Source organism: Thioclava sp. IC9, from assembly GCF_002213225.1.
Classification (GTDB): domain Bacteria; phylum Pseudomonadota; class Alphaproteobacteria; order Rhodobacterales; family Rhodobacteraceae; genus Thioclava; species Thioclava nitratireducens.
Genome location: NZ_NBNX01000009.1, coordinates 1 through 102,312 on the forward strand (window position 1 = coordinate 1; position 102,312 = coordinate 102,312).

The 102,312-nt window shown below is 63.3% G+C and carries 96 protein-coding genes, 1 tRNA gene and 1 pseudogene; 63 read left to right on the plus strand and 35 right to left on the minus strand.

Going from position 1 to position 102,312, the window contains the following annotated elements; all coding sequences use genetic code 11:
• Positions 1 to 603 precede the first annotated feature (603 nt).
• The 5 genes and pseudogenes from B6V76_RS20210 to B6V76_RS17695 form a co-directional block, all read left to right on the plus strand.
• Positions 604 to 861: pseudogene (locus B6V76_RS20210) on the plus strand (IS3 family transposase); the annotation flags it as partial.
• Positions 862 to 1,637: 776 nt separating this feature from the next.
• Positions 1,638 to 2,393 carry a hypothetical protein gene (locus B6V76_RS17680; RefSeq protein WP_088728055.1) on the plus strand — a complete coding sequence of 252 codons (756 nt, stop codon included), beginning with the start codon at positions 1,638 to 1,640 and terminating at the stop codon, positions 2,391 to 2,393.
• Positions 2,390 to 4,732, plus strand: coding sequence for a DDE-type integrase/transposase/recombinase (locus B6V76_RS17685; RefSeq protein ID WP_088728056.1), 2,343 nt, complete (start codon positions 2,390 to 2,392; stop codon positions 4,730 to 4,732). Before B6V76_RS17680 ends, B6V76_RS17685 begins: the two co-directional genes overlap by 4 nt.
• Positions 4,729 to 5,688, plus strand: coding sequence for an ATP-binding protein (locus B6V76_RS17690; protein ID WP_088728057.1), 960 nt, complete (start codon positions 4,729 to 4,731; stop codon positions 5,686 to 5,688). Before B6V76_RS17685 ends, B6V76_RS17690 begins: the two co-directional genes overlap by 4 nt.
• A gap of 355 nt (positions 5,689 to 6,043) precedes the next feature.
• On the plus strand, positions 6,044 to 6,517 hold the full coding sequence (locus B6V76_RS17695) for a glycine zipper 2TM domain-containing protein (RefSeq protein ID WP_075776987.1): 474 nt from the start codon (positions 6,044 to 6,046) through the stop codon (positions 6,515 to 6,517).
• 48 nt (positions 6,518 to 6,565) lie between these two features.
• Here B6V76_RS17695 and B6V76_RS17700 read toward each other — a convergent pair whose 3' ends face one another.
• The 5 genes from B6V76_RS17700 to B6V76_RS17720 form a co-directional block, all read right to left on the minus strand.
• Positions 6,566 to 8,404, minus strand: a complete 1,839-nt coding sequence (locus tag B6V76_RS17700) for a heavy metal translocating P-type ATPase (RefSeq protein WP_088728058.1) — start codon at positions 8,402 to 8,404, stop codon at positions 6,566 to 6,568.
• Positions 8,405 to 8,533: 129 nt separating this feature from the next.
• Positions 8,534 to 9,829, minus strand: a complete 1,296-nt coding sequence (locus B6V76_RS17705) for an MFS transporter (RefSeq protein ID WP_075776985.1) — start codon at positions 9,827 to 9,829, stop codon at positions 8,534 to 8,536.
• A gap of 116 nt (positions 9,830 to 9,945) precedes the next feature.
• Positions 9,946 to 10,905, minus strand: coding sequence for a PAS domain S-box protein (locus B6V76_RS17710; protein WP_166504628.1), 960 nt, complete (start codon positions 10,903 to 10,905; stop codon positions 9,946 to 9,948).
• Positions 10,906 to 11,151: 246 nt separating this feature from the next.
• Positions 11,152 to 12,051 (minus strand): HAD hydrolase-like protein, encoded by a 900-nt coding sequence (locus tag B6V76_RS17715; protein ID WP_346426016.1) that lies wholly within the window; start codon positions 12,049 to 12,051, stop codon positions 11,152 to 11,154.
• 98 nt (positions 12,052 to 12,149) lie between these two features.
• Positions 12,150 to 12,944, minus strand: coding sequence for a DeoR/GlpR family DNA-binding transcription regulator (locus B6V76_RS17720; protein ID WP_088728060.1), 795 nt, complete (start codon positions 12,942 to 12,944; stop codon positions 12,150 to 12,152).
• A gap of 171 nt (positions 12,945 to 13,115) precedes the next feature.
• Between B6V76_RS17720 and B6V76_RS17725 the strand changes: the two genes are divergently transcribed.
• The 8 genes from B6V76_RS17725 (at position 13,116) to B6V76_RS17760 (ending at position 22,171) form a co-directional block, all read left to right on the plus strand.
• The gene (locus tag B6V76_RS17725) at positions 13,116 to 14,753 is read left to right on the plus strand and encodes a Na/Pi cotransporter family protein (protein WP_075776982.1); all 1,638 of its coding nucleotides are present in this window, start codon (positions 13,116 to 13,118) and stop codon (positions 14,751 to 14,753) included.
• A gap of 123 nt (positions 14,754 to 14,876) precedes the next feature.
• Positions 14,877 to 15,719, plus strand: coding sequence for an SMP-30/gluconolactonase/LRE family protein (locus B6V76_RS17730; protein WP_088728061.1), 843 nt, complete (start codon positions 14,877 to 14,879; stop codon positions 15,717 to 15,719).
• A gap of 475 nt (positions 15,720 to 16,194) precedes the next feature.
• Positions 16,195 to 17,247: a phosphate ABC transporter substrate-binding protein PstS gene (gene pstS, locus B6V76_RS17735; RefSeq protein ID WP_088720071.1), complete on the plus strand. Its 1,053-nt coding sequence runs from the start codon at positions 16,195 to 16,197 to the stop codon at positions 17,245 to 17,247.
• 77 nt (positions 17,248 to 17,324) lie between these two features.
• Entirely contained in the window at positions 17,325 to 18,293 is a 969-nt protein-coding gene (gene pstC, locus B6V76_RS17740; protein WP_088728062.1) for a phosphate ABC transporter permease subunit PstC, read from the plus strand.
• Positions 18,294 to 18,296: 3 nt separating this feature from the next.
• Positions 18,297 to 19,136 carry a phosphate ABC transporter permease PstA gene (pstA, locus tag B6V76_RS17745; RefSeq protein ID WP_075776978.1) on the plus strand — a complete coding sequence of 280 codons (840 nt, stop codon included), beginning with the start codon at positions 18,297 to 18,299 and terminating at the stop codon, positions 19,134 to 19,136.
• A 29-nt stretch (positions 19,137 to 19,165) separates the two neighbouring features.
• Positions 19,166 to 19,945: a phosphate ABC transporter ATP-binding protein PstB gene (pstB, locus tag B6V76_RS17750; protein WP_166504631.1), complete on the plus strand. Its 780-nt coding sequence runs from the start codon at positions 19,166 to 19,168 to the stop codon at positions 19,943 to 19,945.
• 69 nt (positions 19,946 to 20,014) lie between these two features.
• Positions 20,015 to 21,112, plus strand: a complete 1,098-nt coding sequence (locus B6V76_RS17755; RefSeq protein WP_088728064.1) for a transglutaminase domain-containing protein — start codon at positions 20,015 to 20,017, stop codon at positions 21,110 to 21,112.
• 84 nt (positions 21,113 to 21,196) lie between these two features.
• Positions 21,197 to 22,171, plus strand: coding sequence for a glyceraldehyde 3-phosphate dehydrogenase NAD-binding domain-containing protein (locus B6V76_RS17760; RefSeq protein WP_088728065.1), 975 nt, complete (start codon positions 21,197 to 21,199; stop codon positions 22,169 to 22,171).
• Between the two features lie 56 nt (positions 22,172 to 22,227).
• Here the strand turns inward: B6V76_RS17760 and B6V76_RS17765 are convergent, their stop codons facing one another.
• Both B6V76_RS17765 and B6V76_RS17770 read right to left on the minus strand, forming a co-directional pair.
• Positions 22,228 to 22,947, minus strand: a complete 720-nt coding sequence (locus tag B6V76_RS17765) for a Bax inhibitor-1/YccA family protein (RefSeq protein WP_075776975.1) — start codon at positions 22,945 to 22,947, stop codon at positions 22,228 to 22,230.
• A gap of 134 nt (positions 22,948 to 23,081) precedes the next feature.
• Entirely contained in the window at positions 23,082 to 23,312 is a 231-nt protein-coding gene (locus B6V76_RS17770) for a DUF1127 domain-containing protein (RefSeq protein WP_088728066.1), read from the minus strand.
• A gap of 114 nt (positions 23,313 to 23,426) precedes the next feature.
• Here B6V76_RS17770 and B6V76_RS17775 point away from each other — a divergent pair, with 114 nt between their 5' ends.
• Complete coding sequence (locus B6V76_RS17775) at positions 23,427 to 24,275, plus strand: LysR family transcriptional regulator (protein WP_075776973.1); 849 nt, start codon at positions 23,427 to 23,429, stop codon at positions 24,273 to 24,275.
• On the opposite strand, the gene B6V76_RS17780 is transcribed toward B6V76_RS17775, so the two are convergent.
• On the minus strand, positions 24,266 to 25,234 hold the full coding sequence (locus tag B6V76_RS17780) for an NADPH:quinone oxidoreductase family protein (protein WP_088728068.1): 969 nt from the start codon (positions 25,232 to 25,234) through the stop codon (positions 24,266 to 24,268). The genes B6V76_RS17775 and B6V76_RS17780 overlap by 10 nt on opposite strands.
• A gap of 396 nt (positions 25,235 to 25,630) precedes the next feature.
• Here B6V76_RS17780 and B6V76_RS17785 point away from each other — a divergent pair, with 396 nt between their 5' ends.
• Together B6V76_RS17785 and B6V76_RS17790 are read left to right on the plus strand one after the other, a co-directional pair.
• Entirely contained in the window at positions 25,631 to 25,993 is a 363-nt protein-coding gene (locus tag B6V76_RS17785; RefSeq protein WP_075776971.1) for a helix-turn-helix transcriptional regulator, read from the plus strand.
• A gap of 146 nt (positions 25,994 to 26,139) precedes the next feature.
• Positions 26,140 to 26,958 carry an inositol monophosphatase family protein gene (locus B6V76_RS17790; RefSeq protein ID WP_088728069.1) on the plus strand — a complete coding sequence of 273 codons (819 nt, stop codon included), beginning with the start codon at positions 26,140 to 26,142 and terminating at the stop codon, positions 26,956 to 26,958.
• 132 nt (positions 26,959 to 27,090) lie between these two features.
• On the opposite strand, the gene B6V76_RS17795 is transcribed toward B6V76_RS17790, so the two are convergent.
• Complete coding sequence (locus B6V76_RS17795; RefSeq protein WP_088728070.1) at positions 27,091 to 28,074, minus strand: Hint domain-containing protein; 984 nt, start codon at positions 28,072 to 28,074, stop codon at positions 27,091 to 27,093.
• A gap of 211 nt (positions 28,075 to 28,285) precedes the next feature.
• Here B6V76_RS17795 and B6V76_RS17800 point away from each other — a divergent pair, with 211 nt between their 5' ends.
• Together B6V76_RS17800 and B6V76_RS17805 are read left to right on the plus strand one after the other, a co-directional pair.
• The gene (locus tag B6V76_RS17800; RefSeq protein ID WP_075776968.1) at positions 28,286 to 29,065 is read left to right on the plus strand and encodes an SDR family oxidoreductase; all 780 of its coding nucleotides are present in this window, start codon (positions 28,286 to 28,288) and stop codon (positions 29,063 to 29,065) included.
• A gap of 95 nt (positions 29,066 to 29,160) precedes the next feature.
• Entirely contained in the window at positions 29,161 to 30,261 is a 1,101-nt protein-coding gene (locus tag B6V76_RS17805) for an ABC transporter ATP-binding protein (protein ID WP_088728071.1), read from the plus strand.
• 4 nt (positions 30,262 to 30,265) lie between these two features.
• Here B6V76_RS17805 and B6V76_RS17810 read toward each other — a convergent pair whose 3' ends face one another.
• Genes B6V76_RS17810 through ccmI form a run of 3 tightly spaced genes read right to left on the minus strand, consistent with a single transcriptional unit; the run spans position 30,266 to position 32,549 of the window.
• Positions 30,266 to 30,511, minus strand: a complete 246-nt coding sequence (locus tag B6V76_RS17810; protein ID WP_078548071.1) for a DUF1289 domain-containing protein — start codon at positions 30,509 to 30,511, stop codon at positions 30,266 to 30,268.
• Entirely contained in the window at positions 30,508 to 30,981 is a 474-nt protein-coding gene (gene ruvX / locus B6V76_RS17815; RefSeq protein WP_088720082.1) for a Holliday junction resolvase RuvX, read from the minus strand. Before ruvX ends, B6V76_RS17810 begins: the two co-directional genes overlap by 4 nt.
• Entirely contained in the window at positions 30,978 to 32,549 is a 1,572-nt protein-coding gene (ccmI, locus tag B6V76_RS17820; RefSeq protein ID WP_088728072.1) for a c-type cytochrome biogenesis protein CcmI, read from the minus strand. The genes ruvX and ccmI overlap by 4 nt, the downstream gene beginning before the upstream one ends.
• A 192-nt stretch (positions 32,550 to 32,741) precedes the next feature.
• Between ccmI and B6V76_RS17825 the strand changes: the two genes are divergently transcribed.
• The 4 genes from B6V76_RS17825 (at position 32,742) to B6V76_RS17840 (ending at position 37,875) form a co-directional block, all read left to right on the plus strand.
• On the plus strand, positions 32,742 to 33,986 hold the full coding sequence (locus tag B6V76_RS17825; protein WP_075776998.1) for a sarcosine oxidase subunit beta family protein: 1,245 nt from the start codon (positions 32,742 to 32,744) through the stop codon (positions 33,984 to 33,986).
• A gap of 70 nt (positions 33,987 to 34,056) precedes the next feature.
• Positions 34,057 to 34,380 (plus strand): sarcosine oxidase subunit delta, encoded by a 324-nt coding sequence (locus tag B6V76_RS17830; protein ID WP_088720084.1) that lies wholly within the window; start codon positions 34,057 to 34,059, stop codon positions 34,378 to 34,380.
• Positions 34,377 to 37,331 carry a sarcosine oxidase subunit alpha family protein gene (locus B6V76_RS17835; protein WP_088728073.1) on the plus strand — a complete coding sequence of 985 codons (2,955 nt, stop codon included), beginning with the start codon at positions 34,377 to 34,379 and terminating at the stop codon, positions 37,329 to 37,331. The genes B6V76_RS17830 and B6V76_RS17835 overlap by 4 nt, the downstream gene beginning before the upstream one ends.
• Positions 37,324 to 37,875, plus strand: coding sequence for a sarcosine oxidase subunit gamma family protein (locus B6V76_RS17840; RefSeq protein WP_088728074.1), 552 nt, complete (start codon positions 37,324 to 37,326; stop codon positions 37,873 to 37,875). The genes B6V76_RS17835 and B6V76_RS17840 overlap by 8 nt, the downstream gene beginning before the upstream one ends.
• Positions 37,876 to 38,252: 377 nt before the next feature.
• Here the strand turns inward: B6V76_RS17840 and pyc are convergent, their stop codons facing one another.
• On the minus strand, positions 38,253 to 41,687 hold the full coding sequence (gene pyc / locus B6V76_RS17845; RefSeq protein WP_088720087.1) for a pyruvate carboxylase: 3,435 nt from the start codon (positions 41,685 to 41,687) through the stop codon (positions 38,253 to 38,255).
• 192 nt (positions 41,688 to 41,879) lie between these two features.
• Here pyc and B6V76_RS17850 point away from each other — a divergent pair, with 192 nt between their 5' ends.
• A complete protein-coding gene (locus tag B6V76_RS17850) occupies positions 41,880 to 43,328 on the plus strand; it encodes a TrkH family potassium uptake protein (RefSeq protein ID WP_075776959.1) in 1,449 nt (482 codons plus the stop codon).
• Here the strand turns inward: B6V76_RS17850 and B6V76_RS17855 are convergent, their stop codons facing one another.
• On the minus strand, positions 43,329 to 45,296 hold the full coding sequence (locus B6V76_RS17855; protein ID WP_088728075.1) for a trypsin-like peptidase domain-containing protein: 1,968 nt from the start codon (positions 45,294 to 45,296) through the stop codon (positions 43,329 to 43,331). It lies immediately after the preceding gene.
• Positions 45,297 to 45,520: 224 nt separating this feature from the next.
• On the opposite strand from B6V76_RS17855, the gene B6V76_RS17860 reads away from it, so the two are divergent.
• The 8 genes from B6V76_RS17860 to glmM all read left to right on the plus strand — a co-directional run bounded on the left by B6V76_RS17860 (position 45,521) and on the right by glmM (position 56,315).
• Positions 45,521 to 46,468 carry a glycine--tRNA ligase subunit alpha gene (locus B6V76_RS17860; protein WP_088720089.1) on the plus strand — a complete coding sequence of 316 codons (948 nt, stop codon included), beginning with the start codon at positions 45,521 to 45,523 and terminating at the stop codon, positions 46,466 to 46,468.
• Positions 46,465 to 46,941 (plus strand): DUF6446 family protein, encoded by a 477-nt coding sequence (locus tag B6V76_RS17865; protein ID WP_088722494.1) that lies wholly within the window; start codon positions 46,465 to 46,467, stop codon positions 46,939 to 46,941. Before B6V76_RS17860 ends, B6V76_RS17865 begins: the two co-directional genes overlap by 4 nt.
• A 1-nt stretch (position 46,942) precedes the next feature.
• Positions 46,943 to 49,228 (plus strand): glycine--tRNA ligase subunit beta, encoded by a 2,286-nt coding sequence (gene glyS / locus B6V76_RS17870; protein ID WP_088728076.1) that lies wholly within the window; start codon positions 46,943 to 46,945, stop codon positions 49,226 to 49,228.
• 165 nt (positions 49,229 to 49,393) lie between these two features.
• Complete coding sequence (locus B6V76_RS17875; protein ID WP_088728077.1) at positions 49,394 to 51,934, plus strand: putative PEP-binding protein; 2,541 nt, start codon at positions 49,394 to 49,396, stop codon at positions 51,932 to 51,934.
• 256 nt (positions 51,935 to 52,190) lie between these two features.
• Positions 52,191 to 52,871 (plus strand): cell wall hydrolase, encoded by a 681-nt coding sequence (locus B6V76_RS17880; protein ID WP_075776954.1) that lies wholly within the window; start codon positions 52,191 to 52,193, stop codon positions 52,869 to 52,871.
• 123 nt (positions 52,872 to 52,994) lie between these two features.
• Entirely contained in the window at positions 52,995 to 53,915 is a 921-nt protein-coding gene (locus B6V76_RS17885) for a dihydroneopterin aldolase (RefSeq protein WP_075776953.1), read from the plus strand.
• Between the two features lie 40 nt (positions 53,916 to 53,955).
• Positions 53,956 to 54,975: a dihydropteroate synthase gene (gene folP, locus B6V76_RS17890; protein ID WP_088728078.1), complete on the plus strand. Its 1,020-nt coding sequence runs from the start codon at positions 53,956 to 53,958 to the stop codon at positions 54,973 to 54,975.
• Positions 54,972 to 56,315, plus strand: a complete 1,344-nt coding sequence (gene glmM, locus B6V76_RS17895) for a phosphoglucosamine mutase (RefSeq protein ID WP_088720093.1) — start codon at positions 54,972 to 54,974, stop codon at positions 56,313 to 56,315. Before folP ends, glmM begins: the two co-directional genes overlap by 4 nt.
• An 81-nt stretch (positions 56,316 to 56,396) precedes the next feature.
• On the opposite strand, the gene B6V76_RS17900 is transcribed toward glmM, so the two are convergent.
• On the minus strand, positions 56,397 to 56,789 hold the full coding sequence (locus B6V76_RS17900; RefSeq protein WP_088722497.1) for a hypothetical protein: 393 nt from the start codon (positions 56,787 to 56,789) through the stop codon (positions 56,397 to 56,399).
• A 159-nt stretch (positions 56,790 to 56,948) separates the two neighbouring features.
• Here B6V76_RS17900 and B6V76_RS17905 point away from each other — a divergent pair, with 159 nt between their 5' ends.
• Positions 56,949 to 57,554: a hypothetical protein gene (locus tag B6V76_RS17905; protein WP_088720095.1), complete on the plus strand. Its 606-nt coding sequence runs from the start codon at positions 56,949 to 56,951 to the stop codon at positions 57,552 to 57,554.
• Positions 57,555 to 57,617: 63 nt separating this feature from the next.
• On the opposite strand, the gene ilvC is transcribed toward B6V76_RS17905, so the two are convergent.
• Complete coding sequence (gene ilvC, locus B6V76_RS17910; protein WP_276206142.1) at positions 57,618 to 58,736, minus strand: ketol-acid reductoisomerase; 1,119 nt, start codon at positions 58,734 to 58,736, stop codon at positions 57,618 to 57,620.
• A 29-nt stretch (positions 58,737 to 58,765) separates the two neighbouring features.
• On the opposite strand from ilvC, the gene B6V76_RS17915 reads away from it, so the two are divergent.
• From B6V76_RS17915 to ureC, 7 genes are all read left to right on the plus strand, one after another.
• Positions 58,766 to 59,224 (plus strand): Lrp/AsnC family transcriptional regulator, encoded by a 459-nt coding sequence (locus B6V76_RS17915; protein ID WP_075776948.1) that lies wholly within the window; start codon positions 58,766 to 58,768, stop codon positions 59,222 to 59,224.
• Positions 59,221 to 59,682, plus strand: a complete 462-nt coding sequence (locus tag B6V76_RS17920; protein WP_075776947.1) for an Lrp/AsnC family transcriptional regulator — start codon at positions 59,221 to 59,223, stop codon at positions 59,680 to 59,682. The genes B6V76_RS17915 and B6V76_RS17920 overlap by 4 nt, the downstream gene beginning before the upstream one ends.
• Before the next feature lie 177 nt (positions 59,683 to 59,859).
• A complete protein-coding gene (locus tag B6V76_RS17925; RefSeq protein WP_346426017.1) occupies positions 59,860 to 60,645 on the plus strand; it encodes an urease accessory protein UreD in 786 nt (261 codons plus the stop codon).
• A gap of 9 nt (positions 60,646 to 60,654) precedes the next feature.
• On the plus strand, positions 60,655 to 60,957 hold the full coding sequence (locus B6V76_RS17930; protein WP_075776945.1) for an urease subunit gamma: 303 nt from the start codon (positions 60,655 to 60,657) through the stop codon (positions 60,955 to 60,957).
• 59 nt (positions 60,958 to 61,016) lie between these two features.
• Entirely contained in the window at positions 61,017 to 61,196 is a 180-nt protein-coding gene (locus B6V76_RS17935) for a hypothetical protein (protein ID WP_075776944.1), read from the plus strand.
• 4 nt (positions 61,197 to 61,200) lie between these two features.
• Entirely contained in the window at positions 61,201 to 61,506 is a 306-nt protein-coding gene (locus B6V76_RS17940) for an urease subunit beta (RefSeq protein ID WP_078548026.1), read from the plus strand.
• The gene (gene ureC / locus B6V76_RS17945; RefSeq protein WP_088728080.1) at positions 61,506 to 63,212 is read left to right on the plus strand and encodes an urease subunit alpha; all 1,707 of its coding nucleotides are present in this window, start codon (positions 61,506 to 61,508) and stop codon (positions 63,210 to 63,212) included. The genes B6V76_RS17940 and ureC overlap by 1 nt, the downstream gene beginning before the upstream one ends.
• Before the next feature lie 8 nt (positions 63,213 to 63,220).
• Here the strand turns inward: ureC and B6V76_RS17950 are convergent, their stop codons facing one another.
• Positions 63,221 to 63,571: a hypothetical protein gene (locus tag B6V76_RS17950; protein WP_088728081.1), complete on the minus strand. Its 351-nt coding sequence runs from the start codon at positions 63,569 to 63,571 to the stop codon at positions 63,221 to 63,223.
• A gap of 67 nt (positions 63,572 to 63,638) precedes the next feature.
• Here B6V76_RS17950 and ureE point away from each other — a divergent pair, with 67 nt between their 5' ends.
• The 11 genes from ureE to B6V76_RS18005 all read left to right on the plus strand — a co-directional run bounded on the left by ureE (position 63,639) and on the right by B6V76_RS18005 (position 73,955).
• On the plus strand, positions 63,639 to 64,169 hold the full coding sequence (gene ureE, locus B6V76_RS17955) for an urease accessory protein UreE (RefSeq protein ID WP_088728082.1): 531 nt from the start codon (positions 63,639 to 63,641) through the stop codon (positions 64,167 to 64,169).
• Positions 64,162 to 64,800 carry an urease accessory UreF family protein gene (locus tag B6V76_RS17960; protein WP_088728083.1) on the plus strand — a complete coding sequence of 213 codons (639 nt, stop codon included), beginning with the start codon at positions 64,162 to 64,164 and terminating at the stop codon, positions 64,798 to 64,800. The genes ureE and B6V76_RS17960 overlap by 8 nt, the downstream gene beginning before the upstream one ends.
• Positions 64,801 to 64,809: 9 nt before the next feature.
• Positions 64,810 to 65,436 carry an urease accessory protein UreG gene (gene ureG / locus B6V76_RS17965; RefSeq protein WP_088728084.1) on the plus strand — a complete coding sequence of 209 codons (627 nt, stop codon included), beginning with the start codon at positions 64,810 to 64,812 and terminating at the stop codon, positions 65,434 to 65,436.
• A 291-nt stretch (positions 65,437 to 65,727) separates the two neighbouring features.
• Complete coding sequence (gene urtA / locus B6V76_RS17970) at positions 65,728 to 67,008, plus strand: urea ABC transporter substrate-binding protein (RefSeq protein ID WP_166504632.1); 1,281 nt, start codon at positions 65,728 to 65,730, stop codon at positions 67,006 to 67,008.
• A 58-nt stretch (positions 67,009 to 67,066) separates the two neighbouring features.
• Positions 67,067 to 69,049 (plus strand): urea ABC transporter permease subunit UrtB, encoded by a 1,983-nt coding sequence (gene urtB / locus B6V76_RS17975; RefSeq protein WP_088728085.1) that lies wholly within the window; start codon positions 67,067 to 67,069, stop codon positions 69,047 to 69,049.
• 94 nt (positions 69,050 to 69,143) lie between these two features.
• The gene (gene urtC, locus B6V76_RS17980) at positions 69,144 to 70,367 is read left to right on the plus strand and encodes an urea ABC transporter permease subunit UrtC (RefSeq protein WP_088728086.1); all 1,224 of its coding nucleotides are present in this window, start codon (positions 69,144 to 69,146) and stop codon (positions 70,365 to 70,367) included.
• Positions 70,364 to 71,134, plus strand: a complete 771-nt coding sequence (urtD, locus tag B6V76_RS17985) for an urea ABC transporter ATP-binding protein UrtD (protein WP_088728087.1) — start codon at positions 70,364 to 70,366, stop codon at positions 71,132 to 71,134. Before urtC ends, urtD begins: the two co-directional genes overlap by 4 nt.
• A gap of 16 nt (positions 71,135 to 71,150) precedes the next feature.
• Complete coding sequence (urtE, locus tag B6V76_RS17990) at positions 71,151 to 71,846, plus strand: urea ABC transporter ATP-binding subunit UrtE (protein ID WP_075776995.1); 696 nt, start codon at positions 71,151 to 71,153, stop codon at positions 71,844 to 71,846.
• A gap of 322 nt (positions 71,847 to 72,168) precedes the next feature.
• Complete coding sequence (locus B6V76_RS17995) at positions 72,169 to 72,642, plus strand: cytochrome C (RefSeq protein ID WP_088720106.1); 474 nt, start codon at positions 72,169 to 72,171, stop codon at positions 72,640 to 72,642.
• 86 nt (positions 72,643 to 72,728) lie between these two features.
• Positions 72,729 to 73,223: a DUF6647 family protein gene (locus B6V76_RS18000; protein WP_088728088.1), complete on the plus strand. Its 495-nt coding sequence runs from the start codon at positions 72,729 to 72,731 to the stop codon at positions 73,221 to 73,223.
• Between the two features lie 168 nt (positions 73,224 to 73,391).
• Positions 73,392 to 73,955, plus strand: a complete 564-nt coding sequence (locus B6V76_RS18005) for a CHAP domain-containing protein (protein ID WP_088722507.1) — start codon at positions 73,392 to 73,394, stop codon at positions 73,953 to 73,955.
• 25 nt (positions 73,956 to 73,980) lie between these two features.
• Here the strand turns inward: B6V76_RS18005 and B6V76_RS18010 are convergent, their stop codons facing one another.
• Together B6V76_RS18010 and B6V76_RS18015 are read right to left on the minus strand one after the other, a co-directional pair.
• Positions 73,981 to 74,382 (minus strand): hypothetical protein, encoded by a 402-nt coding sequence (locus B6V76_RS18010; protein WP_088720109.1) that lies wholly within the window; start codon positions 74,380 to 74,382, stop codon positions 73,981 to 73,983.
• Positions 74,383 to 74,409: 27 nt separating this feature from the next.
• On the minus strand, positions 74,410 to 75,612 hold the full coding sequence (locus tag B6V76_RS18015) for a pyridoxal phosphate-dependent aminotransferase (protein ID WP_088722509.1): 1,203 nt from the start codon (positions 75,610 to 75,612) through the stop codon (positions 74,410 to 74,412).
• Between the two features lie 83 nt (positions 75,613 to 75,695).
• On the opposite strand from B6V76_RS18015, the gene B6V76_RS18020 reads away from it, so the two are divergent.
• The 5 genes from B6V76_RS18020 (at position 75,696) to B6V76_RS18040 (ending at position 78,672) form a co-directional block, all read left to right on the plus strand.
• Positions 75,696 to 76,073 carry a helix-turn-helix transcriptional regulator gene (locus B6V76_RS18020; protein WP_088720111.1) on the plus strand — a complete coding sequence of 126 codons (378 nt, stop codon included), beginning with the start codon at positions 75,696 to 75,698 and terminating at the stop codon, positions 76,071 to 76,073.
• Positions 76,073 to 76,348 carry a succinate dehydrogenase assembly factor 2 gene (locus B6V76_RS18025; protein WP_075776927.1) on the plus strand — a complete coding sequence of 92 codons (276 nt, stop codon included), beginning with the start codon at positions 76,073 to 76,075 and terminating at the stop codon, positions 76,346 to 76,348. The genes B6V76_RS18020 and B6V76_RS18025 overlap by 1 nt, the downstream gene beginning before the upstream one ends.
• 158 nt (positions 76,349 to 76,506) lie before the next feature.
• Positions 76,507 to 76,989: a MarR family transcriptional regulator gene (locus B6V76_RS18030; RefSeq protein WP_088724952.1), complete on the plus strand. Its 483-nt coding sequence runs from the start codon at positions 76,507 to 76,509 to the stop codon at positions 76,987 to 76,989.
• A gap of 103 nt (positions 76,990 to 77,092) precedes the next feature.
• Positions 77,093 to 78,265, plus strand: a complete 1,173-nt coding sequence (locus tag B6V76_RS18035; protein ID WP_088728089.1) for a serine hydrolase — start codon at positions 77,093 to 77,095, stop codon at positions 78,263 to 78,265.
• A 17-nt stretch (positions 78,266 to 78,282) separates the two neighbouring features.
• Positions 78,283 to 78,672, plus strand: coding sequence for a DUF2237 domain-containing protein (locus B6V76_RS18040; protein ID WP_088728090.1), 390 nt, complete (start codon positions 78,283 to 78,285; stop codon positions 78,670 to 78,672).
• A gap of 3 nt (positions 78,673 to 78,675) precedes the next feature.
• Here B6V76_RS18040 and epmA read toward each other — a convergent pair whose 3' ends face one another.
• Positions 78,676 to 79,716, minus strand: a complete 1,041-nt coding sequence (gene epmA / locus B6V76_RS18045; protein WP_088728091.1) for an EF-P lysine aminoacylase EpmA — start codon at positions 79,714 to 79,716, stop codon at positions 78,676 to 78,678.
• Positions 79,717 to 79,815: 99 nt separating this feature from the next.
• On the opposite strand from epmA, the gene efp reads away from it, so the two are divergent.
• A complete protein-coding gene (gene efp / locus B6V76_RS18050) occupies positions 79,816 to 80,385 on the plus strand; it encodes an elongation factor P (RefSeq protein WP_075776922.1) in 570 nt (189 codons plus the stop codon).
• Between the two features lie 70 nt (positions 80,386 to 80,455).
• On the opposite strand, the gene B6V76_RS18055 is transcribed toward efp, so the two are convergent.
• The gene (locus B6V76_RS18055; RefSeq protein ID WP_075776921.1) at positions 80,456 to 81,346 is read right to left on the minus strand and encodes a DMT family transporter; all 891 of its coding nucleotides are present in this window, start codon (positions 81,344 to 81,346) and stop codon (positions 80,456 to 80,458) included.
• Entirely contained in the window at positions 81,343 to 82,167 is an 825-nt protein-coding gene (locus B6V76_RS18060) for an alpha/beta hydrolase (RefSeq protein WP_075776920.1), read from the minus strand. The genes B6V76_RS18055 and B6V76_RS18060 overlap by 4 nt, the downstream gene beginning before the upstream one ends.
• 63 nt (positions 82,168 to 82,230) lie before the next feature.
• Between B6V76_RS18060 and B6V76_RS18065 the strand changes: the two genes are divergently transcribed.
• Positions 82,231 to 82,821, plus strand: a complete 591-nt coding sequence (locus B6V76_RS18065) for a hypothetical protein (RefSeq protein WP_088728092.1) — start codon at positions 82,231 to 82,233, stop codon at positions 82,819 to 82,821.
• Positions 82,822 to 82,828: 7 nt separating this feature from the next.
• On the opposite strand, the gene B6V76_RS18070 is transcribed toward B6V76_RS18065, so the two are convergent.
• The 5 genes from B6V76_RS18070 to fabA all read right to left on the minus strand — a co-directional run bounded on the left by B6V76_RS18070 (position 82,829) and on the right by fabA (position 87,186).
• On the minus strand, positions 82,829 to 83,500 hold the full coding sequence (locus B6V76_RS18070) for a haloacid dehalogenase type II (RefSeq protein ID WP_075776918.1): 672 nt from the start codon (positions 83,498 to 83,500) through the stop codon (positions 82,829 to 82,831).
• 51 nt (positions 83,501 to 83,551) lie between these two features.
• Complete coding sequence (locus tag B6V76_RS18075) at positions 83,552 to 84,331, minus strand: pyrroline-5-carboxylate reductase dimerization domain-containing protein (RefSeq protein ID WP_088728093.1); 780 nt, start codon at positions 84,329 to 84,331, stop codon at positions 83,552 to 83,554.
• 267 nt (positions 84,332 to 84,598) lie between these two features.
• The gene (locus B6V76_RS18080; RefSeq protein WP_088728094.1) at positions 84,599 to 85,387 is read right to left on the minus strand and encodes an SDR family oxidoreductase; all 789 of its coding nucleotides are present in this window, start codon (positions 85,385 to 85,387) and stop codon (positions 84,599 to 84,601) included.
• A 28-nt stretch (positions 85,388 to 85,415) separates the two neighbouring features.
• Entirely contained in the window at positions 85,416 to 86,645 is a 1,230-nt protein-coding gene (gene fabB, locus B6V76_RS18085; protein ID WP_075776915.1) for a beta-ketoacyl-ACP synthase I, read from the minus strand.
• A 31-nt stretch (positions 86,646 to 86,676) separates the two neighbouring features.
• Positions 86,677 to 87,186 carry a bifunctional 3-hydroxydecanoyl-ACP dehydratase/trans-2-decenoyl-ACP isomerase gene (gene fabA, locus B6V76_RS18090; protein WP_075776914.1) on the minus strand — a complete coding sequence of 170 codons (510 nt, stop codon included), beginning with the start codon at positions 87,184 to 87,186 and terminating at the stop codon, positions 86,677 to 86,679.
• A 163-nt stretch (positions 87,187 to 87,349) separates the two neighbouring features.
• On the opposite strand from fabA, the gene irrA reads away from it, so the two are divergent.
• Positions 87,350 to 87,775 carry an iron response transcriptional regulator IrrA gene (gene irrA / locus B6V76_RS18095; protein WP_075776913.1) on the plus strand — a complete coding sequence of 142 codons (426 nt, stop codon included), beginning with the start codon at positions 87,350 to 87,352 and terminating at the stop codon, positions 87,773 to 87,775.
• An 87-nt stretch (positions 87,776 to 87,862) separates the two neighbouring features.
• Here the strand turns inward: irrA and B6V76_RS18100 are convergent, their stop codons facing one another.
• From B6V76_RS18100 to B6V76_RS18130, 7 genes are all read right to left on the minus strand, one after another.
• Positions 87,863 to 88,810, minus strand: a complete 948-nt coding sequence (locus B6V76_RS18100; RefSeq protein ID WP_088720121.1) for an AEC family transporter — start codon at positions 88,808 to 88,810, stop codon at positions 87,863 to 87,865.
• Complete coding sequence (locus B6V76_RS18105; RefSeq protein WP_088728095.1) at positions 88,810 to 89,613, minus strand: MBL fold metallo-hydrolase; 804 nt, start codon at positions 89,611 to 89,613, stop codon at positions 88,810 to 88,812. Before B6V76_RS18105 ends, B6V76_RS18100 begins: the two co-directional genes overlap by 1 nt.
• Positions 89,610 to 90,428: a TatD family hydrolase gene (locus B6V76_RS18110; RefSeq protein WP_166504629.1), complete on the minus strand. Its 819-nt coding sequence runs from the start codon at positions 90,426 to 90,428 to the stop codon at positions 89,610 to 89,612. Before B6V76_RS18110 ends, B6V76_RS18105 begins: the two co-directional genes overlap by 4 nt.
• A 22-nt stretch (positions 90,429 to 90,450) precedes the next feature.
• Positions 90,451 to 91,575 (minus strand): DNA polymerase III subunit delta', encoded by a 1,125-nt coding sequence (locus tag B6V76_RS18115; protein WP_088722518.1) that lies wholly within the window; start codon positions 91,573 to 91,575, stop codon positions 90,451 to 90,453.
• Positions 91,576 to 91,687: 112 nt separating this feature from the next.
• Complete coding sequence (gene tmk / locus B6V76_RS18120; protein WP_075776908.1) at positions 91,688 to 92,302, minus strand: dTMP kinase; 615 nt, start codon at positions 92,300 to 92,302, stop codon at positions 91,688 to 91,690.
• A 6-nt stretch (positions 92,303 to 92,308) separates the two neighbouring features.
• The gene (locus B6V76_RS18125) at positions 92,309 to 93,484 is read right to left on the minus strand and encodes a D-alanyl-D-alanine carboxypeptidase family protein (protein WP_077701284.1); all 1,176 of its coding nucleotides are present in this window, start codon (positions 93,482 to 93,484) and stop codon (positions 92,309 to 92,311) included.
• A 15-nt stretch (positions 93,485 to 93,499) separates the two neighbouring features.
• Positions 93,500 to 94,465, minus strand: a complete 966-nt coding sequence (locus B6V76_RS18130; RefSeq protein ID WP_233243154.1) for an SPOR domain-containing protein — start codon at positions 94,463 to 94,465, stop codon at positions 93,500 to 93,502.
• Between the two features lie 182 nt (positions 94,466 to 94,647).
• Between B6V76_RS18130 and B6V76_RS18135 the strand changes: the two genes are divergently transcribed.
• Positions 94,648 to 94,737, plus strand: a tRNA-Ser gene (locus B6V76_RS18135).
• Between the two features lie 372 nt (positions 94,738 to 95,109).
• On the opposite strand, the gene dcm is transcribed toward B6V76_RS18135, so the two are convergent.
• The gene (gene dcm, locus B6V76_RS18140) at positions 95,110 to 96,717 is read right to left on the minus strand and encodes a DNA (cytosine-5-)-methyltransferase (RefSeq protein WP_088728097.1); all 1,608 of its coding nucleotides are present in this window, start codon (positions 96,715 to 96,717) and stop codon (positions 95,110 to 95,112) included.
• Between the two features lie 760 nt (positions 96,718 to 97,477).
• On the opposite strand from dcm, the gene B6V76_RS18150 reads away from it, so the two are divergent.
• From B6V76_RS18150 to B6V76_RS18165, 4 genes are read left to right on the plus strand one after another with little or no spacing between them, the layout of a single operon-like run.
• The gene (locus B6V76_RS18150) at positions 97,478 to 97,936 is read left to right on the plus strand and encodes a BglII/BstYI family type II restriction endonuclease (protein ID WP_166504630.1); all 459 of its coding nucleotides are present in this window, start codon (positions 97,478 to 97,480) and stop codon (positions 97,934 to 97,936) included.
• A 9-nt stretch (positions 97,937 to 97,945) separates the two neighbouring features.
• Positions 97,946 to 99,274 (plus strand): hypothetical protein, encoded by a 1,329-nt coding sequence (locus B6V76_RS18155; RefSeq protein WP_141104940.1) that lies wholly within the window; start codon positions 97,946 to 97,948, stop codon positions 99,272 to 99,274.
• Position 99,275: 1 nt separating this feature from the next.
• On the plus strand, positions 99,276 to 101,081 hold the full coding sequence (locus B6V76_RS18160) for a DEAD/DEAH box helicase (RefSeq protein ID WP_088728100.1): 1,806 nt from the start codon (positions 99,276 to 99,278) through the stop codon (positions 101,079 to 101,081).
• The gene (locus B6V76_RS18165; protein WP_088728101.1) at positions 101,078 to 101,932 is read left to right on the plus strand and encodes a DUF3883 domain-containing protein; all 855 of its coding nucleotides are present in this window, start codon (positions 101,078 to 101,080) and stop codon (positions 101,930 to 101,932) included. The genes B6V76_RS18160 and B6V76_RS18165 overlap by 4 nt, the downstream gene beginning before the upstream one ends.
• The last annotated feature ends 380 nt before the right edge of the window (positions 101,933 to 102,312 follow it).

The following is a 102,312-nucleotide window of genomic DNA, read 5'->3' on the forward strand; positions in this document are numbered from 1 at the left end:
ATCCCCCCACCTGATGTCGGAATTGAATCAGCGCCACGCCCAGCAATCAAGCGCGAGTTTTTCAACGGAATACGCCCCATTCGGTCATTTCACTGCAGCGGTGGACGGTTCTCGCGGGCAACGAGACCGTCGATCAACTTGATTACCGCACGCAGGTCCCATCCTCGCTGAGCACCTGCAAGCATGTCTGCCAGCGCTTCGGCCGTATCTGCTGGTAGTCCGCGCGCAGCCCCTTCCCGTCGCGCGAAATATGCGAGATGCGCGCCCGAGAGCTGCGGGATGCATATTACGCGACACCGGCTCAGGAGCGGCGCAGGCACAGTGCGGCGATTGTTCGACGTCAGGATCCAGCTGATCCAGCGCGACATCGAAACGGCTTTGTCGCGGGAGTGCATTCGGCCAGCGAGCGTTCCGCTCGCAAAGGCGCAAAATGATCTTTTGTGGACGCCGACGAAGCCGTCATTTGAAGCTGGTCTCGCGGAAACTGTCGGGCGTCGACTTCGAGTGTGCATTGGTGGAGCACGGAACGACTATTGCCCGTCGAAGGCTTCGATATCTATTTTCGCACCGATGCAGGCGGGCGTGAACGCTTCGCGAAAGTCCTCTCGTCGGCGCTCCCGCGTTGACCATGTGCGCTGCACGTTCGCGATCTCTGAGCGCCGGGCATGGCGTGTCTCAGGCCAGCGTCATTCTAAGCAGAGGAAGCTGTCCAAAGGCCGTGCCGATGAGGAGCGGTCAATCGCGGACATGACCGATTTGGCACGTCAGTTTGGTCGCTACGGCTATCGTCGGATCGAGGCTTTGCTGAGGGATGTGAGCTGGAGGGCGAACGACAGGTGCGTCAAACGCCGATGGCCGCGATAGGGGCTGTTCGACGCTGAATTTTGTGATCTGGCACGGACAGCACATGCACTGATTTTCGCATGCTCGACAAGCAGGCATTTGGCGAAACAGCCCGCTTTCTTTGCTGAAAGCGGCCTGATTAACAGGTTCGGGCGCTCGAGTTGCTCGTCGTGGTTTCGTTTTTCGCATATAAATCAGATGTTTGCTGCCCCTCGCTCAACAAAAAGCGCCTTGCGCTCCCGAGTCGCTTATGCGAGGTGATTCGGGTTGGCTACATCTGTCAAGCGAGGGCGACGGCGCGTGCGATATCTCGATTCAACCTATGACGAACACCATGAATACGTGAAGTATTCGCTTAAAGTGCGCGGCGTCCTGCTGTCAGATGTTGCCAAAGAACTCGGTGTCTCGCGCGCCTTGGTGTCAGGCGCGCTGCTTGGCAGATACAGAAGCCGCAAAGTCGAAAGCGCTGTAGCGGCGCATCTTGATACAACCCCCGAGAACCTCTGGCCTGACAGAGATCATACAGACGAAAGGAACAAGACGTCCCGAAAATGATGCAGTGAAGCAAACCAACATCGGGAGATGAAAGCGGGAGTGGGGAGTAGTAGCCCCCACACCCCCGCGGGTATCCAGTCTGCGCGACGGACAACTCCTTCTCCCCCGAAGCAATCCAAAAGTCAACGTAGGTCCTTGTGGTCTGCGCCGTCTTTCTGCGTGGCAAGCATTGAGACGGCGGAGTCTGGGCCGGGAACGCCCATGTCGCACTCATGTTAAGCGGCGGGGAAGGAAAGAATATGCACGAACAAGTCATCCCCCACGATGAATGGAATACCTCGCCGCCTAAACTGCCACGGGCGAGCAAAATTGAATTGCCTCCAATCCATGGTGTGTTGCCTTTTGATGGGGTGCGCAGTCCGTCTTCGCGCAGTGCCGCGTCTCAGAAAGTGTTTCTGACTTATCGAACCGAAGCGGACAACTGGACCCCGCGGATCGGCATCTGTGAAAGTGCGGCCGAGGCGGCTGTCGCCATCGAGTTGCTTTTCTCCCCAAATATCTTCGACCTGAAATTTCAGCCGGCACAGGTCAGTTACTTCGACGAAGAAGACGGCAAACATCACAAGCATACGCACGATCTACTCGTGGAATTTCGCACGGGTGAACGGCGCCTTATCTTCGTGCGCAACGCGGCCAGCCTTAAAAAGCCTCGGACGACGCGCCAGATCCAGCTAATTGCGCAGGCGTCTCGAAAGAAACGATTGGCGCATGACATGGTGGTTGCGAATGCTACTGACTACACGCGCCAGCGACGCGACAACTTGTTTCGTATGTTTCTTTTCGCTTCGGTCCCGGACCCCGAGGCAGACGAGATTGTTCTCGCTGTCGCCAGCCGACTGAAGACCCTATGGCATATGCAAGACATCTTCCCGCATGTCGGCATCGACCAGAGCCGTGCCTTCGCCGCTTGCTATCGGCTGGTTGCTCGAAAACAACTTTGGGCAAATCTAGATCATGTTCTCTGGGAGCGGTCGCGGATCGAGGTGGCGTCGTGACTTTGGTGCCACGTTATGAACTGCCGATCGGGGCCGAGGTGACACTCTTCCAGCGGAAGCTTGTGGTCTTGGAGCAAGGCGATAGCGGCTATGGGTTTTCGGATCCTGAAACCGGATCGACTTACTCGATTCCTTTTCAAAAGTTTGTCGACTACCTCAAGCTACCTGGGACGCGATTCCATGGTGGGAATACCCCTGGCGCGAATTTCGTGAGTGAACGGCTTGGCGGTTATGAAACGTCAAAGGCGCTATCCAAGGAGCAGCAAGAAATTGCGAAATTCAACACTTCGATTTGCAAAGCGATCGAGCTGCTGATTGCGGCGCGCCGTGAAGAAACCGGAAATCCAAAGTTGAAAATAACGGCCCGGTTTCTGGATCAGGCGCCGAACCGAAAGTTCCTTCGTGATGTTGTCACCGCGCTTTTTGGTCAAACGGTATATTTGAAGCTCGAACACGGCGGGCGGAGTGCGCGATGGATTCTGTATAAGGGTCGAACCCTCCTCAAATATTATCGAGTCTACGAAGCGCTCCCGTCGGATGTGAGTCCTCTCGATGCACTCGTCACATTAGATCATTTGAAAGGAAATCGGACGCCGAGGCTCTGCTATGAACTTGAGCGATTGATGTTCAGCGCTTGGAATGAGTTCGGCTTGGATAAGAAATCCTATTCCATTGCGAATGTGAGGCAGCATCTTGAGGGGTTAGTCGGAGACGCGAATACGGAGCGGATGCGTAACCGAATGCCCGCGCTGATAATGCCGTCAAATTCGAGTCTCAAGGCATTTCGTGATCGGCTGATTTCGCCGACAGAGCTTGCGGTGGCAGTCAAGGGGGAGCGCGAAGCGCGAAATCTTAGAGGGCGTGGAAGCACCGATATTCGCGCGTTGTTAGTTGGCGAATATGTTGAAATGGACGAGTGCAAGGCTTCCCTCGTGATTTCGGCCAAAATGAAGGGCATTTGGCATAGACTAACAAACGAGCAGAAAGAAGCGCTTAAAAAAATCGATGAGGAGATACGCACGCGACTGACGATCCTCGTGATGATCGATGTGGCATCGCGTATGCCCTTGGCGTGGGTAATCAGCGATCAGCCGAAAGCGGAGGCGACACTCGAACTCCTGCGCATGGCAACCCGCGACAAGTTCCGCGAACAACGGAAATATGGTTGCTCTGGCGAGCCGGCATGGGCGACGGGTCTTGGACATGTCAAAAATGACAACGGACCTGGTCTTCGAAACAGTCAGACCATTGCTGCGCTCATGGGCTGCGCATCCATGAATACCATCGCGCGCGCATACGCATCCACCGATAAGCCTTACATTGAGAGGATGTTTGGAACCGTGGAGTCAGTTCTGCTGAAACTGATTACGGGATACACCGGCCGGAAACCGGGTGAACTTCCGGGTTACGACGCAAAAGCAAACGGCGTGCTGAATGTCGAAGAACTTTACACAATCCTGACGCGCTTCTTTATCGACGAATACCCTTCGCTTCCGCATTTCGGTGTCGGAATGGGTGGGCGGCGGCCCGCAGATGTATATCGGGAAATCAATGATCTGCGTGGGCAGGTGCGGCCTATGGATGCGAACTTGCGACGGATCCACCTCGGATGGGAAGAAAGCGTCACCCCGACGGATGAGGGCGTGCGGGTATTTGGCGGTATTTTCTTCAATTTTGACAAGTTTCAGAAGCAACGGGATGACCTCAGGAATGCCGGAAAGGTCAAGGTGTTCGTCGATCCTGATGACATGAAGTTCGCGACGGTTGTTCTGCCCAAGTCCAAAGAAATCCTCGAGGTGGAGCTGCAGGTCACGGCCTTTGCCGATATGACATTGCCGGAAATCCTCGATTTGATGGCGGTGTGGAGGAGGGAAGACCCTGTCTCCAAACAGATCCACGAAGACCGCTTGGTCGAGACCCGCCGCGAAAGACGCGACATGCTCGCGGCGATCAGTGCGGACCGGAAAATACTACGGAGTTACAGCACTATCGATGAGTGTCGGAAGATGGCTCGCGCGGTTTTCGCCGGCGCGAGGGTCGCGCCCGTGACGCAGCTTTCGAACACGGTCGAACCTGGACGTCTCGCGGATCTCGATCATCGCGAGCGGATCGTTCTCGCCGATGACGGGGGCTTGCTCGAAGCTGAGTCGATTGCACGGCAAGAGGGCACTGGGCGCGAAGAATTGCCTACCAGTTCAAATTTGGACGGGGAAACGCCTGAATTGTCGCCGCGAAAGTCAACGAAGAAAGCACCGGTGGGAGCCAAAGCCTCCGATGCGTCTTCGGAGAAAAGCCATGGCGTTCTCGGACGCCCTGAGAAAGTGAAGGGGCTGAAATGACGTCTTTTCTAGATATGGAGGCAGTTGCCGCGGTCGCACCGCTGAAGGAAGCCAGTTACCCATTTGCGCGTGCGGAACAGCTGCATGAAGCATTGCGCTGGTGCATCACTGATTACTACGCAAAGGCCTCTTTGGGAAAGGAGTTCGAAGCGCGCGGTTTGATGGTTACCGGTCAATCGAGGCTGGGCAAAACTCATGAAGTTAAGAAGCTGCTGACCTCTTTCCATGCAGAAAACATCAAGATGCCAAGCGGGCAGCCAGCGCGGATCATCACGATCCTGCTTTCCCGTAGGATGACGTGGAAAGATCTGGGGCTCGCGGTTCTGGAGGCTCTGGACTACCCGCTAAATGGCCGACGTAGCCAAAACTACATTTGGGCGCGAGTGATCGATGAGGCAAAAAGGCTCGGCGTGATCGGCATCTATTTCGATGAGTGTCAGCACGTCTTCAGCAAGGACAACCATAAAACGAACCGCAACTTTCTCGACAGCTTCAAGACCCTGATGAAAGACGCGCGATGGCCGATAATGCTCATTCTGTCAGGCGTGCCTGAACTCGCGGGCTATGTGCGGTCTGAGGAGCAGCTCGCAAGATTGCTCCGGCCGGTCGAGTTCGACGAGATACGGCTGCCCCGTGACCTGCAGGAAATGAATAATCTCGCTTACAGCTTCGCTGACAAAGCAGAGCTCTGCTTTGATGAACTGTCGACAGAAAATTTCTTGAAGAGGCTGAGCTTCGCCTGCGCCAACCGCTGGGGGCTCGTCATCGAGCTCATCGTCGAGGCATTTGCGCTCTGCAGGCGTTCAGGCGAAACGAGTTGCACGATCGACCATTTCTCCAAATCTTTCTCTCTGATGTATGGGACGCCTTTTGGTTACTCGCCGTTCGAGGTCGAAGATTATGAAGCTGCTTTTGATCCGATCGTCCTGCTTGAACATTTGACAAACGACGACTGAAAACTCCCGATCTGTTCGAGCTGCAAGAGGTCCGCGTTCCGCGGGCCTTTTCCTTTGCCAAGCTGCTGGTCGAACATCGCACGCTTATGCCGTCAGAGTGCATGCTTATGCCCATGCATTCAACGTGACTAATCGTAACCTATTGTTTGTAATCGATTAATCTTGCGATTCGGAGTTGAGTTATTGCTGATGAGTGCAAGCTAATGCTCCATTGGCATCTCCCCTCCATGCAGCCTCCGCCTGCGACTTCTTCGCGCGTATTGTCCGAAAACAAGGAAACGCTCTCTGAGTCGCGGCAAGCTCTTCCTACGCCCCGATGTCGACGACATGCGGCGGAGCTACCATGGAGGTTCAAATGCGTTTCTTTCTTCTTGTCCTGCCGGCGGCGCTGAGCGTCGCTGCGTGCAATCCGACGCCCGGTCCCTATGCGACCGGGCCCTATAACGGCCCGGCCCCCGGCACGCGCACCACCTACAATTACGAAAGTGTGGAATACGGCCGCATCGTCGCGATGCAGCCGGTCACGATGCGCCGGACCAGTGACGGCGACCAGATCGTCGGCGCGGTCACGGGCGGTCTCGTCGGTGCCGTGATTGGCCATCAGCTCGGCTCAGGGAAAGGCAAGGACGTGATGACCGGCGTCGGCGCGATCGCGGGCACGATCGTCGGCAGCAACATCGCGAGCCAGGGCGGCACCTACACCTCCTATGCGTGGACCGTGCGGCTCGACAATGGCGGCTCGATCACCGTGATCCAGATGTCGAACCAGTTCCGCGTCGGCGACAGGGTGAGCGTCGTGCGCAGCGGCAACCAGGTCTACCTGCGATAGCATCTTTCGGCGCAGGGCCGGGTGAGGGCGCGCGATTGCGATGTGGTCTCACTCGGGCCTGATCCGGAGGGCGCGCAAGGCGTTGAGGATGACGGCGACGTCGATCACCTCCTGCAAAATCGCCCCCTCGACCGGGGTCAGGTAGCCGTAGGCGGCCGCGATCATACCGAGCACGGAGAGCCCGATCCCGGCGGCGACGCTCTCGAAGGCGATCCGCCGCGAGGACGCGGCGATTTCGATGCCCGCGCGCAGTTGATCGATCCGGTCGACGAGAAGCACCACATCCGCCGCTTCGGCCGAGGCGGCGGCCCCGCGTGCGCCCATGGCGACGCCGACATCTGCCGCGGCGAGGGCGGGCGCGTCGTTCACGCCGTCGCCCACCATCATGACCGGCCCGTTCTTGCGCTCGGAGAGCACGAGGAGAACTTTCTGGTCCGGTGTGAGGCCCGCGCGCAACCCGTCGAGGCCGAGCCCCTCGGTCACACGCTCGGCGACGTCCGTCCGGTCGCCGGTCGCGAGCAGGATGCGGGCGATCCCCTCTTGACGCAGCCCGTCGAGCATCGCGCCCGCACCTTCGCGCAGCGGATCGGCCATTACCAGATGCCCGGCCATCCGGCCATCCACTGCGACGGCGACGAGAACCGCCCCGGCGGCCATCGCTGGGTGATCGCCCGGTTTGCGCCCGACCCGCGCCGCTACGAAATCGTCACCGCCGACGAAGACCTTGCGCCCCTCGACATGGCCGACGACTCCCTCGCCGGCGATTTCAGCCACATCCGACGGGACGGGCAGGGTAAAGCCGCGCTCTTTCGCCTCAGCGACGATCGCCTGTGCTACGGGGTGTTTCGACGCCTGATCGAGCGCTGCGGCGAGGCGCAGGATCTCGTCCTCCTCCATCCCGTCATGGCTGTCGATGGACACGATCTGCGGGCGGCCGTCGGTCAGGGTCCCGGTCTTGTCGAGGATCAGCGTGCGGATACGCGCCATCGTCTCAAGCGGGCCCGCACCCTTGATGAGCACGCCGTAATGCGCCGCGCGCGAGAGGCCGGCGACCAGCGCGACCGGTACGGCGAGGATGAGCGGGCAGGGCGTCGCGACCACCAGAACGGCGACGGCCCGGATCGGGTCTCCGGTGAACCACCACGCGGCGAAGGCGATGGCGACGGTGACCACGAGAAAGCCCAGAGACCAGCGATCCGCCAGCCGCGACATCGGCGCCTTCGAGGCCTGCGCTTCCTCGACCAGCCGGACGATCCCGGCATAGGTGCTGTCCTTCGCGGGCCGCACCGCGATAAGGTCGAAGGCTTCGCCCGCGTTGGTCGAGCCGCTCATGATGTCGCCCCCGTGCGCAAGACGCACTGGCAAGGACTCTCCGGTCAGCGCCGATGTGTCCAGAAAAGCCGTCTCGGACGCCAAGGTCCCGTCCACGGGCACCACGTTGCCCTGATGGATCAGCAGGCGGTCCCCGGGGGCGATCTCGTCGAGGGAGATATCTTCCAGCTCGCCGTCGCGGTGACGCGTCGCGGTCCGAGGGACGCGGGAAAGCAGGTCGTGCATCTCCCGCCGGGCGCGGCCTTCGGCGAAGCTTTCGAGGAACGTGCCGCCGGAATACATCACCGCCACGACCGCGGCCGCGAGTGTTTCGTCAAAGACAAGCGCGGCGGTCATCGAGAGCGCGGCCACGATATCCAGACCGACTTCGCCGCGCCTCAGGCTGCGCGAGATTTCGTAAACCAGCGCGGCGAGGGTGGGCACAACGCCGACGACCCAGCTCGCTTTTGCCATGGCCTCGGCGCCCGCGAACCAGAAGGCGAGCCCCATGATCAGGGCCGCTGCGGCGAGCGCGAGAAGAGCGAGCTTGAGACGGTCGGTTCCGCGCTGTTCCATCCGGTCTGCGTTCCTTCTGCACGGTTCACGGTCGATCGCGCGTCAGTCCGCAGAGGATCGCGCCGATACCGTGATAGCGCATCCCGGCGATCGGTCCAGCTTTCAATCGGGTTTCGCCAGGCGATCCGGTCAGCGCAAGGGCGCGCGGCTGCGATCCGGGGTGAAGACGAGTGCGACCACAGCGATCAAGCCCGCCACGAGCATGTAGAGCGCGGGGGCGGTGACGAGGCCCGTCGCGGCGATGAGGCTCGTTGCGATCATCGGGGTGAGACCTCCGAAGATGCCGAGGCCGATGTTGAAGGCCACGGAATAGCCCGAGAGCCGGTCCCGCTCGGGGAACATCTCCGCGAACAGGGCGGGCCCCGATCCCAGCGGTACGGCCAAGAGCAGGAAGCTCACCGCATGCGCCACCACCACGGGCAGAATCGCGCCGCCTGACGCGAGCATCCATTCGTGCAAGGGCCACGCGGCCAGCGCCAACGACCCGATCGCCAGAGCGATCCAGACCCTGCGCGGCAGCCACCGGTCGCCCACGATCGCCGCCAGTGGCATCGCGGGGATCACGAGGACCGTCATCGCGGTGTTGATCAGAAGCGCCGTGTCTCGCGCCATCAAGCCCTGACCGGACAGCCATTCCGGAAGATAGACGAAGGCGATGTAGTAGCAGGTGCCGTAACTGGCCGCGAAGGCCACCGCCAGAAGCGTCTCTTTACGGTTCGTCGTGAAGGCTTCGAGAAGGGGAGACGTCTCGTCGCGCCCCTCCTGATGCTGCCGGAAATGCTCGGACATGTGCAGGTTGCGGCGGATCAGGATCGCCACCGTCCCGAGGAGTGCGCCCCCAAGGAAGGGCAGGCGCCACGCCCAATCGGCGAGCGTCTGCGCGTCGAACAGGTTCGTCACCAGCGCCGCCGCCCCGACCCCGAGAAGTGATCCCGACATGGAGCCGATATTGGCCCAGCTCCCCGTCAGGCCGCGTTTCTTCAGGGGCGCGGTTTCGACAAGATAAGTCGCCGAGGACGAGAACTCCCCACCGACCGACAGGCCCTGCAGCAGCCGCACCAGAACCAGAAGTGCCGGCGCCAGCACGCCGACCTGCGCATAGGTTGGTAATATGCCCAGAAACAGCGTCGGCATCGCCATCATCACGACCGAGATCTGCATCGTTCGGGCGCGCCCGTAGCGGTCGCCGAACCACCCGAACACCGCCGCGCCTAGCGGACGCATCAGGAACCCGGCCGCGAAAATCCCGTAGGTTGCAATCAGGCCCGCGGTCGGGTCGTTCGAGGGGAAGAAGACCGGGGCGATGACGCCCGCCAGATAGCCATAGAGCGCGAAGTCATACCATTCGACCACGTTGCCGATGAAGCCGGCCATGATCCGGTGCCGAAGCTCTGCCGGTTTGGATGCGCTGTCGTCCCGCGTCATTGCCGAGCCTCGTGATTTTGCCGCCATCTTTGGGGTATACGTAGCCCTTACTCCGGCCCGGACGCAAATCGGCGGGCCAGACCTTCAGGTCGCAGGCATCTCGATGCCGGTCGCTCTCACGACATTTCCGATACGGCGGCCAGATCGAGGTCCAAGGTCGCGACCAGACCCTCTGGCGTGAATTCGCGCGAGAAGCTACCTCCGAGCGAGGTTGATACGGTGAGCCGGCACAGGGACGTGCCAAACCCCTTGCTTTCGACCTTGCCCGACCCCGCTTCGGTGACGCCGGGTTCTTTCCACGTGAGCCCGAAGCGCCCGTCTTCTATCTCGGCGTTTATCTCGAGGCCGTGGCCGTCCCGCGAAAGGCCACCGTACTTCACCGAGTTCGTCGCGAGTTCGAACAGAACGAGCGTCAGGGGCGTGATCGCGGCGGGTCGCACCTGAATATCGGGAAGCGAGGTCTGGACCGTCGCCCCTTCGCTGAAAGGTTTCAGGATGGTGCTCACGAGATAGGAGAGCGGCATGCCTTCCGCTTCGTCGCCGGATGGGTCGTTCACCGTCATCGAGTTGAGCGACGCGATGGCGTGGAGACGGCAGCGCATTTCGGAACTGAGCTGCTCGACGCTTTCCGCCTGTCGCGCGGCCACGGCAATCAGGGAGGCCGCGACGGCGAAGGCGTTCCCGACCCTGTGGCGCATCTCTGACAGGAGCAGCCGCTGCTGCTCTGCCAGTTGATGCTGCAAGGTGATGTCGCGCGCGATCTTAGATGCGCCGACGACATGTCCCTCGGCATCGCGCACGGGCGAGACGGTCAGCGACACCGGGACAGGGCTTCCATCTTTGCGTTGACGGACCGTTTCGTAATTCGCGATCCGCTCGCCGCGCCTCAGGCGGGCGATGAAGTCGACCTCCTCGTCCATCCGGTCGTCGGGAAAGATGATCGTGATCGGCCGGCCGATGGCTTCTTCCGCAGTGTAGCCAAACAGCTTCTCCGCGCCGCGGTTCCAGCTCAGGATGATGCTGTTGAGGTCCTTGGTGACGATCGCATCTTCCGAGCTTTCAACGATAGCAGCCAAATGCTGTTGGATGCTCTCTGGTGAGTCCATGACAGGTCTGGTCTCCATGCTTTTCCGGCAACAGATACTAAAAGATGCATATGAAGTATACCCTTTAGCCCGGCGGCGTAAGGCTGCCCGAGGGCATTGTCCGGCCACGCGTTGTCGCCGAGACGGCGTGACGCCGCATGCCGCATGGCAGCAAGGACGGGGCGCACGGCGCAAGTCTCGCGCTGAGGGCGTCGAACTTTACTTGTCGCCGCAGGCTCACGGGCGTTGCAGCACGAAGTCCGGACAGATGCCGCAGGTCGCGATTGCCGCTTGCGCGTCCTCGCCGCCGAAGAACCCGTATCCCGCGATCAGGGCAGAGCGAATACCGGCGGCCTGCGCGCCGAGAATGTCGGTGTGCAGGCTGTCGCCGACCATCAGCACGCGCGCGGGGTCGACTGGGCCGAGACGCGCGAAGGCGAGATCGTAGATATTGGTGAAGGGCTTGCCGAAGAACTCCGGCGCGATGCCCGTCGCATCGGCGAGCCGGTGGGCAAAGTGCCCCGGTTCCCGCGTGAAACCGATCTCGCGCGGGGCGACGATGTCGGGATTGCCGACCCAGACCGGGCGCGGGTTGTCGCGCAGAGAGGCTTCGAGCAGGGCGTGCCGCTCCTCGGTCCATTCCGCCGCGCCGATCAGAAGGAAGCCCTCGACCGCGTCGTAGGCGGCACGGTCTTCGGCGAGCCATGTGACATCGAACGCGTCCAACTCGCCGATCCCGGCCGCGCGGCTCGCCATCAGACCCCAGGCGCGGGGAGGGGCGGTGCGCAGGGCGGAGACGAGGGCGGCACGGCTGGTGACGACATCCTCGGGCGCGAAGCTGTAGCCGAGCCTTGTGTATTTTTGCATCAGGGTGTCGTGCGGGAAGCCCGCCGCGTTCGACACGACCATTACCCGCTTGCCCGCCGCTTGCAGCGCCGCGACGCGCTCGGGCGTGCCCTCGATGGCGGTCTCGCCGATATTGAGAACGCCGAACGCATCGAGCAGAAAGACGTCGAACAGATCGGCAAGCTCCGAGAGGTCGCGGGCCATCCGGCTCGTCTTGGCCAGCCCGGGGGAGGGCAGTCTGTGGCGCGCGCGCTCATAGGCCACAAGCGCTTCCTGCGCTGTCATTGTCATCAGAAGGTCGTCCCTAAGCACTTTCGTCGATGGCCATGCGCTTATCACCACTGCGGTCGCGATCACCAGCCGGTTCGGGCGCGCCTGTGACCTTGCCGTCACTTCGCGAGCAGCACGTCCACGCCGTTCTTTCGCAGCGCCTCTTCCAGATCGGCGGGCGGTGCGCGGTCCACCACCACCGAGGCCAGCGCCCCGAGCGTCGCGGCGCGCGTGAAACCATGAATGCCGAATTTCGAGCCGAGGATCAGCAGCATCCCCGCCTGCGCCTGCGCGAGCATCGCGCGTTTGACCGCAGCGAAGCCCGGAATGGACTCGGACACGCCCTCGAGCGAAAGCGCCGTGGCGCCGATCACCGCCCGGTCGACGTGATGGCGTGACAGGAAATCGAGCGTTTCTTCGCCCACGACCGCCGACTCCGTGGGCAGGTAATTCCCCGGCGCGAGGATCACGTCCGCCCCCTCGCTACCACCGAGAAGCATGGCGATGGGCAGGGAATTGGTGATCACACGACAGGGCGTTCCTGCCATGGCGAGAAATCTGGCCATCTGCTGCGTGGTCGAGCCGGAGTCGATCATCAGCGTCTCGCCAGCGACGACCTGCGCGGCGGCCATGCGGCCGATCCGCTCGCGCTCCTGAAACTGGTCGCGTTCGCGTTCGTCCAGCGTGGGATAGTGGCCAGGATGGGGCCGCGACGCGCCGCCATGCGCGCGGTCGATCAGCCCCTTTTCTTCGAGCGCATCGAAATCTCGCCGGATCGTCTCTGTCGAGACCCCGAACCGCGCCGCGAGTTCCGAGATGCGCAAGTGCGGGCGCAGCTTCAACTCGAACAGGATCTGTTCCCGCCGGTCGCGTTTGCGGAGCCGCGTTCCCTCTTGTTTCGCGCTCGCGTCCATTGCCTCTCCCGAAAGGTGATCCTTTCACCGCGTTCCTAAAAATTGATGTGGGCTATGCCTCGTAATTTCAAGAAAAATGTTGCTAATGCCACATTTTGATGCAGTTTAACTTGAAAAGGACCGCGCGCCGTCGGAGGTAACCCGGTCGGCGTGCGGGATTTGGGAGAGCGCATGATCTATTTCCTGATCGATCTGGCGGGCGCGGTGGCGCTGCTTCTCTGGGCGGTTCGGCTGATCCGCACCGGGGTCGAGCGCGCTTTCATGGCGTCGCTGCGACAGTTCCTGCGCCGCACGGCCGGGACGCGGATCAGCGCGATGGCGGCGGGGACGGGGGCGGCGATGCTGCTGCAAAGTTCGACCGCCGTCGCGATCCTGACTGCAGGTTTTGCCGCGAGCGGAACATTGGCGGCGATCTCTGGCGTGGCGCTCGTGCTGGGCGCCGATCTGGGCTCGTCGATCGTGGCCCAGATCCTGCTCTCGCCGATCCATGTGCTGGTGCCCGCGCTGCTGGTGATCGGGGTGACGCTGTTTCTCAAATCGAAAGCCCGGCGGCCGCGGCAGGCGGGGCGTATCTTGGTGGGGCTGGCGCTGGTGCTTCTGTCGCTCGGTCTGATCGGCGAGGCGACGGCGCCCCTGCGCGAAAGCGCGCTCGTCAATGCGGTGCTGACGCGGTTGGGCAGCGATCTGGTCTCGGCCTTCGTCCTCGGGGCCCTGCTGACCTGGGCGATGCATTCCTCGATTGCGGCGGTGCTGATGTTCGTGACCTTCGCCGGGCAAGGCCTGCTGCCGGGGCCGGGCGCTGCGGCGATGGTGCTCGGCGCCAATCTCGGCGGGGCGATCATCCCGGTGATGCTGACCCTCTCGGCCGATCCGATCCCGCGCCGGATCATGGTGTCGAATTTCGTCCTGCGCGGGGGCGGGGCCATGCTTGTGCTGCTCGGCCTGATTTTCTATCCGCAAGCGCTCGACTTCTTGGGTGGCACGATGGCGCGGCGGGTGATCAATCTGCACCTCGTCTTCAACCTCGGCGTCGCAATCCTCTCGCTTCCGCTGATCCCGTCGGTGCTGCGCCTTGCCGGAGCGGTCGTGGCGGACCGCAAGGAGATGTCGCCCACTCGGATCAGCGCCCTCGATCAAAAGGGGCTCGGCGATCCGGGGCATGCGCTCGGCAATGCGGCACGCGAGCTGTTGCGCATGGGCGAGTCGGTCTTCGAGATGCTGCAACCCGCCTTGGGGCTCTTCGTGCATTGGGATCCGGAAATCGCCGCCCGCATCAAGCGCACCGAGAACGAAGTCGACCGGATGCATTACGAGATCAAGCTCTATGTCGCGCGGCTCAACGAGACACGGCTGAGCACCGAGCAATCCCGGCGCGCGATGGAGATCGCGATGGTCGCGAACCATCTCGAGGATGCGGGCGACCAGATCTCGACCAATCTCGTGGATCTCGCGCAGCGTATCCACGAACGCGGCCTGACCTTCTCCGAAGAGGGGCTGCGTGAGCTGACCGATTTCCACGACCGAGTCGCGTCGAATGCGCGGGTTGCGCTGAACGTCCTGATGTCGGGCGAGATCGACGACGCGCGACAGCTCGTGGAGGAGAAAGACCGCACCCGCGCCGCCGAGGCCGAATTGCAGGCCGCACACCTCGCCCGGCTGCGTGCGAATAACAGCGCCTCCATCGAGACCACGAATATCCATCAGGAAACCGTGCGCGCGCTGAAGCAGATCAACACGGACATGACCTATGTCGCCTACCCGATCCTTGAACAGGCGGGCGATCTGCGGGCGACGCGGCTGACCGGGTGAGCCTAGCGCAGCTTGGAGACCCGTAGCGCCTTGCGGAGGGTCGATTGCCGGAACAAGTCCTGGACCCTCTTGCCCGAAGACTTGCAGGAGTGAGAGGGTTCCGCAAATTGCGGGAGGAAATAGATGAGCGTGTTTGACGACAGGGTTTGCGAACTGGGCGAAGGGCCGTTCTGGCATCCCGAGCGTAGCCAGTTCTTCTGGTTCGACATCCTGAACCGCAGGCTGCTGACGCGCGATGCCAACGGTCCGAGCGAATGGCAGTTCGAGGGCATGGCCTCGGCCGCGGGCTGGGTGGACCGCGAGCGGATGATCCTCGCGACCGAGATCGGGCTTTCTCTGTTCAACATTGCCGAGGGGACGCTCGAGCCGCTCATCGAGGTGGAAGGCGACGATCCCGGCACCCGCTCGAATGACGGGCGCGCGGATCGGCAGGGCGGCTTCTGGTTCGGCACGATGGGCAAAAAGGCCGAGCGACGGCGCGGTGCGATCTACCGCTATTACCGCGGCGAGCTACGTCGTCAGGTCACGGAGATTTCGATCCCCAACGCGATCTGCTTCACGCCGGATGGCCGGACTGCCTATTTCGCAGATACGCCCAGCCAGAAGGTCTGGCGTCAGCCGCTGGATGCGGATGGCTGGCCCGAGGGGGAGCGGAGACCTTTTCTCGACCTCTCGGCCGAGGGCCTCTATCCCGACGGCGCGGTGGTCGATGCCGAGGGTGGCCTCTGGTGCGCGCTGTGGAGTTCCGGCCGCGTGGCCCGCTTCGATGCGGAAGGTCGTATGACCCACCATCTCGATCTGCCCGGGAAGAACAGCACCTGTCCGGCCTTCGGCGGCGCGGATATGCGCGACCTGCTGGTTACGAGCGCGCTGGAGGGCATGACCGACCCGGATGCGGCGCAAGGGCTGACCTATCTTCTGCGCGCGCCGTTCGTGGGCATTCCCGAGCCGTGCGTGATCTTGTGAGCGGCCCGGCGGCCCGGCAGGTCGCGTAGTTGGCCTGCGGAGGCCGGGCATGGCGATTCAGCCGGTCGCCGCAGGGCTGTGGCGCCGCGACTCGGGGTCGCTGGGGATGAACAATCCGGCCCTCACGGACGCTGCTTGAGAGAGAAACCGTCACAAAAAACGCCTGCCACCTGTCATTTTCTCGGGGAAATTTACACGAGGGGTGGCCCAAAACGCTCGTGCCTCGCGACCTTGCGATTTTGTCGTGATCGCCAGCAGCACGCGAAAGCGTCTTGCAGGTCTTCATTTTCGGGGCGTCCGTGCGCCGCGCCTCGTGATCCCGAAGTCCGCGAGAACGTCCGGATATCACGGCCTTTCACGCAGTCGCGACTGTTACATAACTGTCAAGAAGCCCCGTCATTAGTCCCCCCAGCGGACGGGACGAGTTTCGTTACCGCGTTCACAGTATCCGAATTCTGACAGCGAGGACTGTTCAATGTTCATCACCCGCCTCACCCTCTCCGCCGCGATCGCCGGTGCGACGCTGGCTTCGGCCGCCGCCGTGCAGGCCGCCGATATCTCCGGCGCCGGCGCGACCTTCCCCTACCCGATCTACTCGGACTGGGCGAAAACCTACAAAGAGAAGACCGGTACCGGTCTCAACTACCAGGCCATCGGCTCGGGCGGTGGCATCAAGCAGATCGAGTCCCGCACCGTGACCTTCGGCGCGTCCGACAAGCCGCTGGGCGGCGATGAGCTGGAGAAGAACACGCTGGTTCAGTTCCCGACCGTCATGGGCGGCATCGTTCCGGTCGTGAACGTCGAAGGCATCAAGCCGGGCGAGCTGGTTCTCGACGGCGAGACGCTGGCGAAAATCTACGAAGGCAAGATCACCAAGTGGAACGATCCGGCCATCGCGAAGCTCAATGACGGCGTGAAGCTCCCCGACGCGGCGATCGCCGTTGTCCACCGTTCGGACGGTTCGGGCACCACCTTCAACTACACCTATTACCTCGCCTCGGTCGACGAGACCTGGAAGAACGATATCGGCGTCTCGACCTCTGTCGAATGGCCGGTGGGTCTTGGCGCCAAGGGTAACCAGGGCGTGGCCGCGAATGTCGATCAGACGAAGAACTCGATCGGCTATGTCGAATATGCCTACGCGCTGCAGAACAACATGACCTACACGGACATGATCAACAAAGCAGGCAAGAAAGTCGCGCCGAAGGCCGAAGCCTTCGCCGCTGCCGCCGCCAATGCCGACTGGTCGAGCCAGCCGGGCTTCGGCGTGATCCTCGCCAACCAGCCGGGCGACAAGACCTGGCCGATGACCGCGGCGACCTTCATCCTGATGCACAAGGATGCCAAGGACGGCGCAGCGTCGAAAGAGGCGCTGAAGTTCTTCGACTGGGCCTACGCCAACGGCGACGACGCCGCGGCGAAGCTGGACTACATCCCGATGCCCGACAATGTCGTGGCCCAGATCAAGAAGGAATGGGGCCAGATCAAGGGCAAGGACGGCAACCCCGTCTGGGCCATGAACAACTGATCCTTCCTTCATAAACACCTTCGGGGGAGGGCCGTGACTGCGGCCCTCCCTTTCTGCGATTTTGAGTGGAGTGCGCGATGACGGCGACAAGCGATTACGAGAGAGGCGTGAAGAGCGCGCGCCCGGTGGCCCAGTCCGACCGGATTTTCGGAACCTTGACGCTGGCCGCCGCGGTGGTGGTGCTGCTGGTCCTTCTGGGCGTGTTCGTCTCGCTCGTCATGGGGGCGTGGCCGGCACTCAAGGAATACGGGCTGCCGTTCCTGTGGACCGAGAAATGGAACCCGGTGACCGAAAAGTTCGGCGCGCTGGCACCGCTCTACGGCACGGTCGTCACCTCGATCATCGCGATGGTCATAGCGGTGCCGGTGGGCCTTGGCATCGCGATCTTCCTGACGGAGACCTGCCCGCGCATGTTGCGTCGCCCGTTGGGGATCGCGATCGAGCTGCTCGCGGGCATTCCCTCGATCATTTACGGCATATGGGGCCTCTTCGTCTTCGCGCCCTTCATGCAGAGCTATATCCAGCCCTGCCTGATCGACACGCTCGGCAATATCCCGGTGATCGGCTCTCTCTTCGCGGGCCCGCCCTACGGGATCGGGATGCTGACGGCGGGGCTGATCCTCGCGATGATGATCCTGCCCTTCATCGCCTCGCTCGCGCGCGACATCTTTCAGACGGTGCCGCCGATGCTGCGCGAAAGCGCCTATGGCATGGGCATGACCCGCTGGGAGGTGAACCGCCACATCGTGATCCCGCATGTGCGCACCGCGCTGGTGGGCGGTATCATGCTGTCGCTCGGCCGTGCGCTGGGCGAGACGATGGCCGTGACCTTCGTGATCGGCAACGCGCATCGCATCTCGGGCTCGATCCTCGCGCCGGGCACGACGATCTCGGCGGCCATCGCCAACGAATTCACCGAGGCCACGACGCCGATCTACACCTCATCGCTTATCGCGCTGGGCCTCGTTCTGTTCATCCTCACCTTCATCGTGCTCGCCGCTGCCCAGTGGATGCTCAAGCGCATGAAGCAAAAGTCGGGAGCGTAACGCATGGCTTCGATGACCCGCAGAAAGACCGTCAACGCGGTGATGATGACGCTGTCCACGGGGGCGGCGGCGCTCGGCCTCTTCGTGCTGGCCGTGATCCTGCTCTACCTGCTCTACAAGGGAGCGAGCGCGCTGAACCTAGCCGTCTTCACGCAAGACACGCCCTCGCCGATGGAGCCGGGCGGCTTGCGCAACGCGATCCTCGGCTCGGTGATCATGTCGGTGATCGCGGTGGCGATCGGGACGCCGATTGGCATCCTCGCCGGGACCTACATGGCGGAATACGGGCGCTATGCGAAGCTGTCCAAAGTGATCCGTTTCGTGAACGACATCCTGCTGTCGGCGCCCTCGATCATCGTCGGCCTCTTCGTCTATCAGGTGCTCGTCGTCAGCCTCGGGCATTTCTCCGCGCTTGCGGGCTCGGTCGCGCTGGCGATCCTCGTGATCCCGATCGTCGTGCGCACCACAGAGGACATGCTGCGCCTCGTGCCCGATCAGCTGCGCGAAGCGGGGCTTGCGATGGGCTGGCCCCGCTGGATCGTGATCCGCACGGTCGCTTACAAGGCGGCGATGGCGGGGATCGTGACCGGCGTGCTGCTGGCCATCGCCCGGATTTCGGGCGAGACTGCGCCGCTTCTGTTCACGGCGCTCAGCAACAATTTCTTCAGCCTCGATCTGACGCAGCCGATGGCCTCGCTACCGATCACCATCTTTCAATTCGCGCTCTCGCCCTACGATAACTGGCAGGCCCTTGCCTGGGCAGGCGCGCTTCTCATCACCGTCGCGGTGCTGGCGCTGTCGATTGTCGCCCGCCTCGTCACCTCCAAGAAGGAGAAACACTGATGGATACCCTCACCCGCGAACGCTCGCCGATGACCTTCGACGGGGTCGATGCCGCGCCGAAACCGCGCATCTCGATCAAGAATCTCGATTTCTTCTACGGTGATTTCAAAGCCCTGAAATCGATCAATCTGGACCTGCCCGAGAACCGCGTGACCGCCTTCATCGGCCCGTCGGGTTGCGGCAAGTCCACGCTCCTGCGCGTGCTCAACCGGATGTATGACCTCTATCCGAAGCAGACCGCGACGGGGGAAGTGCTGCTCGATGGCGAGAATATCCTTGGCAAGAAGGTCGATCTGAACCGGCTGCGCGCGAAGGTGGGCATGGTGTTCCAGAAACCCACGCCCTTCCCGATGACGATCCACGAGAATATCGCTTTCGGCCTGCGCCTCGCGAATTACGCGAAATCCGAGATCGACGACCGGGTGCAGGCGGCGCTGAAAGGCGCGGCGCTCTGGGACGAGGTGAAAGACAAGCTGCAAAGCTCGGGCCAGTCGCTCTCGGGTGGTCAGCAGCAGCGCCTGTGCGTCGCGCGTACCATCGCGGTGGAACCGGAGGTGATCCTGCTCGACGAACCGGCTTCCGCGCTCGACCCGATCTCGACCGGCAAGCTGGAGGAGACGATCCACCAGCTCAAGGAGCAGTTCACCATCGCCATCGTCACCCACAACATGCAGCAGGCGAGCCGCGTCAGCGACCGCACCGCCTTCATGTATCTGGGCGAGCTGATCGAAGAGGGCGAGACCGCTCAGATTTTCACCCGCCCGCGGGTCGAGCGCACGTCGGATTACATCACTGGCCGTTTCGGCTGAGCGCACGGATGCCTTGTTCTTGCAGGGACGCGGGCGTAGAACGCGGCCAGAATTCAGCGGAGTGGTGACATGGCTTTGAACAGACGGCGTCTTCTGCAACTCGGCGCGGCTTCGGTGGCGCTGGCGGCCAGCCCGCGCGGCGCGATGGCGGCGTTCGATCCCAAGCCCACGGGCTGGCGCAACTTCGAGCTGGTCACCAAAGTCAGCCTGCCCGGCGGCGGCGAGACGGCGCAGCTCTGGGTGCCGGTACCCTCCGTGCATGGCGACGGCTGGATGAAGCCCGGCGCGGTGAACTGGGAAAGCGATGCGGACGAGGTGCAGATCGTGAACGCGCCCGATAGCGGCACTCCGATGGTGCACGCGGTCTGGGGCGCTTCCGAGGGCCCGCGCAAGCTGACCGTGACCGCACAGGCCCAGACGCAGGACTTCGTGGTCGATCTGAGCAAGCCGGGCGATGTCGAGCCGCTGGACGAGGTCGAGCGTGCGCGTTTCACCGCCGCGACCAAGCTGCTGCCGACCGACGGGATCGTGAAGCAGACCGCCGACTCGATCACCCGTGGAAAGACCGGCGATCTGGAGAAAGCCCGCGCGATCTACGAGTGGATCGTCGAGAACACCGTGCGCAACCCGAAGACGCCGGGCTGCGGGTTGGGCGATATCGCCTTCATGCTGACCTCGGGCGATCTGTCGGGCAAATGCGCCGACCTCAACGCGCTCTTCGTGGGTCTGGCGCGCGCCGCCGGGATCCCTGCGCGCGATGTCTATGGCATCCGCGTCGCGCCCTCGCGTTTCGGCTACAAGAGCCTCGGTCTGAAATCCGACGACGCCACCGGCGCGCAGCATTGCCGCTCGGAGGTTTGGCTGAGCGGCTTCGGCTGGGTGCCTGCCGATGCCGCCGATGTGCGCAAGGTGATGCTGCAGGAAGGCGAGGGGCATCTGGGCCTCAAAGACCCCAAAGTGGTCGATGTGCGTGCGAAGCTCTTCGGCGCGTGGGAAGGCAACTGGGTCGCCTATAACTACGCGCATGACGTGGATCTGCCGGGTTCGGACGGGCCGGAGCTGCCCTATCTGATGTATCCGCAGGCCGAGATCGACGGCAAACGCCGCGACTATCTCGACGCCAAGGACTTCACCTACCAGATCACCGCGCGCGAATTGTCCGCTTGAGGCGGTCTCTGCCGTATCGGTGACAATCGCGCGCTTTCCCTTGGCGCCTTGCGGCGCTAAGGGCGGTTGCAGGAGGTGCGCCAGATGCGTGTTTTCATAAACGGGTTCGGACGGATCGGTCGCTCGGTGCTGCGCGCCTGGGCGGAGGCGCCTGCGAGCTGGCCGGGGCTGGAGATCGTGGGCGTGAACGATATCGAAGCGCCCGAGATGCTGGCTTACCTCTTCGAATATGACAGCGTCTTCGGCCCGTGGCGCGGCACGGTCACGCTGGAAGAGGGCGCGCTGGTGATCAACGGCACCCGGATCGCGCTGCACCGCGCGGATGATATCTCCATGCTCGATCTGTCGGATGTTGATCTGGTGATGGAATGCACCGGTCGGGCCGACAGCCCGCAGATTGCAGGGCAGGGGATCGCGGGCGGAGCGAGTCGCGTGCTGATATCGGGACCTGCCAAAGCGGCGGAGATTACGGTGGTTCTGGGCGCCAATGACTCGGCGCTGAACGGGCAGAAGATCGTCTCCAACGCCAGTTGCACGACGAATGCGCTGGCGCCGCTCGCGCGGCTGATCGATGCGGAATTCGGGATCGTCACCGGCTCGATGACGACGGTGCATTGCTATACCGGCTCGCAGCCCACGGTCGACAAGCCGCGCGGCCCGATGGAACGCTCGCGCGCGGCGGCGTTGTCGATGGTGCCGACGACGACCTCTGCGGGCAAGCTGATGGAAGAGGTGCTGCCCGTTCTCGCCGGTCGCCTGATCGCGCAGGCGGTGCGGGTGCCCACGGCCTCCGTCTCGGCGGTTGATCTGGCGGTGACGGTGAAAAATCCCGCCACGGTCGAACAGGTCAACGCGATGCTGCGGGACGCAGGCGGGGTGATCGGCACGACCGGGAAGCCGCTCGTCTCCACCGATCTGCGCGCGCGCCCCGAGAGCGTCGTCATGGCGCTGCCCGAGACGCGGGCGACCGCGCACGGGCTGATCCGGGTCTTCGGCTGGTATGACAATGAGTGGGGCTTCTCCAACCGGATGCTGGATATGGCGCTACGGATGGGCTGACATGAAAAAGCCCCGCCGGAAGGGCGGGGCTTTCGAATGTCTCGTGAGCGTGCCGATTACTGGCGGTTGCCCATGAATTGCAGCAGGAACATGAACAGGTTCAGGAAGTCCAGGTAGAGCTGCAGCGCGCCGATGATGGCGGCCTTGCCCATGAACTCCGAGTCGCTGGCAGCGAGCTGCAGGTAGGTGTTCTTGATGTTCTGCGTGTCGTAAGCCGTGAGGCCCGCGAAGATCAGAACGCCGATCACCGAGATCGCGAAGGCCATCGCCGAGGAGGCGAGGAAGATGTTCACGATCGAGGCGACGATCAGGCCGATCAGACCCATCATCAGGAACGAGCCCATCGCGCTCAGGTTACGCTTCGTGGTATAGCCGTAAAGCGAGAGACCCGCGAAGGAGATCGCCGTCACGAGGAAGGTCTGCGCGATCGAGATGCCGGTATAGGCGGCGAAGATGAAGCTGATCGACAGGCCCATCAGCGCGGCATAGACGAAGAACACGATCTGCGCCGTGCTGGTCGACATCTTGTTGATCATCGCGCCGAAGGCGAAGACGATCGCCAGCGGGGCCAGCATCACAACCCATTTGAGGCCCGAACCGAAGATCGCGGCAACGAGCGCCGGGTTCGTACCCACACCAAACGCCACGGCCCCGGTCACCAGCATCGCCAGCGACATAAGCCCGTAGACCTTGTTCATATGTGCGCGAAGACCCTCGTCAATCGCAGCCTGACGCGTGCCCGCGCGAGGGGTCCGCATCGTTTCGAAATCAGCCATCAGCACCTCCAACTATGTCGTCCGGTCGTCCCTCGGACCGGTTTCCCGACCGATATTGGCAGAGCAGCCCCGGAATTCAAGATTTGGGGCTGCCGGAAAATGCGTCGTTTCACATGGTTTTCACAGGTTGTGCCTCAGCGACCCGCGCGCCAGTGGTCGGGGGCGTCCCAAATCCGGCGCCGGACCTCGAACGCGGCTTCGGACTCGGTCAGCCCGATATCCTCGAGAAGCCTTGCATCGAGCCGCGCCAACGCCCGGCGCGAGCGGTAATGGGTGACAATCGCGGCGAGCGTGGCAAGGACGCTCCGCCGGGCGGGGCGGGCAGGGGCGCAGCAGGCGGCGTTGCGCTGGGTCAGGAAGGTCATCGTCTTATCCTCCGTGGGTGATCGTTTCTGCCCGGAAGGATGACGCAAGTTTTTTAATGATGAAAACGAATGATTGTGCTATTTGGCATCACGAAACGTGATGGAGAGGCCGACATGGCACAAAACCTCGATATCGCAGCGCTGCGTGCGCTTCTGACCGTTTCGGAAACCGGCTCGGTGACGCAGGCGGCGCGGCTTCTGAACCTGACCCAATCGGCGGTCTCGATGCAGATCCGCCGCTTGGAGGAGGCGCTCGACAAGGTGCTCTTCGATCGGTCGAACCGGAGGATGGCGCTGACCCGCGCGGGGCGCTCTCTTCTGGACCATGCGCGCCGGATCTGCGCCGAGAATGACGCGGCTCTGGCGCGGCTGCGCGCGGCGGATGCCGAGGTGACCGTGCGCTTCGGCCTGCCACATGATCTGGTCAGCCCGCAGATGCCGCATCTGTTGCGCGCGCTCTCAGAGCAGTGGCCGATGGTCCGGCTGCAACTCGCCTCGCGCCGCTCGCAGACCCTGCGGCGAATGCTGGATGCGGGCGAGCTGGACATGATCCTGACAACGGAGGAGACGCCCGGTCCGGAGGCCGAGGTGCTCTCTGCCGATCAACTGGTCTGGATCGGCGCGCAGCTCGGGCGCGCCTTTTGCGCGCGCCCTCTGATGCTGTCGATCGAGGAAGGATGCGCGTTCTACGGCGCGGCCTTGGCGGCGCTCGAGGCGGTCGGGATCGAGTCCAAACCGGCTTTCGACGGGCAATCAGACGAGATGGCGAGCGCGGCGGTGGCCGCCGATATGGGCGTCGCGGTGCGGCTGTCGCGCGACATCCCGCCGGGCTGCGTGGCGCTGGGACCGGAAAGCGGTCTGCCGCCGCTCGGCCGCTCGCGGATCTGCTTCTACGACACGGGCCGGCTGACCGGCGATCCGGTCGAGGGGCTGCGTGCGCTGATCCGGGAGGCCTATGCCTGAGCGTCGATCTCGATGACCAGCTTGCCGGTGGAGCGGCGCGCGCGCAGATCGTCCAGCGCGTCCGGGATCTGCTCCATCGGATAGGTCGCGCCGATATGGGGGCTGAGGCCGCCCTGCGCGAACCAGTCGAAGAGCCGCGCCATCGACCCGGTCAGAACCTGCGGGTCGAGCTTGAGATAGCCACCCCAGTAAAGCCCGTGGATCGCGATATTCTTCACCAGCGCGTGGTTGAGGGGCAACTTCGGCTGGCTGCCGCTGGCGAACCCGATCATCAGATAGCGCCCGCCGGGTTTCAGGGCGCGGAAGGCGGCTTCGCCTGCGGGGCCGCCGATTGCGTCGTAAACCACGTCGCAACCGCCAAGGGCCTTGATCGCGCTTTTCAGATCGTCGCTCTCGCTATCGAGCGTCTCATCGGCCCCGGCGGCGCGCGCGATCTGCTGCTTCGCCTCGCCGCGCGCACAGGCAATCACCCGCGCGCCCATCTTCTTGCCGATCTCGACCGCCGTGAGGCCGACTCCACCGGCCGCGCCCAGAACCACCAGCGTCTCGCCCTCGGCGAGGCCTGCACGCGTCTCCAAGGCCACATGGCTGGTGCCATAGGCGATCTGGAAGGCCGCCGCCTGCGCGTAGCTCATCGCGTCCGGCATCGGCGTGCAGCGGCTTTCGGGGAAATTGCCCGCCTCGGCCAGCCCGCCTTGCCCTGAGAAGACCGCGACGCGGGTGCCCGTGGCGAGGGTGCAGCCCTCGCCTGCCGCGATGACCTTTCCCGCGAGCTCCATGCCGAGGGTGAAGGGCGGGGTGGGGGTGTCCTGATATTTCCCCTCGATCATCAGCAGGTCGGCAAAGTTCAGACCGCAGGCTCGGATGGCCACCTGCACCTCGCCCGCTGCCGGGGCGGGAAGGGGGATTTCGGTCAGCTCGGGGTTTTGCCCGGGGGCGGCTTGAACATAGGCGCGCATCGAATGCTCCGGCAAGTTGTGTCGCGGGGTTGGTTGGCCAGCAAAGCGGACCCTACGTCGCCCGTGATAGACCGCGCAGCCGATCAGGGCCAGCCCGCCTGCCAGAGCCCGGAGCGGGACGTCGCGGCAGGGTCGCCGCCGGGCATTGACCGGCGAATCAATCCTCCGTGAGAGGGCGGTTGGCACCATAGGTTTCCGTAGCGGAATCCAATTCATCGAGTTGCAAATCGCAAAACACGCGGAAGGCGAATAGGGGGGCACCTATCCTTTAGGTTAGGTGTGCTGCGGAAAGCTGCAATTTCCCTGTCTTTTTAGACAGGTTTGCGATTTTACCCGCGCAGGCCACACTCAGCGCACGGTAGTTTGTGGGTGAAATTGGCTTGAAGGGGAAAGAGTATGAAGCATCCGGTTGATGTCCATGTAGGCAAGCGGATCCGGCATCGCCGCTGGATGATTGGGATGACCCAACAACAGCTCGCGGACAAAGTTGGGATCAAATTCCAGCAGATCCAGAAATACGAAACCGGGATGAACCGGGTTTCGGCATCTCGACTCTGGGATATCGCGGATGCGCTCGAAGTTCCGATCTCCTTCTTCTTCGAAGGGCTCGCGGAAGATAGCGGGATGCAACCGGAAGTGGCGGGAGATATTCTGTCCGACAAGGAGGCGCTCGCGCTCGTGCGCTCCTATTACTCGATCCCGGAGGCGCAGCGCCGCCGGCTGTTCGAACTCGCCAAGGTGCTCTCCGACGCGGCCTGAGCGCCACGCGGACGCCTTTAGGCGCAACTGGCGACCGAATGTGGGGCGGTCGGCAGCTTGACCCGGAGAAGGGGGGCGGTTACCGCTCCCCTTATCTCATTTCTGGGGGTCGGTTGCGGTGACGGCGCGGCCCGGGGAGGACACTGATGCTTGATCTCGACACCGATACCCGCGCGGAGCTTTCGGCCCTGGCCGCTGAGCTTGCCGATTGCGCGCGGCGTGAGACCTTGGCGCAGTTCCGTCCCGTGGGCGGGATCGGCGCGGATAACAAGCTCGAAGGTGGGTTCGATCCGGTGACCGAGGCCGACCGCGCCGCCGAGGCCGCGATGCGTGCCCTGATTGCGGAGCGTCGCCCGCAAGACGGCATCTACGGCGAAGAGCATGGCGTCACCCGCGGGCAAAGCGGACTGACCTGGGTACTCGACCCGATCGACGGCACCCGCGGCTACCTGTCGGGAACGCCGACCTGGGGCGTGCTGATCGCCTTGTGTGCCGAGGAATTGGACGGCCCCGGCGCGCCGCTCATGGGCGTGATCGACCAACCTTATATCGGCGAACGTTTTACCGGCGGCTTCGGGCGCGCGACGCTCGACGGTCCGCATGGCGCGCGCCAGCTTGGCGTGCGGACCGGGCGCGGGCTCGACAGCGCGACGCTTTTCACCACCTTCCCCGAAGTCGGCACGCCGGAAGAGGGCGCGGCCTTCGCTCGGCTGTCGAAGCAGGTGCGGCTGACGCGGTACGGCATGGATTGCTACGCCTATGCGCTGCTTGCCGCCGGCCAGATCGATCTGGTGGTCGAGGCCGGCCTGCAGCCCTATGACGTGGCGGCTCCGATCGCGGTGATCGAAGCGGCGGGAGGCCTTGTCACCAACTGGCAGGGTGGTCCGGCCCATCGCGGCGGGCAGGTGCTCGCCGCCGCCTCGCCGGAGATTCATGCCGCCGCGCTCGAAGCGCTGAACGGCTAATCTCTTCCTCTTTCTGAAAAGATCCCGCCGGATGAGGCGAGATCAGCGGCCTTTCAGTGGAAGGACGCCCCGCGGAACGCCCGAAGCGCAAGCGGAGGGCAGAAAAGAGCGGGGGCCGCGCCCCCTCGTGCTTCAATCCTTGCGCTTGCGGAACAGTTTCTCGCGCCCGATCCGATCGAGAAGATCGCGCGTCGCCTCGGTGCCGAAATGCTGGCGGTGGGCGAGGTCGGGCAAGCGCTCGGATATCTCGCGGCCCAATTCTTCGGGTAGAAGTGACAGCGTCGCCTCGGACACCATCAGGCTCTCGACCGGAACGCCTTCGGCATAGATGATCTCATGCCGGTCGAAGACCAGCGCGAAGTAATCGACGAACCCGCCCTCGCGCTGCCAGACATTCTCGCCATCGACAAGATGCTTCACCTGCACGAGGATTTCCGACGTGTCGCCCAACTTCTGCGCGCCGCGGCGATAGAGGAACACGCGGTGATGGGGCGAGATCACCAGGTCGCCTTCATTGCCCAGTACGCCCGCCGAAATCACGACCGGCGCGAAAGACCCCAGCGCGCGCATCGTCGCCTTCGCCACCAGCTTCACCGGCTGCGGGCCATTGTCGCGGGTCAGCACCCGCGCGCCGGGGGTGAGTTGCTCGATCGGCATCTGCGCGCCGCCGGCCAGCGTGATCATCGTGCCGGTGGTGAAGGCCACGCAGACGAGGTCCGACAGCCGCACCTCGCCGGGATCGTCGCGCGCCTCCAGCAACGTGTAGTCGAAGCGCGCTGCCATCGGTGAGAGCGGCAACGCGTAATGCGCGCCCGTGGCCTCGTGGCAGATCATCAGGATGTCGACCGTGTCGCCCTCGGGCGTGATCAGCAGGTGCCGCGCGATCAGCTCGAGCGCATCCCCCGGCGCGCCGATCTCGGAGCCTTCAGCAACGGTCGGCGCGGCGCCTTGCTGGGCCAGTACGAGGCGGCGTGGTTTGGCGGCGCGATGGAGCTGATAAATGTCGCCGGGTTCGCAATCTTCGACAAGGCCGAGCGCGTCGCCCTGATTGGCCCCGGAGGTGACCCAGATATCCTCTGCCTCGAAGACGTGAACGATCTGGCTCGGGTTTGACACGCGCTCTCCCTCGCCCTGTCGGGCCGTCTGAAACTGCTGGATCGCATCGGCTTACCGCGGGCCGCTCGTGATGGTCAAGCGGCCACAGCGCGCTTGTCCTCCCATTCGGGCAAGCTACTGTGCGAGGCGTAGCTGGCAGGGCCGCGCGCGATGTTTCGCGCGATGGGCTCGCCGGATCACGCCGGAGAATGAAAGCAAAGGAGAGGGCGCGATGGATCTTGGTATCAGGGGCCGCAAGGCGATCGTATGTGCGGGCTCGAAAGGGCTAGGACGGGGCTGCGCGATGGCGCTCGCGCAGGCAGGTGTCGACATCGTGCTGAATGCGCGCGGCGCCGACACGCTGGCCGCGACGGCGAACGAGATCATGGCCGCGACCGGGGTCACCGTGACGCCTGTGGCCGCCGACATCACCACGCCCGAGGGACGCGCGGCGGTGCTGGGCGAAGCGGGCGAGGTCGACATTCTGGTGACCAATGCGGGCGGGCCGCCTCCGGGCAACTGGCGCGACTGGTCGCGCGACGATTTCATCGCGGCGCTCGATGCGAACATGCTGGCCCCGATCGCGATGATGCAGGCGGTGCTGCCGGCCATGATCGAGCAGCGCTGGGGGCGGGTGGTCAATATCACCTCGCAATCCGTGCGCGCGCCGATCGCGCAGCTCGGCCTGTCGAACTCTGCACGTTCCGGCCTGACCGGCTTCGTCGCCGGCACTTCGCGGCAGGTCGCGGAATATGGCGTGAACATTAACAACCTGTTGCCGGGCCTGCATGCGACCGACCGCGCGGTGTCGCTCGATACGGCAGCGGCGAAGGCGAAGGGCATCTCGGTCGAGGAAGCCAAAGCGCAGCGCGAGGCATCGATCCCGGTGCGTCGCTACGGCACGCCCGAGGAGTTCGGTGCAACCTGTGCCTTCATGTGTTCGGTTCATGCCGGGTTCATGGTCGGGCAGAACGTGATGCTCGATGGCGGGCTGAACAACATCTCGATCTAAGCCGGTCTGCCAGCCCTGCCGGGCTTGCTTGGGGGGCGGGGGGCTGTTATCTCCCGCCCTGCATTGCCTGACACTTTCGGTCGAGATTTCGCTGCATGAGCGCACAATTACCCCCTCCGCGCCTCGAAGTTCGCGCGCTTGGCCGCGTGTTCGACGGGTTGGCCGTGGTCGACGACGTGTCCTTTGCGATCCCAGCGGGGCAGGTGACCTGTCTGCTGGGCCCCTCGGGCTGCGGCAAATCGACGACGCTCCGGCTGATCGCGGGAGTCGATACGCAGGATGCGGGCGAGATCTACGTCGACGGAGCCGCGATCAGCGACGGCTCCGTTCACGTCCCGCCCGAGCAACGCGCGATCGGGCTGATGTTTCAGGACTTTGCGCTGTTTCCGCATCTGACGGTTGCCGAAAATATCGCCTTCGGCCTCAAGGGCGATGCGGCGGCAAAGCGCGCCCGCGTGACGGAATTGCTCGAGAAGGTCCGCCTGCTGCGCCATCGCGACAGCTATCCGCACGGGCTTTCGGGCGGCGAGCAGCAGCGCGTGGCGCTGGCACGTGCGCTTGCACCCCGACCGCGTATCCTCTTGATGGACGAGCCTTTCTCGGGACTGGACGAGCGTCTGCGCGACGATATCCGCGACGAGACTCTGGCGCTTCTGAAAGAGGAAAACACCGCCGTTCTTCTGGTCACGCATGAGCCGCATGAGGCGATGCGGATGGCCGATGAGATCCTGCTGATGCGCGGCGGGAAGATCGTGCAGCGCGGCGCGCCCTATAACCTCTATAACGCGCCTGTGGACCGGGCGGCGGCGGCGTTCTTCTCGGATGTGAATGTGCTCAAGGGCCGTGTGAAGGACGCGCTGACCGAGACCGCGTTCGGCGATTTCCTGACGCCGGGCCATGCGGACGGGACCGAGATTGACATCGTGATCCGCCCGCAGCATCTGAAGATCGATTTCGACCGGGCAGGGCGCGGCCCGTCCCCGACGCCGCAGGACGGCACGCCCGCGCGGGGCGTCGTCGAACGCGCACGCTTCTTGGGCCGCGAGAGCCTCGTCGAGTTCCGGATGGATTTCGACGGCACGATCCTGCGCGCCAGCGTCCCGAACGTATTCCTGCCGAAGCCCGGCACGCCGATGTGGCTGATGATCCGGCGCGATCGCTGCTTTGTCTTCCCGGCGAAAGGGGGCGGCGCTTAAGCGCTCAGCGGTCCTGTCGGCCTGCGCGTCCGCCGCGGCGCTTGCGCAGTTGCGGGGCTCGTTCGGGCAGTTCCGCCATCACTTCGCGGCGCGCCTCGGGCGTCATCCGCGACCACGCGCCGATTTCTTCCATCGTGCGGTAGCAGCCGATGCAGATCCGCGCCTCGGGGTGAATCTGGCAGAGCTTGACGCAGGGGCTCTCTATCTCGGCGCGTTTCCAGATGTCGTCGGTGTTTTGCGGATCGTTCATGCCGCCCCCAGATAGCGCAGCCGATCCAGCGCGCCTTGCAGGATGAAGCTTGCCGCGACGTGGTCGATCGCCTCTGCGCGTTTGGCGCGCGACATATCGGCCTCCAGCATCGCGCGTTCGGCGGCGACCGTGCTCAGCCGCTCGTCCCAGTAGCTGATCGGCAGATCGGTGAGGCGGCTGAGGTTGCGAGCGAAGGCGCGGGTCGATTGGCAGCGCGCTCCTTCGGTCCCGTCCATGTTCTTCGGCAGGCCGAGGATCAGCCCCTTCAAATCACGCTCCGCCACGATCTTGAGAAGCGCCTCGGCATCTAGGCCGAACTTCCTGCGCTTGATCGTCGATAGCGGCGTCGCGACCGAGCGCAGCCCGTCGGACACCGCGACGCCGATGGTCTTGGTGCCCAGATCGAGCCCTGCGACGCCGCCCATGCGCGGGATCGCATCGGCGAATTCTTCGATCGTCTCGCAGATCATTGCGCCACACCTGCCGATTTCGCCGCCGCCTCGACCTGAGCCAGCGCATCCGGTTTGTCGGCCAACGCCTTCTGCGCCTCGCCCCAGGCTTCCTTGGCGCGGTCGGTTTGGCCCAACGTGGCGAGGGACGAGATCACCCGCGCCCATTCCTGCGGCGTGCCACCCTCGATGGTCAGGCGGTCAAAGAGACCATCGACCATGCCCTGGATCATCTGCTGGCGCTCCTCGGGCGTCATCGAGGCCGCGTCCTTCATCTGCTGCGCGCTCGGACCGGGCAGGGCGGGGGCCGCTTGCGGGGCGCTTTGCCCCGCCTGCGCGCCACCCATGTCCTGCAGCGCCTGACCGGCCGGGGCCTGATGGGCCGCGTCGATCTTCGCCATGTCGTCCGGGCGCGAGCCGAATTTGCCCTTCGCTTCGCCATAGACCGCATCTGCGCGGTCGACCTCACCGATCATGCGCAGCGACGAAATCAGGCGTGCCCAGTCATCTGCGCTGCCGCCTTCCTGCGCCAGCCGGTCGTTCAGGCGCTCCACCATCGAGCGGATCATCTGCTGACGCGCCTCGGGCGACATGTCCGCCGCCGCCGCGACATCTGCCTGCGACGGGCCGGGCGCGCCGCGCGGTCTCGGCGGGGTGTAATCCTTCTCGCCCGCGAGCCATGCCAGTTCCTCGATGTTCTGCTGCACCAGCGGCACCCACGGATCGCTGCTTTCCGAGTTGCGCAGCAAGTTGTCCCAGAGGCGGAACGCCCGGTCGCCGCGCCCGTTCTGCGCCATCATCAGGCCAACATAATAGAGCGCGAGCCCGTTATTCTGGTCCATCTTCAGCGCGGTCGCGAAGACTTTCTCCGCCTCGGGCGTGATCAGCCCGCCAGCGGCCACGGCCATCATCTCACCCAGCTCGGCGTAATCCTGAGCGGTGGCGGCATCGCCCTTTGTCGCGACGAGCCGCTGCTGCGCTTTCCATGCGGCGTCGAAATTGCCCAGCGCCGCCTCGTTGCGTGCAAGCAGTTCGAGGCCCTTCGGATCGTCGGGCTTCTTCGCCACGGCTTCGCGCAGCTTTTTCATCAGTTCGAGGAATTTCGGGTCCGGATTGGCCGGGGGGGTCGCGCGGGCTTTCTGCATCTTCTCGGCCTCGGCCTGCGAGGGGCGGCTGTCATAGAGCTTGTCGGCATCCGCGAAACGCTGCGCGATCGGCTGGTCCTGATAGCCCTCCGCGCCCATGCGGGTATAGAGCCAGAACGCCGCGCCGAAGATCACGACGCCACCTATCACCAGCGCGATGGTCGGCCCTTTCGGTGCCCGGCCCAGATCGGAGCCTGCCTGCGCCTTGCGGTCCGCCTCGAGCATTCGGCGCGAAATTTCCAGCTTTGCCCGGTCGGCTTCCTCGCGTGATGTGACTCCACGCTCGACGTCGCGTTCCAGATCGCGCAGCTGGTCGCGATAGACCTGCACGTCATACGAGGCCGCCGGTGCCATCTCGTCTTCCCCACGTCCGCGCAACAGGGCAAGCGCAAACAGAAGCGCAATGACCGCAACGAGCGCGGCGGCGATAATCCAGAACAGCATGGCGTCTCCTCATCCTTCGCCTCCCATTTAGGCGAGATGACGCTGCGCCGAAAGGGTCTAGCGCGTGAATGGAACCCGATGTCGCAGGCCCATGTCGCTTTTTTCCCTGCGATGCCGCAACAGGGGGGCTTTCGCCCGCCGCCCCGGTCCATCACAAAGGCGAAAGAGTCGAGACTGCTCGGAGGCGCGCTCATGAAACGCTATTCGATGTTTGCCGTTGCGCGTGAGGCGATGCGCTTCCATCGCGGTTGGGAGCGGGCCTGGCGCTCGCCCGAGCCGAAGAAACGCTACAAGGTCATTGTCGTGGGGGCAGGGGGGCATGGCCTCGCCACCGCCTATTACCTTGGCAAGGTGCATGGGATCACCGATGTCGCGGTGATCGAGAAGGGCTGGCTGGGCGGCGGCAATACCGGCCGCAACACCACGATCATCCGCTCGAACTACCTGCAGGATCCGTCGGCGGCGATCTACGAGAAAGCCCGCGCGCTGTACGAGGATCTGAGCCAGGATCTGAACTACAACGTGATGTTCTCGCCGCGCGGTCTTCTGATGCTGGGCCAGACCGAGCACGAGGTGCGCGGCTACAAGCGCACGGTGCACGCCAACCGCCTGCAGGGCATCGACACCGAATGGATCGGACCGGAGCAGGTCAAGGAGCTGGTGCCGATCATCAATATCGACGGGCCGCGTTACCCGGTGTTGGGCGCTCTGCTGCAAAAGCGCGGCGGCACGGCGCGGCACGACGCGGTGGCCTGGGGCTATGCGCGGGCGTGCTCTGACATGGGCATGGACATCATCCAGAAATGCGAAGTGACCGGTGTGCGCACCGAAGGCGGCAAGGTGCAGGGCATCTCGACCACCAAGGGCGAGATCGACTGCGAACAGCTCGCCATCATCGTCGCGGGGCATTCCTCGGTCCTGGCCGAAATGGCGGGCTTCCGTCTGCCGATCGAGAGCGTGGCGCTGCAGGCCTGGGTGTCCGAGCCGATCAAACCCTGCATGGATGTGGTCGTGATGGCCAACACCGTGCACGGCTACATGTCGCAATCCGACAAGGGCGAGATGGTGATCGGCGGCGGCACGGACGGGTTCAACAACTACACCCAACGCGGCTCGTGGCACCATGTCGAGGAAACCACCCGCGCGCTGGTCGAGACCTTCCCGATCATCTCGCGCCTCAAGATGCTGCGCCAATGGGGCGGCATCGTGGACATGACCGGCGACCGCTCGCCCATCCTGTCGAAAACGCCGGTCGAGGGCATCTTCGTCAATTGCGGCTGGGGCACCGGCGGGTTCAAGGCGATCCCGGGCTCGGGCTATGGCATGGCCGAGCTGATCGCGCGCGGCCACTCGCCGCTGACCGACCAATTCGGGCTCGACCGTTTCAAGGAAGGCCGCTTCATCGACGAAAGCGTCGCCGCAGGGGTGGCGCACTGATGAAGACGACCTCCCTTTCGACCTGCTTCAAATCCCTCCCGGCGCTCTCCAGTAAAGAGGTGCATCCGACATGCTGACCCTCACCTGTCCCTGCTGCGGCGTCACCGCCGAGGAAACCGAATTCGCCCCGGGCGGAGAGGCGCATCTAAAACGCTTCGGGCCGGGCTCGTCGGATGACGAGTTCGAGGGATACCTGTTCGCCCGCAAGAACCCGAAAGGCGTCCATTTCGAGCGCTGGCGGCATGCCTATGGCTGCGGCAAGTGGTTCCTGGCTGCACGCGACACGGGCACGCTCGAGGTATTTGCGACCTACAAGGCGCAGACCACCGAGCCCCCCGCCGATGTGATCGCGAAGATCAAAGCGAAACGCCCCGACTGGGAGGGCTATAAATGAGCACGCGTCTTTCCAAGGGTGGTCGTCTGATCGACCGCGCGAAACCGCTCGCCTTCACCTTCAACGGCAAGCCGATGCGCGGCTTTGCGGGCGATACGCTGGCCTCGGCACTGCTGGGCGGTGGTCAGCTCATGGTGGGCCGGTCGTTCAAATATCACCGCCCGCGCGGCATCGTGGCCTCGGGCGCGGAAGAGCCGAACGCGCTCGTCGGTCTGGGCCGCAACGCGCGGTTCGAGCCCGACCAGCGCACCACCACGACCGAGCTGTTCGAGGGGGCCGAGACCACCAGCCAGAACCACTGGCCGTCGCTCGATTTCGACATCGGCGAGATCAACAACACCTTCTACAAATTCCTGCCCGCGGGTTTCTACTACAAGACCTTCATGGCCCCGCGCGCAGCGTGGAAGTACCTGTTCGAACCCATCATCCGCAAATCGGCGGGCTTGGGCGGCGTGCCGAAAGAGGCCGACCCGGATCGCTACGAGCAGGTCTACGCCCATTGCGACGTGCTCGTCGTGGGCGGGGGTGTGGCGGGTCTTGCCGCGGCGCTCAAGGAAGGCCGCGCCGGTAAACGCGTCTGGCTGATCGAGCAGACCCCGAACTGGGGCGGGCGCACGCCGGTCGATGGCGGTCAAATCGACGGTCACGACGCGCAGACTTGGATCGACAGCGCGCTGGTCGAACTGTCCTCGATGGAGAATGTCACGATGCGCACCCGCCTGATGGCGGCGGGTCTGCACGATCATGGCTATGTCATCGGCTACGAGAACCTCGCCGACACCACTCCCGGCGATGGCCGTCCGCGCCACCGTCTCTGGCGCATCCGTGCGGGCCACACGATCACCGCGACCGGCGCGATCGAACGTCCGCTTGCTTTCGCGGGCAATGACGTGCCCGGCGTGATGCTGGCTTCGGCGGTGCGCGATTACATCGTGAACTGGGCGGTCTCGCCCGGCGATCGCACGGTGATCGTGACCAACAACGACGACGCCTATCGCACGGCGCTCGCGATCCTCGATGCGGGGCTGACGGTCTCGGCCGTGGTCGACGCGCGTGAGGAAACCCATGGCGCGCTGCCCGAAGCCGTGAAGGCGCGCGGCGTGCGTGTCCTCGAGGGCCGCGGCATCGCGAAAGTGCTCGGTCGCAAACGCGTCTCCGGCGTCGAGATCTGCGCACAGGCCGGCGAGGGCGGGGCGGTCGAGACGATCGACTGCGATTGCGTCGCGATGTCGGGCGGCTGGTCGCCGGTCGTGCACCTGTGGTCGCATTGCGGCGGCAAGCTGACCTGGGACGATGCGCGTGCGATGTTCCGCCCCGATCCGAACCGTCCGCCGACCGGCGCGGATGGGACCGGCATGGCGACGGTCGTGGGGGCCGCCAATGGCGATCTGACGCTCTCCGAGGCGATGGGCGGTCTGGGCATCGGCGCGGCTTCCGAGGAGGAAGCGCCGCTCGCCCCCGTCTGGATGATGCCCGCAGGCGCGCCCGACGCGCTGCGCTTCAAGAGCTTCCTCGACTACCAGAACGATGTGAAGGTCTCCGATGTGCAGCTGGCCGCCCGCGAGGGCTACGAGTCGGTCGAACATACCAAGCGCTACACCACGCTCGGCATGGCGACCGATCAGGGAAAGCTGAGCAATATCAACGGGCTCGCTATTCTCTCGGATGCGCTTGGCCAACCGATCCCGGCCACTGGCACGACCACCTTCCGCCCGCCCTACACGCCGATTTCGCTCGGCGCCGTGACGGCGGAAGCCAAGGGCGAGCTGTTCCAGCCGCTGCGCCGCACCCCGATCCAGTCCTGGCACGAAGCCAAGGGCGCGCATTGGGAGCCGGTCGGCCATTGGCGTCGTCCCTATTGCTACCCGAAATCGGGCGAGAGCCACCGCGACGCGGTCAATCGCGAGATCACCAATACCCGCAAGAATGTGGGCATGCTCGACGCCTCGACGCTGGGCAAGATCGTGGTGAAAGGGCCGGATGCGGGGAAATTCCTCGACATGCTCTACACCAACATGATGTCGACGCTGAAAGTCGGCAAATGCCGCTACGGGCTGATGTGCAACGAGAACGGCTTCCTGATGGATGACGGGGTCGTGGCGCGCCTGTCCGAAGATACGTGGCTGTGCCACACGACCTCGGGCGGGGCGGATCACATCCATGGCTGGATGGAAGACTGGCTGCAATGCGAGTGGTGGGACTGGAAGGTCTACACCGCCAACCTGACCGAGCAATATGCCCAGATCGCCGTCGTCGGCCCGAAGTCGCGCGAACTGCTGGAGCGACTGGGTGGCATGGATGTCAGCAAGGAGACGCTGCCCTTCATGCAATGGGCGGACGGCACGCTGGGCGGTTTCGACGCGCGCATCTTCCGCATCTCCTTCTCGGGCGAGCTGAGCTACGAGATCGCGGTTCCCGCGTCGCAGGGCCTCGCGCTGTGGGAGAAGCTGATGACCGAGGGCGAAGCGCTTGGCGCGATGCCCTACGGCACCGAGGCGCTGCACGTGATGCGCGCCGAGAAGGGCTTCATCATGATCGGCGACGAGACCGACGGCACCGTGATCCCGCAGGATCTGGGCCTCAACTGGGCGATCTCGAAGAAGAAGACCGACTATCTGGGCAAGCGCGCGCAGGAGCGGTCCCACATGACCGACCCGAACCGCTGGAAGCTCGTCGGCCTCGAGACGCTCGACGGATCGGTGATCCCCGATGGTAGCCACGCGCCCGCCGACGGGTTCAACGCCAACGGTCAGCGCAACACGCAAGGCCGCGTCACCTCGACCTATTACTCGCCGACGATCGGCAAAGGCATCGCAATGGGGCTGGTGCTGAACGGGCCCGACCGGATGGGCGAGGTGATCGAGTTCACCGGTGAGGGCGAGGACATGGTCAAGGCGCGGATCGTCGATCCGGTCTTCTACGACAAAGACGGGGAGAAGCAGAATGTCTGAGGCCGTCAGCGCCCTTTCCGGGCAGAGCCACGAAGGTTTCGTCACCGTGTCCGAGGCCGGACTGGTGGGCATGATCTCCATCCGATGTGATCTGGGCGCGAAGGCGCTGGCCAAGGCGCTCAAGGCCGAGGGGCTGCCCGTCCCCGGTCCGCGCCGGATCGAGACCGTCGACGGGCGCTCCATCGCGTGGATGAGCCCGGATGAGCTGTTGCTGATCTGCGCCCATGACGAGGCGCTCGCGCTTACCGACCGGCTGGCCGAGGCGCTTGCCGCAGAGCATGCGCTGGTCGTCAACGTCTCTGACGCCCGCGCGATGTTCACCATCCGCGGCGAAAAGGCCGACCAAGTGGTGATGAAGCTCTCCCCCGCCGATGTCGCGACTCTACCCAAAGGCGAGATCCGCCGCTCCCGTGCGGCACAAGTGGCGGCGGCGTTCTGGCGATCGGGGGAAGACGAGATCTCGCTAGTCTCCTTCCGCTCCGTCGCGGGCTACGTGATGGGTCTTCTGGAGGTCTCCTCGCGCCCCGGGTCGGAATTGTTTTGAGGGGCGGGGACTGGCGCCCGCCGGCCCTCAGTCCAGGCTATTCAGTGTTCGGGGTCGTGTCGTTTGAAACGACGAATTCTCACTCCGTCTCACGCCTCAGGGGAATGTCAAGCAATTGGAAAGCCGAAATAATTACTAAGCCTCGGTCCGTCTATGCTGCCGCTGCGGTGCAGGCGGGATGCCGGTTGCCGCGCAGTTCGAGACGCCCGGCTTTCCGTCTTCTCTGAGGCTAGAGCCAGGCGTTTTTCGCCTTCAATGAACCAAATATCCCGTGCGGGCCCGGGGGCAGCCCCCCCGAACTTCACGGTCGGTCCGAAAATGAAACCGCGCGCCGGGGCGGGGCCTTGGCGCGCGGTTCGGTCTCGATCAGGACCGGTTTACTCCAGCTCGATCAGCAAATCCTTCGCGTCGATCTGGGCGCCCGGCGAAACGTGGATCGCTTTCACGGTGGCGTCGCGCTCGGAGTGGATGCCGGTTTCCATCTTCATCGCCTCGATGGTCAGGAGCATATCGCCCGGCTTCACCTTCTGGCCGACATTGACCGCGATCGAGGCGATCGAGCCCGGCATAGGCGCACCGATATGATCCGGGTTACCCGCCTCGGCCTTCGGTTTCGCCGCGGTCGTCGCCTTCACCGCGCGGTTCGGAACGCGCACGGCGCGGGGCTGGCCGTTGAGCTCGAAATAGACCTTCACCTCGCCCAGCTCGTCGGTGTCGCCGGTGGTGAGATAGCGGATCTCCAGCGTTTTTCCGGGGTCGATCTCGGCGGAAATCTCGTCCTGCGGCTCCATCCCGTAGAAGAAGACCGGGGTCGGCAGGGTGCGCACCGGGCCATAGGCTTCGTGGCGACTTGCGTAATCGGTGAAGACCTTGGGATACATCAGGTAACCCGCCAGATCCTCGTTATCGATCTCGCGCCCGTCGAGTTGTTCGGAGGCCTCCTTGCGGGCGGCTTCCAGATCCACCGGGGGCAGGTTTTTGCCGGGACGCTCGGTCGAAGGCGTTTCGCCCTTGAGCACCTTCGCCACGATCCCCTCGGGCCAGCCGCCGGGCGGTTGGCCGAGATTGCCGCGCATCATGTCGATCACCGAATCCGGGAAGGAGACATCTTTCGCCGGGTCGAGCACGTCTTCCTTCGACAGGCCCTGCGCGACCATCATCAGCGCCATGTCGCCCACGACTTTCGACGACGGCGTGACCTTTACGATATCGCCGAAGATCTGGTTGGCATCGGCATAGGCCTGCGCCACCTCGTGCCAACGCTCTTCCAGCCCCAGCGAGCGCGCCTGCGCCTTGAGGTTGGTGAACTGGCCGCCGGGCATTTCGTGCAGGTAGACCTCGGAGGCGGGAGCCTCGAGACCGCTCTCGAAGGCCGCGTATTGGTGGCGCACGGCCTCCCAGTAGTTCGAGATCATCCGGATCGCGTGGATATCGAGGCCGGTATCGCGCTCGGTATGGGCCAGCGCCTCCACGATGGAGCCGAGGCAGGGCTGCGAAGTGCCGCCCGAGAACGCGTCCATCGCCGCATCCACCGCATCGACGCCCGCATCGGCGGCAGCAAGGATCGTCGCGCCTGCGATGCCAGAGGTGTCATGGGTGTGGAAGTGGATCGGGATATCGACCTCTTCCTTGAGCGCCGAGATCAGCTGACGCGCGGCGGCCGGTTTCAGAAGACCCGCCATGTCCTTGAGGCCGAGGATATGGGCGCCCGCCGCTTCCAGCTCTTTCGCCATGCCGATATAGTATTTCAGGTCATACTTCGCGCGGTCGGGATCGAGGATGTCGCCCGTGTAGCAGATCGTGCCTTCGCAGATCTTGCCGCTCTCGATCACCGCATCCATCGCGACGCGCATGTTCTCGACCCAGTTCAGCGAGTCGAAGACGCGGAACACGTCGACGCCGCTTTCAGCCGCCTGCTTGACGAAGAACTGCACCACGTTGTCAGGGTAGTTCGTGTAGCCCACGCCGTTCGAGGCGCGCAGAAGCATCTGGGTCAGGATGTTGGGCATCTCTTCGCGGATGTCGCGCAGGCGCTGCCACGGGCATTCCTGCAAGAAGCGGTAGGCCACATCGAATGTCGCGCCGCCCCAGCATTCGACCGAGAACAGATCGCTCAGGTTCGAGGCATAGGCGGGGGCTGCCTTGATCATGTCGATCGAGCGCATCCGGGTTGCCAGCAGCGACTGGTGGCCGTCGCGCATCGTGGTGTCGGTCAGCAGCAGCTTCTTCTGCGCCTTCATCCAGTCGGCGACCGCCTTCGCGCCCTCTTTCTCGAGCAGGTTGCGGCTGCCGGGCTTCACCTCGTCTTTCAACGCGGGCAGGCGCGGCGGTCTCGCCTCGGCATGCGGCTTGTTGCGGCCCGCGGTCTCGGGGTGACCGTTCACCGTGATGTCCGCGATATAGGTCAGGATCTTGGTGCCCCGGTCGCGGCGTTGCTTGAAGTCGAACAGCTCCGGCGTCGTGTCGATGAACTTCGTCGTGTAGCTCATGTCGAGGAAGGTCGGGTGCTTGAGCAGGTTGATGACGAAGTCGATATTCGTGCTCACGCCGCGGATACGGAATTCGCGCAGGGCGCGGTCCATCCGGCGGATCGCCTGATCGGGATCCTGCGCCCAGGCGGTGACCTTCACCAGCAGCGAGTCATAATAGCGGGTGATGACGCCGCCCGCATAGGCTGTGCCGCCATCGAGGCGGATGCCGTTGCCGGTGGCCGAACGATAGGCGGTCAGTCGGCCGTAATCGGGGATGAAGTTGTTCTGCGGGTCTTCGGTGGTCACGCGGCATTGCAGCGCGTGGCCCGACAGTTCGATCTCGTCTTGCGACTTGGCGCGGGTCGCCTCTGCGAGTGTCGCGCCTTCGGCAATCTTGATCTGGGCCTGCACGATGTCGATGCCGGTGACTTCCTCGGTCACGGTATGCTCGACCTGAACGCGCGGGTTCACCTCGATGAAGTAGAAATTGTCGGTATCCATATCCATCAGGAATTCGACCGTGCCGGCACATTCATAGCCGACCGCCTGACCGATCTTCAGCGCGAGCTGGCAGACCTCTTCGCGCTGTTCGTCCGACAGGTAGGGGGCAGGGGCGCGCTCGACGACCTTCTGGTTACGGCGCTGCACGGTGCAGTCGCGCTCGTAGAGGTGATAGAGATTGCCATGCGTGTCGCCCAGAAGCTGCACTTCGACGTGGCGCGCGCGGGTGATCATCTTCTCGAGATAGCCCTCGCCATTTCCGAAGGCGGCTTCGGCTTCGCGCCGGCCTTCGCGGACCTTCTCGACCAGTTCCTCCTCGCCGAGGATCGGGCGCATGCCGCGCCCGCCGCCGCCCCAGCTGGCTTTCAGCATCAGCGGGTAGCCGATCTCGGCGGCCTCTTTCTTGATCGCGTCGAAATCCTCGCCCAGCACTTCGGTCGCGGGAATGACCGGCACGCCGGCCTTGATCGCGACGCGCCGGGCCGAGGCCTTGTCGCCGAGCGCGCGCATCGTTTCGGCTCTCGGGCCGATGAAGGTGATGCCGGCGGCATCGCAGGCTTCGACGAAATCGGGGTTCTCCGACAGCAGGCCATAGCCCGGGTGGATCGCGTCGGCGCCGCTTTCCTTGGCGACGCGGATGATTTCTTCGATGGAGAGATAGGCGCCGACGGGCGAGAGGCCTTCGCCAATGCGATAGGCTTCATCGGCCTTGAAGCGGTGCAGGCCCAACTTGTCCTCTTCGGCGTAGACGGCGACCGTCTTCTTGCCCAGCTCGTTGGCGGCGCGCATCACCCGGATGGCGATCTCGCCACGGTTGGCCACGAGGATCTTGTTGAACATAGCGTTCTCCCTGTTGTCGAAAGTGGCCGCTACGGTACAGTTGCCGCGCCGCAGCGCAAGGGCCTACCTGCAAACTTGGGCAAATTTACTGACCAATGTACGAGAGTTTGCAAAGTCGATCCGCACCGATGCGCGCCCGTCCCGGTCCGGTCCGGGATTGACTAGACTGACGCTCTGGGCAAGGTGGGGCGCATGATCGATCTGCGCCCGGTTGGATATATCATCGGAATGCTGACATCCGTGCTGGGGCTGACGATGCTTATCCCGGCGGCGGTGGATTTGGGCCATGGTGCAGCGCATTGGCTGGTTTTCGTCGAAAGCGCGGTGCTGACGACGACGGCAGGCGCGCTGCTGGCGCTGGCCTCCCGCGACGGGCTGGCGCGGACGCTCTCGATCCATCAAAGCTTTCTGCTGACCTCGCTCGTCTGGCTGACGCTGCCGTTCTTCGGGGCGCTACCTTTCATGCTGGGTGTGCCGCATCTGTCTCTGGTCGATGCCTATTTCGAGGCGATGTCAGGGCTGACCACGACCGGCACCACCGCGATTCCGCAACTCGATACGCTGCCGCCGGGGGTGAACCTGTGGCGCGGACTGCTGCAATGGCTGGGCGGTCTGGGGATCATCATCGTCGCAATGATCTTCCTTCCGGTGATGAAGGTCGGCGGGATGCAGTTCTTCCGCTCGGAAGGGTTTGACACGCTTGGGAAAATCCTGCCGCGCGCAATGGATATCTCGACCGCGCTGATCCGCATCTATGTCGGGCTGACGATTGCCTGCGCGCTGACCTATATCGGTCTCGGCATGAAGGGGTTCGACGCGATCATGCACGCCCTTACGACGATGAGCACGGGCGGCTTCTCGAATTACGACGCCAGCTTCGCCGTTTATAAGGGCGCGCCCGAATACGCGGCCTCGGTCTTCATGGCGCTGGCCGCGATGCCGTTCATCCGCTTCGTTCAGGTGATGCGCGGCGATACGATGCCACTGTGGCGCGACCCGCAGGTGCGTGCCTTCCTGCGCTGGATGGGCTACGCGATCGCGATCATCGTGCTCTACCGCATGATCCGCCACGAGGCCTCTTTCTGGCCGACGCTGCGGGAGGTGACGTTCAACGTGGTCTCGACCTTCACCGGCACCGGCTATGCCTCTGAGGACGTGACCCAATGGGGCCATCTGGCCTTCACGATCCTGCTGATTTCCGGACTGATCGGGGGCTGCACGGCCTCCACCGCCTGTTCCGTCAAGGTGTTCCGCTACCTGATCCTGCTGGAGGCGATCAAGGCGCAGATCCAGCGGCTCTACTCGCCCCACCGCCTGCTGAAGGTGCAATATGGCGGGCGCCCGGTCGAGGATAGCGTGGTCAACTCGGTGATGGCGTTCTTTTCGCTCTTCATCCTGATCTTCGGGATGCTGATCATCGCGCTGACCTTCACCGGGCTCGGAACCGAGACGGCGATGACCGCCGCCTGGACCTCGATCGCCAATATCGGCCCCGCATGGGGGCCCGAGATCACCGCCAACGGCTCGGTCGCGGATTTCCCCGACAGCGCGAAGTGGCTGATGAGCGCGGCGATGTGTCTCGGGCGGCTCGAATTGATGAGCGTGCTCGTGCTGCTGCTGCCGCGCTTCTGGCGGGGCTGATCACTTCCAGCAGGAAATCTGCACCACCATCCCGTCGGCCATCTGCTGCAGGTCTTCCGGCGCGCGGTTGGCCGAGATGCCCGCCTCTTTCGGCGTGAATCCCTTGTCCGACAGGCCCGGCGTCATTGCCTTGCTTTGCAGCGCGACGCTCAGATTGTCGGGCAGCACCCGGTTCGCGTCGTCACTCGCGGGAAGCAACATCCCCACGACCGCGCCCGTCCCGTCGAGCACCGGCCCGCCCACGTCGCCCGCGCGGGTCTGCGCCTCGATCCGGGCCTGATTCTCTTGTCCTTCCAGCCCCTTGAGCGCCGAGAGCGTACCGAAATTCAGCACCGGCGCGGAGAGCGCTTCGGGGTAGGAGAAGCCCGCTACCGCGACCTTCGCCCCGGCCAGCGGCGCGTCGGGATTGAATTTCGCGACTTCCCTCGGGGCGAGCGTGTCTTGCGGCGTCAGAACCGCGTAACCCTTGGCGCCGCTGTCGAAGCTGAGCGAGGCGGCATGGTCTTCGATCGTGATCCGGCCGCACTGGTCGAGCCCCTCGGCGGCGGTCAGCACATGGCCGTCCGCATCGATGAAGAAGCCCGAGCGCGAGAAGACCGGTGCGCGTTTCTCGATCCCCGCCATCAGGGCGGCCCGCGTTACCGACATCGGCTGACCGAGCGTCGAGTCGAGCGTCTTGGAGCCGATCGGCGTGAAGCTTCCCTTCATCGCGTCGAGCACGCGATTCATTCGCTTGTCGTCCCCGGCGGGCCAAACCAGCGTGAAGCCCTTGATCTGCCCGTTCGAGAGCTCCGCATGGGTGTAGGAATGGACCGCCGTATTCTCGCCCTCGATGGTGAAGCTGTTGCCGCGGATGTTGCGCTCGCCGCCCGTCGGCACGATTTCAAGCGTCTGCATCGCGTCATAGAGCCCGCGCAGCCGCGCCGTGTCGCCGGGCTGAGAGATCAGCAGTACCTGCACGCCGCTGTCGTCCTTGGGTGCGTAATTGACGAACGGCGCGTTGTAGCGGGCGAATTTCACCAGCCCCATCGGCAGCTCGATCCGGATCCCGGCTTCCTGCTCGGTGACGGTCTGCAGCCCCAGCGCCGCGCGCTCGGAGGCGACCTTGTCGAGAAGTGCGGCCTGCTGGGTCGAGGACAGGACGCCTGTTGGTCGGTAGCCATTCTTCGACTGCCAGTCGGCGATGGAGCCGCGCGTGCCACGGCCGAAAATCCCGTCGATCGCGCCCTGATAGCTGCCTACCCATTCCAGCGCGGTCTGGATGTCGCGCTTGGTCTGCGGATCGAGGGCGGCTTCGAGACGGCGCGACTCCGCCAGCGTCTCCACAGGCTCGGGCGCGGGCGTAGCCTCTTGCGGGGCTGGGGTAACGTCCCGCAGGGCCGGTGCGTCAGACGCCGCGGTGGTGTCGGAGTTCAGCGCTTCGGGCGCGGTGGTGGTATCTTGCGCAGACGTATCGGGTGTGCTCGCCATCGCATCGGGTGGCGTGGTCTGATCGCTCGATTGCGCCGTCTCATCCGGACCGTCCAGCGGCTCCACGTCGATCGGCGCAGGCATCGGCGCGCCGCGCACGTCGCTTTGCGTGTCGGCCTGCGGGGCGGGCTGGGTCGCCTGCGGGGCTGTGTTCAATGTCGCGCCCACCGGCCAGAATTGCTGGCGGAAGTTGTTGCCATCGGCCACGAAACTGTCGCGCGGGATCAGACCCTCGCGGCGCAGAACCCGGCGCCGCGCATTCGCCTCCGCATCGTCGGCAAAGGGGCCAAGCGCGATCGCGTACCAGCCGGAATCAAGCCGGAACCCGGTCGTGTCGGGGAACATGCCCGCCCAGTCGCGGGCGCGCGCTTCGGCTTGGGCAAGCGAGCTTTTCGCCTCGATCTGTACCCAGGCCTCGGCCCAGGCCGCGCCGGTCCAGACCATGCCGGTCAGGCTGGCCCCGACGACGATCGAAACTGTCCGTGAAATTGCCCGCATTGCCACTCCCCGATGATATAAGCTTTTCCCCCGAACTTAGCGCAACGCGAGCCGAGGTCACCCCCCAAACGCCCCCGTTCGGGTCACGAAATCCGCCGGTGTGGGGCAGGGGCCGCAGCTTTGCGCGCCGCATGTCGCGGATCGCCTGCCCGAACTCTTGCAGGGCGTTGACGCCCCCGCGCCCCTTGCCTAGAGAGAAGGCGCTTCAACGGAAGGTGCGAAATATGGCAAACCCGGACGCCCCGAAATCCTTTCAGGAAATCATCCTGCGCCTGATGAGCTATTGGGCCTCGAAAGGCTGCGCGGTGATGCAGCCCTATGACATGGAAGTGGGGGCAGGCACCTTCCACCCGGCGACGACGCTGCGCGCGCTCGGCTCCAAGCCGTGGGCGGCCGCCTATGTCCAGCCCTCGCGCCGTCCGACCGATGGCCGCTATGGCGAGAACCCGAACCGCCTGCAGCACTACTATCAGTATCAGGTGCTCATCAAGCCGAGCCCGCCGGACCTGCAGGAGCTCTATCTCGGCTCGCTCCGCGCGATCGGGATCGACACCGAATTGCACGATATCCGCTTCGTGGAAGACGACTGGGAAAGCCCGACGCTCGGTGCGTGGGGGCTTGGCTGGGAAGTCTGGTGCGACGGGATGGAAGTCAGCCAGTTCACCTATTTCCAGCAGGTCGGCGGCCATGACTGCAAGCCGGTCTCGGGCGAGCTGACCTACGGGCTCGAGCGTCTGGCGATGTATGTGCTGGGCATCGATCACGTCATGGACATGCCCTATAACGACCCGTCCGCGCCGATCGCGCTGAAATACGGCGACGTGTTCCGCCAGACAGAGCAGGAATATTCGCGCTGGAATTTCGACGTGGCCGACACCGACACGCTGCTGCGCCATTTCGAGGATGCCGAGGCCGAATGCGAACGCATCCTCGCCTCGCCTGAGACCGACGACGCAGGCCGCAAGATCATCATGGCGCACCCGGCCTATGACCAGTGCATCAAGGCGTCCCACCTCTTTAACCTGCTCGACGCGCGCGGCGTGATCTCGGTCACCGAACGTCAGGCCTATATTGGCCGCGTCCGTGCGCTGGCGAAGGCCTGCGCCGACGCTTTCGTGCTCACCGAAGCAGGCGGGGCCTCCCAAACCGAAACCGGCGAGGCCGTCGCGTGAATGGTAAACTCATCGGAGGCGGCATCGTGGTGATCGCGCTCGTCTTCGGCGCGGTGGTCTATTATTCGCAGGAATACGGTTATTACGATGAGATCGCGCCGGGCTCCGACGCGGCGAAAGTCTCGCTGATGGAGCTGGACGGCACGACGCAGGATCCGCTGGACGCCGAAGGCTACAAAGGGATCGACGCGGACAGCTCGCCCCTGCGCTACCGCGCCTGCTTCGACACCGATCTGTCGATCGCAACGGCGACCGAGACCTATGAGGTCTATGACCGACCGACCCCGCTGATCGGCCCGAAATGGTTCGACTGCTACGATGCGAAAACCATCGGCGCCGACCTCGAGGCAGGCCGCGCGGTGGCCTTCCTGTCGCAACACAACATCCACCCCGGCGTCGACCGGGTCGTGGCTCTTTATCCCGATGGCCGGGCCTATGTCTGGCACCAACTGAACGACGAAGCGGAGAAATGACATGCCCGATCTTCTGATTGAACTGTTCTCCGAAGAAATCCCCGCGCGGATGCAGCCCAAGGCCCGCGAGGATCTGAAGAAACTGATCACCGATGGCGTCGTCGAGGCGGGTCTGACCTATGCCTCCGCCGGCGCTTTCTCGACCCCGCGCCGCCTGACGCTGACCGTCGAGGGGCTGACTGCCAACTCGCCGACCCTGCGCGAAGAGCGCAAGGGCCCGCGCACCGACGCGCCGGAGAAGGCGATCGAGGGCTTCCTGCGCTCGACCGGGCTGACGATGGATCAGCTCGAGGCGCGCGACGACAAGAAGGGGCAGGTCTATTTCGCGGTGATCGAAAAGCCCGGCCGTCCCGCGACTGAGATCGTGGCCGAGGTGCTGGAGAAGACGATCCGCAACTTCCCCTGGCCGAAATCAATGCGCTGGGGCGAGGGCAACCTGCGCTGGGTCCGCCCGTTGCATTCGATCCTCGCGATCCTGACCGACGAGGCCGGCGCGACCGTCGTGCCGCTCGACGTGGACGGCATCAAGGCCGGCGACACCACGCGCGGTCACCGCTTCATGGCGCCCGATTTGCTTCAGGTCTCGGGCTACGAGAGCTACGCCAAGCAGTTGAAAGCCGCCAAGGTCATGCTCGACCCCAATGAGCGTGCCGAGGCGATCGAACACGACGCCGCGCAAATGGCCTTCGCCAAGGGCTGGGAAGTGGTGCCGGACAAGGGCCTTCTGGCCGAGGTCTCGGGCCTCGTCGAATGGCCTGTCACCCTGATGGGCGAGATCGACGGCGAATTCCTCGACCTGCCGCCCGAGGTGCTGCAGACCTCGATGAAAGAGCATCAGAAATTCTTCTCGGTGAAGAACCCCAAGACCGGTCGGATCGAGGGTTTCGTGACCGTCGCCAACCGCGAGACCGCCGATCACGGTGCGACGATCCTCGCGGGTAACCAGAAGGTGCTCTCGGCGCGTCTGTCGGACGCCAAGTTCTTCTGGGAAAACGACCTGCGCACCGTTCAGGCGCACGGGCTCGAAGGGATGGGCGCGGGGCTCGACGCCGTGACCTTCCACAACAAGCTGGGCAGCCAAGGCGACCGTATCCGCCGGATCGAAAACCTCGCGCGCGAAATCGCGCCCTTGGTCGGCGCGAAGCCGGACCTTGCCGCCGAGGCCGCCCGCGTCGCCAAATCCGATCTGCGCTCTGAAATGGTCTACGAATTCCCGGAGCTGCAGGGCGTGATGGGCCGCTACTACGCGCAAAAGGCGGGGCTGTCGGACGCCGTTGCCGATGCCTGTCGCGACCATTACGCGCCGCTTGGCCCGTCCGACGACGTGCCCTCCGAGCCCGTCTCGGTCGCCGTGGCGCTCGCCGACAAGATCGACACGCTGACCGGCTTCTGGGCGATCGACGAGAAGCCGACCGGCTCGAAGGATCCCTTCGCGCTGCGTCGCGCCGCGCTGGGGGTGATCCGGTTGGTGCTGGCGAATGATCTGCGTATCGACTTGGCCCCGGTATTTGAGCGCCTGATTGAAAGCGAGCCTTATCGTGTTGGAGATCGGGAATTCTCTAACTATCTCGCATATCGGCTTGAAGATCTAAAAGCGCGCTTCGCGGAATTTGAAGCCGCTAAAGTGAAGGGGCAACCAATTGATCCCCTCACGAAAGAGCCGACAGACCAAGTGGAAATGCACGAGCGTAGTCTGCTGGACGGTATTTCGAAGTTTGAGCGACAATATGTTGACTACAAGAAGTGGCTTGTCGTCGCACCAGCCGACCTCCTCTCCTTCTTCCACGACCGCCTGAAGGTCCACCTGCGCGATGCGGGCATCCGCCACGACGTGATCGACGCCGTGCTCGCCATGCCGGGCTCTGACGATCTCACCCTCGTCGTGAAGCGCGCCGAGGCGCTGTCGGACTTCTTCAAGACCGACGACGGCGAGAACCTGATCCAGGGCTTCAAGCGCGCGAACAACATCCTCACGCAGGCCGAGGAAAAGGACGGGGTGGAATACAGCTTCGGCGCCGATCCGAAATTCGCGGAAACCGACGAGGAAAAAGCCCTCTTCGCCGCGCTCGACGCCGCCGAAGCCAAGATCGCCCCCGCAATGCAGGCAGAGGATTTCGCCGCTGCGATGTCCGCCATGGCCGATTTGCGCGCGCCGATCGACGCCTTCTTCGAGGCGGTGCAGATCAACGCCGACAACCCGATCCTGCGGCGCAACCGTCTCAACCTGCTTTCGCGCATCCGGCAGATCTGTCTCGATGTGGCCGACCTCACCAAGATCGAAGGCTGATCCTTCCTCTTGATGTAAATATCCCCGCCGGAGGCGCCCGCACGGCGCCTCCTGTCGCAAGGCCGAAACAGGGTGGTCCTGTGACGCCGCGTCCTCTGTCCGAATGTCACACTTGCGAGAGGCGGGAATCAGCCTATCCTGCGTCGAGAGAGAAGGCGCGCTGCGATGCAGAAACCCGTTGAAAACGCTGATTTTGTGACCCTTGCGCCGTCGGCGTCGGTCGATAAGGCACGCCACGGCTGGCGCGCGAAATGCCTTCAGCGGCTGATCCGGCTCGATCTACCCGTCCCGAAAACCGTCGCGCTGCCCGCCGAGACGGTGCGCGCGATCGCGTCGGGGCAGGTTTTCGACATGACCGCGATCGCGGAGTGCTTCGGGCCGGAGATGCTGGTCTCGGTCCGACCGAGCCCCGAAAATCCCGAATGGGGCGGGCCGGGCACGGTGCTCAATGTCGGCATGAATGATGACATGCATGCGGTGCTGTCGAATACGCACGGCTCCGAGGCCGCCGACGCGCTCTATCTTCGTTTCGTGCAGCTCTACTCGATCCATGTCGCGCGGCTCGACCCGGACATGTTCCAGCAGGAGCCGGGGCCGGGCGCATTGGAAGCGGCGCTGGACGCCTATGAGGAAGAAACCGACGAGCGGTTTCCGCAATCGGGCGCGCGGCAACTGGCCGAGGTGCTGCGCTCCATGGCGCGGGCCTGGGAAGGCACGACGGCGCGGCTCCTGCGGCAGGCCAAGGGCGCGCCGCCCGACGCCGTGCTGGGCCTTCTGGTGCAAGAGATGGCGCTGGGGATAGGGCCGGGCCTGTCGGGTTCGGGCACGATGCAATTCGTCGACAGCGTGACCGGCGCGCCGCAGATCACCGGGCGGTTCCGCGGCCAGAGCCAGGGCCGTACCAGCGCGGTGGAGACGCTCTATCTCACGCGCGACCCGCGCGGCGCCTCGCTGGAAGAGGCAGATAGCGGCGTGTTCGACACGCTGAAGGATTACGGCGCGCGCTGCCGGGTGAAGCTGCGCGAGGAGATGCAGATCGAGTTCACCATCGAGAGCGGCAAGGTCCATGTGATCGACGCGGTGCGGGTGCCGCGCTCGTCGCGCGCCGCCGTGCGCATCGCGGTGGCCTTGGCCAATGACGACGTGATCTCGCGCGAGGATGCGCTGCTGCGCGTCGAGCCGCGCGCCATCACCGAGCTTCTGCACTATCAGGTCGATCCGCGCGCGCCGCGTGACGTGCTCGCGCGCGGGATCGCGGCCTCTCCGGGGGCGGCGGCCGGCAAGATCGTGTTCTCTGCGGCGGCTGCGCAGGCCTCTGCTGCGCGCGACGAGCCCTGTATCCTCGTGCGCCGCGAAACCTCACCCGAGGATATTCGCGGGATGCATGCGGCGGTCGCCGTGCTGACCGAGCGCGGCGGGATGACCTCGCACGCGGCGGTGATCGCGCGCGGCCTGGGGCTGCCCTGCATCGTCGGCGCCGAGATCGAGATCAACAGCCGCGAGCGCCAGTTCCGCGGCCCCAAGGGACGGTTGTTCCGCGAGGGCGACACGATCACGCTCGACGGAACCAATGGCGAGGTGCTGGTGGGTGCGGCGGAGATGCTGGCGCCGGCGCTCGACGACGGGTTCCGCACACTTCTGAGTTGGGCCGATCTGGTGCGCGACATCGGCATCCGCGCCAACGCCGACACGCCCGAGGATGCGCGCACCGCGCTGATGTTCGAGGCCGACGGGATCGGGCTGTGCCGGACCGAGCACATGTTCTTCGACGAAGACCGCCTGACGGTGATGCGCGAGATGATCTTCGCCGACGGGCCGGAGGATCGCCGCGCCGCTCTCGAACGGCTGCTACCGATGCAGCGGGCCGATTTCGGGGCGCTGTTCGAGTTGATGAAGGGCGAGCCGGTCTGCATCCGCCTCTTCGACCCGCCTTTGCACGAATTCCTGCCGCATGACCGCGAGGGGATGCGCGAGCTGGCCGAGGCGTTGGATCGCCCGCTGTCGGAGGTCACGCGCCGGGTGGAGGCATTATCCGAGTTCAACCCGATGCTGGGGATGCGCGGCGTGCGTCTGGGCGTGACCGTGCCCGAGATTTACGACATGCAGGCTCGCGCCATCTTCGAGGCGACCGTGGAGGCGCTCCGCCGGGGCGCCGAGGTGGTGCCGGAAATCATGATCCCGCTCGTTTCCGCCTCGCGCGAGGTGGAGATCGTGAAGACTCGCATCGACGCCGTGGCGGCCGCCGTGCGCACCGAGACCAAGGCAGACTTCACCTACCGCCTCGGCGTGATGGTGGAGACGCCCCGGGCGGCGCTCCGCGCTGGCGAAATCGCCGAGCACGCGGCTTTCCTGTCCTTCGGGACCAATGACCTCACACAGATGACCTACGGCCTCTCACGCGACGACGCGGGGCGCTTCATGTCGACCTACGTCAACCAGCAGGTCTACGCGGAAGACCCGTTCCACATTCTCGACGTCGAAGGGGTGGGGGAGTTGCTGCTGATCGGGGCCGCGCGCGGACGCTCGGCCCGGCCCGATGTCACGATCTCGGTCTGCGGAGAGCATGGAGGAAACCCCGAATCAATCGCCTTCTGCCGGGCTGCGGGATTCGATTATGTCTCCTGTTCGCCCTTCCGGGTGCCGGTCGCCCGTCTCGCCGCTGCCCATTTCGCGCTCTTGGCGCCGCGCGGACGATCCTTTCCGTAAAGGTAATGTCACAGAGGCGGAATTTCGGCGGTTTTTCTCAAATACCATTGGCAAATCGGCGCTCATCGCGGTATGCGACTGACGAGGGACATAGCACGCAAATCACCGTGCATTTTGGCAAGAATCCGCCGTGGCTCCGCAGGGGGCTGCGCATATTTGCGTGAAAGCCTAGACATGGGTAGCTCGCTCGGGTAAGCGATGCGCCGTCGCGGCTCAATGGGGGGTGCGCGGCGATTGTTCTTATCGGAAGAAAACCATGTCACTGCTGAAAAGCTGGACGGGGGGTGCTGTCATCCTCCTCGCCCTCGCCGGAGGCTTGCGTGCCGAAGTCACGGTAAGCCAGTCGAACGACCCCACTGAGGTCGCCGAACAAGGACTGATGTCGGTCCTGTGGACGGAGCGCTCCGCGATGAGCGCGATCGACAAACGACGGGTCACCGCGCTCACGATGGCGCCGGCCCGGTCCAAGAAGCATGCTACTCTGCCGGATGTCCTTTCTGCCAAATGGCTGTCCGAGCAACCCGCTGCGAAGGGCGACAAACAATTCGAATGTCTCTCGCAGGCGCTTTACTTCGAGGCGCGTGGAGAAAGCGTGAAGGGCCAGCAGGCCGTCGCCGAGGTCATCCTGAACCGTGTCGACGATCCGCGCTTCCCCGGCTCGATTTGCGGCGTCGTCCATCAGGGCAACTCGCGCGCTTGCCAGTTCAGCTGGTACTGCGACGGTCGCGCCGATACGGTCCACAACAAGGGGGCCTTTGCCGAGGTCGCGAAAGTCGCCCGGGCGATGATCGACGGCGCGCCGCGCTCGCTGACCGAAGGGGCGACGTACTTCCATACCCGCGCGGTACGCCCGAGCTGGTCGCGCCGCTTTGCGAAGACCGCGTCGATCGGCCATCACATCTTCTACGCCAACCCGGTGCGCACCGCCTCGAACTGAGGCCGCGTCTTCGGAGGCCCGAGTCGCGGGCAGGCGATGAAACGACGGTTGAGGGTGGGCTTCGGCCCGCCCTTTTCCTATGCTCGACTTGCTCGACATGACTGAAAAATTCCCGAGGCGCGCATGAGTTCCGACATTTCCCTCGCCTTCTCGCATCCCGAAGCGCGGGCGGCCGCATCTGCGCCCACCGATCCCCGGGATCGCATCTCGCTGCGCGACCATGTGGTGGAGGCCGATATCGGCGCCTTCCAGCAGGAGCGCGGCCATACGCAACGTCTGCAATTCAATGTCGTGGTGGAGGTGCGGCCGACGCCGGAGCCGCTCGAGGACGATGTGGACCGCATCCTGTCCTACGACCGTATCACCGAGGCGATTGCGGCGGAGCTGGCCGAAGAGCGGGTGAACCTTCTGGAGACGCTCGCCGCCGGCGTGGCAGAGCGCATCCTCGCGAGCCCGCAGGCGATGCGCGTCTTCGTGCGGATCGAGAAGCTCGACCGCGGCCCCGGCGCGCTCGGCGTCGAGATCGTGCGCTCCCGCGCGTCTGTCCCGGTGAAAAGCATCGACGCGAGCGGGGTGGAGGAAAGCCTGCACCCGATCGTCGCCTATCTCTCGAACGCGGCCATAGACTCGCCGGACCTGTCGGCGCGGCTCGACGTGCTGCAGGAGGCGGGCCACCCGGTCATCCTCGCGGTGGGGCTCCCTGACGGAGAGGTTCCCGAAAGCGGGCAGGGACCAACGCAGCGCCGCATCGACCTTCTCGCGATCGAGCAGAACGCCTGGCGTCTTGCTGCGCGCGATCCGCGCTGCGTCGTGGTGGCGACGCGCACCGAGATCGACTGGGCGATGCGCCACGGCCAGATGGTCGTCTGGGCGCCCTCCAAGATCGTGCTGGACGCAACCGACGGTCCGAAAAGCCCCGCCCGCGACGCGATGGCGCTGGCGCTCTGGCTGGCCGAGCAGATGGCCGCGACCCGGCTGGAACTTCACGGGACTGTTTCAGCCCCGGCAGGAAGCCGCGTGCCGGTGGAGACGCGCCCGCTCTGAACGTCTTGAACTCTCGCACGCAATCGGGTGAATGGAGCGTATGGAGAAGCTCTACTATCGCCCGATCGCCCGAACCGACTCCGCCCGTCCAGACACGGCACTGACCCTCGCGGGGGGGTGGTGCTGGTTCGACGAGGTGGAGCTTCTACGCCGCGACGGCGAGCCCGAGATCATTCCCGCGGCCCATCTGCCCGAAGAGGTGATGGAGCGGCTGTGCAATCCGCGCACCTCGGTCGCCGGGATCACGCTCGATGCGCCGCGGATCATGGGCATCCTGAACGTCACGCCTGACAGCTTCTCCGATGGCGGGCGCTTCGACGTCGAGGACGCCGCGATCGAACGCGCCTTCGACTTGCGCAAGTCGGGCGCGGACATTCTCGATATCGGCGGCGAGTCGACACGTCCCGGCGCTACCGAGGTGGAGGAGGACGAAGAGATCGCCCGCACCGCGCCCGTGATCGCCGCGCTGCGCGATGCAGATTTCGACGCGCCGATATCCATCGACACCCGCAAATCGTTGGTTGCCGATCAGGCGCTGGAGGCCGGGGCCGCGATGCTCAACGACGTCTCCGCGATGGAATTCGATCCGGCGATGGTCGAGGTCGCGCAGGGCTCCGGCGCGCCGATCTGCCTGATGCACGCGCAGGGCCTGCCCGAGACGATGCAGGACGATCCGCGCTACACGGATGTGCTGCTCGACGTCTACGACTATCTCGAGGACCGCATCGCGCTGGCCGAGGATTACGGCATCGCACGCGAGGCGATCATCGCCGATCCCGGCATCGGCTTCGGCAAGACCGCGCAGCACAACCTTGCCCTGATCCGTGGACTCAGCCTGTTTCACGGGCTGGGCTGCCCGGTCCTGCTCGGCGTGTCGCGCAAACGCTTCATCGGGACCGTGGGCGGCGCGGAAGAGGCCGACCAGCGCGCCCCCGGTACGCTGGCCGTGACACTCGCCGGGCTCGATCAAGGCATCCAGATTCACCGCGTCCACGATGTGGCCGAGATCGCCCAAGGCATCCGTCTCTGGGACGCGATCAAGAGAGGATTCGAGGAATGAGCAGGAAGCTTTTCGGTACCGATGGTGTGCGCGGCGAGGCCAATTCCGGGCACATGACCGCAGAGATGGCGCTGAAACTGGGCGCTGCGGCGGGCCGCTATTTCCGGCAGGACGACTCACGCGGCCACCGCGTCGTGATCGGCAAGGACACGCGGCTCTCGGGCTACATGTTCGAGAACGCGCTGACCGCGGGCCTGACCTCGACGGGGATGAACGTGCTGCTGCTCGGCCCGGTGCCGACGCCCGCCGTGGGCTACCTGACCCGCTCGATGCGCGCGGATATGGGGATCATGATCTCCGCCAGCCACAACCCGGCCAAGGATAACGGGATCAAGTTCTTCGGCCCCGACGGGTTCAAGCTCAGCGACGAGGCCGAGACCGAGATCGAGGCGATGCTGGACACCGAGATCCGGCTCGCGCGCCCCGAGAATATCGGTCGCGCAAAGCGGATCGACGATGGTCTTGGGCGCTATGTCGAATATGCCAAGACCACCTTCCCGAAACTGCGCAAACCCGACCTCAAAGTGGTCGTCGATTGCGCCAACGGGGCGGCCTATCGTGCGGCGCCGGACGTCCTGTGGGAATTGGGTTGCGAGGTGATCCCCGTGGGCGTCTCGCCCGACGGGCGCAACATCAATGACGGATGCGGCTCGACCCATGTCAGCACCTGCGCCGAGGCCGTGGTGGCGCATGGCGCCGATCTCGGGATCTCGCTCGACGGCGATGCCGACCGGGTAATGATCATCGACGAAACCGGCCATGTCGCGGATGGCGATCAGATCATGGCGCTCTTCGCGAAACGCTGGGCGCAGTCGGGGCAGCTTTCGGGCGGCGCGCTGGTGGCGACCGTCATGTCCAATCTCGGGCTGGAGCGCTTCCTAGAGGCCGAGGGGCTGCGGCTCGAGCGCACCAAGGTCGGCGACCGCTACGTGGTCGAGCGGATGCGTGAGGGCGGCTTCAACCTGGGCGGCGAGCAGTCGGGCCATATCGTGATGACCGACTACGCCACGACAGGCGACGGGCTGATGGCAGGGCTGCAATTCCTCGCCGCGATGGTCGAGACCGGTCAGCGCGCCTCCGACCTTGTGCGGCAATTCGAGACCGTGCCGCAAATGTTGAAAAACGTAAGGTATCAGGCGGGGCAGGAGCCTTTGAGCGCCGATAATGTTGCAAAAGCGATATTGGATGCGGAGACCCGCCTGAACGGTCAGGGCCGGTTGCTGATCCGGAAGTCGGGGACCGAACCGCTGATCCGCGTGATGGCGGAATGCGAGGACGAAACGCTTCTGGAAGCGACGGTCGACAGCATCGTCGCCGCCGTCGAGGCCGAAACCGCCTAAGGGGGTGCTGCCCCCGGCCTGCGACCGCCCCCCGGGGATATATTGGAAGAGCGAATTAGGGGGCGTCGCGCCCCCATTTGCCTACTGGCCGAAGAGGTCCAGCCCCAGCCAGATCAGGGCAACCGCTTCGAACACGGTCCAGAGCACGCCCGCCCACCGCCAGAATGTCGGACCCGCCTCCGCGCGCCAGACCGAGCGGATGAGCCCGACCAGCACCGCGATCCGGTAGATCCCGGCCGCCACGGCGAAGCTTCCGAAGAACCCGCCAAGATGGCCCGGCGAGATCAGTGCGGTGAACAATGCCAGGATCACGATCAGCGGCACCACCACCAGCGCGGGTCCGTAATTGCCAGCCCAGAACGTATCTCCCGGCGCGAGCCGTCCGGCGAAGAGATCGCCGAACCATTTCGGGGTGAAGAATTTTGCGCGCTCCTCGAAGATCGCTTCGAGTTCGTCGTGGTCGGGTCCGGCCATCTGCTTCCCTTTCAATTCGCGGAACTGTGACAAGAACACCGTGGCCCCGCAAGGCGGCGCGCTGCCGCGGTCGCGCCTGAAGTGACCAAAACGTGACTGAACTTCAAGGCTTTCCGCCGCCTTGGGGCAGTGGAGGGACGAAATTTATGGAGGCGCGTCATGGACCAATCGTCCTTATTTCCCACATCCGATTTCTGGCCGCTCGCAGTCGGCTTCCTGTCCCTCTCGATCAACTATTTCGTACAGGGCGGCGCGGCCGTCGCTAATGGGCCGAGCTGGTCGGGTGACCCGCTGGCGCAGGAACGAACCCTGGGCCTCTGGGGCATCTTCCTCGGTGGCTTCGGGCAGCTTCTGACCGGCATCTATCTGATGATCGGCCTGACCTGGTTCCCGGTCTTCGCCAACGCGGCCCCGCTTTACATGGCGGCCGTCGCGTTCTCGCTCTACGGCATCCACTGGTTCGTCATCGGCCTGCGACGCTACACCCATTCCGATCCCGGGCCGGAGGCGTGGATGGCGATTCCGCTGTTCGGGCTGAGCGCGATGGGCACCATCTCGTTCTGGGGCAATGGCGACATCCCGGCCGCGATTCTCTTCATCGGCCTGATGCTGATCTATCTCGCCGAGCTGGGCGCCCGCTGGACCAATAGCGAGGCGGCGGAGAAAACCGGCGGCGTGTTCCAGCTCCTGACCGGCGCGTGGCTCTTCTACCTCGCCTGGGGCGTGACGATGAACATGGCCAATGGCGCGAGCTACTGGGTGTAACCCGACCAAAAAAGAACCCCCGGCACTTAGGCCGGGGGTTCGACTTCGTGGAAGCCGTGCAGATCAGTTGCGCGACTTGTCGACCATCTTGCCCTTGGAGATCCAGGGCATCATGGCGCGAAGCTTCTCGCCGACTTGCTCGATCTCGTGCTCGTCGTTGATGCGACGGGTCGCCTTGAAGAAGGGCTGGCCGACCGCGTTTTCCTGCATGAAGTCACGCACGAACTTGCCGGTCTGGATGTCGGTCAGGACGTCCTTCATGCGCTTCTTGGTTTCCTCGTAGGGGAGGACGCGCGGACCCGAGACATACTCGCCGTACTCGGCGGTGTTCGAGATCGAGTAGTTCATGTTCGCGATGCCGCCTTCATAGATCAGGTCGACGATCAGCTTTACTTCGTGGAGGCACTCGAAATAGGCCATTTCCGGCTCGTAACCGGCTTCCACGAGGGTTTCGAAGCCCATGCGGATCAGCTCGACGAGGCCGCCGCAGAGAACCGCTTGCTCGCCGAACAGGTCGGTTTCGCATTCCTGACGGAAGTTGGTCTCGATGATGCCCGAGCGGCCGCCACCGATGGCCGAGCAGTAGCTCAGCGCGATGTCCTGCGCCTTGCCGGTCGCGTCGTTTTCAACCGCGAAGAGGCAGGGCACGCCGCCGCCCTTGGTGTATTCGCCGCGCACGGTGTGACCCGGGCCTTTCGGCGCCATCATGATCACGTCGATGCCGGGCTTCGGCTCGATCAGGCCGAAATGAACGTTCAGGCCGTGGGCGAACGCGATCGCCGAGCCTTCTTTCAGGTTGTCATGGACATACTTCTTGTAGGTCTCGGCCTGAAGTTCGTCGGGCATGGTGAACATGATCACATCGCACCAGGCAGCCGCTTCGGCGATGCCCATAACCTGCAGGCCTTCGGCTTCGGCTTTCGCTTTCGAGGGCGAGCCGTCACGCAGCGCAACGGCCACGTTCTTCGCGCCCGAGTCGCGCAGGTTCAGCGCGTGTGCGTGGCCCTGCGAGCCGTAGCCGAGAATGGCGACTTTCTTGTCCTTGATCAGGTTCACATCGCAATCGCGATCATAATAGACGCGCATGGCGTTCCTCCTTTTTGTCTGAGTGTGAGAATAGGAGGTTCTTCGCGAATATGCGTTCAGAAGTTGAGAATATCCGCTAAAGTGGGTAAAATTCATTCGCACTATTAGATAATATTGGAAAAGTCATGCAAATTGACGATACGGACCGCCGGATATTGCGTCAGATGATGGCGGAGCCGGGGCTTCCTTCTGCCGAACTGGCCGAACGCGCCGGCGTGACGCCCGCGACCTGTTGGCGCCGGATCGAGAAGCTTCGCGAAGGGGGCGTGATCCGTGGCGAAGAGGCGCTGATCGACTGGCACGCTCTCGGCTGGGCGGTCGAGGTGTCTCTGCGCTTCACCTTGGACAAAACCAATCCGCGCGCCTTCGACGAATTCATCGCCGCCGCGCGCGAGGTTCCCGAAGTCATTGAAATCCAGAGCTTCCTCGGTTCCACCGATATGCGCCTGCAGGTGATCGCCCGCGACATGGCGCATTATCAGGAGATTTACCGCAATCGCATCCTGACCCTGCCACATATCTCCGAACTCGACGCGCTGATGCTCATTGCGACGATCAAGTCCAGCGCGGAGCTGCCGATATGAGCCTCGATCTCGACGATCTGGACCGCCAGTTGCTGCGCGCGCTGAGTCGCGATTCCACGCAAAGTGCGGGCGCTCTGGGCCGCAAGCTTGGCCTCTCGCAGCCCGCGACATGGCGGCGAATCCGTCGCATGCAGGAGGCGGGAGTCATCGCCGGCCGACGCGTGATCGTCGATCCCGAGGCGCTTGGCTTCGGGGTGACGGTGTTTCTGGGCGTGAAACTCGCGGCGAAGGGCCGCGTCAGCCTCGAGGATTTCGAGCGCGCGGTCACCGCGATCCCAGAGGTGCAGCTCGTGCAACACGTCCTCGGGCTTTTTGATTACCGGCTACGCGTCACCGCCCGTGATCTGCCTGACTTTGAGCGGGTCCTGCGGCGTCGTATCATGACCTTGCCCGGGGTCGGTCAGGTGGAGGCGAATGTGCTCCTCAGCGAGGAACGCCGCCCCGGTCCCTTGGGCTGATTCATATTGGCTTAAAAAAAGGGCGAACTGCGCGCCAAATAGGCACGGCCGTCGTTCCGCTTCGATCAAAGCCGGATCTGCGCGTGCAGGGCATGGACCGCCCCGTTGCCGCGGTCTTGGATCGAAGCGGAGGGACCGATGTTCGACGCGAAGCTTCAGACCAAATCTGCCGTCCGGATGCAGCGTTCGCGCGGCGCCGCGCGGGCCGGCTTTTTCGGCGCGCGGCTGACCGGATTGCACCAAAGCGGGTCTGCCAAGGCCATTCTGCCGCGCGTTCCCGGTTCGCCGGAGGTGGTTTTCCTGAATACTTCCGGTGGTTTGACCTCTGGCGATACGCTGTCCTACGAAACCGAACTGGACGCGGGCGCAATGCTCGTCGCGACGACACAAGCCGCCGAGCGTGCCTATCGCGCCGACGATGGGCCTGCGCAGGTTGAGGTGCGGCACAGTGTCGGCTCCGGCTGCCATCTGGATTGGCTGCCGCAGGAGACGATCCTCTTCGACCGCGCGAAGCTGGCCCGCGACACGACGATCTCACTGGCCTCCAATGCATCCTGCCTGATGCTCGAGGCAGTGGTGCTGGGCCGGGCCGCGATGGGCGAGCAGGTGCGGGACTTACAGTTTTTCGACATGCGCCGGATCGAACGCGCCGGAAAGCCAGTGTTTTTCGAGCCCTTCTTGTTGAATTCCGACATTTTGGCAAAGGGGGCCCGAAGCACCGTTCTGGGAGAGGCCCGTGCTTTTGCGACGCTCGTTCTGTGCCGGCAAGGCGCGGAAGACGCGGTGGAGCCCCTGCGCGCGGTGCTCGATGAGCCGGGCGTCGAGGGAGCGGCTTCGGGCTTCGACGGCAAATGCGTCATTCGTCTGCTCGCGCAGGACGGCTGGCCGATGCGGCGACAAATTCTACGACTTTTCAATGCGTTGCGGCGCGACCAAGCGGCGCCGCGCGTGTGGCAGATCTGAGGAAATACGATGAACCTGACACCGAGGGAAAAGGACAAGCTGCTGATCAGCGTTGCCGCGATGGTCGCGCGCAACCGGCTGGAACGCGGCGTGAAGCTCAATCACCCGGAAGCCATTGCAATCATTTCGGATTTCGTCGTCGAGGGAGCCCGCGAGGGCCGCTCCGTCGCCGATCTGATGGAGGCGGGGGCAGGGGTGATCTCGGCCGATCAATGCATGGAGGGCATCCCCGAGATGATCCATTCCATTCAGGTCGAAGCGACCTTCCCGGACGGGACGAAGCTCGTCACCGTCCATCATCCGATCCGCTGAGATAAGTTCAGCTTATACAGACCGATCCGAAATAAGTTTTGCTAATGAAAGGCCGTCCGATGAAATTTGTAGCTGCACTCGCCGTCCTCGCCCCCACAGCCGCACTGGCCCATCCCGGCCACGGCGCGGGAAGCACATGGTTTTTCCACGACGGTCCGCTGATCGGGCTGCTTGCGCTCGCAGTGGTCGCCTATGTCGGACCGGAATTGGCGCGCGCGCTGCGCCGCAACAAGGAGTGAGCCGATGATCCCCGGAGAAATCCTGCCCGCTGTGGGCGAGATCACGCTGAATGAGGGCTGCGAGGCGATCACGCTGATGGTCGCCAATACCGGCGACCGCCCGGTGCAGGTCGGCTCGCATTACCATTTCGCGGAGACCAATCCGGGGTTGGAATTCGACCGGGACGCCGCACGCGGTTACCGGCTGGACATCGCGGCCGGAACGGCGGTGCGGTTCGAGCCGGGCCAGAGTCGCGAAGTGCGGCTGGTGCCCTATCGCGGGTCGCGTGAAGTCTATGGATTCAATCAGAAAGTTATGGGGGCGCTCTGATGCCGGCTTCGATCTCGCGTAGCACCTATGCCGATATGTTCGGCCCCACCACCGGCGACCGGGTGCGGCTCGCCGACACCGATCTGATCATCGAGGTCGAGCGCGACCTGACCACCTATGGCGAGGAGGTCAAGTTCGGCGGCGGCAAGGTGATCCGCGACGGCATGGGGCAGAGCCAGGTCTCCCGCGCGGGCGGCGCGGTCGATACGGTGATCACCAATGCGCTGATCGTGGATCATTCGGGGATCTACAAAGCGGATGTCGGCCTGAAGGATGGGCAGATCGCGGCGATCGGCAAGGCTGGGAATCCGGATACCCAGCCGAATGTCGACATCATCATCGGTCCGGGCACGGAAGTCATTGCCGGGGAAGGAAAAATCCTGACTGCGGGCGGGTTCGACGCTCATATTCACTTCATTTGCCCGCAGCAGATCGAGGATGCGCTGGCCTCCGGAATCACGACGATGCTGGGCGGTGGCACGGGGCCTGCGCATGGCACACTGGCCACGACCTGCACGCCGGGGCCGTGGCATATCGCGCGGATGTTGCAGGCCTTCGATGCGCTGCCGGTCAACCTCGCGCTGTCGGGCAAAGGTAATGCCTCGCGCCCCGAGGCGCTGGTCGAGATGGTCGAGGGCGGTGCTGCGGCGCTGAAGCTGCACGAGGATTGGGGCACGACGCCGGGCGCGATTGACTGCTGCCTGTCGGTGGCCGACGACATGGACGTGCAGGTGATGATCCACACCGACACGCTCAATGAGAGCGGCTTCGTCGAGAATACGCTGGCCGCGATCAAGGGCCGGACGATCCACGCCTTCCACACCGAAGGGGCAGGGGGCGGTCATGCGCCGGACATCCTGAAGGTGGTGAGCGCGCCCAACGTGATCCCGTCGTCGACGAACCCGACGCGGCCCTATACGGGCAACACGATCGAAGAGCATCTCGATATGCTGATGGTGTGCCACCACCTTGATAACAAGGTGCCCGAGGATGTGGCCTTCGCGGAAAGCCGTATCCGGAAAGAGACGATCGCAGCGGAGGACATCCTTCATGACATGGGCGCGATGTCGATCATCAGCTCGGACAGTCAGGCGATGGGGCGCGTCGGCGAGGTGATCATCCGCTGCTGGCAGACGGCGGACAAGATGCGCAAGCAGCGCGGGCGTCTTCCGGAGGAGCAGGGCGACAATGACAACGTGCGGGTGAAGCGGTTCATCGCGAAATACACGATCAACCCGGCGATTACCCACGGGATGAGCCAGCATATCGGCTCGGTCGAGGTCGGCAAGCGCGCCGATCTGGTGCTGTGGAACCCGGCCTTCTTCGGCGCGAAGCTCGACATGGTGCTGATTGGCGGCTCGATCGTCTCGGCGCAGATGGGCGACCCGAACGGCTCGATCCCGGCGCAACCTTTCTACACGCGCAACATGTTCGGGGCGCTTGGCGGGGCGAGGCACGCAAGCTCGGTCACTTTCATCAGTCAGGCGGCGCAAGCCAACGGGCTGGCTGCGAGCCTTGGGCTCCAGAAACAGACGCTGGCCGTCGAGGGCACGCGCGGCATCGGCAAGGCGCAGATGATCCACAACGCTGCGACGCCCGAGATCGACGTCCATCCCGAGACTTACGAAGTGCGTGCGGATGGCGAATTGCTGACCTGCGAACCGGCGGAGGTTCTGCCGCTGGCGCAGCGGTATTTCCTGTTCTGAGGATGGGGTCAGCGGCTGGATACGAGGCGCAGCCCGGCGTCGGCAGGCGTTTCCGCGACGAGTTCCGGGAGCAGGCAACTCGCCGGTTCGTGCGGCGACGTTTGCAATCTGCGGGTGACCTTCTCGCGCTGAAAGGCCGTATCGTTGCGGATTTCGGGGGGCAGGAGGCGCGGTTCGAACACTTTGCGGCGGCTGGTGACGATCTCGACCTTCGTCCAGCGGCCGAGGCAGGGCATGTCGGGCCGGGTGAGGTAAGCCTCCCGCAGTTCGGCCTCGCGGCGTCGCAATCGCGCGATCTGGGCGCGGATCTGGGCCAGCTCGTCCGCGGGGGCGCGTGGGTCGAAGCAATGATGGAACATCGAAATCTCCTTCGCTGCGAGCATGCTGCGGCGGGAGGTTTGAGAAATCGTTAAAGGGTGCAAGACAATGAGCGATTATCCCAAGGCTGAAAAAGTGGCGCCCAAGGGTGCGTGGCAGGCGGCGGTGGACCATGTGGCGCTGGATTACGAGGGGCGTTTCCTGCGCCGCAAGCGGCTGGTCGCAGGCTCGGGCGCGGGGTTCCTGGTGGACCTGCCGGAGGTGACGAACCTCACGGGCGGCGAGGCCTTCGTGCTCGAAGACGGGCGGTTCATCGAGGTGCGCCCGGCGCTGGAGCCGGTGCTGGTCGTGACGGGCGATTTGACGCGGCTGGCCTGGCATATCGGCAACCGTCACACGCCGTGCCAGATCGAGGCGGACCGGCTGGTGATCCGCGCCGATCACGTGCTGGAGGCGATGTTGAAGCAGTTGGGCGCCGAGGTTGCGTCCGCGGTCGAGACCTTCCGGCCCGAGGGGGGCGCCTATGGGATGGGGCGCACGATGGGGCATGAACACGGGCATTCGCATGGCCATGGGCATTCCCATTCGCATGACCACGACCATTCGCACCGCCACGACCATCACCACGACCATGCCTGATACGACCGCCTCGCTTTCTCTGATGCAATGGCTCTCCCCGGCCTTTCCGACCGGGGCGTTCGCCTATTCTCACGGGCTTGAGCAGGCAGTGGCCGCGGGCGAGATCGGGGATGCGGCGGCGTTCGCGATTTGGCTGGGCGATGTGCTGGAGCATGGCGCGGGCTGGTCGGATGCGGTGCTGCTGGCCTGCGGGCTGCGCGGCGGCGATCTCGACGAGCTGGATGCGCTGGGAGGTGCGATGGCGGGCTCGGCCGAGCGGCTGCGCGAGACGGCGGAGCAGGGCGCCGCCTTCACGCTGGCGCAGGCGGGGTTGCGGGGCGTCAAACTGCCGCCGCGAGTGCTGCCGGTCGCCGTGGCCGAGGCGGCGCGCGATCTGGACCTTCCCGCGGAGCAGGTGATTTCACTTTTCCAACATTCTTTCGCGTCGAACCTGGTCTCCGCAGCAGTCAGACTTGTCCCTTTGGGACAAATCGCCGGGCAGACGGTCTTGAGCGACCTGCACGGAAAAATTGCCGAGATCGCGGCACGCGCGGCGCAGGCGGAACTGACGGACCTGAGCTTCAGCGCCTTTCGCGCCGAGGTTTCGGCCATGAAACACGAGACGCTCGATGTGCGTCTCTTCAAGACTTGAGGTGAAGATATGGGCAACGGACCTTTGCGCGTGGGAATTGGCGGACCGGTGGGCGTGGGCAAGACCACGCTGACCGAGCAACTGGCGCGGGCCTTGGCCGCGCGCGTGTCGATGGCGGTGGTGACGAACGATATTTATACGCGCGAGGATGCGGAGGCACTGATGCGCGCGCAGGTGCTGCCGGGCGAGCGTATTCGCGGCGTCGAAACGGGCGGCTGCCCGCATACGGCGATCCGCGAGGATGCGTCGATCAACCTCGCGGCCATCGCCGATCTGACCGCGAAGCTCCCCGATCTGGAACTGGTGCTGATCGAGAGCGGCGGCGACAATCTGGCCGCGACCTTCTCGCCGGAGCTGGCCGATCTGACGATCTACGTGATCGACACGGCGGCGGGGCAGGATATCCCGCGCAAACGCGGTCCGGGGCTGACCAAGTCTGATCTTCTGGTGGTGAACAAGGTGGACCTCGCGCCGCATGTGGGCGTCGATCTGGCGCAGCTCGAGGCGGATACGCAAAGCGCGCGCGGGTCGAAGCCTTATGTCATGGCGCGGCTGCGCCAAGGCGCGGGCGTCGACGAGATCGTCGCGTTTCTCGAGCGTGAGGGCGGATTGACGTTGAAGCCGATTCCAGCCTGACCGCGAAACATTCGCCCATCTATTGGGCGAAAAGTCAGAATTTGTGCGAAAACTTCGGCAGACCCGCCCAACCGGCGGGTTTTTTGCTGCGCGGTGCCGGAATTTTTTGCCGCGCTGCAGCGTGAGGGTTTGGATGTCGGAGGCGCCTTGATGTGTGGCGCGGGGTCGATGGGATGTCCCGAGACCGGTGGCAATAGTGGAGGTTCGGCACCCGCAGAATGAGCCCTTGAAGGGCCGCGCGGGGCTGACGTGAACGAGGGAAATGAAATGATCAATCGGCGTAAACTGATGATGTCGGCGGCGCTGGCCGGGGCCATCTCGATGAGCGGGGGCCTCGCCTTCGCGCAGGAAGACGACAAGATCAAGGTGGGCGTCCTGCACTCGCTATCGGGCACGATGGCGATCTCGGAAACCACGCTCAAGGACACGGTCCTGATGCTGGTCGAGGAGCAGAACAAGAAAGGCGGCATCAACGGCAAGATGCTTGAGGCGGTCGTGGTCGACCCGGCCTCCGACTGGCCGCTGTTTGCGGAAAAAGCGCGCGAGCTGATCACCGTGGACAAGGTCGACGTGATCTTCGGCTGCTGGACGTCCGTGTCGCGGAAATCGGTGCTGCCGGTCCTTGAGGAACTCAACGGCCTGCTGTTCTACCCGGTGCAATACGAGGGCGAGGAAAGCTCGCGCAACGTGTTCTATACCGGCGCTGCCCCGAACCAGCAGGCGATCCCGGCGGTCGATTACTTCCTCGAAGAGCTTGGGGTCGAGAAATTCGCGCTGCTGGGCACGGACTATGTCTATCCGCGCACCACGAACAACATTCTCGAAGCCTACCTGCAGGACAAGGGCATCGCGAAGGAAGATATCTTCGTGAACTACACCCCCTTCGGTCAGTCGGACTGGTCGAAGATCGTCTCCGACGTGAAGGCGCTCGGCGCGGACGGCAAGAAGGTCGGCGTGATCTCGACGATCAACGGCGACGCGAATATCGGCTTCTACAAGGAACTCGCAGCCTCGGGCATCACCGCCGAGGATATCCCCGTCGTGGCCTTCTCGGTCGGCGAAGAGGAGCTGTCCGGTCTCGGCGACGCCGATCTCGAGAACCTTGTCGGTCAGCTGGCCGCCTGGAACTACTTCGAGAGCGCCGACACGCCCGAGAACGCAGCCTTCATCAAGCAGTGGCACGAATTTACCGGCGACGACAGCCGCGTGACCAACGACCCGATGGAAGCCACCTATATCGGCTTCAACATGTGGGTGCAGGCGGTCGAGCAGGTCGGCTCCACTGATGTCGACAAGGTCATCGCTGCGATGCCGGGACAGGAGTTCCCCAACCTCACCGGTTCCACAGCGAAGATGCTGCCGAACCACCACCTGACCAAGCCGGTACTGATCGGCGAAATTCAGGAAGACGGTCAGTTCGACATCATCAGCCAGACCGATCCGGTGCCGGGCGACGCGTGGACCGACTTCCTGCCGGAATCGGCGGTGCTCAAGTCTGATTGGCCGGGGCTCGATTGCGGCATGTACAACACCGAGACCGAAACCTGCGTTCAGAAGAAATCGAACTACTGATCGTGTCTTGGCCGGGAGGGCTGCGCCTCTTCCGGCCGTTTCATCCTAAGGGGACGGGATGCGCAAGTTTTTGATCGCGCTCGGGATTGTTCTGGCACTGGCCGTGCCCGGGCTGGCGCAGGACGCGGGCAGCGCGCCGCAGGCGGAGGCCACGCAAGGCGGGACGTTCGGGCTACGCGCCGTTCTTCAGGACTATGCCAAGCAGGTCGCCAAGCCGTCGCGCCGCACCATCGGCCCGGTGATCGAGGCAATCGCGGCTTCGGGCGAGGGGGCCTCGCGCTTCCTGCAGGCCTGGGCCGACAAGCGCGTCGGGCTGCGCGAAAGCGACGGCGCCTTCTTCATCGTGAAGAAATCCGGCAGCGAATACCAACTGAGCGATCCGGTCACCGGAGAGCCTGCGGGCACCGCGCCGAAATCCGATATCGACGAGGTGAAGCCCAATTCCGGCGTGCGCGCCGAGATCGGCGTGGCGCTGGTGCGGTTCCTGCTCAGCGATCCCGATCCGAAGAAACGCCGCGAGGCGCTGACCGCGATCGACCGCAACGGCGAGGCGTCGCATCTGGAGCCCCTGCGCGCCTCGATCCCCGACGAGCCCGACCCTTCGATCAAGGCGGAGAAGCAGCGTCTGGAGCGTTTGCTGACGATCCGCTTCGGCAAGGATGCCGAGGAGCGCGTCGCCGCGATCGACAGTTTCGGGGCCGATCTGGGGCTGGATTTCCGTGCCACGCTGAACCCTCTGGTGGCGACGACCCGCAAGGTCTTTGAAGGCGCGCCCGAGGGCAATGTCGCCAAGACGCTCAAGCCGGGCCGCGATATTTCCGAAGACGAGGCCTATGCGATGCTGGTCTCGGCCGATATGGCGCCGGCGCGGATTTCGGCCTCCGAGATGCAGCAGGCTTTGGCCGCGCATGTGAAGGATGGTCAGGTGGGCGGGCTGCCGCTTGCCGCGATGGCCGATCCGGCCAAGCGTGAAGAAGCCTATGCGACGCTGGCCGCCGCCGGAGAGGTGCCGCAGCGCCTGACCGATGCCGAGGCCGAGGCACTGGTCGCCGATCACCAATTCGCCGATATCTATGCCGAGACAGACCCGGAAGTGACCGCCGCCGCCGAGGCCGCGCTGACCCGCGTGAGCCGCACGGTGGCTGGGATGCAGACGGTCGATCTCGGTCTCGATGCGCTATCGCTCGCCTCGATCTATTTCCTCGCCGCCATCGGGCTTGCGATCACCTTCGGGGTGATGGGCGTGATCAACATGGCGCATGGCGAATTCATCACGATGGGGGCTTATACCGGCTACGTCGTGCAGTTCTTCGTGCCCGACTACACGCTATCGATCCTGATCGCGCTGCCGCTGGCCTTCGCCATCACCTTCGGCGCGGGCGTCGCGATGGAGCGGCTGGTGATCCGTTATCTTTACAAACGCCCGCTGGAGACGCTGCTGGCCACCTTCGGCATCTCCATCGCGCTGCAGCAGCTGTTCAAGAATATCTTCGGGACGCAGGCCCGTCCTCTGACTTCGCCGCCGTGGCTGGAGGGGGCGTGGACACTCAACGATGTCGTCTCGATCAGCTATATCCGGATCGCGATCTTCGTGCTCGCGCTGGTATTCCTCGCCCTCTATCTCTGGGTGATGCGCAAGACGCGCCTCGGGCTGGAGGTTCGCGCGGTCACGCAGAACCCCTCGATGGCGGCTTCGATGGGGATAAACCCGGACCGAATCAACATGCTGGCTTTCGGGTTTGGGTCAGGTATTGCCGGGATCGCGGGCGTGGCCATCGGGCTTTTCGCGAAAGTCACCTCCGAGATGGGGCAGGACTATATCGTTCAGAGCTTCATGACGGTCGTGGTCGGCGGCGTCGGCTCGATCTTCGGCACGCTCGCGGGCGCGACCCTGATCGGCGTGCTGCAGAAGGGCATCGAATGGCTGAACCCGTCGAATACGCTCGCGGCCCAGACCTACATGATCCTCTTCATCATCATCTTCATCCAGTTCCGCCCGCGCGGCATCATCGCGCTCAAGGGCCGGGCCGCGGGGGATTGAGCATGAGACAGACCGCTTTCCCTTCCTCTTGGTCCAAATATCCCGCGGGGGCGCGGGGGTGCGAAACCCCCGCCGCAACATCGGAGGTTCGCGCATGAAATCCGGATTTCTCGCCAAGAACCCGTCCGTATTGTGGTTCCTGCTGATCCTCGCGGTCTTCACGCTGGGCGTCACTTTGCTTTCCCATGCCTACGGGCCGGGCGCTATCTCGACCTCGATGGTCAAGACGCTGGGCAAGACGCTGTGCCTGTGCCTGATCGCCATCGCGATGGATCTGGTCTGGGGTTATACGGGCATTCTGTCGCTCGGCCATTTCGCCTTCTTCGGGCTGGGCGGCTACATGATCGGCATATGGCTGATGTACGAGCGCACCCGCGACATCGTCCTGAAATCGGCGGGCGAGTTCCCGATGACACCGCAGGAGGTGAATGACGCGATCGGCACGCAGATCTTCGGCGTGGTGGGCGGGTCCGATCTACCCGCGATCTGGACCTTCGCGGGCAACCTGCCGATGCAGCTTTTGTTCGTGGTGCTGGTGCCGGGGCTCTTGGCGCTGATCTTCGGCTGGCTCGCGTTTCGCTCACGTGTGACGGGCGTGTATCTGTCGATCCTGACGCAGGCGATGACGCTTGCGCTGTCGCTTTACCTCTTCCAGAACGAGAGCGGGCTGCGCGGCAATAACGGGCTTTCGGGGTTGCAGAACATTCCCGGCGTGAGCGCGGGGCAGGATCATCTGTCGATCTGGTTCCTCTGGGCGTCGGCGATTGCGCTCGCGCTTGGCTATATCGCGGCGTCGCTGATCGTCTCGGGCAAGTTCGGCTCGGTCATTCGGGGCATTCGCGACGACGAGGCGCGGGTGCGCTTTCTTGGTTATTCGGTCGAAGGCTACAAGCTGTTCGTCTTCACCCTGACGGCGGTGATCGCGGCCATTGCGGGCGCGCTCTATTACCCGCAGGCGGGGATCATCAACCCGGGCGAGATGGCACCCATCGCGTCGATCTACCTCGCGGTCTGGGTCGCGATTGGCGGGCGCGGGCGGCTTTATGGTGCGGTAATGGGGGCGGCCTTCGTCTCCATCGTCTCGAGCTGGTTCACTGGCGGCCGCGTCCCCGATCTGCCGCTGGGCTTCTACACGATCGACTGGGTCGATTGGTGGCAGGTGCTGTTGGGGCTCGCCTTCGTGCTGGTGACCTTGTTCGCACCGAAAGGGCTGTCGGGACTGATCGATCTCTTCGAAGGCATCCGCCGCCCGAACCGCCATGGCGCGCCGCTTGGCCCCGACAAGGGCTCGTTCCGGGAAGAGGAGGCGCAGGAATGAATGTCGCGGTCAAACCGGGGGCGGGAGCGCAGACCCTGCTGGAGGTCTCGGGCATCTCCGTCAGCTTCGACGGGTTCAAGGCGATCAACAACCTGAGCTTCAATATCGGCCCGACTGAGCTGCGCGCAGTGATCGGGCCGAACGGGGCAGGCAAGACGACATTCATGGATATCGTGACCGGCAAGACCCGGCCCGACGAGGGCTCGGTGCTGTGGGGCGAAAGTTCGACCAACCTGCTGCGGCTCAATGAGGCGAAGATCGCGCGGATCGGGATCGGGCGGAAGTTTCAGAAGCCCACCGTCTTCGAGGATCAGACCGTCACCGAGAACCTGATGATGGCGCTCAAGGCCAATCGCAGCCCTTTCGCGGTGCTGGGCTGGAAGGCGGGGGATGCCGATCGTGCACGCGTCGAAGAGATCGCAGCGCAGGTGGGCCTCGCCGATCAGCTGCCGCGCAAGTCGGGCGAGCTGAGCCACGGGCAGAAGCAATGGTTGGAGATCGGGATGCTCCTGGCGCAGGAGCCGAAGCTGCTGCTGGTCGACGAGCCCGCCGCCGGGATGACCTTGGCCGAGCGCGAGCAGACGACCGCGCTTCTGGTCGATCTGGCGCGCGATCATGCCGTGGTCGTGGTCGAGCATGACATGGAATTCGTGCGCCGTCTGAACTGCAAGGTGACGGTGCTGCATGAGGGGTCGGTTCTGGCGGAAGGCTCGCTCGACCATGTGACCGCCGACAAACGCGTGATCGAGGTGTATCTTGGCCGCTGATCTGACAAAACCCGCGATGCTGAAGACCGAGGGGCTGACGCTTCACTACGGCGGCAGCCAGATCCTGCACGGGATCGACATGGTGGCGCGTGCGGGTGAGGTGACCTGCATCATGGGCACCAACGGGGTTGGGAAGACCTCGCTGCTGAAGGCGATCTCCGGGACGCATCTGCGCTCGGGCGGGTCTGTTACGCTGGATGGCGCGGAGATGGGGCGCGTGCCGCCACAGGCGATGGCGAAGGCGGGTCTGGGTTACGTGCCGCAGGGCCGGATGATCTTCCCGCTGTTGACGGTGCGCGAGAATATGGAGACGGCTTTCGCCTGTCTGCCGAAATCCGAGCATGTCATTCCCGACGAGATTTACGAGCTGTTCCCGATCCTGAAGGACTTCCTCAATCGCCGGGGCGGGGATCTCTCGGGCGGGCAGCAGCAGCAGCTCGCCATAGCCCGCGCAATGCTAATGAAGCCGAAGCTACTGCTGCTGGACGAACCGACCGAGGGCATCCAGCCCAACATTATCCAGCAGATCGGGCGGGTGATTTCCTACCTGCGCGAAAAGGGGGATATGGCGATCGTGCTGGTCGAGCAGTATTTCGACTTCGCGCATGATCTGGGCGATAGTTTCTACGTGCTCAAACGCGGCGCGGTCGCAATGGAGGGCACGAAGGAGACGCTCACCCGCGAGGCGCTGCGCGAGGTAGTGAGCGTCTGAGGCGGCGGGCGGCGTCCGAGCGTCGGATAGGCGTTTTGACAGCTTCGCCGCTTGCTGCTTTCGCTTCGATGCCTGCATTTTGGTCATGCTCGCGCGGTATCTAAATCGCGCGCTCCCGTGGGGAGGATGGGCGCGACCCCGGGGCAGTCGATGCCAGGTCACCATGGCGGCGCTGAAGGGGGGTGTCATTTCATCGCTTGCCCGACTCGCCCCTCCGGGCGCATCCTTTCCCTTAGGTCAGGCGACTTTCGCAAAAGCCCCGACCACAGGGAGAAACGATCCGGGAGAGGGTCGTCTGTCAAAAGGGAGAGGGGGAATACCCATGAAACGCGTCATTACTCTGGCCGCGCTCGCCGCGCTGGCTGGGTCTTCGGCAGGGCTCGCGCAGGAGGTCTCGGTCGAACGAGGCAGACTGGTCTCGATCACGTCGGGATGTCACGACTGCCATACGGCCGGTTACAACGAATCCGGCGGCAAGATCGATCCGGAGGCGGCGCTCAAGGGCGTACCGCTCGGCTGGCAGGGTCCGTGGGGCACGACCTATGCGGTCAATTTGCGCGACGAGATCAAGGATATGGACGAGGACGGTTTCGTGGAATTCGCGAAGACCTTCGACGCGAAGCCGCCGATGCCGTTCTACAACGTGCATGCCATGCCCGAGAGCGATCTGCGCTCGCTTTACCAGTATATCAAGTCGCTCGGCGAGCCGGGGGATCCGATGCCAGAGGCCTTGCCGCCGGGGGAGGCGCCCAAGACACCCTATATCGTGATGGCACCGCCGATGATGCCGAACTAGGGCCCGGCTCGACCGATCCGGCCCAATGACCGGCGTCATTTCCGAGGGCATCCGGTACCTGCTATCCTGTGCTCAGAGGAGGCGGGATGATCCGAGCCATCGTCATAGGGCTTGCTCTGGTCTGTCCGGAAGCGGTCGGGGCCTGTCCCGCGCCGCTGCCGATCGCTGTGCCAAAGGCGGTGATGGCGCCGCTCACCGCGTGGATCGCAGAACATAGCGACTACGCCGCGCCGGAGGGCGCGCCTGCGATTTTCCTTTGCCAGAGCGGAGAGGTCATCACCTATGAAGGGCGAGATCTCCTCGTCGATGCCGATCTGCGCGCGGCCTACGATTTTGTCGAGGACCGGATCTTCCTTGTCGCGCCTTGGTCGGAGGACGATCCGATGCTGCTTTCCTCGCTTTTGCATGAGCTCATTCATCGCGCTCAGTTTCGAGCCAAGGACTGGCCCTGTCCTGCGGCGGCCGAGCCGGAAGCCTATCGCCTGCAGGAGGCATGGCTCGCCGAACGGGGGATCGATCCGGGCTTCGCGTGGGCCGAGATTTACCTGCGGGCGCGTTGTTCCTCGGACCATCGGCGCTGAAGTCGCGCCGCGCGAGGCTCGAAAAAAGTTCCCTACATTACATTTCTGTAAGCGGATATTCGCCAACCCGCTGATCTGCGCCGAATTTCTTCTTCGGTCAAAGCCTGATTCAGGGCTATGCAACGTGGTAACGAAGACGCAACAATTCGACATCGACAGTGATCGCCCATGCTCTCCATCTCTGACCTTGCGGGCCGTGCAGCCCCTCTCTCGCTTGTTCTGATCGCGGCGCTGACCGTCTCGGCCTGTACCCCGACCACCGGCGACAGGATGGGCTTCGCAAGCGCACGGGATGAGGCGGGCGCCGTCAATCTCGAACGTCGTGCATACGCGGTCGAGGTGGCCAAGCAGATGCGCGCCAAGCGCCAGCGGGTCTGGTGCGTGCCGTTCGCGCGCAATGCCTCCGGTATCGACATTCGCGGCAATGCAAAGACGTGGTGGTCGCAGGCGAAGGGGCTCTATGCGCGCGGTCACCAGCCGAAGGTCGGCGCGGTGATGGCCTTCTCGGCGACCCGTCGCAATCCGCTGGGCCATATCGCGGTGGTCTCGGGCGTCGACTCGCCGCGTCAGATCCGGGTCGATCACGCGAACTGGGAGCGTAACAAAGTGTCGCTCGACATGGTCGTGGTGGATGTCTCCGAGAAGAATGACTGGAGCGCCGTGCGCGTCATGAGCAACCCCGGCGCGCTGGGCCGCGTCTATCCGATCACCGGGTTCATCTCGAAGGGCTGAGGTCGATGGGCCCGAGCCGCAGGGCTCAGCCCTCGCTCGTCAGCCGCTCGGCCTTCTTTCTTACCAGAACGCTGCGCAGGTCGTGCATCGTCAGCAACAGCGTATCCGTGATCTCTTCGAGCTGAGCATCGGTCGCCTTCGACTGCGCCCATTGCGCTACGAGATTGAGGTGATCGACCGCGCGCAGAATATCGTCGACATCGCGCTGGGCGAGCACCTCGCGGCGATGCGTCATCCATGCTTCGATCTCGGCGCGGTCTTGCTCGGTCAGAACCCGGTCGCCCTGTGGTTTGATCTCGCCGTTGCGGATGTTGATATTGGCGATCGGGTCCATCTCGATCCGGCGCTGACGGTTCTCGGTATCGACGCGAAACACCGTCGCGCCATTCTCCTTCACCCGGAAAAAATACTCGGGCAAGTCAGTCATTCGCCAATCTCCCTTGGATAGTCCGCCTTATGTCAGCCCTTCGCAGAAGGCCTTGATGCGGGCGCAGGCCTCGGTCAGGGCCGCGTCCGATGTAGCGTAGCTGATGCGGAAATTCGGTGAAAGCCCGAAGGCCGCGCCGAAGACCACGGCGACGTCGTTTTCCTCCAGCAGCGCGTTGGCGAAATCCTCGTCGCTCTCGATCTTGCACCCGCCTGCGGAGGTCTTGCCGATGCAATCCTTGATCGAGGGGTAGACGTAGAACGCGCCCTCGGGCGTCGGGCAGGAGATGCCGGGGCAGGCGTTGAGCCCGGCCACCACCAGATCGCGCCGCCGCTTGAAGGCGGCGCGGAACGTGTCGATGAAATCCTGGGGTCCGTTGAGCGCCTCGACTGCCGCCCATTGCGAGATCGTGCAGGGGTTCGAGGTCGATTGGCTCTGCACCTTGCGCATCGCCGCGATCAGCTCTTTCGGGCCGGCCGCATAGCCGATCCGCCAGCCGGTCATCGCATAAGCTTTCGAGACGCCGTTGACCGTCAGAGTACGGTCGTAGAGCGCGGGTTCGACCTGCGCGGGCGTGGTGAACTCGAACCCGTCGAAGGTGAGGTGCTCATACATGTCGTCGGTCATCACCCAGACATGGGGGTGGCGCAGCAGCACGTCGGTCAGCGCCTTCAGCTCGTCGCGCGAATAGGCAGCCCCCGAGGGGTTCGAGGGCGAGTTGAACAGGAACCACTTGGTGTTCGGCGTGATCGCGGCGTCCAGCGCCTCGGGGCTGATCTTGTAGCCCATCGCGGGATCACCTTGCACGAAGACGGGGGTGCCGCCGCCGATCAGCACCATATCCGGGTAGCTGACCCAGTAGGGCGTCGGGATCACCACCTCGTCGCCGGGGTTGAGCGTCGCCATCAGCGCGTTGAACAGCACCTGTTTGCCGCCCGAGGAGACCGAGACCTGCTCGGGCGTGTAGCGAAGCCCGTTCTCGCGGGCGAACTTGGCGCAGATCGCCTGTTTCAGCTCGGCGATGCCATCCACTGCCGTGTATTTCGTCTTGCCCGCCGCGATCGCGGCTTTCGCGGCACCCTTGATCGACTCGGGCGTGTCGAAGTCGGGTTCGCCGGCGGACAAACCGATCACGTCGCGGCCCGCAGCGCGCAGTTCAGCCACCTTCCCGGTCATCGCGACTGTCGGAGAGGGTTTCACCCGCGCAAGCGTGTCGGAAAGGAATGCCATCGGGTCGCCCTTGATTTGTAACTCGTTCGGCAAACTTCTAGGCTTGGGGCCAAGAGCGTTCAAGAGAAAGCGGGAGAGAGATCATGGTCGACGATTGGTATGGCGAGGCGAGCGCAACATTCGGCGACCGGCTTGCGGGGGCGCGCGAAGCGGCCGGGTTGAGCCAGGAGGACCTGGCGACGCAACTCGGCGTCCGGCTCGAGACGTTGCAGGCTTGGGAAGAGGATGTGCTCGAGCCGCGCGCGAACCGGCTGCAGATGCTGTCGGGCATGCTCAACGTCACGCTGATGTGGCTGCTCACCGGGTCGGGCGAAGGGCTTGACGGCCCGCCCGAACAGGGAGAAGACGCAAAGGCGGAACGCGCCCTTGTGCGCGAGATCCGGGAAGTGCGGTCCGGCCTCGAGGAGCTCGACGTTCGGCTGGCACGGCTGGAGAAGCGTTTGGTGGCAGGAGAGAGTTGATGGCAGAGACGCGAGAGGCGCGGCTGAAACGGATGAAGATGCGCAGCTGGCGGCGCGGGATCAAGGAAATGGACCTGATCCTCGGGCCTTATGCGGATGCGCGGCTGCCCGAGCTGGATGCCGACACTCTCGAACTCTACGATCAGCTGCTCGAAGAGAACGATCAGGACCTCTACCCGTGGGTGTCCGGCGCGCAGCCTTGCCCGCCGCAATATCTCGATCTGCTCTCCGAAATCGGCCAATTCGCGCGCGAGCGCCACATTACCAAAAGCTGAAAACCGCGCGGAAACCCCGGATTTCATCGGGTTTTCCGCGAATTTTCAGAGATTTCGGCCCGATTAACGGTATCTTTTCCATTTCCCGCCACTGTCCTGCCTGAGGGGCGGCGCAACTGGCGGAGAGTGCTATGACCGTGCAGAAATCTGCAAGCGACATGACGTCCGTCCCGGCGAGCCCGGGGCTGATGGCGGGATATCTGGACAGCCTATCGCTGCTGGAGCGGCTGCACCGCTTGCTTCTCGATGTGATCAAGGACGAGTTCGAGCGGCTGGGCATCCTCGAGATCAACCCGGTGCAGGCGCTGTTGCTGTTCAACGTGGGCGAAAACGAGGTGACCGCGGGGGAGTTGAAGACCCGAGGCTATTACCAGGGCTCGAACGTCTCCTACAATCTCAAGAAACTGGTGGAGGCGGGCTATATGCACCATCAGCGCAGCGAGATCGATCGCCGCTCGGTCCGGGTGCGCCTGACGCCGAAAGGACGGGGCTTGCGCGACAATGTCGCGGACCTGTTCGAGCGGCATGCCTGCGGGATGGAGACGCGCGGCGTCATCACCTTCGAAGCGATGGAAGAAATGAACCACACGCTGCGCCGGATGGAGCGCTACTGGACCGACCAGATCCGTTATATCTACTGACCCTTGGGCAGGTCGCGTTTGCGCGATGACGCCCGGTTCTCCTTGCCGCGGCGGCGTGCTGCGTGCTTGCTTGCCGTGACGACATGCGGTGAGGGGACGTGCGATGAAACAGCTTGGACAAAAGGCGATGCGCGGAGCGATCCGTGTCGGCATGGCGGCGGCGCTGCCGATTGCGGGGCTCGCTTGGTGGAAGCGCGACGAGATCGCGCGGCTGCGCGCGGTGAACCGGCTGTTCGAGCCCGACCGGATCGTCGGCAATTTCTCCAACATGCCCGCGCTGTTTCATTCGCGCGAGATTGCGCGTGGCGACGGGCCGGTGTCGGACCTGCCCCGCGGAGCGGAGGATGCGCTGCCCGCTGGTGTCGACGACTGGATCGAGCGGCGCGGGATCACCGCGCTGGTGAAGCTGCGCCATGGCCAGATCACGCATGAGCGCTATTTCCGCGGCACTGCGCCAGAGGATCTGCGGATCTCATGGTCGATGGCGAAAAGCTTCCTCTCGGCCACGCTGGGGATCCTGCACCATCAGGGTGTCATCCCCGATCTCGACGCGCCGCTCACCAGCTTTGTACCGCAGCTGAAGGGGTCGGGCTATGACGGCGTCACGATTCGAGATGCGCTGGTGATGTCCTCGGGCGTGGCGTTCAACGAGGACTATCTAGATTTCCATTCGGATATCAACAAGATGGGTCGTGTGCTGGCGATGGGGCGGTCGATGGACGCCTTCGCAGCCTCGCTCAAGATCCGCGAGGCGGAGCCGGGGGCGCGGATGCTCTATGTCTCGATCGACACGCATGTTCTGGGCATGGTCATTGCGGGCGCGACCGGGGCCGACCCGGCGCAGGTGATGGGCGAATTGCTGATCGTGCCGATGGGGCTGGAGGCCGCGCCCGTGATGCTGACCGACGGGCTGGGCGTCAGCTTCGTCCTTGGCGGGCTGAACCTGCGGACGCGCGACTATGCGCGCTTCGGCCAGATGTTCCTGCAAAAGGGCTTCTGGAACGGCCGCCAGATCGTGCCCGAGGACTGGGTTACGAAATCGACCGCGCTGCAGGCGCCGAAGGGCGAGGGCTACGGCTATCAATGGTGGGTGCCCGTCGACACGGCGGATCACGGCGGCGACTATTTCGCGCGCGGCATCTATGGCCAGCATATCTATGTCAGCCCCGCGACCGACGCGGTGATCGCGATTAACGCCGCCGACTGGCGTTTCAAGGAGGAGGGCGTCGAAGAGGAAAACCTTGCCATGTTGCGCCGCATCGCCGAGGTTTCCTGAAAGGGGAGGGCCGCGCGATGCAGATGTATGAGGCGATCAACGTTCTGGGCGGCCCCTTGCAACCCTGTTCGCTCAAGCCCCGGACCGGTTTTTTCCGTGATGGCAGCTGCAACACCTGCTGGGAGGATAGCGGCTCGCATACGGTCTGCGCGGTGATGACGTCGGAGTTCCTCGCCTTCTCGAAATATCTCGGCAACGACCTGAGCACGCCGCGCCCAGAATACGACTTTCCGGGGCTCAAGCCGGGCGACCGCTGGTGCCTGTGCGCGTCGCGCTTTTTGCAGGCGGCGCAGGAGGGCTGCGCGCCCGAGGTGATGCTGGCCTCGACCCATCGCGATGCGCTGCGGGTGGTGCCGTTCAAGGTGCTGGCCGATCATGCGGCCGAGAAGAAGGGCGGGAAGGGCTGAGGCTCAACCCGTCGCGCCGCCCACCGGAACCCAGAGCACATCCTCGATCTTCGGCGCGCCGGTCGCGAGCATCACCAGGCGGTCGAAGCCGAGCGCGATGCCCGACGCTTCGGGCATGATCTCGAGCGCTGCGAGGAAGTCTTCGTCGATCGGGTAACGCTCGCCGTAAAGCTGTTCCTTCAGGTCCATATCGGCCTCGAAGCGGCGGCGCTGCTCGGCCGGATCGGTCAGCTCGCCGAAGCCGTTGGCGAGTTCTACCCCGCAGGCGTAAAGCTCGAACCGTTCGGCCACGCGGGCGTCATCCGGGGCAGGGCGGGCCAGCGCGGCCTCGGCCAGTGGATAGCGGTCCAGAATCATTGCGCGGCCATGGCCCAGATGCGGTTCGACCTTCGCGACCAGCAGTTTCGAGACGATGTCGGACCAGCTATCCGCATCGGCAACCGCAAAGCCGATCGCCTCGCATTGCCCGCGCAGGGCCGCCACGTCCGTTTCCGCTCCGTCGCAGGTGCCGAGCAGGTCGATCCCGGCATGGCGTTCGAACGCGTCGGCCACCGACAACCGCTCAGGTTCGGCGAAGGGATCGCACTCGGCGGTGCCATAGCGCAGCACGGGCGATCCCGCTGCCTCCGCGGCCAGCCGCAGCATCGCCGCGCAATCCGCCATCAGCGCGGTGTAGTCTTCGCCCGCGCGATACCATTCGAGCATGGTGAATTCGGGCGAATGGCGCTTGCCCGCCTCGCGGTTGCGCCAAACATGGGCGAAGGCGGCGATGCGCGGCTCGCCCGCCGCCAGCAGTTTCTTCATCGCGAATTCGGGCGAGGTGTGCAGATACATCCGCCGCGCCGCGCCGTCATTGCCGATCATGTCGGTGGCGAAGGCGTGCAGATGCGCCTCGTTGCCGGGCGAGACCTGCAGAGCGCAGGGATCGACTTCGACGAAATCCTCTGCCGCCAGCCAGCCGCGGATCGCGGCCTGAATGCGGTTGCGCGCGAGCAGGGCAGGGCGGCGGTCGGCGTGGCGCTCGGGCGTCCAGAACGGGGGCATGGAAGGCCTTTCAGGCTGGAAATCGGGGCGCAAATGGTTTAGGCGCTCTGCAATCCGGGCGCCAGAGCCTGTTTTATCCGAATTCAAAGGGGTCCTTTCATGGCGAAAGTCATCGCTTCCTCTGTCCGCAAGGGCAACGTGCTAGAAATCGACGACAAGCTTTACGTCGTGATCACCGCGCAGAACATCCATCCCGGCAAGGGCACGCCCGTGACGCAGGTCGACATGCGCCGCATCTCGGACGGCACCAAGGTGTCGGAGCGTTGGCGCACGACCGAGCAGGTCGAGCGCGCCCATGTCGAAGAGCGTGAATACGATTTCCTCTATGAGGATGGCGAAGGCTACCACTTCATGGACCCCGAGACCTACGAGCAGCTCGCGGTTCAGGAAGACGTGATCGGCGATGCGAAAGTATTCCTGCGCGACGGGATCCGCGTTCATCTTAAGACCTTCCAGGAAAACGCGATCGCGATCGACCTGCCGCAGAAAGTCACTGTCGAGGTCGAAGAGACCGAGCCGGTCGTGAAGGGTCAGACCGCCTCGTCGAGCTACAAGCCCTCGATCTGCACCGGCGGGATCCGCGTGATGGTGCCGCCGCATATCGGAGTCGGTACGCGCATCGTGATCAACACCGAAGACACCACCTATGTGGAGCGCGCGAAGGACTGATCCTCGCAGCGATCTGATAGAAAAGGCGCCCTTCCGGGCGCCTTTTTTGTTTACGGATGGGAAGTGTAGGTCAGGCGGGGCGTTGCGCGGGGCGGGCGGGCCAGACTTCCAGCAGACCAGCTGCGAGTACGAGCGCGCCGCCTGCGATCTCCATAGCGGAGAGCAGCTCTCCTGCGATCAGCGCGGCGGAGACCGCGCCGACCAGGACCTCGCTCATCAGCAAGATTCCGATCCGCGCCGGTTCGAGCCGGACGGTGGCCCACATCAGAGCTGCCGTCGCAGCGCCCCACCAGAACACCCCGGCGGAGATGGTCAGCCCGAGTGCGGCGGCCCAATCGACCCCGCTCGCGGGAAGGGGCGCGAGGAACGGCGCGAGGCAGAGCGCGGTGAGGGCCGCGCCAGCCGCGAAGGTGAAGGTGGCCGGGCCGGGCGAGAGCGTCGATCTGGTGCGCATCCCGGTGGTCGCGACCGACCAGATCACGCCGCCGACGAGGGTCATCCATTCGCCGAGGCTGCTCGGCAGGGGCAGGCCGCCGCCCGCGCCCAGCATCAGACCGAGCCCGGAGAGACCCACGACGATCGCAGCCATCCGCAGCCGCGAGACCGGCCAGCCCATCACGAACCGTCCGATCAGCACCGACCAGACCGGGGTGAGAAACCACAGCAGGATCACCAGCGCGACGCGGCCATAGAGGAAACCGATCGAATAGAGCGCGAAGGCCGCACCGCCGAGCGCGACCGAGGCCAGCGCTGCGGGCGTCGCAGTGGCAAGCTCGGCGCGTTTGGCCCATGCGACCGGCGCCATTGCCGCGCAGGCGACCACGGTGATCGCGACCGTGCCCCAGGCGCCCGCCAGACCATGGCCGTCTAGCGCGCGCACCGGCAGCCAGTAAAGCCCCCAAAGCGCGCCCGTGATCAGCGTGATCGCGCTGGCGATGAGGGTGACGCGGGCCTCGCTCACCCTTTGATCCGCTCGATCCACGCTTCCAGCGCGGCCAGCGCCTCGGGCTCGTCGAGGAAGGGGATATGGGCGCGGTCGGCGACGCGGGCATAGATCATGTCCGGGCGGCGGCGCTGCATCTCTTCGACGGTGGCGTCGCTCAGCAGATCGGAATTCGCGCCGTGGATCAGGACGAGCGGCAGCCCCTCGGTCGCCTCGAAGAGCGGCCAGGCGGGCTCCACGCCGCCCTTGAAGGCGCCGAGGAAAGCCTCGCGCAGGGCGGGGTCGTAATTGATCTTCAGCCCGGTCTCGGTCTCGACGTAATGGTGGCGGACCTCCATCGCCCAGCGGTTGGGTGGGACGTCGGCGAAGCCGGTCATCGCCTCGGGCAGCTTCTCGGCCATTTCCGCGTAGCTCTTCGCCGCCGGGTTGCGCCCGATATAGTCGAAGATCTTGTTCAGCCCCGTCTCGTCGAGAACGGGGCCCACGTCGTTCAGCGCAAGCCCGGTCATCCGCTCTTTCGCGGTCAGCGCGAGATACATGCCTACGAGCCCGCCGCGCGAGGTGCCGAGGATCGCGGCCTTCTCGATCCCGAGATGATCGAGAAGCTGGAGCGCATCCGCCGCTTCGCGCGGCACGGTGTAGGTTTCCTGTCCGGTCCAGTCGCTCTCGCCGCGGCCGCGATAATCCATGCAGATCAGCCGCACGTCCTTCAGATGCGGGGCGACATAGTCGAAATCTCGGGTGTTCCGCGTCAGACCGGACAAAGCCAGGATCGGCACGCCGCTGCCGCTGTCGCGATACGCGATCTTCGCACCATCATCCGCGGTAAAGAAATCCATTACGCCGCTCCTCTCTGGATTGCTGACCTGTCCGCGATCATAGTGCGTCAGAGGGAGATCGCCATGGCTGACACGCTGGAAAGATTACACGAAAGACTGAGCGCGCTCGAAGACGAGATCGAAGGGGAATGGGACCGTCGCCGCGAGGCGATGGCGTTCCGGCTCGATCATAACCGGGTGGTGTTCGAGGCGGGCGTGCGCGATGCGCACCGGCAGGCGCGTGTGGGCCTGTTGCGCTTTCTGTCCTACGCGCGCCCGATGGTCATTTTGACGGCTCCGGTGATCTATTCGCTGATCGTGCCCTTCGTGCTGCTCGATCTTTTCGTGAGCCTCTATCAGGCAATCTGTTTTCCGATCTATCGTATCGCCAAGGTGAAGCGCTCCGATCATATCGTGGTCGACCGTCAGCATCTGGCCTATCTCAACGCGCTGCAGAAGCTGAACTGCGTCTATTGCGGCTATTGCAACGGGCTTCTGAGCTATGTGCGCGAGATCGCCGGCCGGACCGAGCAGTACTGGTGCCCGATCAAGCACGCGCACCGGGTGAAGGGGCCGCATCTGCGCTACCGCGATTTCGTGGAATACACGGATGCCGAAGGGTTTCAGGCGCAGACGATGCGCCTGCGGCGCGCGCTGCGCGAGATGGAGGAGTGAGCGCGGCTCAAAGGTGGTCGGGCACCGCGCGCAGGTCCGTCAGGATCGCCGCGGGTTTATAGGGCAGCCGTTCGACCGGAGCGTTTGCGCGGTTGACCCACAGCACCCGGAAGCCCGCCTTCGCCGCCCCCGCCGCGTCCCAGCCATTCGACGAGATGAAACAGGTATTCTCCGGTTCGACGCCCATTTTCTGCGCGATCATGTCGTAGACGGCGGCGCGCGGTTTGTAATGGCCGATCTCGTGGATCGAGAGCACCTCGTCGAGCAGATGCCCCACGCCCGCCGCATGAACCGCAGCCCCCAGCATGTCGGGCGCGCCATTCGACAGGATCGCACGCCCGACACCGCGATGGTGCAGCGCATCGAGCATCTCGGGCACTTCCGGGAAAGCGGGCAATTCGCGGTAAAGTGCCATCAGCCGCTCGGCCAGATCGGGATCGTCGAGATCCTGCGCCGCCATCGCCCAATCGAGCCCGTCGCGGGTCAGCTGCCAGAAATCGACGTAATCGCCCATCACCTCCCGCAGCCAGCTATATTCGAGCTGCTTGCGACGCCAGTCTGCTGCAAGGCGCGGCCAGATCTCGGTCAGGCGCGGTTCCTCGGCGGCCAGATTGCGCGCGGCGGCGTCGACGTCGAAGAGCGTGCCGTAGGCGTCGAAGACGCAAAGCTGAATGGACATGATATTTCCTCCCGAGCTTCACCCTAGCGTCGGTGGGGTCGGGTGCAAGGGTCAGTAGATGTCGCGCGAGGCTTGCGTCGCGGCGACGAGCCCTTCGGCGAGACGCTCGGCAAAGCCATTGTCGCGCAGCGTGGTGAGGCCCTTGGCGGTCGTGCCCGCGTAGTCGATCATCTCCTGCACATGGGCCTGAGGGGGCGGACCCTCGGCCATTATCTCTCCGGCCGAGAGAAATAGCTGGCGCACCGCGCGGTCGGCGATCTCGGGCGTGACGCCCTGATCTTCGGCATGACGCACCATCGCAGCCGCGCAGGCGGCGACGAATCCCGGCACCGGGCCGGTCATCGCGGTAAAGAAGTCGATCTGTGCCTCGTCGTGCAGTTCGTCCGTCTGCCCGCAGGCCTGGAAGAGGGCGCGGGTGCGGGTGCGGTCTTCCTCGGTCACGGCGTCGCTCGCGAACCACGGCGAATAGGCGAGGCCCTTTGCGGCGGCGGGGTTCGACATGGCGCGGATCACGCGGGGGCTGGCGCTGATGCGGGTGAGGTCGGCCAAAGGCACGCCCGCCATGACGGAGATCACCAGCTTGTCTTTCGCATCGATCCTGAGGTCTCGGGCGGCGGCGGGCGGCACGCAGAGGATCACCACGTCGCAAGCCTCTGCCAGTGCCTGCGGATCGGTCAGCACGTTCTGGGGTGGGAAGCCGTCAATGCCAGGCACGGTGCCGGAGCGGTTGGCCATCAGAAGCGACCTGGGTTCCGCGCGCCAGAGCGCCTCCGCGATTGCCGCGCCGAGCATGCCCGAACCGATGATGCCGATGGAGAAATCGAGTGCCATGCGCGCCTCCCTGCGTGTTCGGGGCAGCCTAGCGCGGGGCAGGGGATGGGGGAAGGGAGGGAGGTCCGCTTCAAACACGAGACTGCGCCCGGAACGCGGCGAAGCCGCAGGGCGCGCGCCGGCCCGTCCCCGCGGGCTGGCGCCTTGGCCAACCGCGCGAAACGCAGCCATGTTCAAGGTATGTGGCTTGGATAAAGCGCTGCCGCACAGAGCGTGAGCCGCGCCACCCCACGGGCCGGCGCGCGCCCTGCTTGCGATTGGCTGAGCTTACAGGTTCTCTGCCGCGGGCATGCCCATGACGTGATAGCCGCTATCGACCGAGATGATCTCACCGGAGGTGCAGGCACCATAATCCGAGAGCAGATAGACCGCCGTACCGCCGATCGCTTCCAGCGTCGCGTTATGGCGCAGGGGCGAATTGTGCTCGGTATGGCGGAAGGTCTTGCGCGCGCCGCCGATTGCGGCCCCGGCCAGCGTCTTCATCGGGCCGGGCGAGATCGCGTTCACGCGGATGCCGTCGGGGCCCAGATCGGCTGCCAGATAGCGCACCGCCGATTCCAGCGCCGCCTTCGCCACGCCCATCACGTTGTAATAGGGGGTCACGCGCTGCGAGCCCATATAGGTCAGCGTGATCATCGAGCCGCCGTCGTTCATCAGTTCCGAGGCACGCTTGGCCACGTCGATGAAGCTGTAGCAGGAGATCGTCAGCGAGTTCTTGAAGTTCTCGCGGGTGGTGTTGATGAACCGTCCCGCGAGTTCGGACTTGTCGGAATAGGCGATGGCGTGGACGACGAAATCGATCGAGCCCCATTCCTCTTTCAGCTTGGCGAAGGCGGCGTCCATCGAGGCGTCGTCATTCACGTCCACATCCAGCAGGAATTTCGAGCCCACGCTCTCGGCCAGCGGTTCGACCCGTTTGCCGAAAGCCTCCCCTTGGTAGGAGAACGCGAGTTCCGCGCCTTGCTCGGCCAGTGCCTTCGCGATCCCCCAAGCGATCGAACGCTCGTTGGCGACCCCCATCACGAGGCCGCGCTTACCCTTCATCAGTTCCGCCATTCCCGTCCCTGCCGCCGTTATAAATTCGTTAGTCCAAATATTTGCTCATCACGAGCGACGCGTTGGTGCCGCCGAAACCGAAGCTGTTCGACAGGACCGAGTCGAACTCGACATTGTCGATCCGCTCCATCGCGATCTCTTCGGCTTTGATCGCCGGGTCGAGTTCGGTGATGTTGGCCGAGGCCGCGATGAAGTTGTTTTCCATCATCAGCAGCGAATAGATCGCCTCATGCACGCCGGTCGCGCCGAGCGAGTGCCCGGTGAGCGATTTGGTCGAAGAAATCTTCGGCACGTTTTCCTCGCCGAAGACGCGGCGCACGGCCTGCACCTCGGTCACGTCGCCTGCGGGCGTCGAGGTGCCGTGGGCATTGATGTAGGAAATCTTGCGGCCTTCGGGCAGGGTGCCGACCGCGAGCTTCATCGAGCGCTCGCCGCCTTCGCCCGACGGCGCCACCATGTCGTGCCCGTCCGAGGTCGCGCCGTAACCGGTGACTTCCGCGTAGATCTTCGCGCCGCGTGCCTTGGCGTGCTCGAGTTCTTCAAGCACGACGACGCCGCCGCCACCCGCGATGACGAAGCCGTCACGGGTCGCGTCGAAGGCGCGCGAGGCCAGCTCGGGCGTGTCGTTATATTTCGACGACATCGCACCCATCGCGTCGAACAGACAGCTCAGCGTCCAGTCCAACTCCTCGCCGCCGCCGGCGAAGACGATGTCCTGCTTGCCCATCTGGATCAGCTCGGTGCCGTTGCCGATGCAATGCGCCGAGGTCGAGCAGGCCGAGGTGATCGAGTAGTTCACGCCCTTGATCTTGAACGGCGTGGCCAGACAGGCCGAGTTCGTCGAACTCATGCAGCGAGTGACCATGAACGGCCCCATCCGCTTGGGCGAGCCCTTCTCCATGACGATGCGATGCGCCTCGAAGAAGTTCGAGGTGGACGGACCGCCCGAGCCCATGATCAGGCCGCTGCGCGGATTCGAGATGTCGCTCTCTTCCAGGCCGCTATCGGCCAGAGCCTGCTCCATCGCGATGAAGTTATAGGCCGCGCCCGGGCCCATGAAGCGCAGGTTGCGCTTGTCGATATGGTCCTCGAGCGTGATCTTCGGCTGGCCTTTGACCTGGCTGCGGAAGCCGCGCTCGGCATAATCCTCGGCGAATACGATGCCGGATTTGCCGGCCTTCAGGCTGGCGGTGACTTCTTCGGCATTGTTGCCGATGGGCGAGACGATGCCCAAACCGGTGATGACGACGCGGCGCATGCGGGCCTCCTGTCTTGTCTGTCTATGGGGGTCAGCTCTCGGAGAGCGCGACCTTCATGTCCTTGACCTCGTAGATCACGTCACCGTCGGCCTCGACGATCCCGTCGGCGACACCCATGGTCAAGCGACGCGTCTGAACGGCCTTGGTGAAATCGACCTTGTAGGTCAGCATTTTACGATCCGGGCGGACCATGCCGGTGAGCTTGACCTCGCCCACGCCCAGAGCATAGCCGCGACCCTGCCAGCCACGCCACCCCAGGTTGAAACCGGTCAGCTGCCACAGGCCATCGAGACCGAGACAACCGGGCATGATCGGATTTCCGGGGAAGTGGCATTCGAAGAACCACAGGTCCGGGGTGATGTCGAACTCGGCGACAACGTGACCCTTGCCGTGCTTGCCGCCATCGCCCGAGATATCGGTGATGCGATCCATCATCAGCATCGGCGGCGCCGGTAGCTGCGCATTGCCGGGGCCGAACAGCTCCCCGCGTGCACATTTCAGAAGATCTTCTTTCCCGAAGCTCGTCGGAAACCCAGCCATCGGCGCTCCTTCCCGGTTTTGGCGTGCTTTTGCATCCCTCTATCACCGCGTGGCCGCGCGGCGCAAGGGCGACGGTCGTCGGTCGCGCGCTCGGGCCCGCGCTCGCGCGGTTTCATTGAAACCTGAGTGGAAAAGTCTCATATAGGTAGCGAGGAGACATGACATGGCTGTGACGAATTCGACCGAACAGCGCCGCGGACAGGAATGGCTGACCCGCGGCGGGCTGCGTCCCACCCGTCAGCGACTGGCGCTGGCCACATTGCTCGTGGGCGATGGGGAAAATCGTCACGTCACCGCCGAAAGCCTCTACGCGGCCGCGTGCGACGCTGGCGAAAAGGTCTCGCTCGCGACCGTCTACAACACGCTCAAGGCGTTTTGCGATGCCGGGCTGATGCATGAGATCACTGTCGATGGCGCACGCAGCTATTTCGATACGCGCATGGACGATCACCCGCATTTCTTCTGGGAAGACGACAATCGCCTGTCGGATGCGCCGGCCGAGGAACTGAAACTCGCCTCGATCCCGCAAGCCCCGGAAGGCGCCGAGATTACCCGCGTCGACGTCGTGATCCGCGTCCGCAAGGCCTGATTGCCGCTTCTTCTTGGCGAAAATATCCCGGGGTGAATGGCCGTAGGCCAGAGGGGCAGAGCCTCTGTATTGCGTCGCCCTCAAACCTCACGGCAGGATCGCGAGCCAGCCCCAGATCGTCAGGATCGACAATGCCGTCGCGATCAGCACGGCCGAGGCCGCGACTCTGCGCGCTACCCCGTAGATATTCGCGAAGAGATAGGCGTTCACACCGGGTGCCATCGCCGCTGTCAGCGTGGCCGAGCGAAGGGACGCGGTGTCGACGCCGAAGCCGAAATGCGCAAGGCCGTAGGTGATCGCCGGATGCAGACCCAGCGACAAGCCGGTGATCATCGCGATCGCTTTCGCGTCGCCTTCTGGGCGGTAGCGATAGAGCACGCCGCCCAGCCCGAACAAGGCCGCTGGCAGGGCCGCGCGGGCCATCATGTTCATCGCCTCCATCAGAGGATGGGGCAGGGGCTGACCGGTCAATGTGGTGAGTATCTTGATCACGAAGCCCGTCAGGATGCCGATCACCAGCGGCGTCCGGATCACCCCGATCAGCGCGTTGAGGCCGACGCGCCCGAGCGACGTGCCGGTGCCGGACGACCGCACCATCTCCATGGCGAGGATGCCGATCGTGTAGAGGAAGGGCGAATGGACCGAGATGATCGCGAAGTTGCCCGACAGCGCATCGGTACCATAGGCGCGCTCGGTGATCGGGACGCCCAGCAGCAGAGAATTCGAGAACAGGCAGGCGAAGCCGATCGCGACGCTTTCGGGGCCGTTGCGGCCCATCGCGCGCGCGCCGGTGATGCCGATCGCGAAAGAGATCAGCGCCCCCGCGTAGAAGGCGGCCATCATCGACCAGTTATAGCTCTGCGTCAGATCCAGATTCGCGATCGAGCGCGCCAGAAGCACGGGCACCGCGAAATTCTGCGCGAAACGCATCAGCCCGTCGACCGCGCCCTCGGAAAACAGCCCGCGCAAGGCCACGACATAGCCGAAACCGATCACGAGGAAGACCGGCAGGATGACGTTGATCAGGACGCTCATTAGAGACCGAAATCCAGAACCATTCCGTCATGGGCAGGGCGGATGTGATCGGGCGTCTCGTTGGCGACCGCATCGTGGTCGAGGTCGATATGCATGTTGGTGAGCACCGCGCTTGCGGGTTGGGCGCGTTCGATCCATTCCAGCGCGCGGGCCAGATGGGCGTGCGTCGGATGCGGCTTGCGGCGCAGCGCGTCGAGCACCCAGCAATCCAGACCGTCGAGATGTTTCCACGCCTCTTCGGGGATGTCCGAGACGTCGGGCAGATAGGCCAGCCCGCCGATCCGGAAGCCGAGCGCGTCGATATTGCCATGCTCGACCCGGAAGGGCTGAAATTCGATCGAGCCGCCCGCGCCGGTGACCTGGAAAGGCCGCTCGCGATGGATCGATTTCAACTCGCAGATCGGTTTGTAATTGCTGTCCGAGGGCTGAACGAAGGCATAGGCGAAGCGGTCCAGAAGCGCGGTCTCGGTATCGGAATCGGCCCAGACGGGCAGGCGGGTGCGCATGTTGAAGACGATCTGGCGCAGATCGTCGAGCCCGTGGACGTGATCGGCATGGCTATGGGTGTAGACCACCGCGTCCAGCTCGCCCACGCCCGCGGACAGAAGCTGCTGGCGCATGTCGGGCGTGGTGTCGATCAGAACCCGTGTCGTGCCCGATTGCGACACGCGCTCCACCAGCATCGAACAGCGCAGCCGGTGGTTCTTCGGGTTCGCCGGGTCGCACTCGCCCCAGTTGTTGCCAAGGCGCGGCACGCCCCCCGAGGAGCCACAGCCGAGGATCGTGAAGCGCATCCGGCTCATGCAGCGACGCTCCCGCGTTCGCCATGTTCGGCGGCTTTCCAGAACAAACGGTCGAAATTGGCCTGCGTCGCGGCGGCGAATTCCTCCAGCGGCAGGCCGAATACATCGGCGCCGACCTTGGCGGTGTGGGCGGTATAGGCGGGCTCGTTGCGCTTGCCGCGATAGGGCGGCGGCGCGAGATAGGGGCTATCGGTTTCCACGAGGATCCGGTCGAGCGGCGCGGCGGCGAAGATGTCGCGCACTTCCTGGCTTTTCGGGAAAGTCGCGATGCCGGACATCGAGAGATAGAAGCCCAGATCGACAGAGACCTGCGCGAGGCGCGGCCCCGACGAATAGCAATGCATGACACAGGAATAGGGCTTGGCCTTCATCCCCTCGGTCAGGATCGCTTCCATGTCCTCATCGGCGTCGCGCGAATGGATGATCAGCGGCAGGCCGGTTTCCTGCGCGGCTTCGATATGCAGGCGCAGGGAGGTTTTCTGCACCTCGGCACTCTCGGCGGTGTAGTGATAGTCGAGCCCGGTCTCGCCGATACCCACGAATTTCGGGTGCTTCGCCAGCGCCACCAACTCGTTCACGGTTGCCATCGGTTCTTCGGCCACGCTCATCGGGTGGGTGCCCGCAGCGTAGAAGACGCCCTTATGCGCCTCGGCGATGGAGCGCACGGAGGGCTCGTTCTTCAGCTTGGTGCAGATCGTCACCATCCGGGTCACGCCGGCGGCGTTCGCGCGGGCGATGATGTCATCGCGCTCACCGTTGAAATCGGAGAAATCGAGATGGCAATGGCTGTCTGTGATCTCGGGCGGGAGGGTCAAAATCGGCTCCTTTCGCGCCGCATCAGGAGGCGGCGGCTGTGATCTCCAAGACGATATCCATCACGAGCGCGGCAGGGTCAAGGTTGACCGCCCGGCCGTGGGCGGCGCGTGCGCCCATGCTCTGATGAAGGGCGGCCCATTTCATCGCTGCCTGATCGTCGGGCGACAATCGTGCGAGAAGCTGTGCCTCGCCGGGGGCGGCCTCGGGGTGGGGCGGTCCCATCACGCCCGCGCGCGCGGCACGCGAGAGAAAGAGGTCGATCAGGTTGAGCACGAGGATGAAGCGGTTCTCGTTCGCCTTGCCCACGCAGCTTTCGGCCAGCGCCAGCGCGCCCAGACGGTCGAGCCGGGGAAGGGTGCCCATCAGGTCGACGAGCTTGGCATAGGTCGTCATGCCGTCCTGATTGATCAGCCGGATCGCGGCGCCGACGGAGCCGCCCGAGAGTGCGGCCAGCGCGTGGTGGTCGAGGTCCGGCGGCTCGCCATCTTCCTCGGCGGCTGCAATCGCGGCTTCCATCTGCTCGGCCGAGAGCGTGCCCAGTCGCAATTCGCGACAGCGGGAGCGGATCGTTGGCAGCAGCCGCGCCGGCTGATGCGCGATCAACAGGAAGGTCACCCGCGGCGGCGGCTCTTCGAGTAGTTTCAGGAGCGCGTTAGCGGCCTGCGTGTTCATCTCGTCGGCAGCATCGACGATCACCACGCGTCGCCCGCCCTCGGCGGCAGACAGATGCAGGAAGGAGCGCAGCTTGCGCACCTCGTCGACACGGATGTCCTGCGACAGCGCGGATTCGGTGGCGTTGGGCCCGCGTTTGAGCACAAAGATACCGGGCTCCGATCCGGCGTGGATACGACTGAGCGCCGGGTGGTTCGGATCGGGCTCGAGGCTGGTGGGGCGTTCCGGTTCGCCGAACAGGCCCGGCCCATCCTCTTCGGGTTGGGTCATCAGAAAACGGGTGATCCGCCATGCCAGCGTCGCCTTGCCCACGCCGCGCGGTCCGGTCAGCAGCCAGCCGTGATGCAGCCGTCCCATGTTGTACGCGTCGAGAAAGCCCTCTTCGGCCCGCGCCTGACCCACCAGACGCAGCGTGTCGCGCGGGTGTCGCGCACCGGGCGCAAGGGTCGGATCGGGGAGATCGGCGAGGCTCATGGCGGCACTCTAAATGCGCGCGCGGGCGGTTTCCAGCGGGGTTTTCGCGTAAGGCTCGGGGGCTCGGCTATCGGCGCGGGGCGAGCAGTCCCGGGTCGCACCCCCTCGGCCCCTAGTTGTGCAGTTCCGCCTGCACGGCGCTCAGCACATCGGCGGCAATTTCATCCGCCTCTCGCGCACCGTCGATCACGCGGAAGCGCTCCGCGAATTCCTCGGCCAGAGACAGGAACCCCGCGCGCATCTTTTCCTGCAAGCCGACCCCGAAATCCTCGAAACGTTCTTCGGTGCCCTGGCGCCCCTTGGCGCGGGCGAGGCCGGTGGCGGGGTCGATGTCGATCAGCACGGTCAGGTCCGGCTCGCGCCCGATCATCAGGGCGTGCAGCTGATCGACGACCGCGCGCAGATCGCCGCGCGAGAGGCCCTGATACATCCGGGTCGAATCTGCGAAGCGGTCGCAGATCACGACCTTTCCGGCGGTCAGTGCCGGTTCGATCACGCGCTCCAGATGGTCGCGGCGCGCGGCGGTGAACAGAAGGATCTCGGTCTCGGCCGACCAGCGGTCGGGATCGCCTTCGAGAACCAGCCGACGGATTTCCTCGGCCCCCGGGGAGCCGCCGGGTTCGCGGGTCAGAACGACTTCGCGCCCCGCAGCCCGCAGGGTTTCGGCCAGCATCCGCGCCTGTGTGGATTTACCCGATCCGTCGATCCCCTCGAAGCTGATGAACATGCGCGCTTAGCTGTTCACCCGTTCCATCGCCGCTTCGAACGCCTTGCCCGAGAGCCGCGCCAGAGCCGCTTTCACGCGCACGACGAAGCCGCCCTTCTTGACGTCCTCGGTGGCGACCAGCGGGATTTCGTTGGCATTGTCGAGGCCGGGCACGGTGATCACCAGCTTGCCGACCTCCTGACCCTGCTTGATTGGCGCCTGCAGCGGGCCTTTGAACACGGCCTCGGCGCTGACCTTGTCTTTCGCGCCGGCGGGGATCAGCAGCGACAGATCGGTTTTCGGCGCAAGACCGACGGTCGACTTCCCGCCCAGCCACACCGGCGCTTCTGCGAGCTTGGTGCCCGCTTTGGCAACATCCTTCATCACGAACTGACGGAAGGCCCAGTTCGCGACCGCTTCGCCTTCCGAGCGACGCGCCTGTTCGGAATCCATGCCCGCGAGGACGAAGACGATGCGACGCTCGCCCATCACGGCGGATCCCACGAGGCCGTAGCCCGCTTCCTGCGTGTGACCGGTCTTCATGCCGTCGGCCTTCCAGTCGGCGGCGCGGATGTCCAGAAGCGGATTGCGGTTCTCGGCATTGGCCGGGGCGCGATCCTTGTAGTTGAAATGGGTCTCGCTGAAGAAGTGATAATATTGCGGGAAATGGGTGATGATCCGGCTTGCGACGATCCCGAGATCGTGGACCGACATGCGCTGACCGGGGTCGGGCCAGCCATTCGAGTTGGCGAACATCGAGTTCTTCATGCCCAGTTCATGCGCGCGCTTGGTCATCAGATCGGCGAAGGAGGACTCCGAGCCCGCCAGCCCCTCGGCCACCACGACGCAGGCGTCGTTGCCCGAGTTGATGATGATGCCCTGGATCAGGTCGCGCACGGTGGGGCGGTCGGTCGTGTTGAGGAACATCGTCGAGCCGCCCATCGACTGCGCATGCTCGGACACCGGGAAGGTTGTGTCCATCGTCACCCGACCGTCTTCCAGCGCCTCGAACAGCAGATCGAGCGTCATCAGTTTCGACATCGAGGCCGGCGGCAGCGGGATATCCGCGTTCTTCGCCATCAAGACGGTCTTGGTCGAGAGGTCATAGACCCAAGCGGCATGAGCCTTGGTGTCGAAAGCGGCGGCGGGCAGGGCGAACAGGCAGGCTGCAAGTGTGGCGGCGATCAGGCGAATGAAGGTCATATCTTCTGCGTAGTCCTATTTCGAGACGGGATAGGCGTCGGGGTAGCCCAGCCCGTGAATTTTGGTCTTGAGCGCGTCGAGGTCGGATTTCGTGGGCGCAGGGCCCGCGATCACGCGCCAGAAGGTCTTGGAATGGCTTTGTTCCTTTACGATCTCGGCGATCACGCCGGCCTTCGCCATCTGGCTCTGGGCGCGTTTCGCATTCGCCTCGGCGGAAAAGATACCGATCTGGATATAACCAGCGCCAGTGCTCATCTTCGGCGTGCTGGGTTGTGGAGCCGCTGCGGCCACCGGTGCCGCCGGGGCCGGTGCCGGGGCAGGCGGCGCGCCGATCGCGGGTTTGACCGGCTTGGCCGTGGGCTTCGGCGTGCCCTGCGCCTTGGCGATCCCGGCCGCGGCAGTCGAGGTTACCTCGTCGAGCGACTTCTGTTCCACCGCCTCGGGGGCCGCGATCACCGGCTTGTCGACGAGCGGCGCGGGGTTGTCTTGCTTGACCGGAACCGTCTCTCGGCGCAGCGCCACCACGGACAGCTCGGTCGGCGCGCCCGCCAGAAGTCCCAGCGCATTGGCCGCGTCGGAACTGACCTGCAGTTTCGGTCCCGGATTGTCGTTTTCGCGCTTGAACAGGGCCCCGATCACGAATTTGCCGTTCGACGGGTTGCGGATGATCACCCGCTCGGGATCCTTCACATTCGGATGCGCGACCCAGACTCCGCCGAGCGAGGGACGCCCGTCCCACAGGCCCTTCTCGTCGACCGAGAAGACCTGCGGCGCTTCGACATCTCGCTCGATCATCTTCTGGCCGTTCTCGGTGACGGCCTCGGCCGCACCGGGCGCCGCGGTCTCATCGGTCGGCTTCTTCTTGAAAAGCCCGAACGGGGAGCCTCCGCTCTCCTGACAGCCCGCCAGCGCGATCCCCGCGCCCAGCATAAGGGCAAAGCCCGTTACACGCTTGCGCGTCATTCCCGTCTGCTCACTCATCCTGTGCCCCTTCTCGCGCGGTTCGCCCGCCTCTTGCATGCGCGTCTGCACCGCTTGCGCCATGCCTTGCGCGCGATCCTAGCGATTTGCAGAGCCCGTGAAAAGCGGCCCCAACGCCCACGCGCGGAAATCGGCGCGCGAGACTTTCAGAATCGCGTGAAGCGGTCTAAGCGAGACCCGTCGGAGGAGTGGCAGAGTGGTTTAATGCACCGGTCTTGAAAACCGACGTAGGTGAAAGCCTACCGTGGGTTCGAATCCCACCTCCTCCGCCACCTTTGAGGGTTCGTCGCAAGGCTCTGAATTAAAAAGATTAATTCTAGGCCCCTGGACTTTTCAACACTCGCTTACCACACCAACTTACCACACCTGTTGGTGGTGGTGTCGTAGAGGCAGATCGGTTCGCCTGGGTCGCATTTGTGGTGCTGACGCTTCCACACGGCATTATTGCGTTGGGCGTAGGGCTTCCTTTGGGATTTTGCCAAAGGCTCCTCAGGCGTGCCTTGGATTCGGCGTGGTCGAAAACGTGGGTGCTTGAATGAGTGTTTGCAGAGATCGGCGATTGCCAATCAGAACCTGCAATCACTCAACATTTCGCCGAACTTAGTCTGAGCAGGCATCAAAGTCACAAACATCAAGGTCGCTAACTAGGCGGCAACGGATTGTGAAACTTCCGAAAATGCCTGGTTCGTCTGAGCGGCTACCAACGATCCGATGGCAATCATTCTTGCATGGTTTTTGATCTTCTGGATCGCCAACCCTTTGACGGTGTCATTTGAGTAAACGATGGATGTGATGTATCGTTCTAAATTGCCTTCATCTAGCGCGGTCCATGCATCGCTTTGCGCTTGTTTTTCAACAAATTCTCCAAGTCTATCGATTAAATGGAAGGGGTGCAGCCCGTCAGCTCGGTGACTCCACGTGGCCTGAAGGCTGGCGATTTCGGTCCAAAAGCCACATTTTCTGAGGTCTATCATCGTTGACGTAAGCAACTCAAGAAAGTCTGAGGAGCAGCCTCGAGCAGAGCCTTGAACATCACTTAGCGTGAATTTTCGCTTTTGTATTCGCTTAGAGTCTCCAAAATAAAAGCACACCGACCAGTTCATTGGCTCCTCTATGTTCGCGAGTTCAAACCGTGTTCCGCTCTTGAAGCGTAGGTGGGGAATGCTGAACCTAAACCGCCTATTTGCAGGATATGTCCTCCCAGAATTGTCAGGTCTAGTGAGGATGCTCTCTGTGTGCTTTATCAAGGAGTTGGCATCAAGTTTATCTGCCGCAACTAGCTCATCTTTGGGCGTGCCCTTAACTGCTTCGCCGATTAAATAGGTGAAGAGCGGTGGGATGGCATTCCCAATCATTTTAAACTTTTGAGCGTGGCTTGAGCCAAGAAACTGGAAGCTGATTGGGAAACTCTGAAGTGATGCTCTTTCTCGCACCGACAATCTACGATAGCCGCCAGCTTCTTCGTCCTCGATGATTAGGCTTTCTCGAGATACTCTCGTGCAGGTCGCAGTCACTGTTCTGCTCGACCTATCGAGCGGGTCTGGGAAGGGCATTCCGTTGTAGACCGGGTGCGCGACCTTCATATCCTTATTGAAGCGCTGTTCCTCCCAATTTAAGCGCTCCTCTGGTTCATTATCCGTTACCGCAACGCTGGGGCATTCCTTGAATATCGGCTCGCGACCAATTTTTAGCTGGGAAATGATATCCCCTAGCGTTGGGCGGGCGGTTTTCTGAGAGTAAGACTTTAAAAGATTGAAGTCGAAATTGCCAGCAATGCAGCGCCTGCGGCGTTGTGGAAGTCCGAAATCTGCCAAATCAAATATCTCAATATCTGCCTGCTCAAATAAATCTGCGAATCTGTTCAATGCGCCGCCAGGTAGTATTTCTTTCTCAAGTACGGATTTGACGCGAGGCACATTCTCAAATGCCCAAGCTTTTGGCTTGCAGGCCCTGACCACGCTCAAGAATTTCGCAATGTCCAGCAAGCCGTCGGCGACGTCTCCAGATCCGCCCCGGTTAGAGTATGAGAATTGTGTGCACGGTGGGCTGCCGACGACTAGGTCAACTTCTTTGGGCAAGGTGCTCGGGTCGAGGGTTCGGATGTCAATGACTTCAACGTTCGAACCGCAATTGGCGAGATGCGTTGTCGCAGCGGGTTTCCACCATTCATAGGACTTCAGGACCGTGAAGCCGGAGAGCTTTAGGCCAACTGACCACCCACCGACGCCAGCGTATAGATCAATAACCCGCACTCAGTTCCTCGCTCAATCGTTTTCCAGTAGTTAGCACGCCACCACAATGGGATCCAGTGATTACATCTGAGTGCGCAAGATGTACACCATCGTCGTGATCCCTAGCGCCGTTGAGCGAGCGTTCGAGGTAGCTTTCTGCTATGTTTGCTCCGCTTCGTTTACTCATCAATGATGCCATCCAGTTGTTCCATCAAACTGGTTGCAATGGACTTGGCGTCTGGGCACAAAGAGCAATCGGAAAGTAGCCTCCGAACTTTGCTTCGAAGTCGCCGGCATTCACCAACAAGCGCATCCGATGCTTTGCCCGACATGTACGGCCCTGGACGCGGGAGGCCATCTGTTTTGGGGGGTACGTCGAAGAACTTGTGGCCCTTGCTAATTTCCCCAATTCGCCCACCATTCACGCCGAACCAAGAGGCAATGTCATGCTGCCGGTCGCCTCTGATCAGCATGCCCTTTACAATCGCGGCGTCTGCCTTGCTAAGCCTTACACCACTGTTCTCGGCGCGCTTCACAACAGAATTCCTAGATGGCTTGGTAGACTATACGCTACCAGGATGGCCGCGTAACGCAACGCTGCGATCAGCGCGAAAACTGGCTAGGTTGTCTCTAAGGCGCTGCAGTGGTGTCTGGAGCCAAGATGGAGCAGGGGGTAACCGACGCTAGATGATATGCTTTCCTGACTGTCGTGCAGGGGATGGCGTTTCATCCGCCAGCGTGTATTCTCCCATTAACATCAGTTAACGAGCGACTTACGTCGATGGAAACGCATCAATACTCACATCTTGGGGGCAGTGATGCCCTGCCCAAAGCAGAGCTGGATGAAATTCTTGCCGCCATCAGTCGATGCAAAATACCCATAGAGAGGGGCGTCGGCCCCGAACTTCGTAATGACATCCTGGATGGGCTTAAGGAGCAAGGGTGGACCGATAAAGTTCAGGTGGCGCACGGGTCCAAGATTTCGATTGCTTCGCAAAAGAACCGCGTCGGACTTGGCATTCAGACTGCTGGAAATATGTCAAGGATGTATGCAGACCTCATTAAGCTCCAGCAAATGTACTTGGATGGCCTGATTGATGTTGGCGCTTTAATTCTCCCAACCGCAGTGGCGGCTCGTACACTTGGTGATAATCTTGCCAACTCAGACCGGCTCGAAGGCGAGTTGGCGATTTTTCGGAAAGTCATCCATATTCCCCTTGTAATCTTTTCCTTTCAATGAGGCTGAATAATGAATAAAGTAGAGAGCTCAACTCTTGCAGAGAAGAAATTTGGCTGGCCGCTTCCGTCTAGGCGTCAAGCTTTCTCCGATTTGACTAAGGAGGCGTTAGAAAAGAGAGTTGATTCTCACAGGATTGAAAACTTTAAGGGGAAGACAATAAGTCTGCCAATACTTAGGGTGGAGATTGGTCTCCCGAAATATAGAATTGCAAATGGTAGAACCTCATCGATTCAAGAAGAGTGGGTTGTTACGAAGGGAGTAGACGAAAGCTTTTTTACAGGAGGGGATCCTGAATTATATACTTTGCAAGAGGCTCAACATGAAATTCTTTGTGAAATGATTGGGGAAGAGGGGCTCTCTGAAAAGTTCCGAGATCCAAATAATAAACAAGTCGAGCCGCTTCTCCTGGACGAAAGCGGTTTTGTAATAAACGGAAATCGTCGCCTATGCAGCTGGCGCAACTTATATTACTCGGACCAAAAAAAATACTCGCACTTCAGTCATGTTGACGTAGTAGTGCTGCCTAAGTGTGAGGAAAAAGAGCTCGACGCAATCGAATCGCGTCTCCAAATCGAAAAAGATATTCGAAGTGACTATACGTGGCATGCCGAGGCCAAGATGTTCAAAGAGAAACAACGAAAGTTCGGCTACACGACGTCCGAGCTCTCTCGGCAGTACAGGAAGACGAAGAAAGATATCGAAGAGCTTTTCGAGATAAGAGATTTGGGGTCTGAATATCTCTCGGCGCGTGGAAAGAAAAATATGTGGTCGCTCTTGAACGAGACCGAGCACACGTTCAAACGTCTGAACAAGGCGATGAAGGAGCAAAAAAGCTTAGCGGATCGTGAAGTTCTAAAAGAAATCGCATTTCATTACATCGATGATCCCGATGCTGCGGAAGAGAGGCTTTATACATTCATCCCCAAACTCGGTAAGCACCTAAGTTCTGTAAAAAGTGAGCTTAGAATGGAGTTTTCTGGTGCGGACGCCAAAGAAATAGACGATCAAGCTTTGCAGGCCTTCGGTGGCGGAGATTCCTCCTCGACCGAAGCGAGCGATATGAACCTCGTAGCAAATGTCTTTGCCTCCCCAGCGGACATTAGCAAAGCGCAGGACATAATAGTGGAGACATTGAAGGCTGAGAAGGAGAAAGTCGGTGAAGAAGCTAAGGCTAAGTACTTTTTAAAGCAGCTCCATAAAACGCGCTCTGCGTTGAACGATGCTTTGAACCTCGGCCTTACCCCGGAAGCAGAGATTGAGGGGGCCGAGAAGCAATTAGACGCTATTGAGGCTTCCATCGTGCGCATTCGAGAGTTCATTAAGCAGCGGAAAAAATAAATTGCTCTCGTTTGATTATGTTGAAAAGCATGGACTTGCTCTTCTCCGCTGGTCCGAGAATGACTCGCAGGAGAAGTGGCAAAAGCTAATAGTATCGATTTGTTTGGAGGCCTCTGAAGCAACAGAATTTAACAGCTCGAATGCATTAACCTTGCCGTGGTGGGCATTTCTTGCGGTCCGTGGCCAGGTGCTGAATGTGATTTCAGCCTTTGGCTTGAAGGCCGGTGAAGACTTTGAAATCTCAAATCCAGCCGTCGCACGGCTTAATCACTCTCGCGAGATGCAGGAGAGCTTCCTTTCTGAAGAAACACAGAATTTAAGCGAAACAGACCTCACGGAACGCCTTCGATCGGTAGGCTTTCAGCGTACATTAACGCCAGAGCAGGTTCGAAATGTTTCCAAGCTTTTAGCGAGGCCCAGCGGAGCATCGTTTTCAGTTCCTGGGGCAGGAAAGACGACCGAAGCACTTGCTTTCTACGCGCTTCGTGCTGCCGAGAACGATGGTCTTCTCGTCGTAGCTCCCAAGAACGCGTTTGCGGCCTGGGATGAGCAATACTTACAATGCTTTCCTAACAGAGCGGAAAGGTTTGAAAGGCTCCGAAAGACGGATCAAATTGCCCGTCAGTTGTCCGACAACCCAAAGCTCATGCTCATTGGGTATCAGCAGTTAGTAAGGGTGCGAGAGCGAATCTCCGAGCACGTTAGTAAGACGCGGCCATTTGTTTTTCTTGATGAGAGCCATCGAGTCAAAAATATCGAAAGTCAGCAATCGCAAGCCATATTGAAGATGTCGCATTTGCCGAAAGGAAAGCTGATATTGAGCGGTACACCAATGCCGCAATCTACTGAGGATCTTGTGCCGCAGTTTAGATTTCTTTTCCCTGAGGTAAGTGCGTCGCCCGAAAATGTCGTGGAGCGCGTGCAGAGGGTATACGTTAGAACTACGAAAGATGAGCTTGGGTTGCCTGCCGTTTCGCGGAAAATAGTTCGTCTTCCAATGGATACTTATCAAGAAAAACTGTATTCGCTCTTGAAAAGCGAATTGGCTCGTGAGGCTGAACGGGCGCTCACCGATAGCACTAAGGGCGCATTGCGCAGATTTGGACGCTCGGTGGCAACTGTCCTTCAGTTCGTTTCAAATCCTGCGCTGCTCGCAGACAAGCCGGAGTTTCGGTACGCCTCTGAGCTTACTCATGCTTTGAGCGAGGGCGAAGGTCCGAAAATTAGGTATGTAATTAGCAGGGCTCGAGAGCTCACAAAGCAAGGCCACAAGGTTTTGATTTGGTCTTCTTTTGTTAAGAACGTGGAATACCTTGCAGAGTGTCTTCGCGACCTTGGTGCGGTGTACATACATGGCGGTGTCGACGCAGGGAGTGACGAAGATGAGGATACCAGAGAGGGCAAGATCAAGAAGTTTCACGACGATGCCAACGCTCAGGTTATGATTGCAAATCCGGCGGCGGCTAGCGAAGGAATTAGTTTGCATCGCGTCTGCCACCATGCGATTTATCTCGATCGTAATTTTAACGCCGCTCAGTACCTACAGTCGGAAGACCGGATTCATAGGCTCGGGCTGCCGCCCGGTACAGCGACTACTCTCGAAATAGTGGAGTGCGAGGGTACAGTGGACGAGACAGTCAGGCTTCGTCTTGAAAGCAAGGTTTCCGCGATGGCGCAGGTCCTTCGGGATCACTCGCTAAATATTTCTCCTATTTGGGAAACTGGGGAGGCAGAGCAGGAAGTAGACAGCGCAGGCCTAGATAAGGGAGACGTTGCAGCGCTCGCTGAGGCCCTTAGCTCCAAATGAGACCTGCTCTTCTCACTCCGAGTGCGGCATACGCTTGCATCGATCTTCTTGCCGAAGTTACCGCGCAGAGACTTACTCTTTCAGAGCTCAAAAATCTGCATTTTCCTTCCATTAGTGCTCAAACTGTAGTGGATAATGTGACGGCGCTGGGCTGGGTCATCGAGGAAGCCGACGGTAGTGTTGCAACTACCCATCGAGGACAGGAATGTCTAAATCTCAATGAGGCAACTGAACAGCTGCGCTTCCTGCTCTCTGACTATTTCCTCTTGCGACGAGATCCTTGGCTACAACTGGCGCGTCGCGGTCGCATTCATGTATTACTGCAGGCCCCACCAGAAATCGCTCAGTTGCTTCATGAGGCGCAATTGGCAGAAGGTGAGCAAGATTATATTGTCCGTTTCTGGGACGATCTTGCGGATCGCATTCGGGGCGATAGGGATAGGAACAGGACTGAAGTTGGTAGAACTGGCGAGAGGTTAAGCTTGGCCTACGAAACGAAAAGGACGGGAAAGAAGCCGAGGTGGGTCGCATTGGATAGTGATGAATTTGGTTACGACCTGCTGTCTCAAACCTCTGAGACAGACCTTACGCTGACAAAGATCGAGTGCAAGTGCTCCGAAAGAACACTGGCTGAGGCAACTCTGTACCTCACACGACATGAGTGGGAAACGGCTGATAGCTCGGAGAGATACTACTTCCATCTTTGGAATATTGCATCACACAAAACACGCCTCGCAATTGTATCTGTTGAAGACATGAGGCAGCATATCCCCGAAAACAAAAACCGCGGTAGCTGGGAGGCTGTACAAGTGCCGTTTCTCGCTTTCGCGCCGCTGTTTGCCTCCAGTTAGTCGCGCAATGTTCGCCGGCCGACAATATGCTCTGATTTTAATCTGAAACTTGAGTGGTCTATCTTCGGTCCTGCATTTCAGAGCTAGAAAATCTCTTTTTCTATAAGTTTCAGTGTCTTGCGGCCCGGTGAAGGCGTCTGGGTTCTTAAACCCGAAGCCCTCGGCGGCCTCAATGAGACGTTCTACAAAGCCTCAAACCTGCTACCAGATATACCGACCTATCGACCCTTTAATCTGCTTTCACACCGGCCGTAACGTCTAGCCATTTTCTAGTTTGTGTTTCGGTGGGCGGCGGCAATGAAGTGATCTGATCCCCGGAAACTGGACCGTTTGAAGCTGGAGTTTTCCGCTACGCTTCCTTGGCTGGAAGAGGAGTGGAA

What these genes read in the sequence shown, in the direction of transcription:
- B6V76_RS18035 (WP_088728089.1), top strand. Translation starts at nt 77,093, where the DNA reads ATGAAACAGCTTGGACAAAAGGCGATGCGCGGAGCGATCCGTGTCGGC.
- B6V76_RS17950 (WP_088728081.1), bottom strand. Translation starts at nt 63,571, where the DNA reads ATGTTCCATCATTGCTTCGACCCACGCGCCCCCGCGGACGAGCTGGCC.
- B6V76_RS17690 (WP_088728057.1), top strand. Translation starts at nt 4,729, where the DNA reads ATGACGTCTTTTCTAGATATGGAGGCAGTTGCCGCGGTCGCACCGCTG.
- urtB (WP_088728085.1), top strand. Translation starts at nt 67,067, where the DNA reads ATGCGCAAGTTTTTGATCGCGCTCGGGATTGTTCTGGCACTGGCCGTG.
- ureE (WP_088728082.1), top strand. Translation starts at nt 63,639, where the DNA reads ATGAGCGATTATCCCAAGGCTGAAAAAGTGGCGCCCAAGGGTGCGTGG.
- B6V76_RS17775 (WP_075776973.1), top strand. Translation starts at nt 23,427, where the DNA reads ATGGCACAAAACCTCGATATCGCAGCGCTGCGTGCGCTTCTGACCGTT.
- B6V76_RS17855 (WP_088728075.1), bottom strand. Translation starts at nt 45,296, where the DNA reads ATGCGGGCAATTTCACGGACAGTTTCGATCGTCGTCGGGGCCAGCCTG.
- B6V76_RS17960 (WP_088728083.1), top strand. Translation starts at nt 64,162, where the DNA reads ATGCCTGATACGACCGCCTCGCTTTCTCTGATGCAATGGCTCTCCCCG.
- B6V76_RS17680 (WP_088728055.1), top strand. Translation starts at nt 1,638, where the DNA reads ATGCACGAACAAGTCATCCCCCACGATGAATGGAATACCTCGCCGCCT.
- B6V76_RS18115 (WP_088722518.1), bottom strand. Translation starts at nt 91,575, where the DNA reads ATGAGCCTCGCCGATCTCCCCGATCCGACCCTTGCGCCCGGTGCGCGA.
- glmM (WP_088720093.1), top strand. Translation starts at nt 54,972, where the DNA reads ATGAGCAGGAAGCTTTTCGGTACCGATGGTGTGCGCGGCGAGGCCAAT.
- B6V76_RS18165 (WP_088728101.1), top strand. Translation starts at nt 101,078, where the DNA reads ATGAGACCTGCTCTTCTCACTCCGAGTGCGGCATACGCTTGCATCGAT.
- B6V76_RS17770 (WP_088728066.1), bottom strand. Translation starts at nt 23,312, where the DNA reads ATGACCTTCCTGACCCAGCGCAACGCCGCCTGCTGCGCCCCTGCCCGC.
- ruvX (WP_088720082.1), bottom strand. Translation starts at nt 30,981, where the DNA reads ATGATCTGCGAGACGATCGAAGAATTCGCCGATGCGATCCCGCGCATG.
- fabA (WP_075776914.1), bottom strand. Translation starts at nt 87,186, where the DNA reads ATGGCTGGGTTTCCGACGAGCTTCGGGAAAGAAGATCTTCTGAAATGT.
- B6V76_RS18070 (WP_075776918.1), bottom strand. Translation starts at nt 83,500, where the DNA reads ATGTCCATTCAGCTTTGCGTCTTCGACGCCTACGGCACGCTCTTCGAC.
- B6V76_RS18065 (WP_088728092.1), top strand. Translation starts at nt 82,231, where the DNA reads ATGGCTGACACGCTGGAAAGATTACACGAAAGACTGAGCGCGCTCGAA.
- B6V76_RS17695 (WP_075776987.1), top strand. Translation starts at nt 6,044, where the DNA reads ATGCGTTTCTTTCTTCTTGTCCTGCCGGCGGCGCTGAGCGTCGCTGCG.
- B6V76_RS18030 (WP_088724952.1), top strand. Translation starts at nt 76,507, where the DNA reads ATGACGTCCGTCCCGGCGAGCCCGGGGCTGATGGCGGGATATCTGGAC.
- B6V76_RS17920 (WP_075776947.1), top strand. Translation starts at nt 59,221, where the DNA reads ATGAGCCTCGATCTCGACGATCTGGACCGCCAGTTGCTGCGCGCGCTG.
- B6V76_RS18040 (WP_088728090.1), top strand. Translation starts at nt 78,283, where the DNA reads ATGCAGATGTATGAGGCGATCAACGTTCTGGGCGGCCCCTTGCAACCC.
- B6V76_RS18125 (WP_077701284.1), bottom strand. Translation starts at nt 93,484, where the DNA reads ATGACCTTCATTCGCCTGATCGCCGCCACACTTGCAGCCTGCCTGTTC.
- B6V76_RS18025 (WP_075776927.1), top strand. Translation starts at nt 76,073, where the DNA reads ATGGCAGAGACGCGAGAGGCGCGGCTGAAACGGATGAAGATGCGCAGC.
- B6V76_RS17835 (WP_088728073.1), top strand. Translation starts at nt 34,377, where the DNA reads ATGAGCACGCGTCTTTCCAAGGGTGGTCGTCTGATCGACCGCGCGAAA.
- B6V76_RS17755 (WP_088728064.1), top strand. Translation starts at nt 20,015, where the DNA reads ATGGCTTTGAACAGACGGCGTCTTCTGCAACTCGGCGCGGCTTCGGTG.
- B6V76_RS17905 (WP_088720095.1), top strand. Translation starts at nt 56,949, where the DNA reads ATGGACCAATCGTCCTTATTTCCCACATCCGATTTCTGGCCGCTCGCA.
- B6V76_RS17805 (WP_088728071.1), top strand. Translation starts at nt 29,161, where the DNA reads ATGAGCGCACAATTACCCCCTCCGCGCCTCGAAGTTCGCGCGCTTGGC.
- B6V76_RS17700 (WP_088728058.1), bottom strand. Translation starts at nt 8,404, where the DNA reads ATGGAACAGCGCGGAACCGACCGTCTCAAGCTCGCTCTTCTCGCGCTC.
- glyS (WP_088728076.1), top strand. Translation starts at nt 46,943, where the DNA reads ATGCCCGATCTTCTGATTGAACTGTTCTCCGAAGAAATCCCCGCGCGG.
- ilvC (WP_276206142.1), bottom strand. Translation starts at nt 58,736, where the DNA reads ATGAATTTTACCCACTTTAGCGGATATTCTCAACTTCTGAACGCATAT.
- B6V76_RS17780 (WP_088728068.1), bottom strand. Translation starts at nt 25,234, where the DNA reads ATGCGCGCCTATGTTCAAGCCGCCCCCGGGCAAAACCCCGAGCTGACC.
- epmA (WP_088728091.1), bottom strand. Translation starts at nt 79,716, where the DNA reads ATGCCCCCGTTCTGGACGCCCGAGCGCCACGCCGACCGCCGCCCTGCC.
- B6V76_RS18060 (WP_075776920.1), bottom strand. Translation starts at nt 82,167, where the DNA reads ATGGATTTCTTTACCGCGGATGATGGTGCGAAGATCGCGTATCGCGAC.
- B6V76_RS17935 (WP_075776944.1), top strand. Translation starts at nt 61,017, where the DNA reads ATGAAATTTGTAGCTGCACTCGCCGTCCTCGCCCCCACAGCCGCACTG.
- B6V76_RS18020 (WP_088720111.1), top strand. Translation starts at nt 75,696, where the DNA reads ATGGTCGACGATTGGTATGGCGAGGCGAGCGCAACATTCGGCGACCGG.
- B6V76_RS17825 (WP_075776998.1), top strand. Translation starts at nt 32,742, where the DNA reads ATGAAACGCTATTCGATGTTTGCCGTTGCGCGTGAGGCGATGCGCTTC.
- ureC (WP_088728080.1), top strand. Translation starts at nt 61,506, where the DNA reads ATGCCGGCTTCGATCTCGCGTAGCACCTATGCCGATATGTTCGGCCCC.
- pstA (WP_075776978.1), top strand. Translation starts at nt 18,297, where the DNA reads ATGGCTTCGATGACCCGCAGAAAGACCGTCAACGCGGTGATGATGACG.
- B6V76_RS17720 (WP_088728060.1), bottom strand. Translation starts at nt 12,944, where the DNA reads ATGGACGCGAGCGCGAAACAAGAGGGAACGCGGCTCCGCAAACGCGAC.
- urtA (WP_166504632.1), top strand. Translation starts at nt 65,728, where the DNA reads ATGTCGGCGGCGCTGGCCGGGGCCATCTCGATGAGCGGGGGCCTCGCC.
- B6V76_RS18155 (WP_141104940.1), top strand. Translation starts at nt 97,946, where the DNA reads ATGAATAAAGTAGAGAGCTCAACTCTTGCAGAGAAGAAATTTGGCTGG.
- B6V76_RS17830 (WP_088720084.1), top strand. Translation starts at nt 34,057, where the DNA reads ATGCTGACCCTCACCTGTCCCTGCTGCGGCGTCACCGCCGAGGAAACC.
- B6V76_RS18010 (WP_088720109.1), bottom strand. Translation starts at nt 74,382, where the DNA reads ATGACTGACTTGCCCGAGTATTTTTTCCGGGTGAAGGAGAATGGCGCG.
- B6V76_RS17725 (WP_075776982.1), top strand. Translation starts at nt 13,116, where the DNA reads ATGATCTATTTCCTGATCGATCTGGCGGGCGCGGTGGCGCTGCTTCTC.
- B6V76_RS18100 (WP_088720121.1), bottom strand. Translation starts at nt 88,810, where the DNA reads ATGAGCGTCCTGATCAACGTCATCCTGCCGGTCTTCCTCGTGATCGGT.
- B6V76_RS17995 (WP_088720106.1), top strand. Translation starts at nt 72,169, where the DNA reads ATGAAACGCGTCATTACTCTGGCCGCGCTCGCCGCGCTGGCTGGGTCT.
- urtD (WP_088728087.1), top strand. Translation starts at nt 70,364, where the DNA reads ATGAATGTCGCGGTCAAACCGGGGGCGGGAGCGCAGACCCTGCTGGAG.
- ureG (WP_088728084.1), top strand. Translation starts at nt 64,810, where the DNA reads ATGGGCAACGGACCTTTGCGCGTGGGAATTGGCGGACCGGTGGGCGTG.
- B6V76_RS18015 (WP_088722509.1), bottom strand. Translation starts at nt 75,612, where the DNA reads ATGGCATTCCTTTCCGACACGCTTGCGCGGGTGAAACCCTCTCCGACA.
- B6V76_RS17915 (WP_075776948.1), top strand. Translation starts at nt 58,766, where the DNA reads ATGCAAATTGACGATACGGACCGCCGGATATTGCGTCAGATGATGGCG.
- B6V76_RS17765 (WP_075776975.1), bottom strand. Translation starts at nt 22,947, where the DNA reads ATGGCTGATTTCGAAACGATGCGGACCCCTCGCGCGGGCACGCGTCAG.
- ccmI (WP_088728072.1), bottom strand. Translation starts at nt 32,549, where the DNA reads ATGCTGTTCTGGATTATCGCCGCCGCGCTCGTTGCGGTCATTGCGCTT.
- B6V76_RS18005 (WP_088722507.1), top strand. Translation starts at nt 73,392, where the DNA reads ATGCTCTCCATCTCTGACCTTGCGGGCCGTGCAGCCCCTCTCTCGCTT.
- B6V76_RS17900 (WP_088722497.1), bottom strand. Translation starts at nt 56,789, where the DNA reads ATGGCCGGACCCGACCACGACGAACTCGAAGCGATCTTCGAGGAGCGC.
- B6V76_RS17705 (WP_075776985.1), bottom strand. Translation starts at nt 9,829, where the DNA reads ATGACGCGGGACGACAGCGCATCCAAACCGGCAGAGCTTCGGCACCGG.
- B6V76_RS17875 (WP_088728077.1), top strand. Translation starts at nt 49,394, where the DNA reads ATGCAGAAACCCGTTGAAAACGCTGATTTTGTGACCCTTGCGCCGTCG.
- B6V76_RS17730 (WP_088728061.1), top strand. Translation starts at nt 14,877, where the DNA reads ATGAGCGTGTTTGACGACAGGGTTTGCGAACTGGGCGAAGGGCCGTTC.
- B6V76_RS18105 (WP_088728095.1), bottom strand. Translation starts at nt 89,613, where the DNA reads ATGAGCCGGATGCGCTTCACGATCCTCGGCTGTGGCTCCTCGGGGGGC.
- pstS (WP_088720071.1), top strand. Translation starts at nt 16,195, where the DNA reads ATGTTCATCACCCGCCTCACCCTCTCCGCCGCGATCGCCGGTGCGACG.
- B6V76_RS18000 (WP_088728088.1), top strand. Translation starts at nt 72,729, where the DNA reads ATGATCCGAGCCATCGTCATAGGGCTTGCTCTGGTCTGTCCGGAAGCG.
- B6V76_RS17880 (WP_075776954.1), top strand. Translation starts at nt 52,191, where the DNA reads ATGTCACTGCTGAAAAGCTGGACGGGGGGTGCTGTCATCCTCCTCGCC.
- fabB (WP_075776915.1), bottom strand. Translation starts at nt 86,645, where the DNA reads ATGCGCCGCGTCGTCATCACCGGTTTGGGCATCGTCTCGCCCATCGGC.
- B6V76_RS17930 (WP_075776945.1), top strand. Translation starts at nt 60,655, where the DNA reads ATGAACCTGACACCGAGGGAAAAGGACAAGCTGCTGATCAGCGTTGCC.
- B6V76_RS18075 (WP_088728093.1), bottom strand. Translation starts at nt 84,331, where the DNA reads ATGGCACTCGATTTCTCCATCGGCATCATCGGTTCGGGCATGCTCGGC.
- B6V76_RS17940 (WP_078548026.1), top strand. Translation starts at nt 61,201, where the DNA reads ATGATCCCCGGAGAAATCCTGCCCGCTGTGGGCGAGATCACGCTGAAT.
- efp (WP_075776922.1), top strand. Translation starts at nt 79,816, where the DNA reads ATGGCGAAAGTCATCGCTTCCTCTGTCCGCAAGGGCAACGTGCTAGAA.
- B6V76_RS17810 (WP_078548071.1), bottom strand. Translation starts at nt 30,511, where the DNA reads ATGAACGATCCGCAAAACACCGACGACATCTGGAAACGCGCCGAGATA.
- urtE (WP_075776995.1), top strand. Translation starts at nt 71,151, where the DNA reads ATGCTGAAGACCGAGGGGCTGACGCTTCACTACGGCGGCAGCCAGATC.
- pstB (WP_166504631.1), top strand. Translation starts at nt 19,166, where the DNA reads ATGACCTTCGACGGGGTCGATGCCGCGCCGAAACCGCGCATCTCGATC.
- B6V76_RS17760 (WP_088728065.1), top strand. Translation starts at nt 21,197, where the DNA reads ATGCGTGTTTTCATAAACGGGTTCGGACGGATCGGTCGCTCGGTGCTG.
- B6V76_RS18130 (WP_233243154.1), bottom strand. Translation starts at nt 94,465, where the DNA reads ATGAGTGAGCAGACGGGAATGACGCGCAAGCGTGTAACGGGCTTTGCC.
- B6V76_RS17885 (WP_075776953.1), top strand. Translation starts at nt 52,995, where the DNA reads ATGAGTTCCGACATTTCCCTCGCCTTCTCGCATCCCGAAGCGCGGGCG.
- pyc (WP_088720087.1), bottom strand. Translation starts at nt 41,687, where the DNA reads ATGTTCAACAAGATCCTCGTGGCCAACCGTGGCGAGATCGCCATCCGG.
- irrA (WP_075776913.1), top strand. Translation starts at nt 87,350, where the DNA reads ATGGCTGTGACGAATTCGACCGAACAGCGCCGCGGACAGGAATGGCTG.
- B6V76_RS18080 (WP_088728094.1), bottom strand. Translation starts at nt 85,387, where the DNA reads ATGGCGGAACTGATGAAGGGTAAGCGCGGCCTCGTGATGGGGGTCGCC.
- B6V76_RS17925 (WP_346426017.1), top strand. Translation starts at nt 59,860, where the DNA reads ATGCAGCGTTCGCGCGGCGCCGCGCGGGCCGGCTTTTTCGGCGCGCGG.
- B6V76_RS18150 (WP_166504630.1), top strand. Translation starts at nt 97,478, where the DNA reads ATGGAAACGCATCAATACTCACATCTTGGGGGCAGTGATGCCCTGCCC.
- B6V76_RS17800 (WP_075776968.1), top strand. Translation starts at nt 28,286, where the DNA reads ATGGATCTTGGTATCAGGGGCCGCAAGGCGATCGTATGTGCGGGCTCG.
- B6V76_RS17790 (WP_088728069.1), top strand. Translation starts at nt 26,140, where the DNA reads ATGCTTGATCTCGACACCGATACCCGCGCGGAGCTTTCGGCCCTGGCC.
- B6V76_RS17860 (WP_088720089.1), top strand. Translation starts at nt 45,521, where the DNA reads ATGGCAAACCCGGACGCCCCGAAATCCTTTCAGGAAATCATCCTGCGC.
- pstC (WP_088728062.1), top strand. Translation starts at nt 17,325, where the DNA reads ATGACGGCGACAAGCGATTACGAGAGAGGCGTGAAGAGCGCGCGCCCG.
- B6V76_RS17785 (WP_075776971.1), top strand. Translation starts at nt 25,631, where the DNA reads ATGAAGCATCCGGTTGATGTCCATGTAGGCAAGCGGATCCGGCATCGC.
- folP (WP_088728078.1), top strand. Translation starts at nt 53,956, where the DNA reads ATGGAGAAGCTCTACTATCGCCCGATCGCCCGAACCGACTCCGCCCGT.
- tmk (WP_075776908.1), bottom strand. Translation starts at nt 92,302, where the DNA reads ATGTTCATCAGCTTCGAGGGGATCGACGGATCGGGTAAATCCACACAG.
- B6V76_RS17715 (WP_346426016.1), bottom strand. Translation starts at nt 12,051, where the DNA reads ATGACAATGACAGCGCAGGAAGCGCTTGTGGCCTATGAGCGCGCGCGC.
- B6V76_RS17840 (WP_088728074.1), top strand. Translation starts at nt 37,324, where the DNA reads ATGTCTGAGGCCGTCAGCGCCCTTTCCGGGCAGAGCCACGAAGGTTTC.
- urtC (WP_088728086.1), top strand. Translation starts at nt 69,144, where the DNA reads ATGAAATCCGGATTTCTCGCCAAGAACCCGTCCGTATTGTGGTTCCTG.
- B6V76_RS17850 (WP_075776959.1), top strand. Translation starts at nt 41,880, where the DNA reads ATGATCGATCTGCGCCCGGTTGGATATATCATCGGAATGCTGACATCC.